Origin of the sequence: Magnetospirillum sp. 15-1, assembly GCF_900184795.1 — a bacterium.
GTDB lineage: Bacteria > Pseudomonadota > Alphaproteobacteria > Rhodospirillales > Magnetospirillaceae > Phaeospirillum.
In genome coordinates, this window is the sequence record NZ_FXXN01000027.1 from 448,219 (window position 1) to 562,107 (window position 113,889).

At 64.0% G+C, this 113,889-nt stretch carries 105 protein-coding genes and 3 tRNA genes (2 of these 108 cut by a window edge); 56 read left to right on the forward strand and 52 right to left on the reverse strand.

Annotated features, from left to right (window positions below):
* From CP958_RS20380 to CP958_RS20415, 8 genes are all read right to left on the reverse strand, one after another.
* A protein-coding gene (locus CP958_RS20380; RefSeq protein ID WP_096704020.1) for a hypothetical protein crosses the window boundary here: on the reverse strand, window positions 1-362 show its 5' portion. Its footprint begins 52 nt before the window's first position; 362 of the gene's 414 nt are visible here — the first part of the coding sequence; it begins with the start codon at window positions 360-362; its stop codon lies beyond the left edge, outside the window.
* Between the two features lie 79 nt (window positions 363-441).
* On the reverse strand, window positions 442-1,335 hold the full coding sequence (locus CP958_RS20385) for a hydroxymethylglutaryl-CoA lyase (protein ID WP_096704209.1): 894 nt from the start codon (window positions 1,333-1,335) through the stop codon (window positions 442-444).
* A 40-nt stretch (window positions 1,336-1,375) separates the two neighbouring features.
* Window positions 1,376-3,373, reverse strand: coding sequence for an acetyl/propionyl/methylcrotonyl-CoA carboxylase subunit alpha (locus CP958_RS20390; protein WP_096704021.1), 1,998 nt, complete (start codon window positions 3,371-3,373; stop codon window positions 1,376-1,378).
* Window positions 3,374-3,517: 144 nt separating this feature from the next.
* Complete coding sequence (locus tag CP958_RS20395) at window positions 3,518-4,300, reverse strand: enoyl-CoA hydratase/isomerase family protein (RefSeq protein WP_096704022.1); 783 nt, start codon at window positions 4,298-4,300, stop codon at window positions 3,518-3,520.
* A gap of 188 nt (window positions 4,301-4,488) precedes the next feature.
* Window positions 4,489-6,096, reverse strand: a complete 1,608-nt coding sequence (locus CP958_RS20400; protein ID WP_096704023.1) for a carboxyl transferase domain-containing protein — start codon at window positions 6,094-6,096, stop codon at window positions 4,489-4,491.
* Window positions 6,097-6,198: 102 nt separating this feature from the next.
* Window positions 6,199-7,368, reverse strand: coding sequence for an isovaleryl-CoA dehydrogenase (locus CP958_RS20405; RefSeq protein WP_096704024.1), 1,170 nt, complete (start codon window positions 7,366-7,368; stop codon window positions 6,199-6,201).
* A gap of 92 nt (window positions 7,369-7,460) precedes the next feature.
* The gene (locus tag CP958_RS20410; RefSeq protein ID WP_096704025.1) at window positions 7,461-8,399 is read right to left on the reverse strand and encodes an AEC family transporter; all 939 of its coding nucleotides are present in this window, start codon (window positions 8,397-8,399) and stop codon (window positions 7,461-7,463) included.
* The gene (locus tag CP958_RS20415; RefSeq protein WP_096704026.1) at window positions 8,396-8,797 is read right to left on the reverse strand and encodes a cyclic nucleotide-binding domain-containing protein; all 402 of its coding nucleotides are present in this window, start codon (window positions 8,795-8,797) and stop codon (window positions 8,396-8,398) included. Before CP958_RS20415 ends, CP958_RS20410 begins: the two co-directional genes overlap by 4 nt.
* A gap of 181 nt (window positions 8,798-8,978) precedes the next feature.
* Here CP958_RS20415 and CP958_RS20420 point away from each other — a divergent pair, with 181 nt between their 5' ends.
* From CP958_RS20420 to CP958_RS20450, 7 genes are all read left to right on the forward strand, one after another.
* The gene (locus tag CP958_RS20420; RefSeq protein ID WP_096704027.1) at window positions 8,979-10,115 is read left to right on the forward strand and encodes a patatin-like phospholipase family protein; all 1,137 of its coding nucleotides are present in this window, start codon (window positions 8,979-8,981) and stop codon (window positions 10,113-10,115) included.
* A 25-nt stretch (window positions 10,116-10,140) separates the two neighbouring features.
* On the forward strand, window positions 10,141-11,292 hold the full coding sequence (gene dprA / locus CP958_RS20425) for a DNA-processing protein DprA (RefSeq protein WP_096704210.1): 1,152 nt from the start codon (window positions 10,141-10,143) through the stop codon (window positions 11,290-11,292).
* Between the two features lie 33 nt (window positions 11,293-11,325).
* Window positions 11,326-14,031, forward strand: coding sequence for a type I DNA topoisomerase (gene topA / locus CP958_RS20430; RefSeq protein ID WP_096704028.1), 2,706 nt, complete (start codon window positions 11,326-11,328; stop codon window positions 14,029-14,031).
* Window positions 14,032-14,566: 535 nt separating this feature from the next.
* The gene (locus CP958_RS20435; RefSeq protein WP_096704029.1) at window positions 14,567-16,147 is read left to right on the forward strand and encodes a flagellin; all 1,581 of its coding nucleotides are present in this window, start codon (window positions 14,567-14,569) and stop codon (window positions 16,145-16,147) included.
* Between the two features lie 112 nt (window positions 16,148-16,259).
* Window positions 16,260-18,260 carry a flagellin glycosyltransferase Maf gene (locus tag CP958_RS20440; protein WP_096704030.1) on the forward strand — a complete coding sequence of 667 codons (2,001 nt, stop codon included), beginning with the start codon at window positions 16,260-16,262 and terminating at the stop codon, window positions 18,258-18,260.
* Entirely contained in the window at window positions 18,253-20,166 is a 1,914-nt protein-coding gene (locus tag CP958_RS20445; protein ID WP_096704031.1) for a tetratricopeptide repeat protein, read from the forward strand. Before CP958_RS20440 ends, CP958_RS20445 begins: the two co-directional genes overlap by 8 nt.
* Window positions 20,167-20,169: 3 nt before the next feature.
* Window positions 20,170-21,180 (forward strand): hypothetical protein, encoded by a 1,011-nt coding sequence (locus CP958_RS20450; protein WP_096704032.1) that lies wholly within the window; start codon window positions 20,170-20,172, stop codon window positions 21,178-21,180.
* On the opposite strand, the gene CP958_RS20455 is transcribed toward CP958_RS20450, so the two are convergent.
* On the reverse strand, window positions 21,181-21,555 hold the full coding sequence (locus CP958_RS20455) for a flagellar biosynthesis regulator FlaF (protein WP_096704033.1): 375 nt from the start codon (window positions 21,553-21,555) through the stop codon (window positions 21,181-21,183). It abuts the gene before it with no gap.
* Window positions 21,556-21,755: 200 nt separating this feature from the next.
* On the opposite strand from CP958_RS20455, the gene CP958_RS20460 reads away from it, so the two are divergent.
* From CP958_RS20460 to CP958_RS20475, 4 genes are all read left to right on the forward strand, one after another.
* A complete protein-coding gene (locus tag CP958_RS20460) occupies window positions 21,756-22,610 on the forward strand; it encodes a hypothetical protein (protein ID WP_096704211.1) in 855 nt (284 codons plus the stop codon).
* Between the two features lie 40 nt (window positions 22,611-22,650).
* Complete coding sequence (locus tag CP958_RS20465) at window positions 22,651-23,142, forward strand: flagellar biosynthesis regulator FlaF (protein WP_242443017.1); 492 nt, start codon at window positions 22,651-22,653, stop codon at window positions 23,140-23,142.
* A 91-nt stretch (window positions 23,143-23,233) separates the two neighbouring features.
* Window positions 23,234-24,343: a hypothetical protein gene (locus CP958_RS20470; RefSeq protein ID WP_096704035.1), complete on the forward strand. Its 1,110-nt coding sequence runs from the start codon at window positions 23,234-23,236 to the stop codon at window positions 24,341-24,343.
* Window positions 24,330-25,700, forward strand: coding sequence for a tetratricopeptide repeat protein (locus CP958_RS20475; protein ID WP_096704036.1), 1,371 nt, complete (start codon window positions 24,330-24,332; stop codon window positions 25,698-25,700). Before CP958_RS20470 ends, CP958_RS20475 begins: the two co-directional genes overlap by 14 nt.
* Window positions 25,701-25,787: 87 nt before the next feature.
* Here CP958_RS20475 and CP958_RS20480 read toward each other — a convergent pair.
* Window positions 25,788-25,864, reverse strand: a tRNA-His gene (locus CP958_RS20480).
* Window positions 25,865-25,915: 51 nt separating this feature from the next.
* Entirely contained in the window at window positions 25,916-27,076 is a 1,161-nt protein-coding gene (locus CP958_RS20485; RefSeq protein WP_096704037.1) for an aminotransferase, read from the reverse strand.
* A gap of 237 nt (window positions 27,077-27,313) precedes the next feature.
* On the opposite strand from CP958_RS20485, the gene CP958_RS20490 reads away from it, so the two are divergent.
* Both CP958_RS20490 and glnA read left to right on the forward strand, forming a co-directional pair.
* Window positions 27,314-27,652 carry a P-II family nitrogen regulator gene (locus CP958_RS20490; protein WP_008616616.1) on the forward strand — a complete coding sequence of 113 codons (339 nt, stop codon included), beginning with the start codon at window positions 27,314-27,316 and terminating at the stop codon, window positions 27,650-27,652.
* Between the two features lie 83 nt (window positions 27,653-27,735).
* Window positions 27,736-29,148: a type I glutamate--ammonia ligase gene (gene glnA / locus CP958_RS20495; protein ID WP_096704212.1), complete on the forward strand. Its 1,413-nt coding sequence runs from the start codon at window positions 27,736-27,738 to the stop codon at window positions 29,146-29,148.
* 78 nt (window positions 29,149-29,226) lie between these two features.
* Here glnA and CP958_RS20500 read toward each other — a convergent pair.
* The 4 genes from CP958_RS20500 to CP958_RS20515 form a co-directional block, all read right to left on the reverse strand.
* Window positions 29,227-29,302: transfer RNA gene (locus tag CP958_RS20500), tRNA-Ile, on the reverse strand.
* A 141-nt stretch (window positions 29,303-29,443) separates the two neighbouring features.
* Window positions 29,444-31,486 carry an RNA polymerase sigma factor RpoD gene (rpoD, locus tag CP958_RS20505; RefSeq protein WP_096704038.1) on the reverse strand — a complete coding sequence of 681 codons (2,043 nt, stop codon included), beginning with the start codon at window positions 31,484-31,486 and terminating at the stop codon, window positions 29,444-29,446.
* 80 nt (window positions 31,487-31,566) lie between these two features.
* Window positions 31,567-33,441, reverse strand: a complete 1,875-nt coding sequence (gene dnaG, locus CP958_RS20510; protein ID WP_096704039.1) for a DNA primase — start codon at window positions 33,439-33,441, stop codon at window positions 31,567-31,569.
* A 68-nt stretch (window positions 33,442-33,509) separates the two neighbouring features.
* Window positions 33,510-33,968 (reverse strand): GatB/YqeY domain-containing protein, encoded by a 459-nt coding sequence (locus CP958_RS20515; RefSeq protein ID WP_096704040.1) that lies wholly within the window; start codon window positions 33,966-33,968, stop codon window positions 33,510-33,512.
* 332 nt (window positions 33,969-34,300) lie between these two features.
* Between CP958_RS20515 and carA the strand changes: the two genes are divergently transcribed.
* The 8 genes from carA (at window position 34,301) to CP958_RS20555 (ending at window position 43,687) form a co-directional block, all read left to right on the forward strand.
* Entirely contained in the window at window positions 34,301-35,506 is a 1,206-nt protein-coding gene (gene carA / locus CP958_RS20520; protein ID WP_170959045.1) for a glutamine-hydrolyzing carbamoyl-phosphate synthase small subunit, read from the forward strand.
* A 45-nt stretch (window positions 35,507-35,551) separates the two neighbouring features.
* Complete coding sequence (locus CP958_RS20525) at window positions 35,552-35,935, forward strand: GxxExxY protein (protein ID WP_096704041.1); 384 nt, start codon at window positions 35,552-35,554, stop codon at window positions 35,933-35,935.
* Window positions 35,936-35,997: 62 nt separating this feature from the next.
* Window positions 35,998-39,255 carry a carbamoyl-phosphate synthase large subunit gene (gene carB, locus CP958_RS20530; protein ID WP_096704042.1) on the forward strand — a complete coding sequence of 1,086 codons (3,258 nt, stop codon included), beginning with the start codon at window positions 35,998-36,000 and terminating at the stop codon, window positions 39,253-39,255.
* Between the two features lie 110 nt (window positions 39,256-39,365).
* Window positions 39,366-39,839, forward strand: coding sequence for a transcription elongation factor GreA (gene greA, locus CP958_RS20535; protein WP_096704043.1), 474 nt, complete (start codon window positions 39,366-39,368; stop codon window positions 39,837-39,839).
* A 55-nt stretch (window positions 39,840-39,894) separates the two neighbouring features.
* Window positions 39,895-40,317 (forward strand): hypothetical protein, encoded by a 423-nt coding sequence (locus CP958_RS20540; protein ID WP_096704044.1) that lies wholly within the window; start codon window positions 39,895-39,897, stop codon window positions 40,315-40,317.
* A complete protein-coding gene (locus CP958_RS20545; protein ID WP_096704045.1) occupies window positions 40,314-41,222 on the forward strand; it encodes a Dyp-type peroxidase in 909 nt (302 codons plus the stop codon). Before CP958_RS20540 ends, CP958_RS20545 begins: the two co-directional genes overlap by 4 nt.
* A 12-nt stretch (window positions 41,223-41,234) precedes the next feature.
* The gene (locus tag CP958_RS20550) at window positions 41,235-42,257 is read left to right on the forward strand and encodes a PHB depolymerase family esterase (protein ID WP_096704046.1); all 1,023 of its coding nucleotides are present in this window, start codon (window positions 41,235-41,237) and stop codon (window positions 42,255-42,257) included.
* A gap of 86 nt (window positions 42,258-42,343) precedes the next feature.
* Window positions 42,344-43,687 carry a hypothetical protein gene (locus CP958_RS20555; protein WP_096704047.1) on the forward strand — a complete coding sequence of 448 codons (1,344 nt, stop codon included), beginning with the start codon at window positions 42,344-42,346 and terminating at the stop codon, window positions 43,685-43,687.
* A 3-nt stretch (window positions 43,688-43,690) separates the two neighbouring features.
* On the opposite strand, the gene CP958_RS20560 is transcribed toward CP958_RS20555, so the two are convergent.
* Window positions 43,691-45,334: a sensor histidine kinase gene (locus tag CP958_RS20560; RefSeq protein WP_170959046.1), complete on the reverse strand. Its 1,644-nt coding sequence runs from the start codon at window positions 45,332-45,334 to the stop codon at window positions 43,691-43,693.
* Between the two features lie 205 nt (window positions 45,335-45,539).
* Between CP958_RS20560 and CP958_RS20565 the strand changes: the two genes are divergently transcribed.
* A complete protein-coding gene (locus CP958_RS20565; protein ID WP_096704049.1) occupies window positions 45,540-47,723 on the forward strand; it encodes a tetratricopeptide repeat protein in 2,184 nt (727 codons plus the stop codon).
* Window positions 47,724-47,958: 235 nt separating this feature from the next.
* On the opposite strand, the gene CP958_RS20570 is transcribed toward CP958_RS20565, so the two are convergent.
* Entirely contained in the window at window positions 47,959-49,065 is a 1,107-nt protein-coding gene (locus CP958_RS20570; protein ID WP_096704050.1) for a CoA transferase, read from the reverse strand.
* Between the two features lie 2 nt (window positions 49,066-49,067).
* A complete protein-coding gene (locus tag CP958_RS20575; protein ID WP_096704051.1) occupies window positions 49,068-49,847 on the reverse strand; it encodes an enoyl-CoA hydratase-related protein in 780 nt (259 codons plus the stop codon).
* A 226-nt stretch (window positions 49,848-50,073) separates the two neighbouring features.
* Between CP958_RS20575 and CP958_RS20580 the strand changes: the two genes are divergently transcribed.
* Window positions 50,074-52,104 carry an elongation factor G gene (locus CP958_RS20580; protein WP_096704052.1) on the forward strand — a complete coding sequence of 677 codons (2,031 nt, stop codon included), beginning with the start codon at window positions 50,074-50,076 and terminating at the stop codon, window positions 52,102-52,104.
* Window positions 52,105-52,171: 67 nt separating this feature from the next.
* Window positions 52,172-52,444, forward strand: coding sequence for a hypothetical protein (locus tag CP958_RS20585; protein WP_096704053.1), 273 nt, complete (start codon window positions 52,172-52,174; stop codon window positions 52,442-52,444).
* An 18-nt stretch (window positions 52,445-52,462) separates the two neighbouring features.
* Here the strand turns inward: CP958_RS20585 and pseI are convergent, their stop codons facing one another.
* Window positions 52,463-53,509: a pseudaminic acid synthase gene (pseI, locus tag CP958_RS20590; protein WP_096704054.1), complete on the reverse strand. Its 1,047-nt coding sequence runs from the start codon at window positions 53,507-53,509 to the stop codon at window positions 52,463-52,465.
* A complete protein-coding gene (gene pseG, locus CP958_RS20595; RefSeq protein ID WP_096704055.1) occupies window positions 53,506-54,480 on the reverse strand; it encodes a UDP-2,4-diacetamido-2,4,6-trideoxy-beta-L-altropyranose hydrolase in 975 nt (324 codons plus the stop codon). Before pseG ends, pseI begins: the two co-directional genes overlap by 4 nt.
* Before the next feature lie 58 nt (window positions 54,481-54,538).
* Here pseG and CP958_RS20600 point away from each other — a divergent pair, with 58 nt between their 5' ends.
* The 4 genes from CP958_RS20600 to CP958_RS20615 all read left to right on the forward strand — a co-directional run bounded on the left by CP958_RS20600 (window position 54,539) and on the right by CP958_RS20615 (window position 58,234).
* Window positions 54,539-55,012, forward strand: a complete 474-nt coding sequence (locus CP958_RS20600; protein WP_096704056.1) for a GNAT family N-acetyltransferase — start codon at window positions 54,539-54,541, stop codon at window positions 55,010-55,012.
* 37 nt (window positions 55,013-55,049) lie between these two features.
* On the forward strand, window positions 55,050-56,078 hold the full coding sequence (gene pseB / locus CP958_RS20605; RefSeq protein WP_096704057.1) for a UDP-N-acetylglucosamine 4,6-dehydratase (inverting): 1,029 nt from the start codon (window positions 55,050-55,052) through the stop codon (window positions 56,076-56,078).
* The gene (pseC, locus tag CP958_RS20610; protein ID WP_096704058.1) at window positions 56,075-57,271 is read left to right on the forward strand and encodes a UDP-4-amino-4,6-dideoxy-N-acetyl-beta-L-altrosamine transaminase; all 1,197 of its coding nucleotides are present in this window, start codon (window positions 56,075-56,077) and stop codon (window positions 57,269-57,271) included. The genes pseB and pseC overlap by 4 nt, the downstream gene beginning before the upstream one ends.
* Window positions 57,272-57,496: 225 nt before the next feature.
* On the forward strand, window positions 57,497-58,234 hold the full coding sequence (locus CP958_RS20615; RefSeq protein WP_096704059.1) for a glycosyltransferase family protein: 738 nt from the start codon (window positions 57,497-57,499) through the stop codon (window positions 58,232-58,234).
* A 140-nt stretch (window positions 58,235-58,374) separates the two neighbouring features.
* On the opposite strand, the gene CP958_RS20620 is transcribed toward CP958_RS20615, so the two are convergent.
* The gene (locus CP958_RS20620) at window positions 58,375-60,657 is read right to left on the reverse strand and encodes an NADP-dependent malic enzyme (RefSeq protein ID WP_096704214.1); all 2,283 of its coding nucleotides are present in this window, start codon (window positions 60,655-60,657) and stop codon (window positions 58,375-58,377) included.
* 409 nt (window positions 60,658-61,066) lie between these two features.
* Here CP958_RS20620 and CP958_RS20625 point away from each other — a divergent pair, with 409 nt between their 5' ends.
* Both CP958_RS20625 and CP958_RS20630 read left to right on the forward strand, forming a co-directional pair.
* The gene (locus CP958_RS20625) at window positions 61,067-62,290 is read left to right on the forward strand and encodes an integrase family protein (protein WP_096704060.1); all 1,224 of its coding nucleotides are present in this window, start codon (window positions 61,067-61,069) and stop codon (window positions 62,288-62,290) included.
* A gap of 31 nt (window positions 62,291-62,321) precedes the next feature.
* A complete protein-coding gene (locus tag CP958_RS20630; RefSeq protein WP_141400583.1) occupies window positions 62,322-62,735 on the forward strand; it encodes a hypothetical protein in 414 nt (137 codons plus the stop codon).
* A gap of 143 nt (window positions 62,736-62,878) precedes the next feature.
* On the opposite strand, the gene CP958_RS26510 is transcribed toward CP958_RS20630, so the two are convergent.
* The 7 genes from CP958_RS26510 to hsdR form a co-directional block, all read right to left on the reverse strand.
* Complete coding sequence (locus tag CP958_RS26510) at window positions 62,879-63,151, reverse strand: hypothetical protein (RefSeq protein ID WP_170959047.1); 273 nt, start codon at window positions 63,149-63,151, stop codon at window positions 62,879-62,881.
* A gap of 216 nt (window positions 63,152-63,367) precedes the next feature.
* On the reverse strand, window positions 63,368-64,405 hold the full coding sequence (locus CP958_RS20640) for a hypothetical protein (RefSeq protein ID WP_096704063.1): 1,038 nt from the start codon (window positions 64,403-64,405) through the stop codon (window positions 63,368-63,370).
* 170 nt (window positions 64,406-64,575) lie between these two features.
* The gene (locus tag CP958_RS26035; RefSeq protein ID WP_141400585.1) at window positions 64,576-65,604 is read right to left on the reverse strand and encodes a hypothetical protein; all 1,029 of its coding nucleotides are present in this window, start codon (window positions 65,602-65,604) and stop codon (window positions 64,576-64,578) included.
* 23 nt (window positions 65,605-65,627) lie between these two features.
* On the reverse strand, window positions 65,628-67,061 hold the full coding sequence (locus tag CP958_RS26515) for a restriction endonuclease subunit S (protein ID WP_096704065.1): 1,434 nt from the start codon (window positions 67,059-67,061) through the stop codon (window positions 65,628-65,630).
* Complete coding sequence (locus CP958_RS20655; protein ID WP_096704066.1) at window positions 67,058-68,527, reverse strand: N-6 DNA methylase; 1,470 nt, start codon at window positions 68,525-68,527, stop codon at window positions 67,058-67,060. Before CP958_RS20655 ends, CP958_RS26515 begins: the two co-directional genes overlap by 4 nt.
* 91 nt (window positions 68,528-68,618) lie before the next feature.
* On the reverse strand, window positions 68,619-69,431 hold the full coding sequence (locus CP958_RS20660) for an SEC-C metal-binding domain-containing protein (protein ID WP_170959026.1): 813 nt from the start codon (window positions 69,429-69,431) through the stop codon (window positions 68,619-68,621).
* A 93-nt stretch (window positions 69,432-69,524) separates the two neighbouring features.
* Window positions 69,525-72,896, reverse strand: coding sequence for a type I restriction-modification system endonuclease (gene hsdR, locus CP958_RS20665; RefSeq protein ID WP_096704068.1), 3,372 nt, complete (start codon window positions 72,894-72,896; stop codon window positions 69,525-69,527).
* Window positions 72,897-73,066: 170 nt separating this feature from the next.
* Here hsdR and CP958_RS20670 point away from each other — a divergent pair, with 170 nt between their 5' ends.
* Entirely contained in the window at window positions 73,067-73,363 is a 297-nt protein-coding gene (locus CP958_RS20670) for a hypothetical protein (protein WP_096704069.1), read from the forward strand.
* Here the strand turns inward: CP958_RS20670 and CP958_RS26045 are convergent, their stop codons facing one another.
* Window positions 73,364-74,008, reverse strand: coding sequence for a hypothetical protein (locus tag CP958_RS26045; RefSeq protein WP_141400586.1), 645 nt, complete (start codon window positions 74,006-74,008; stop codon window positions 73,364-73,366).
* A gap of 31 nt (window positions 74,009-74,039) precedes the next feature.
* A complete protein-coding gene (locus tag CP958_RS20680) occupies window positions 74,040-74,786 on the reverse strand; it encodes a site-specific integrase (protein WP_347337849.1) in 747 nt (248 codons plus the stop codon).
* 161 nt (window positions 74,787-74,947) lie between these two features.
* On the opposite strand from CP958_RS20680, the gene CP958_RS26050 reads away from it, so the two are divergent.
* The 4 genes from CP958_RS26050 to CP958_RS20685 all read left to right on the forward strand — a co-directional run bounded on the left by CP958_RS26050 (window position 74,948) and on the right by CP958_RS20685 (window position 77,437).
* Window positions 74,948-75,355 (forward strand): hypothetical protein, encoded by a 408-nt coding sequence (locus CP958_RS26050; protein WP_141400587.1) that lies wholly within the window; start codon window positions 74,948-74,950, stop codon window positions 75,353-75,355.
* Window positions 75,356-75,602: 247 nt separating this feature from the next.
* A complete protein-coding gene (locus tag CP958_RS26055; RefSeq protein ID WP_141400588.1) occupies window positions 75,603-75,794 on the forward strand; it encodes a hypothetical protein in 192 nt (63 codons plus the stop codon).
* Between the two features lie 809 nt (window positions 75,795-76,603).
* Entirely contained in the window at window positions 76,604-76,915 is a 312-nt protein-coding gene (locus tag CP958_RS26060; protein ID WP_141400589.1) for a hypothetical protein, read from the forward strand.
* 75 nt (window positions 76,916-76,990) lie between these two features.
* Entirely contained in the window at window positions 76,991-77,437 is a 447-nt protein-coding gene (locus tag CP958_RS20685; RefSeq protein WP_242443018.1) for a DUF6641 family protein, read from the forward strand.
* A gap of 36 nt (window positions 77,438-77,473) precedes the next feature.
* Here the strand turns inward: CP958_RS20685 and CP958_RS27405 are convergent, their stop codons facing one another.
* From CP958_RS27405 to CP958_RS20700, 4 genes are all read right to left on the reverse strand, one after another.
* Window positions 77,474-78,745, reverse strand: a complete 1,272-nt coding sequence (locus CP958_RS27405) for a hypothetical protein (RefSeq protein WP_170959048.1) — start codon at window positions 78,743-78,745, stop codon at window positions 77,474-77,476.
* Window positions 78,742-78,951 carry a hypothetical protein gene (locus CP958_RS26070; RefSeq protein WP_141400591.1) on the reverse strand — a complete coding sequence of 70 codons (210 nt, stop codon included), beginning with the start codon at window positions 78,949-78,951 and terminating at the stop codon, window positions 78,742-78,744. Before CP958_RS26070 ends, CP958_RS27405 begins: the two co-directional genes overlap by 4 nt.
* Complete coding sequence (locus CP958_RS26075) at window positions 78,941-80,029, reverse strand: hypothetical protein (RefSeq protein ID WP_141400592.1); 1,089 nt, start codon at window positions 80,027-80,029, stop codon at window positions 78,941-78,943. The genes CP958_RS26070 and CP958_RS26075 overlap by 11 nt, the downstream gene beginning before the upstream one ends.
* Window positions 80,030-80,108: 79 nt before the next feature.
* Window positions 80,109-80,531, reverse strand: a complete 423-nt coding sequence (locus CP958_RS20700) for a hypothetical protein (protein ID WP_096704074.1) — start codon at window positions 80,529-80,531, stop codon at window positions 80,109-80,111.
* 96 nt (window positions 80,532-80,627) lie between these two features.
* On the opposite strand from CP958_RS20700, the gene CP958_RS26080 reads away from it, so the two are divergent.
* Window positions 80,628-81,533: a hypothetical protein gene (locus CP958_RS26080; RefSeq protein WP_141400593.1), complete on the forward strand. Its 906-nt coding sequence runs from the start codon at window positions 80,628-80,630 to the stop codon at window positions 81,531-81,533.
* A gap of 52 nt (window positions 81,534-81,585) precedes the next feature.
* Here CP958_RS26080 and CP958_RS20705 read toward each other — a convergent pair whose 3' ends face one another.
* Entirely contained in the window at window positions 81,586-82,176 is a 591-nt protein-coding gene (locus CP958_RS20705; RefSeq protein ID WP_096704216.1) for a recombinase family protein, read from the reverse strand.
* A 240-nt stretch (window positions 82,177-82,416) separates the two neighbouring features.
* Between CP958_RS20705 and CP958_RS20710 the strand changes: the two genes are divergently transcribed.
* Entirely contained in the window at window positions 82,417-83,418 is a 1,002-nt protein-coding gene (locus tag CP958_RS20710; RefSeq protein WP_170959049.1) for an HNH endonuclease, read from the forward strand.
* 10 nt (window positions 83,419-83,428) lie between these two features.
* Here CP958_RS20710 and CP958_RS20715 read toward each other — a convergent pair whose 3' ends face one another.
* From CP958_RS20715 to CP958_RS20725, 3 genes are read right to left on the reverse strand one after another with little or no spacing between them, the layout of a single operon-like run.
* Window positions 83,429-84,202, reverse strand: coding sequence for a restriction endonuclease (locus CP958_RS20715; RefSeq protein WP_096704076.1), 774 nt, complete (start codon window positions 84,200-84,202; stop codon window positions 83,429-83,431).
* Window positions 84,203-84,215: 13 nt separating this feature from the next.
* Complete coding sequence (locus tag CP958_RS20720; RefSeq protein WP_096704077.1) at window positions 84,216-84,722, reverse strand: hypothetical protein; 507 nt, start codon at window positions 84,720-84,722, stop codon at window positions 84,216-84,218.
* Window positions 84,700-85,782, reverse strand: a complete 1,083-nt coding sequence (locus CP958_RS20725) for an XRE family transcriptional regulator (RefSeq protein ID WP_096704078.1) — start codon at window positions 85,780-85,782, stop codon at window positions 84,700-84,702. Before CP958_RS20725 ends, CP958_RS20720 begins: the two co-directional genes overlap by 23 nt.
* A 268-nt stretch (window positions 85,783-86,050) precedes the next feature.
* On the opposite strand from CP958_RS20725, the gene CP958_RS20730 reads away from it, so the two are divergent.
* On the forward strand, window positions 86,051-86,236 hold the full coding sequence (locus CP958_RS20730; protein WP_096704079.1) for a hypothetical protein: 186 nt from the start codon (window positions 86,051-86,053) through the stop codon (window positions 86,234-86,236).
* Window positions 86,237-86,311: 75 nt separating this feature from the next.
* On the opposite strand, the gene CP958_RS20735 is transcribed toward CP958_RS20730, so the two are convergent.
* A complete protein-coding gene (locus CP958_RS20735; RefSeq protein WP_096704080.1) occupies window positions 86,312-87,109 on the reverse strand; it encodes a hypothetical protein in 798 nt (265 codons plus the stop codon).
* Window positions 87,110-87,609: 500 nt separating this feature from the next.
* Between CP958_RS20735 and CP958_RS20740 the strand changes: the two genes are divergently transcribed.
* Window positions 87,610-87,795, forward strand: a complete 186-nt coding sequence (locus CP958_RS20740; RefSeq protein ID WP_096704081.1) for a helix-turn-helix domain-containing protein — start codon at window positions 87,610-87,612, stop codon at window positions 87,793-87,795.
* A 145-nt stretch (window positions 87,796-87,940) separates the two neighbouring features.
* Here CP958_RS20740 and CP958_RS20745 read toward each other — a convergent pair.
* Window positions 87,941-88,027: transfer RNA gene (locus tag CP958_RS20745), tRNA-Leu, on the reverse strand.
* 92 nt (window positions 88,028-88,119) lie between these two features.
* On the opposite strand from CP958_RS20745, the gene lipB reads away from it, so the two are divergent.
* Together lipB and CP958_RS26085 are read left to right on the forward strand one after the other, a co-directional pair.
* Window positions 88,120-88,755, forward strand: coding sequence for a lipoyl(octanoyl) transferase LipB (gene lipB, locus CP958_RS20750; RefSeq protein ID WP_096704082.1), 636 nt, complete (start codon window positions 88,120-88,122; stop codon window positions 88,753-88,755).
* 122 nt (window positions 88,756-88,877) lie between these two features.
* Entirely contained in the window at window positions 88,878-89,075 is a 198-nt protein-coding gene (locus tag CP958_RS26085; RefSeq protein ID WP_141400594.1) for a hypothetical protein, read from the forward strand.
* Between the two features lie 28 nt (window positions 89,076-89,103).
* On the opposite strand, the gene CP958_RS20755 is transcribed toward CP958_RS26085, so the two are convergent.
* Window positions 89,104-89,661, reverse strand: a complete 558-nt coding sequence (locus CP958_RS20755) for a hypothetical protein (RefSeq protein WP_242443019.1) — start codon at window positions 89,659-89,661, stop codon at window positions 89,104-89,106.
* 169 nt (window positions 89,662-89,830) lie between these two features.
* On the opposite strand from CP958_RS20755, the gene CP958_RS20760 reads away from it, so the two are divergent.
* From CP958_RS20760 to CP958_RS20785, 6 genes are all read left to right on the forward strand, one after another.
* Entirely contained in the window at window positions 89,831-92,116 is a 2,286-nt protein-coding gene (locus tag CP958_RS20760; protein ID WP_170959063.1) for a UvrD-helicase domain-containing protein, read from the forward strand.
* Between the two features lie 94 nt (window positions 92,117-92,210).
* Window positions 92,211-93,110, forward strand: a complete 900-nt coding sequence (locus CP958_RS20765) for a 50S ribosomal protein L11 methyltransferase (protein WP_096704084.1) — start codon at window positions 92,211-92,213, stop codon at window positions 93,108-93,110.
* A 101-nt stretch (window positions 93,111-93,211) separates the two neighbouring features.
* Window positions 93,212-95,218 (forward strand): HAMP domain-containing methyl-accepting chemotaxis protein, encoded by a 2,007-nt coding sequence (locus tag CP958_RS20770; protein WP_096704085.1) that lies wholly within the window; start codon window positions 93,212-93,214, stop codon window positions 95,216-95,218.
* 141 nt (window positions 95,219-95,359) lie between these two features.
* A complete protein-coding gene (locus CP958_RS20775; RefSeq protein ID WP_096704086.1) occupies window positions 95,360-97,399 on the forward strand; it encodes an EAL domain-containing protein in 2,040 nt (679 codons plus the stop codon).
* Complete coding sequence (locus CP958_RS20780) at window positions 97,399-97,890, forward strand: prolyl-tRNA synthetase associated domain-containing protein (RefSeq protein WP_096704087.1); 492 nt, start codon at window positions 97,399-97,401, stop codon at window positions 97,888-97,890. The genes CP958_RS20775 and CP958_RS20780 overlap by 1 nt, the downstream gene beginning before the upstream one ends.
* An 81-nt stretch (window positions 97,891-97,971) precedes the next feature.
* Window positions 97,972-98,625 carry an ABC transporter substrate-binding protein gene (locus CP958_RS20785; RefSeq protein WP_242443020.1) on the forward strand — a complete coding sequence of 218 codons (654 nt, stop codon included), beginning with the start codon at window positions 97,972-97,974 and terminating at the stop codon, window positions 98,623-98,625.
* A gap of 7 nt (window positions 98,626-98,632) precedes the next feature.
* On the opposite strand, the gene CP958_RS20790 is transcribed toward CP958_RS20785, so the two are convergent.
* Complete coding sequence (locus CP958_RS20790; protein WP_096704088.1) at window positions 98,633-99,121, reverse strand: hypothetical protein; 489 nt, start codon at window positions 99,119-99,121, stop codon at window positions 98,633-98,635.
* Window positions 99,122-99,326: 205 nt separating this feature from the next.
* Between CP958_RS20790 and guaA the strand changes: the two genes are divergently transcribed.
* The 5 genes from guaA (at window position 99,327) to CP958_RS20815 (ending at window position 102,416) form a co-directional block, all read left to right on the forward strand.
* On the forward strand, window positions 99,327-100,883 hold the full coding sequence (guaA, locus tag CP958_RS20795; protein WP_096704089.1) for a glutamine-hydrolyzing GMP synthase: 1,557 nt from the start codon (window positions 99,327-99,329) through the stop codon (window positions 100,881-100,883).
* Window positions 100,884-101,014: 131 nt separating this feature from the next.
* Window positions 101,015-101,251 (forward strand): hypothetical protein, encoded by a 237-nt coding sequence (locus CP958_RS20800; RefSeq protein WP_096704090.1) that lies wholly within the window; start codon window positions 101,015-101,017, stop codon window positions 101,249-101,251.
* An 88-nt stretch (window positions 101,252-101,339) separates the two neighbouring features.
* Complete coding sequence (locus tag CP958_RS20805; RefSeq protein ID WP_242443021.1) at window positions 101,340-101,603, forward strand: hypothetical protein; 264 nt, start codon at window positions 101,340-101,342, stop codon at window positions 101,601-101,603.
* Between the two features lie 44 nt (window positions 101,604-101,647).
* Window positions 101,648-101,893, forward strand: a complete 246-nt coding sequence (locus CP958_RS20810) for a hypothetical protein (protein ID WP_096704220.1) — start codon at window positions 101,648-101,650, stop codon at window positions 101,891-101,893.
* Window positions 101,894-102,011: 118 nt separating this feature from the next.
* A complete protein-coding gene (locus tag CP958_RS20815; protein WP_096704091.1) occupies window positions 102,012-102,416 on the forward strand; it encodes a hemerythrin family protein in 405 nt (134 codons plus the stop codon).
* Here the strand turns inward: CP958_RS20815 and CP958_RS20820 are convergent, their stop codons facing one another.
* Window positions 102,417-104,231 carry an aminopeptidase P family protein gene (locus tag CP958_RS20820; protein WP_096704092.1) on the reverse strand — a complete coding sequence of 605 codons (1,815 nt, stop codon included), beginning with the start codon at window positions 104,229-104,231 and terminating at the stop codon, window positions 102,417-102,419.
* A 360-nt stretch (window positions 104,232-104,591) separates the two neighbouring features.
* On the opposite strand from CP958_RS20820, the gene CP958_RS20825 reads away from it, so the two are divergent.
* Complete coding sequence (locus CP958_RS20825) at window positions 104,592-105,344, forward strand: hypothetical protein (RefSeq protein WP_242443025.1); 753 nt, start codon at window positions 104,592-104,594, stop codon at window positions 105,342-105,344.
* Window positions 105,345-105,382: 38 nt separating this feature from the next.
* On the opposite strand, the gene cyoE is transcribed toward CP958_RS20825, so the two are convergent.
* The 3 genes from cyoE to CP958_RS20840 are packed head-to-tail and all read right to left on the reverse strand — an operon-like array spanning window position 105,383 to window position 107,932.
* Window positions 105,383-106,234: a heme o synthase gene (gene cyoE, locus CP958_RS20830; RefSeq protein ID WP_096704221.1), complete on the reverse strand. Its 852-nt coding sequence runs from the start codon at window positions 106,232-106,234 to the stop codon at window positions 105,383-105,385.
* A gap of 32 nt (window positions 106,235-106,266) precedes the next feature.
* A complete protein-coding gene (locus CP958_RS20835) occupies window positions 106,267-106,689 on the reverse strand; it encodes a DUF420 domain-containing protein (RefSeq protein ID WP_096704222.1) in 423 nt (140 codons plus the stop codon).
* Between the two features lie 13 nt (window positions 106,690-106,702).
* Window positions 106,703-107,932, reverse strand: a complete 1,230-nt coding sequence (locus CP958_RS20840; RefSeq protein ID WP_096704094.1) for an anion transporter — start codon at window positions 107,930-107,932, stop codon at window positions 106,703-106,705.
* Window positions 107,933-108,086: 154 nt separating this feature from the next.
* On the opposite strand from CP958_RS20840, the gene CP958_RS20845 reads away from it, so the two are divergent.
* Window positions 108,087-108,521, forward strand: coding sequence for a hypothetical protein (locus CP958_RS20845; protein WP_096704095.1), 435 nt, complete (start codon window positions 108,087-108,089; stop codon window positions 108,519-108,521).
* 7 nt (window positions 108,522-108,528) lie between these two features.
* On the opposite strand, the gene CP958_RS20850 is transcribed toward CP958_RS20845, so the two are convergent.
* Genes CP958_RS20850 through CP958_RS20860 form a run of 3 tightly spaced genes read right to left on the reverse strand, consistent with a single transcriptional unit; the run spans window position 108,529 to window position 110,080 of the window.
* Entirely contained in the window at window positions 108,529-109,287 is a 759-nt protein-coding gene (locus CP958_RS20850) for an SDR family NAD(P)-dependent oxidoreductase (RefSeq protein ID WP_096704096.1), read from the reverse strand.
* The gene (locus tag CP958_RS20855) at window positions 109,284-109,640 is read right to left on the reverse strand and encodes a DUF86 domain-containing protein (RefSeq protein WP_096704097.1); all 357 of its coding nucleotides are present in this window, start codon (window positions 109,638-109,640) and stop codon (window positions 109,284-109,286) included. Before CP958_RS20855 ends, CP958_RS20850 begins: the two co-directional genes overlap by 4 nt.
* On the reverse strand, window positions 109,637-110,080 hold the full coding sequence (locus tag CP958_RS20860; protein ID WP_096704098.1) for a nucleotidyltransferase family protein: 444 nt from the start codon (window positions 110,078-110,080) through the stop codon (window positions 109,637-109,639). The genes CP958_RS20855 and CP958_RS20860 overlap by 4 nt, the downstream gene beginning before the upstream one ends.
* 103 nt (window positions 110,081-110,183) lie before the next feature.
* On the opposite strand from CP958_RS20860, the gene CP958_RS20865 reads away from it, so the two are divergent.
* Window positions 110,184-111,083: a YicC/YloC family endoribonuclease gene (locus CP958_RS20865; protein WP_096704099.1), complete on the forward strand. Its 900-nt coding sequence runs from the start codon at window positions 110,184-110,186 to the stop codon at window positions 111,081-111,083.
* A gap of 5 nt (window positions 111,084-111,088) precedes the next feature.
* Window positions 111,089-111,733: a guanylate kinase gene (gene gmk / locus CP958_RS20870; RefSeq protein WP_096704100.1), complete on the forward strand. Its 645-nt coding sequence runs from the start codon at window positions 111,089-111,091 to the stop codon at window positions 111,731-111,733.
* 2 nt (window positions 111,734-111,735) lie between these two features.
* On the opposite strand, the gene CP958_RS20875 is transcribed toward gmk, so the two are convergent.
* The 3 genes from CP958_RS20875 to CP958_RS20885 form a co-directional block, all read right to left on the reverse strand.
* On the reverse strand, window positions 111,736-112,425 hold the full coding sequence (locus tag CP958_RS20875; protein ID WP_096704101.1) for a cytochrome b/b6 domain-containing protein: 690 nt from the start codon (window positions 112,423-112,425) through the stop codon (window positions 111,736-111,738).
* Window positions 112,426-112,491: 66 nt separating this feature from the next.
* Window positions 112,492-112,950, reverse strand: coding sequence for a cytochrome c (locus CP958_RS20880; RefSeq protein WP_096704102.1), 459 nt, complete (start codon window positions 112,948-112,950; stop codon window positions 112,492-112,494).
* Window positions 112,951-113,070: 120 nt separating this feature from the next.
* On the reverse strand, window positions 113,071-113,889 hold the 3' portion of the coding sequence (locus tag CP958_RS20885; RefSeq protein WP_096704103.1) for an NADPH:quinone oxidoreductase family protein. It continues 153 nt past the right edge of the window; only the last 819 of its 972 coding nucleotides appear in the window; the start codon falls outside the window, past its right edge — the gene reads right to left on this strand; its stop codon occupies window positions 113,071-113,073.

Here is a 113,889-nt window from a genome sequence, read left to right on the forward strand (position 1 = left end):
CCCTTCAGCAGGTAGTCCACGAAGGCCATCCGCATTTCCGTGGCGATACGCCGGGCGTCCGGCAGGGCGCCGCCGGTTTCCACCTGCTCCCTCAGCCGATTCAGGCGGGCCAGATTGGCCGACTGGGTCTCGCGGATGTGGTCGATGCCGGGATAGGAGGTGCGGACCAGCAGGTCCACCTCCTCGGCCTGATGACGGATCAGATGCTGCAGCAGATGTTCCAGCCGCATGACCGCCTCGGCGCGGTCTCCACGGCCCAGGGCCGCCTCGACTTCGCCGATGGTGTTCAGTTGCTCGCGATGGGCGCGATCGAACTCGTCGACCCCGACACTCAGTGCATCAACCCAGAAATCCGTGGACATGGACCCGCGTCCGCAATGCCGATGACGAGATTTCCAGGCTATCACAGGGGCATACTAATCGCCAGGATCATCGGCTCTATCAGCCGCGGGCTCGCGCTACTTTCGAACCGGTGGGGCGGCCCAGCGCCGAACAGATGAAATTTCCGGCGGCAATCAGCCTGTCCAGGTCGACGCCGGTGTGGATGCCCATGCCGTTCAGCATGTAGACCAGATCCTCGCTGGCCACGTTGCCGGCGGCGCCCTTGGCATAGGGACAACCGCCCAGCCCGGCCACCGAGGAATCCATCACCGCCACGCCGCGCTCCATGACCGCCAGCAGGTTGGCCAGGGCTTGGCCGTAGGTATCGTGGAAGTGGGCGGCCAGCATCTCGACGGGCAGGCGGGCCGCCACGGCATCGATCATGGCCTGGGCCTTGGCGGGGGTTCCCACCCCCACCGTATCGCCCAGCGAGATTTCGTAGCAGCCCATGGCGGCCAGCTTGCCGGCGACCTCGGCCACCGCCGCCGGGGCGATGGGGCCTTCGTAGGGGCAGCCCAGCACGCAGGAGACGTAGCCCCGCACCCTAAGGCCCTCGGCCCGTGCCCGGACGGCCAGGGGGGCGAAGCGCTCCAGGCTTTCGGCGATGGAGCAGTTGATGTTCCTGCTCGAAAAGGTCTCCGACGCGGCGGCGAACACCGCCACCTCCTCGGCTCTCGCGGCCAATGCCGCCTCCAGCCCCTGCAGATTGGGGGTCAGCACCGGATAGGACACGCCGGGCCGCCGGGTGATGGCGGCCATCACCTCGGTGGTGGCCGCCATCTGCGGCACCCATTTGGGGCTGACGAAGCTGCCCGATTCGATGGCGGTCAGGCCGGTTTCGGTCAGCCGGTCGATCAGCCCGACCTTGACCTCCACCGACACCGGCTTGGGCTCGTTCTGCAAGCCGTCGCGCGGGCCGACCTCGACGATCTTGACGCGGCTGGGATGACGCATGGTCCGAACCTTCTCTTCCATTCGGGGCGGCGGCCCAATTTCACTCGCTGACCTCGAAGGCCAGCAACTCTGTGCCCTCGGCCACCGCGTCGCCCACCTTGAAGTGGATGGCGGCGACGACGCCCTCGGCGGGGGCCTTGATGGCGTGCTCCATCTTCATGGCCTCGACGACGATCAGCGGCTGACCGGCGGCGACCGCATCGCCCGGCTTGACCAGCACCTGCACCACGGTGCCCGGCATGGGAGCCGCCAGACGGCCGTCGCCGCCTTCGCGCTCGGCCGCCGTGGCGGACGGGTCGTCCAGCTTGATCTTCCAGACGTGGCCGTCGTGCAGCACGGTGATGTCGAAGCCCGAGCGCACCACCGAGGCGGTGCGCCGCTCGGCCCCGATCTCCGCCGACAAGGTGGTGCCGGTCAGACTGGCGCGCCGCGCCGACAGGGTCTGGTCGGGCAGGTCCAATTGCCAGCCGTCGGCGACGAAGTGCACGGTGACCCGGCGCTCGTCGCCTCCGTCCACGAAGCGGAAGTCGTGGTGGTTGTCGTCGTTGAGGCGCCAGCCGTTGGTCTGGTGCCAGGGGGAATGGGGATCGCCGGAGCGCGCCGCCGCCTTGGCGCTGTCGTCTTCGCGCCACAGCAGCAGGGCCAGGGAGGCGAAGGCCAGCCCCATGGCCGGTACCGGGGCGGGGGGCGGCAGCAGATCGGCACGGTGGCGCTCGATGAAGCCGGTATCGATTTCCAGCGCGGCGAAGGCGGGGTGGGCGGCGATGGCCCCCAGGAACGAGACGTTGGTGGTGACGCCCGCCACCTGATAATCGGCCAGCGCCCGGCGCAGGCGTCGCAGCGCCGCGTCGCGGTCCTCGTCCCAGACGATCAGCTTGGCGATCATCGGGTCGTAGAAGGGCGTGACCTCGTCGCCCTGGCGCACACCGGTATCGACGCGCACGTGGCGGTTCTCGGACGGAGGCGCCAGATGGACCAGCTTGCCGATGGCCGGCAGGAAGTCCCGGGAGGGGTCCTCGGCATAAAGCCGGGCCTCGAAGGCATGGCCCTTGCGGGAAAGCTGCTCCTGGGCCAGGGGCAGCCTGGCCCCCGACGCCACCAGCAACTGCCATTCCACCAGATCAAGGCCGGTGATCATCTCGGTGACCGGGTGCTCCACCTGGAGCCGCGTATTCATCTCGATGAAGAAGAAGCGGCCGTCCTGATACAGGAATTCCACCGTGCCGGCGCCGACGTAATCCACCGCCTGGGCGGCGGAAACGGCGGCCTCGCCCATGGCGCGCCGCGTCTCGTCGGCCAATGCCGGGGCGGGAGCCTCCTCGATCACCTTCTGATGGCGGCGCTGGATGGAGCAATCGCGCTCGAACAGATAGACGCCGTTGCCAAAGGTGTCGCAGAACACCTGGATCTCCACATGGCGCGGGCGCCCCAGATAGGTCTCCAGCAGCAGGGAATCGTCGCCGAACGCGGCCTTGGCCTCACGCTTGGCCGAGGCCACGGCATCGGCCAGACCGGACGCCTCGGTCACCACCCGCATGCCCTTGCCGCCGCCACCGGCGCTGGCCTTGACCAGCACGGGATAGCCGATCAATGCCGCCTCGCGGGTCAGTTCCTCCAGGGATTGCCCCTTGCCGTGATAGCCGGGCACCAGCGGCACGCCGGCCGCTTCCATCAGCCGCTTGGACTCGGCCTTGGAGCCCATGGCATGGATGGCGCCCACCGGCGGGCCGATGAACACCACGCCAGCCTTGGCGCAGCCTTCCGCAAAGCCGGCATTCTCGGACAGGAAGCCGTAACCGGGATGGATGGCCTGGGCTCCGGTGCGTTTGGCGGCCTCGAGAATGACGTCGCCCTTGAGGTAGCTCTCGGCGGCGGCGGCGGGGCCGATCAGTACCGCCTCGTCGGCCATGGCCACGTGCATGGCGTTGGCGTCGGCCTCGGAATAGACCGCCACGGTGCGGATGCCCAGACGCCGTGCGGTGCGCATGACCCGGCAGGCGATTTCGCCGCGATTGGCGATGAGGATCTTATCGAACATGCTTGTTCCCCGAGACGCTCTAAATCTGATGATCGTCATGCCCGGACGTGTTCCGGGTGTCCACGCCGGGCCGCAACTCCATTCCTCGGGACTTGCCGCACCGCGTGGATGGTCGGGTCGAGCCCGGCCATGACGCACAAAAAGCTAGTTCACCACCCAACTCGGCTTTCTCTTTTCCAGGAAGGCGCGGATGCCCTCCTTGCCCTCGTCCGAAGCGCGGCGCTGGGCGATCTGCTCGGCGGTCCAGTGGCGCAGGGATTCGTCCAGGGGCTGGTCGGCGGCGCGGCGGATCAGCCCCTTGGCGGCGCTCATGGCCTCGGGGCCGTTGCCCTTGATCCGGGCCAGCCACTTGTCCCTGACCTCGCCCAGGCGTTCGGTCGGCACAACCTCGTGGACCAGCCCCGTGGCCCGGGCCTCGGCCGCGTCGAACAGTTCGGCGGTGACGGCGTAGCGCCGCGCATGCCGGCCGCCCATGGCGCGCACCACATAGGGGCTGATCACCGCCGGGATGATGCCCAGCTTGACCTCGGACAGGCAGAAGGTGGCGCCCTCGGCCGCCACCGCCAGATCGCATGCCGCCACCAGCCCGACGCCGCCGCCGTAAGCCGCGCCCTGCACCACGCCGATGACCGGCCGCGGGCAGGAATCGATGGCTTCCAGCATGTCGGACAAGGCCTGGGCGTCGGCCAGATTCTCCGCATGGGAATAGCCGGCCATGCGCTTCATCCACTCCAGGTCGGCCCCGGCCGAGAAGCTTTTCCCAGTGGAGTCCAGCACCACGGCGCGGATGCCCGGCGCGGTGGCGGCGTCATGGAAAGCGGCGGCCAACTCGGCGATCAGGGCGTCGTCGAAGGCGTTGTGCCGCTCGGCCCGATTGAGGGTGATGGTCCGCACCCCGTCATTGGTGCCGATGAGAAGGGCGCTCATGGAGTCTTCTCCAGGCCATGCGGAGGCCGCCAATGAACCACGAAGGCACGAAGGCATGAAGACGACACGAAGGAAGGCTGAAAGGATTCATTCCTTCCTGAATCCTTCATGCCTTCGTGCCTTCGTGGTGAATTTCCCCGTGTGCCGCGAAGACGTCGACGGGTGTTCCGGAAAGCCATTCCCGCCTCCTACATCCGGAACACGCCGAACTTCGTCGGCTCGATGGGGGCGTTGAACGAGGCGGAGAGCGACAGCGCCAGCACCATGCGGGTCTCGGCCGGGTCGACCAGCCCGTCGTCCCACAGGCGCGCTCCGGCGTAGTAGGGGTGGCCCTGGGTTTCGTACTGGTCGCGGATGGGGGCCTTGAACGCCTCCTCCTCGTCGGCGGGCCAGCTTTGGCCCTTGGCCTCCATGGCGTCCTTCTTGATCTGGGCCATGACGTTGGCCGCCTGCTCGCCGCCCATCACCGAGACGCGGCCGGTGGGCCACATATAGAGCATGCGCGGCTGGTAGGCGCGGCCGCACATGCCGTAATTGCCCGCCCCGAAGCTGCCGCCCATGATCACGGTGAAGCGCGGCACACGCGCGCAGGCCACGGCGGTGACCATCTTGGCGCCGTCCTTGGCGATGCCGCCGGCCTCGTACTTCTTGCCGATCATGAAGCCGGTGATGTTCTGCAGGAAGATCAGCGGAATGCCGCGCTGGCTGCACAGTTCGACGAAGTGGGCGCCCTTCTGGGCGCTTTCCGAGAACAGGATGCCGTTGTTGGCGACGATGCCCACCGGATAGCCCCAGATGTGGGCGAAGCCGCAGACCAGGGTGGTGCCGTAGGTCTGCTTGAACTCGTCCAGGCGCGAGCCGTCGACGATGCGGGCGATGACCTCGCGCACGTCATAGGGCTTGCGGCGGTCGTTGGGGATGATGCCGTAGATTTCCTTGGGGTCGTACAGCGGTTCTTCCGGCGTGGCCATCTTGAGGCCGACCGGCTTGGTGCGGTTGAGATTGCCGACGATGCGGCGCGCGATGGCCAGCGCGTGGCCGTCGTCCTGGGCGTAATGGTCGGTGACGCCCGAGGTGCGGCAATGCACGTCGGCACCGCCCAACTCCTCGGCCGAGACCACCTCGCCCGTGGCGGCCTTCACCAAGGGCGGTCCGCCTAAGAAGATGGTGCCCTGGTTCTTGACGATGACGCTTTCGTCGCTCATGGCCGGGATATAGGCGCCGCCCGCCGTGCACGAGCCGTGCACCACGGAAATCTGCGGGATGCCCAGGGCCGACATCTGGGCCTGATTATAGAAGATGCGGCCGAAATGGTCGCGGTCGGGGAACACCTCGTCCTGGTTGGGCAGATTGGCGCCGCCCGATTCCACCAGATAGACGCAGGGCAGGTTGTTTTCCTTGGCGATGTCCTGGGCGCGCAGGTGCTTCTTCACGGTCAGGGGGTAGTAGCTGCCCCCCTTCACCGTGCCGTCATTGGCGACGATCATGCATTCCTGGCCGGCGATGGAGCCGATGCCGGTGATGATGCCGGCCCCCATCACGTCCTTGGAATACATATCCCAGGCGGCCAGTTGCGAGAATTCCAGGAAGGGCGAGCCCACGTCCAGCAGGCGGCGGATGCGTTCGCGCGGCAGCAGCTTGCCGCGCGCGATGTGGCGCTCGCGCATGGCGGGGCCGCCGCCCTGCTTCACCTGGGCCACGACGCGCTTCAGGTCGTCCACCAGGGCCTGGGTCGCCTCGGCATTGGCCTTGAACTCGTCCGAGCGGGGATTGACGGAGCTTTTGATCACGCTCATGGCTGGCAAATTCCGCTTTATTCGGCGTTACCCCCGGACTTGGATACCGGGGGTCCATGGATGGCCGGGTCAAGCCCGGCCATGACGGTTTGAGAAGGAGGGCTACTTGGTCTCTTCGAACAGCTCGCGGCCGATCAGCATGCGGCGGATTTCGCTGGTGCCGGCGCCGATCTCGTAGAGCTTGGCGTCACGCAGCAGCCGGCCGGTGGCGTATTCGTTGATATAGCCGTTGCCGCCCAGGGTCTGGATGGCTTCCAGGGTCATCCAGGTGGCCTTCTCGGCGCCGTAGAGGATCACGCCGGCGGCATCCTTGCGATTGGTCTCGCCCCGGTCGCAGGCCTTGGCGACCGCGTAGGTGTAGGCGCGGCAGGCGTTGAAGGTGGTGTACATATCGGCCAGCTTGCCCTGCATCAGCTGGAAGGTGCCGATGGGCTGGCCGAACTGGACGCGCTCGTGGACATAGGGGACCACCACGTCCATGCAGGCGGCCATGATGCCCAGCGGCCCGCCGGTCAGCACCACGCGCTCGTAATCCAGGCCGCTCATCAGCACGTTGACGCCCTTGCCGATGGTGCCCAGCACGTTCTCTTCCGGCACCTCGCAGTCCTGGAACACCAGTTCGCCGGTGTTGGAGCCGCGCATGCCCAGCTTGTCCAGCTTCTGCGCCACCGAGAAGCCCTTGAAATTCTTCTCGACCAGGAAGGCGGTGATGCCGCGCGGCCCGGCGGTGACGTCGGTCTTGGCATAGACCACGATCACGTCGGCGTCGGGGCCGTTGGTGATCCACATCTTGGTGCCGTTGAGGACGTAGCGGTCGCCCTTTTTCTCGGCCTTCAGCTTCATGCTGACCACGTCGGAGCCGGCATTGGGCTCGCTCATGGCCAGCGCGCCGATGTACTCGCCCGAGATCAGCTTGGGCAGGTACTTCATCTTCTGCGCTTCGGTGCCGTTGCGCTTGATCTGGTTGACGCAGAGGTTGGAGTGCGCGCCATAGGACAGGCCCACCGAGGCCGAGGCCCGGCTGATCTCCTCCATGGCCACCACGTGCTCGAGATAGCCCATGCCGGCGCCGCCGTATTTCTCCTCGACGGTGATGCCCAAGAGACCCATGGCCCCCAGGCGCGGCCAAAGTTCGTTGGGGAATTCGTTGCTGCGGTCGATCTCGGCGGCGCGGGGCGCGATCTCGGCGCTCGCGAAGGCGGCGACCGCGTCGCGCATCATGTCGGCGGTTTCACCCAGGTCGAAGTTCAGCGCGGAATTGAAGCCGGTCATCGCTCGTTCCCTCATACAGGCCGGTTGGTGCGTTAAACGAGCATACGTTTTTTTAATTCGGTCGCAAGGGGAAATCGGCACGCGGATGGGATTCAGCCGGCTCCCAGCAGCATCAGCCACAGGGGCAGGATCACCGCTCCGGCGATGGTCTGGGCGGACAGCATGGTGGCCACCAGGGGGGCGTCGCCGCCCATCCGGCGGGCGGTCACATAGGATGCCGGCGAGGCGGGCAGGGCCGCGTAGATGCCGCAGGCCGCCAGGGCGATTCCGCCCAGCCCGGCCAGTTTCAGGGCGCCGAAGGCCAGGACGGGCAGAACGAACATCTTGGCGGCGACGGCCAGCCACACCGACGGGTTGGGGCGCCTCAGGCTGTCCAGGCGGATGCCCGCGCCGATGGACAAAAGCGCCAGCGGCAGCGAGGCGCCGGCCAGAATGTCGAGGATCGACGCGGCCACCGACGGCAGGCGGAGGCCGGAGACATTGATGGCGGCGCCCACGGCGCAGGACAGGATCAGGGGATTGGTGACCACTGGCAGAACGGCTTCGCGCCATCCCATCCGCTTCCCGCTCCGGGCCCAATGCAGCATGGCCAGGGTGGACAGCAGGTTGACCAGGGGGATCACGGCGGCGGTGCAGACGGCGATCAGCGCCACTCCCTGGCTGCCCCACAGCCCGGCCCCCACGGCCAGGGCCACATAGGTGTTCGGGCGGATGGCGCACTGGAACAGGGAGGTGAAGGCCGGCCCGTTCAGGGACCAGGGAGCCTGCGCCAGCCGCCCTGCCGCCAGACAGGCGGCCGATGCCATGGTCAGCACGATTCCCGCCTCGACGGCGAAGATGGTGCCGACCGGCAATCCCTCGAGGCGGGCGCGGGCCAGCGAGGCGACCAGCAGGGCGGGGAGGAACAGGTGGAAGGTGGCCCATTCCGCCGGCGGCCAGAAGGCGTCGTCCACCCAGCGCCGCGACCGCATCTGGTGACCCAGGGCGATCAGGGCGACGATCGGCGCCAGCGCCGCCAGGACCTGGATCATTCCACCCCGTGTTCCGCCAGCATGGCCCTGGCGTCGGCCAGGTCGTCGCCCAGTTCGCGGATGGTGGACAGCAGCGAGTGGATCAGGGTGTTCAGCCCCGGCGGCGCCTGATCCATCATGGAGCGGATGGCCTCCTTGGTCAGCACCAGACAGGTGGCGTCGTCGTCCACCATGGCGGCGGCCATGCGCGGGCCGTCGTCCAGCAGGGCCATCTCGCCGAACACCTGGAACGGCCAGACGCGGCCGATGGTGACCTTGCGGCCCGCCACCGTCTTGAAGATGCGGATGGTGCCTTGCTGCAGCATATAGGCCTCGGAGCCGCGGTCACCTTCCTTGAAGATCACCGTCCCCCGCGGGAAGACGCGTTGCAGTCCGGGCGTGGCGCCGGTATCGGTCATGGTTCTGATCCCCTTCACCCCAACTGGAAAGGACCGCCAGCATAGCGCGCCGGCCCGGCTTGTCCAATCAGGTAAGGAGCCTGGGGAGTTGTAACGATACCTGCGGTTGCCAGCGGGGGCGGGGTCGCGGTACGCTTCGGCAAAACAAGGACGGCAACCGTCCTCTCCGGGAGGAACGCTCATGGGAAAACCCCATCGGATTGCGCTTGCGTTGCAAGGTGGCGGCGTGCACGGCGCCTTTACCTGGGGCGTGATCGACGCGCTGCTGGACGAAGCGGCGGCCGGCGCCATCGAGTTCGTCGGAATCAGCGGGGCCTCGTCGGGGGCGCTGACCGCCACCGCCATGACCTATGGCTATCACGAGGGCGCCGCCCAGCCCGGCCCGGCCAACGCGCGGTCCAAGCGCATGGCGGAGGCGGCGCGGACCAAGGTCCGCGAATTGTGGGAGACGGTGGCCCGTGCCGCCTTCTGGGGCGGCAATCCCTTCGTCGCCGCCATCGGCCTCGCCCAGGGCTGGAACATCGACGATTCCCCCGCCGCCCGCTGGGCCGACGTGGCCGGCGCCAATACCCCGGCCGCCGAATCGGGCCTGGGCACCTATCTTACCGCCGTGCTGCGCGACGTGTTGCCCGAGATTCCGGCCATCTTCGCCCTGCCCCAGGAGGGGACCCCCACCCTGATCGTCGCCGCCACCGACATCGGCGAGTGCCGCCGCCAGCTGTTCATCGACGGCGGAGTGTCGCCCGACGCGGTGCGGGCGTCGACCAACCTGCCCACCTCGCTGCATACCGTCACCATCGGCGACCATCATTACTGGGATGGCGGCTACATGGGCAATCCGCCGCTCACGCCGCTGGTGGAGCGCCTGCGCGAGGCCGACGCCGAGGATCTGGTGCTGGTGACGCTGAACCCGCTGCACCGCGACGGCCCGCCGCCCAAGGGGGCGCGCCAAGTGCTGGACCGTCTGAACGAGGTGGCCTTCAACGCCTCGCTGGTCCACGAGGTCAACGCCATCGAGACCATCAACCGGCTGGTGGACGCCGGCATGATCAAGGACCCGCCCCCCGGCCAGCATCCCTATCGCCGGGTCAACCTGCACCGCATCCACGCCGACGAGGACATGGTCAAGCTGGGCGTCTATTCCAAGGACGCGCCGGCCTGGGACTTCCTGGTCTATCTCCGCGACCTGGGGCGCAAGGCCTTCGCCGACAGCTGGTCCACCATCAAGCCGGCGCTGGGCAAGCATTCGTCCTGGGACACCAACACGGTGTGCGACCAGATCCTGGCCCGCAAGGCCATCAGCCTGCGGGAGAAATAGCGCCTCGCGGCCCTTGACCGATTGCATGCACTCGGTCACCCTGCACGTCATGGACGAGGGCAAGAGGCAACTTTCAGCCGCGGAACGGTTCGACTGGCTGCGGCTGATCCGCAGCGAGAATGTCGGGCCGCGCACCTTCTCGCGTTTGCTCGACCGCTTCGGCTCGGCGGGAGCCGCCCTGGCAGCGCTGCCCGATCTGGCGCGCAAGGGTGGGGCGCGGCGGCCCATCCGTATCTGTCCCAAACCCGATGCCGAGCGCGAGATGCAGGCCACCGAACGGCTTGGCGCCCGCCTGCTGGCGGTTGCCGAGCCGGGCTACCCCGCCTGGCTGGCCGCCCTTGACGATGCGCCGCCGCTGCTCTGCATGCTGGGCAACCCCTCGGTACTGGGCAAGCCGATGATCGCCATGGTGGGGGCGCGCAACGCTTCGCTCAACGGCCGCAATTTCGCCCGCCGCATGGCCGCCGATCTGGGCCGCGCCGGCTATGTGGTGACCAGCGGCATGGCGCGCGGCATCGATACCGCCGCCCATCAGGGGGCGTTGGCCTCGGGCACCGTGGCGGTGCTGGCCGGCGGCGTCGACGTGGTCTATCCCCCCGAGAACGAATCCCTGTGGCGCGAAATCGCCGAGGCCGGCGCCGTGGTTTCCGAGATGCCGGTGGGGACCCAGCCCCAGGCCAGTTATTTTCCCCGGCGCAACCGCATCATCTCGGGGCTGTCCCTGGGAGTGGTGGTGGTCGAGGCCAATGCCCGTTCGGGCTCGCTGATCACGGCGCGGTTCGCCGCCGATCAGGGGCGGGACGTGTTCGCCGTCCCCGGCTCGCCCATGGACCCGCGCGCCGCCGGTCCCAACGATCTGATCCGTAACGGCGCCACGCTCACCGAAAGTGTCACGGATGTGACCGACGTGCTGGGCGACCTGCTGCGCCGCCCGCTGGCCGAGGGAAAGCGCGCCGGTTTCCGCGCCCCGGAGGCGGTCGTTCCCGACGAATCCGAACTGGATCAGGCCCGGGCCCGAGTGGTCGAGGCATTGGGGCCGGCACCGGTGATGGTTGACGAAATCATCCGCCAATGCCAATTGTCACCCTCCATGGTGTCTTGGGTCCTGCTGGAAGTCGAACTGGCGGGGCGTCTGGAACGCCATCCCGGCAATCGGGTCTCGCTGCTGGTCGGTTGAGATCCCTTGCCCCTCGGATGTGAACGGGTGCGGATGAAAGTCGTCGTCGTCGAGTCTCCGGCCAAGGCCAAGACCATCAACAAATATCTGGGCAGCGACTTCCATGTCCTGGCCTCCTACGGCCATATCCGCGACCTTCCGCCCAAGGACGGGTCGGTGCGGCCCGACGAGGGCTTCGCCATGGACTGGGAGACGGATGCCAAGTCCGAACGCCAGATCAAGGAGATCGTCGCGGCGGTCAAGGGCGCTGACAAACTGTTCCTCGCCACCGACCCGGATCGCGAGGGCGAGGCCATCTCGTGGCATGTCCGCCAGGTGCTGGAGGAGAGGCGGGCGCTGAAGGGCGTCGAGGTCAAGCGGGTGGTGTTCAACGAGATCACCAAATCGGCCGTGACCGAGGCCATGCGCAATCCCCGCGATATCCACCAGGAGCTGGTGGACGCCTATCTGGCGCGGCGCGCCCTGGATTATCTGGTGGGTTTCACCCTGTCGCCGGTGCTGTGGCGCAAGCTGCCGGGCTCGCGCTCGGCGGGCCGTGTTCAGTCGGTGGCCCTGCGGCTGATCTGCGAGCGCGAATCCGAGATCGAGAGCTTCCGCCCTCGTGAATACTGGACCATCGCCGCCGATTTCCTGACGCCGAAGGGGGCTCTGCTGTCGGCGGGGCTGACCCATCTGGGCGGCAAGAAGCTCGACAAGTTCGATCTGTCCTCCGAGGCCCTGGCCCGCGATGCCGAGAAGAAGGCGGCTTCCGCCCGCTACTCCGTCGCCTCGGTGGAGCGCAAGCGGACCCGGCGCAATCCCTATCCGCCCTTCACCACCTCGACCCTGCAGCAGGAAGCCAGCCGCAAGCTGTACTTCGCCGCCGCCAGGACCATGCAACTGGCCCAGCGCCTGTACGAGGGCGTCGACATCGGCGGCGAGACGGTGGGTCTGATCACCTATATGCGAACCGACGGCGTGCAGATGGCCGCCGAGGCCATCGCCGGAGCCCGCGCGGTGATCGCCGAGGATTTCGGCAAGGCCTATGTCCCCGAGGCGCCGCGCCTCTACAAGACCAAGGCCAAGAACGCCCAGGAGGCCCACGAGGCCATCCGCCCCACCGATCTGGCGCGCCGTCCCGAGGACGTGGCCCGCTATCTCGACAAGGACCAGTTGCGCCTCTACGAGTTGGTCTGGAAGCGCACCCTGGCCAGCCAGATGGCCGCCGCCGAGTTGGATCAGGTGGGCGTCGACATCGCCGGCGACACCCACGGCATCGTCTTCCGCGCCACCGGTTCGGTGGTGGTATTCGACGGCTTCATGAAGGTCTACCGCGAGGACAAGGACGATTCCGACGACGAGGACGCGGAAAAGCTGCTGCCCGACGTGACCGAGAAGGACGCCATGGAGCGCAAGGCCATGCGCACCGAGCAGCACTTCACCCAGCCGCCGCCCCGCTTCTCGGAAGCCAGTCTGGTCAAGCGCATGGAGGAGCTGGGCATCGGCCGCCCGTCCACCTACGCCTCCATCCTGTCGGTGCTGCAGGACCGCAATTACGTCCGCCTCGATCAGCGGCGCTTCATCCCCGAGGATCGCGGCCGTCTGGTCACCGCCTTCCTGGAAAGCTTCTTCGGCCGCTATGTGGAGTACAACTTCACCGCCGACCTGGAGAATCAACTGGACGACATTTCCGGCGGGCGGATTGACTGGAAGAAGGTGCTGGAGGTCTTCTGGAAGGACTTCTCCGGCGCCGTGGACGAGACCAAGGACCTGCGCGTCGCCCAGGTGCTCGACGCCCTGGACGAGCTTTTGGGGCCGCACTTCTTCCCCGATAACGGCTCGGGCCACGACCCGCGCACCTGCCCCACCTGCAATGCCGGGCGCCTGTCGCTGAAATTGGGCAAGTTCGGCGCCTTCATCGGCTGCTCGGCCTATCCGGAATGCCGCTTCACCCGGCCGCTGACCACCGGCGGCGAGGGCGAGGAGGAGGTGCGCGAAGGCCCCAAGGAACTGGGCAACGACCCCGAGAGCGGACTGCCGGTCACGCTCCGCAAGGGACCCTATGGCCATTACGTCCAACTGGGCGACGAATCGACGCTCAAGGCCGAGCCGGCACCCGTTCCGGAAAAGGGCAAGAAGGCCCCCAAGACCGCGAAAGCGGTCAAGGCCCCCAAGCCCAAGCGGGTCTCGCTCTACAAGGGCCTCGAGCCGGCCGGCGTCACCCTGGACATCGCCTGTCGTCTGCTGGCCCTGCCGCGCCTGATCGGCAACCATCCCGAGACCGGCAAATCCATCAGCGCCGGCGTGGGGCGCTTCGGCCCCTACGTGGTGCATGACGGCACCTACAAGTCGTTGGCCAAGGACGACGACGTGCTGGTCATCGGCATGAACCGCGCCATGGAACTGCTGTCCCAGGCCAAGGGGCGCGGCGGCAACGGCCCGCTCAAGACGCTCGGCGAGCACGAGGGCAAGCCGGTCACCCTGCACGAGGGACGTTACGGCCCCTATGTGTCGCGGGACGGCGTGCATGCCACCTTGCCCAAGGACAGCTCCATCGAGACGGTGACCCTGGAAGCCGCCCTGGCCCTGATCGCCGCCAAGGCGGCCAAGGGGCCGTCCAAGCCCGCCCGGGGGCGCAAGGCCGCTCCCGCCGCCAAGGCCGATGGCGCTCCCAAGAAGGCCCCGGCCAAGAAAGCCGCCGCCAAGAAATCTCCGGCGAAGAAGGCGACCGCCAAGAAAGCGACTGCCGCCAAGGCCTGATCCGGAACGCCGCCCCTTCCTCGGCCCCATCGGCCACGGGAGGGGGGGCGGGCCAGGGCGTTTCAAGGTGCCGCGGCCCTAATTTATCACCGGCGGATGGAATACATTCGCGTGGGGGCGGGAACGCGGCGTTCCCGGCGGCCGCCAAAAAAATACGGAACCAAACCCTCTGCCCATCTTTCATGGGTTGATCCCGATTCAATCGTGGATCGGCCGATAACTTGAAGTGTTTCACTGTCGGACGCAGGAATCTGTCCAAACAATTTTAGGCAATATATTCCGGCTTTATTGTAAAGCTCCGTAATAATCCCCTATTGACGAGGTGGTTAATAAAACCTTTATTCCGGGGCTGCACAGCGCGTTGAAGTGATTGACAAAAATTCGGTTGCGCCGGGACTGTCAGATGATCTAGACTGATGTTGTTAGGAAGTGTGCTCCCTGCATGCGACCCGCAGCCAGTGGCTTGCCGGTTGCGGGGAATGTAAGGAAGCCCGGGGCGAGAAACGCACCGGCCTCTCTAGAAAGGAGATATGTTATGTCTGACGTCACTCTTACCTCTGCCGTCCGCAGCAATCTGCTGGCTCTGCAGTCCACCCAAAGCCTCGTGAATCGTACTCAGAGCCGTCTGTCGACCGGTTTGAAGGTCGCCAGCGCCATTGACGATCCGGTGGCTTACTTCCAGTCCAAGGCCCTGTCCGACCGCGCCAGCGACTTCCAGGGCAAGAAGGACAACATCGACCAGGGCGTGTCCGCTCTGTCCACTGCTCTGCAGGGCATCTCCGGCGTCTCGACGCTGGTGAAGCAGCTCAAGGGTCTTGCGCTGAACGCGCAGTCCGCCTCGAGCACTCAGATCAGCAGCCTGGTCCAGCAGTTCAACGCGCTGCGCAGCCAGCTCGACAATCTGGCGACCGATACCCAGTACCAGGGCCAGAATCTGGTCGCGGGCAAGGGGCAGACCCTGACCGTCAGCTTCTCGAACCTGACCGGTTCCAGCCTTGAGGTCGACTCGGTCGACGTGAAGGTGGGCGCGACCGGCCTGAACATCGCCAAGGCGGTGAGCTCCAACGGCGGCTTCCAGCTGTCGTTCGACGACGCCACCGGTGCCGATCTGGCCCACGGGACGATCCGCGCCAACTACGCCGGTACCGCCACCGCGCTGACCTCGGGCAACTACACCTTCGGCTACGGCTCGGCCACGGTGACCGTCACCGTGTACTCGGCGGGCTATGACAGCACCACCGATTCCCCGGCCTTCACCACCACGTCGACCCTGAGCAACGGCCAGGAATTCAACATCCGCGTCACCACCGCGGTTCAGACCGATACCTTCAAGGTGTCGGGCGGTCAGATCCAGAACAACAACCACTTCTCCGTGGAATATCTGGCCAGCAGCGGCGGCGGCGCCTCGGGCTATGTCACCGGTGACGTGCTGTCCCTGGCCATCAACGGCCTGAGCGGCAACACCCTGAACGCCGGTACCTACACCTTCTCCTACGGCGGTAACACGCTGAGCTTCACCGTGTCGTCGGCCGGCTCGACCACCGGCACCTTCACCGACGCCGACGTCTTCATCAACGGCAGCTTCACCCAGTTCGCCACCGCCAACGGCGGTACCGGCCTGACCATCGCCGCCGTCGGCACCGCCGGCATCTCCGGCGACGGCCTGATCGCGGTCGCGGCCACCGGTGGCCTGTCGTCGACCAGCCTGGGCGCGTTCAAGGGCCAGGCCTACGCCACCGGCTCGGACATCTCCGTCGCCTATAACGGCCACATCGACAAGACGACCACGGTGGGTTACGTCAGCGGCCAGTACGTGCTGGACGCCAACCTGTCGGGCATCGTGCAGAACCTGGTCACCAAGCTGGACGCCAACCTGCAGACCCTGCGGTCGGTGGCTCAGAACCTGGGTACCAACGTCGCCCTGCTCAACACCCGTCTGGACTTCACCAAGAGCTATGTGGATCTGCTCCAGTCCGGTTCGGGCAAGCTGACCCTGGCCGACCTGAACGAGGAAGGCGCCAACCTGTTGGCCCTGCAGACCCGCCAGCAGCTGGGCATCCAGGCGCTGTCCTTCGCCGGTCAGAACGAAAAGTCGATCCTTTCGCTGTTCCGTTAAGTCGAAATGGCGAGCATTTAGGGGAAAGAGGTGGCTTTGCCACCTCTTTTCTCATTTCAGGGCCTCCTTGAACTCGAGTGTTCCGGTAGGGAGGGATAGGGCAGGAGAGAGAATGACCGCCGACGGTGATATCGATAAGGACCTCGTCGCTCGGAATATCCAGGCGTTTCGGGACGCGATGCCCGAACTGGCGGCCCTCCTCGAAGCCCACAGGCCGCAAAGCCGATTGGTCCGCAACGCCGCGGGCGACTGGGACGTGGAATTTCGGGGTGAATTCCTTTACGGACCCGAAGGCCGCAAGCGGGTCGAGCAGCAGGTCGAGGCCGGCGCCATCGCTCCGGAGAAGCGAATCGTGGTGTCGCCGCTGTCCAGCGCCAATGTCGATCTGGTCACCGAACGCTTTCTCTACCAAACGCTCAAGCGGGCCACCGATGCCGGCATCTCCTTCCTGCGCTACCCGGAAACCCCGGAGGCCTTTCATCTGGTATCGTTCGGCCTCGGCCTCGGCTACCACCTGCCGGGACTGATGGAGCAGGTCAAGCCGGCCTCCATCATCATCGTCGAGCCCAACCTGGATTTCCTCTATCACTCCCTGGCGGTGATGGACTGGCGCCCCTACATGGAGATGCGCGAGCGCAGCCCCTACCGCTGCTTCATCTGTTTCGCCGATAATCCGGGGCTGATCGCCAAGCAGGTGCGCTCGCTCATGCGGTCGTCATGTCCGATGACCGTGGACTGGTCGCGGGTGCATCAGGCCTATCCCAGCCCGGTTCTCGACGCGGCCCTGGGCGAGTTCCGCCGCGACGCCAATCTGATCGGGATCGGCCTCGGCTTCTTCCACGATGAGATGGAGATGACCCGGGCCTCGTACATGAACCTCAAGGACGCCGATTACCGGATTCTCAAACGTTCCTCCGATGCCCTGAGGACGCCGGTTTTCGTGGTGGGGTCCGGTCCGTCGCTGGACGACGACATCGAGGTGATCAAGGCCAATCAGGACAGGGCGGTGATCATTTCCTGCGGCACCGCGTCGCGGGTGCTGCTGGCCAACGGCATCAAGCCGGACTTTCAGATGCTCCTGGAGAATGGTGCCGCGCCCTACCGGGCCCTGGCCGCCGTGCACGAGGAGTTCGGCTTCGGTGACGCCACCCTGATTGCCTCCAACACGGTCGATCCCCGGGTCAAGAAGCTGTTCCAGGACACGGTCTATTATTTCCGGACCGCGCTCAGCTCCTACGCCCTGTTCAGTCCGGGACAGCAGTTCTCGCTGGAGGATTCCGGGCCGACGGTGACCAATACCGGCGTCGCCGCCGCCCTGGCCATGGGTTTTCGCGAAATGTACCTGTTCGGTGTCGACCTCGGCACCCGCAGCCTCAAGCGCCATCACTCCAAGCATTCCCTGTATCGCCACGACGACGACGCCAAGGATGGGCAGAAGGGGGCGATGGACTTCACCACCAAGTTCGACCAGCGCGACATTGGAAATTTCGGCGGCCTGATCCACACCGAAACCATCATGCTGTGGACCCGGGATGCCCTGGCGCGCGCCATCGGCCAGTTCCGCCCGGCGGTGGAGGCGTTCAACTGCTCGGACGGCCTGTTGATCGAGAATACCCGGCCCATGAACGCGTCGTCGATCCGGCTGAAATCCACGCCGGACGGCAAGATCAAGGATCTGGCTAAGGTGAGGGGCTCCTTCCCTCCGGGGACCGAGGCGCATTTCAAGGAACGCTGGGAACGCGAGAACTGGCCCGAATACGTCAAGTCGCTGCTCGACAAGCTGCAGGGCGCGGTGGAGGACCATGCCGGCAACATCAACGATATCATCGTCGAGTTTGCCGACCTGATGATCACCGAATTCCGCGGGCCGGCCACCGTGGCCCAGTTCTTCGTGCGCGGCACGGTCATGATGGTCGCCATGTGCCTGGACTACTACGCCCGACGGGTTCAGTCCGCCGACAAGACGGCGGAGTTCTGGACCATCGCCGAGGAGGAGTTCATCGACCTGATGCGGGTCATGACGTTGCAGGTGGAGTGGTTCTTCGAGAATATCGAGGCGTTTGAATCCGACGAGGAATTGTTCAAGGACCTGACGGAGTGGCGCTATGAGTGAGGAACGGTCCCTGGAGATCGGCGAACTGACGCGGCGTCTGCGCGAAGAGACCTCCGCCGAAGTGATGGATTACTGCCAATCCCGTTTGGCCGAGGGCAGCCGCAATCCCTATGTTTATCTGGTCATGGGGATGATTTCCTATTACAACAACGACCCCGGCCTGGGCATCCAGTTGCTGGAGCGGGGCCACGCCATCGATCCCGAGTGCAAGGAGGTGGTCGAGGGACTGGCCAGCCTCTACACCAAGTTCGGCCGCCTCGCGGACGGTCTTTACTACGGCAAGCTGGCGGTCTGCCTGAAGCCCGATCCCGAGGCGCAGGAACTGCTTCCCGGCGAGTTTTCCTCGTACATGGCGGCGCTGCAAAATGTCGGCGTCTCGCATTATTTCACCAATGCGGAGGCGGCCTTTCATCTGGGCCTGTTCCAGGAGGCACTGAACCAGGCGGAAAAGCACCTGCGCATCCATCCCGAGGATGACGGCTGCATGCTGTTGGCCGGTCGGGCGCTGCTGGCTCTCGGCCGCCCCGCCGCCGCCGCCGCCATACTGCGCGCCGCCCTCCATCACAAGCCCGCCGATCCTTGGCTGCACGCCGTGCTGGCCCAGGCGCTGATGGCCACCGCCCGCCATGCCTCCGCCCTGGCGCATCAGCGTCTGGCGCTCGAATCTGCCGGCGACGACGATGCCCTGCGCGGTCACGTGGTGGGGGCGCTGGCCCTGCAATCGGGAGCGGTCTGGCCGGCGGCCCAGGACCTGTCCAATGCCTATGCCGCCGATCGCGAGGCCCCGTTCCGCCGGGTGCCGACCCATGACGATTCCGAAGGCGGTTTCGTCGGCCTGATCTGGGATCAGGTTTACGACAGTCCCCTGATCAATTGCGTCGCGCCGGTGTTCCGGCGCATCAACAACTCCATCCTCTACACCCTCAACGCCCGTCATGACGCGGCGGGCGAGATGCTGCGCACCGGCGTGATGCGTCCCCGCCAGTCGGTGGGAATCGACGATGCCACCCTGGGCCGCATCGTGGTCGGCGACGAGGTCCGCACCCTGGTCAATCTCTGCGCGCCCGGCGAGCATGCCCGCTTCCCGGTGTTCAAGGGCGCGGGCGCTCCGCTGGTGGTCCATTGGGTGACGTCGCCCATGTGCGACCGGCTGCCCGGCGCCACCCTCGTGCTGGCCGATGCCGAGACCGCCGAGATCGATCGCCGGACCTATGGCGAGGGTCGGGTGATGGAACTGCCCAACCTGCTGGCGTTCGATTTCCCCAAGAGTCTGGCCGCCGACGAGGAGGTTCTCGATCTGCCGCGCCACACCCGCGGCTTCACCATGTTCGGCGTGCACGGCGAAACCACCCGCTTCACCGAGGATACGGTCGCTTTGTGGGCGCGGGTGCTGTGGGCGGTGCCCGACGCCCATCTGATGATCGGCGGCCGGGATGACTGGGAAGAGGAGTTGACCGCCTGGGCCCTGGAGGCTTTCGCGGAATACGGTGTTTCCAACCGTGTCCATTTCCAGGCGCCGCTGAATGATGCCGCCATCAGCGCCGCCAAGGCCTTCCCGCACATGGTGGATGTGATGCTGGATTCCACCCCGGTTGGGGGGGAGAGCGAGCTGGCCCGGGACCTGTGGATGGGCTTGCCGGTGGTTTCGCTGCGCGGCGATCGCCGGGTGGGACGGACGGGCGCTTCCATCCTGCGGGCGGCGGGAAGGCCCGAATGGATCGCCGACGACGCGGCGGGCTATGTGGCCATCGCCGCCGGCCTGGCCGGAAATCCCGCGCTGGGCGAGATCCGCTCGGGATTGCGCGATCAGGTTCTGGCCTCGCCCCTGGCCGATACCCGCTCGCTGGCCGGCGAAATGGTCATTCGTCTGCAGGAGGCCTTGAAGCGCCGGTCGGCGGGGGGCTAGCCCATGTCCGCCGATCCGCTGGCCGCGGCCTTCGAGCGTATCGAGGCGGGGGACCTGGCGGGGGCCATGGCCATCTATCGCGCGGCGCAGGGCCTCGGCGACCCTCGGGTCAAGATGTGCCTGGGTCAGTTGCTGCTGCTGCAGGGCGACTACCGCCGTGGCCTGCCGTTGGCCGAGTACCGTCCCCAGCCGGATATCGCGGGCCGCCGCTGGCGCGGGCAACCCCTGGCCGGCGAGACCGTCCTGATCCGGGGCGAGCAGGGCTTTGGCGACAATATTCAATTCGTGCGCTACGCGGCGCCGTTGGCGGCGCGCGGCGCGCGGGTGGCGGTGGGCTGCTCCGCCGGCCTGGGCGGCCTGCTGGCGACGGTCCCCGGCGTGTCGGCGGTGGTGGAGACGGGGCAGGCCATGGCGCCGCCCGATTTCGAAGTGCCCATGATGTCGCTGCCTTACCTGTTCGGCACCACGCTGCAGACTATTCCGGCCGATATTCCCTATCTGACGGCCGATTCTGGGCTGGTGGCATCCTGGCGGAACCGTCTGGCGGCCTATTCCGGGCTGAAGGTCGGGCTGGTCTGGGGGGGCAATTCCGAGGTCGACTACGATTGGCGGCGTTCGCCGGGGCTCGATCCCTATCTGGCGCTGCTGGACGTGCCGGGAGCGACGTTCTTCAGCCTGCAGAAGGGGCCGGCCGCCGCCCAACTGGCGGGACGGAGCCTGCCGGGCCGGATGATCGACCTTGGCCCCGACCTCACCGATTTCGGCCAGACCGCCGCCGCCATGGAAGCGCTGGATCTGGTCGTCTCGTCGTGCACGTCGCCCGCCCATCTGGCCGGGGCGCTGGGTCGCCCGGTATGGGTGGTGCTGGGCGCCTTTCCCGACTGGCGGTGGCTGCTCGATCGCGACGACAGCCCCTGGTACCCCAGCGCGCGGCTGTTCCGGGCCGGGCGCGGCGAAGGCTGGGGGCCGGTCCTGGGGCGGCTGCGGGATGCGCTGCTGCGGCGGGTGGGCTGATCAGCCCGCCTTGCCGGCGCCGGTATTCTTCTGACCTTCCAGAAGCCCTTCGGCCAGTTGCATGTTGATGTTGATCAGGGTGTTGAGCGAGCTGTCGCCGATGGTCGCGCCGTTGGTGAAGGTGGTGTGGGCGACGAATTCGCTCAGCCGGATCAGATTGGCCTTGAGATCGGGAGGCAGCGGGCTGCCCGGCGACCGGGCCAGGGCGCGGATGGCCACCCAGACTTCCAGGTTATGGTTGAGCGCCGCCACCAGCTCGGCGGCACGGTTGGCGCCGCTGCGCGCCCGGTCGAGCGCGATGGCCGCCTCGGCCAGGCTGAGGGCCTCCTGCTCGGGAAGGGGAAGGCTCGACAGATCGCCGATTTCTTCGGTCATGGAAGACTCCTGGGGGGCAGCGTTCGACGCGCGGACATTGTTGATTCTGGCCGATAATTCTGCTCCCCGTTCCGTTAGAAAACCGTTAATTCCCCCCGTCCGGCGCATGTCTCCAAGACCCCCCGATTTATGGATTTCTTAACGGAACGATGCTAGGCTCGGCATGGGTGAAGAATTCGCCCGCCGTGTGGGAGGCTCCTTTGACCGATACTGTGCTCAGTGCCTATGCTGGCGATCTGACCCAAATGCTCAGTACGCTGTCTGGTATGTCGGCGCGCCCGTCGTTCAACCTGGCCTTCGCCAATATGCAGAACGCCATGGCCAATCGCTACAATGACGAGATGTCCTCGTTGCAGCAAAAGGCGATGGACAAGTACGACACCTCGCTGGATGCCGAGCTGTCCAAGCTGCAGGAGCAGCTGCCCAAGCTGGTGGATTACCAGACCAAGGTTTCCGATACCCGCAATCAGCTCCTGGACCGCCTGGACCAGATGAGCGATCTGGACACCATCAATTCCACCCTGCAGCTCGATGCCCAGAACGGCAATGCGGTGGCGTCCTCGGTGTATGACGCCGGCGTCGACAGCGTCAAAAGCAAGTTCGGCCAATTGCCGTTCGTCGACGGGAACGAGTTCGGGTTCTCCGGCGACGACGGCATCGGCAACCTTCGTCTGAACGGGGTTGGGCTGGGGCACTTCAGCGTCGATAACGACGCGGCCAAGCCGCCCACCGGCTCGACCTACGATCTGGTCGCCGCGCGGACCAAGGTCAACGACACCCTGGATCTGGTCACCAACCGCCTGGACATGGTGGCCGGCGAGGTGGAGCGTATCTCGGACCGCATCAGCGAGATCAAGGATCACCAGCAGACCACCGTCGCCGATATCAAGGCCGATATCGCCAAGCAGGCGCAGCAGAAGAAGCTGCAGATCGCCCAGCAATTACAGGCCATGTCCGTCAGCTTCGAGGCGCAGCAGGTGTCCAACGAGCAGATCGTCAAGGCCCAGAACAACGATACCTACCAGGTTGGTTCGGTCGTCAATTTGTTTTCATGAGTCGATGGGCTCACCTTCCTGAGAAGTAATGGGAGAGGTTATGAATCCTTACAGCAATGCAGCCCACGCCGCGAACATCCCCCAGGAAGGCAATCCGCGTGAAACGGAAGCCTGGGCGCTGACCGAGGCGGCCCGCCGCATGGCGTCGGCGTCGCGCGGGGAGCCCGAGGGCATGCGCGAGGCGCTGCGGCTCAACTGGAAGCTCTGGACCATCTTCCAGGCCGATCTGATCGGCAAGGTGGAAGCCGGCGAGACGACGGAAACCGTCGTCAACATGCTGAGCCTTTGCCAGTTCGTCGACTTCCATACCGTCGCCGCCCTGACCGAGCCGGATCCCGCCAAGATGGAGGTTCTGGTCAACATCAACCGCAATATCGCCAGCGGCCTGCGTGACTCCCTGGCCCGCGAGGCCCGCGAGGCGGCCACCGCCGCCGGCACCGCCGAGCAGGCTGCCGTTCCCGCCGCCGCTCCGGCCGGTGCCTATGCTCCGGCGCCGGGTGCCGCCCATACCCCGATCAGCGCTACCGCCTGATCGCGATCTGGGTGTTCCGTTTCATCCCCGGACACGGCACGGCGCCCTGTCCGGGGATTTTTCATTCCGTCCCGCTCCATCCCATCCGGTCATGACCCCTGCGGCCCGCCCCATTCTACTGTTCGCCGCCGCCGATCCGGGCGGTGCCAGCGCTGTTCTGCCCGTCGTGACGCTGCTGGCGGCGCGCGGGGGGGCGGTGGCGGTCCTCGACCACGGCTTTCTCGGCCGCAACGCTCCGTCCGATTTGATGCGGCTGGCATCTCCATCGGAAGGCGATTTCGGGGACTGGCTGGAGGATACGGGAGTCGGGGGGCTCTGTTTCGGCACCTCCCTGGCCGACCATTTGCCCCTGTCCCTGGCCCGTGCCGCCCGGCGGCGCGGGATACCGGTGGCCTGCGTGCTGGACAACTGGATGAACTACCGGGCCCGCCTGGAGATGGATGGCGGCCCATTGCTGATTCCCGATCTTTACGCCGTCATGGACGACAAGGCACGGGACGAGGCGCTGGCCGAGGGAGTCCCGCCTGCCTGCCTGCGGGTCACCGGCCATCCCGGACTGGCCGGATTGGCCCGGGAGATCGCCGCCGCCGATTCCGGCTGGCGCAACGGTGTGCGGGCGCGGCTGGGGCTGGGCGGGCCGGGGCGGGAACTGATCGCCTTCATCGGCGAACCGGTGATCAAGGATCAGGGCGAGGGTCCGGAGACCCCCAGCTGGCGCGGCTATACCGAACGCGATGCCCTGGCCCTGCTGTGCCGGGAATTGCAGCCTCGGGCCAAGGACCTGGACGTGGCCATCGTTCCCCATCCCCGCGACGACGTGGCCGCGCTGGACGATCTGTGGCAACAATGCCGGGGCGGCCTGGGAGGCGGTCTGGTCGATGGCGTTTCCGGGCGGCAGGTGGTGCAGGTCGCCGATCGGGTGGCGGGCATGGCCTCCATCATGCTCTATGAGGCCTGGCTGCAGGGCAAGCCGGTCCTCAGCCTGCAGCCGGGGCTGGTTCGTGATGATCTGGCCCGGTCGGTGCGGCGGCCGGGGATCATCCCGGTGACCCGGCCGGAGCAGGCGGAGGCGGCGGTTGCCGGCTGGCTGGCGGCGGGGCCGGGCGAAATCCGGCCGGATTGTTTGCGCCACGGCGAGGCGCCGGCCATTCTGGCTGATTTGATGCAACACATGATGGAAAAAATCAATGGCGAAGCTTGATCGAGTGGAAGAGGCGCTGGGCAAGGCCCGGATGGGCGACCTGTCCAAGGCCCGGACCGTGTCGCGGGACCTGGGCAAGGTGCCGCCCGGCCATTCCGGCCTGATGGCGGTGGCGGTGGCCGCCCATCAGGCGGGAGACCTGCCCCTGGCCCTGAAGTTCCTCGATCGGGCGGCGGTGTCCGGTTCCGTCGATGCCCTGTATGGCCGAGGCGTGGTGCTGGGGGCCATGGGGCGCCTGGACGAGGCGCGGGCGGCTTTCGCCAAGTGCCTGGAGCGGGCTCCGGCCCACGAGGCGGCGCTGACCAATCTGGGCGGGCTGCAGCAGATGGCCGGCGACCTTGCCGCGGCGGAACGCAGTTACCGCGCCGTTCTGGACTTCGCCCCCCAGGCCGCTCTGGCGCTGCATAACCTTGCCGGGCTGTGTCTGGCCCAGGGACGGCGCGACGAGGCCGAGGACCTCGCCCGCCGGGCCTTCGACCTTCAGCCCGGACCGGACACGGCGCTGCGGCTGGCCGATATCCTGGGCGAGGCGGGGCGGTATGCCGAGGCGGTGAGCATGCTGCGTCCGGTGCTGGCCTCCTATCCCGGCGACGCGCGGCTGTGGCGGACGGCGGGGCATGCCAGCAAGAAGCTGGGGAACACCGCCGAGGCGGTGGCGGCTTATCGCGCGGCGCTGGACCTCGATCCCCAGGACGGCGAGGCCCGCCACATGATCGCCGCCCTGACCGGCACCAATACCGAACGTGCCCCGGCCGATTACGTCCGGGGCTTCTTCGACACCTATGCCGACCGCTTCGAGAGCCATCTGGTCGAGGACGTCAAGTATCAGGCCCCCGCCACCCTGCGCGCCCTGTTCGACCGGGTGGGGGATGGCCTGCCGCTGGACGCCGTCATCGATCTGGGCTGCGGCACCGGCCTGACCGCCCAGGCGTTCCAGGGAATCGCCGGCCGCTTCTTCGGCGTCGATCTGTCGCCGCGCATGCTGCAACTGGCGGCGGCCACCGGCCTCTATACCGAACTGCGGGAGGCCGATGCCGCCACCGCCCTGGCCCGCAGCGTCGACCTGTCGGCGGTGCTGGCCACCGACCTGTTCATCTATGTGGGTGACCTGGAGGACATCTTCGCCGGCGCTTCCCGCGCCCTGGCGCCCGGCGGCTGGCTGCTGTTCTCGGTGGAGACCGGCGAGGGCGAGGGCTACACCCTGCGTCCCTCCGGCCGCTATGCCCAGTCGCCCGCCTATATCCGCGCTTTGATCGCCCGCCACGGCCTGACCGAGGTGGCGTGCGAACGGGGCCGCATCCGCGGCGGCTCGGACGGCGATATCGATGGCGACTACTGGGTGGTCCGCAAGCCGTAACCGGATGATCGCGTCAGGCTCCAGGCGCGCGCAAGCCCGCTTGGAGCGGGCTGGTCAGCCTTGGACGGCTATCAAAACAAGGGGGAATGGGGCGAGTGATCGGAATCGAACCGACGACATCCAGTACCACAAACTGGCGCTCTAACCAACTGAGCTACACCCGCCACCGGGGGAGGCCGCATGTTTAGCCAAATCCGGGGGCGCCCGTCAAGGGGCTATCCTTGGAAATAACGTTCCAGCCGTGTCACCGCCTCGTCGATGGCCGCCTCCGTCTTGGCGAAGCAGAAGCGGGCGAAGCGGTCGACGTCGCCGCCCTGGTAGAAGGCGCTGACCGGAATGGCCGCCACGCCGGCCTTTTCCGTGATGTGGCGGCAAAACTCCCGGTCGTCGCCGGTAAAGCCCAGGGGGCGGAAATCGGCGGTCAGAAAATAGCTGCCGCCAGTGTCCATCACGCCAAAGCCGACCCGCCGCAGGCCGGCGGCCAGCCGGTCGCGCCGCTCGGCCAGCATGGCGGCGAGGTTGTCATAATAGGAATCCTCCTTGCCCAGGCCCCAGGCCACCGCCGCCTGCAGATTGGGCGGCGTGGTGAAGGTCAGGTACTGGTGGGCCTTGGCCACCGGCGCCAGGACTTCCGGGGCGGCGATCACCCAACCCACCTTCCAGCCGGTCAGCGAGAAGATCTTGCCGGCCGAGCCGATCTTCAGGCAGCGCCCGCGCATTCCGGGCAGGGTCATCAGCGGCACGTGGCGCCGTCCGTCATAGACCAGATGCTCGTAGACCTCGTCGCAGACGCAATAGGCGTCGAAGCGCTCCAGCAGCCCGGCGACGAAATCCAGTTCGTCGCGATTCCACACCTTGCCGGCCGGATTCATCGGCGTGTTGAGCAGCATCAGCTTGGTCCGGGGCGAGAATGCCGCCGCTAGGGCCTCCCGCGGCAGGTCCCAATGGGGCGGGGCGACGCGGACCAGCTTAGGCGTGCCCCCGGCCCGGCGGATGATGGGCAGATAGCTGTCGTAGAGCGGCTCGATCAGCACCACCTCGTCGCCCGGCTCGATCAGCCCGAACAGGCAGGCGGCCAGCGCCTCGGTGGCGCCCGAGGTCACCATCACCTCGGCCATGGGGTCGAGGTCCAGGCCGTAGAAGCGCCGGTCGTGGGCGGCGATGGCCTGGCGCAGTTCGGGAATGCCCATCATGGACGGGTACTGGTTGGGGCCGTGGCTGACCGCCTCGGCCGCCCTGGCGACCACGTCGGCGGGCTCCAGCCCCTCGGGGAAGCCCTGGCCCAGATTGACCGCGCCGTGGGCCTGGGCCAGCCGGCTCATGGTTTCGAAGATGGTGGTGCCGAACGACGACAGGATGGAGTTGGCGGTCTTCAACGGAGCTGCTCCGGAGCGGATTTGGAAGCTCCCAGCCTAGCCCGGAAGGTGGGCTCAGGTGAAGGGGATGAGATTTGCCCAGGAAATAGGCGTAAATGCCTGAAAAGAGGGCATCTTTGGGCCGAGATTCATGGCAGCCCCCGTGTTTTCACGGTGGCCGAACTGGCATGATGCGTGCTAAATGAGACGCGCGTTTTGACGCGGGTTCTCAACGCCAATTCGAAAGACGGCGGGTTCATGAAGAAGATCGAAGCCATCATCAAGCCCTTCAAGCTCGACGAGGTGAAGGAAGCCCTTCACGAGGTCGGCCTTCAGGGCCTTACCGTGACCGAAGCCAAGGGTTTCGGCCGGCAGAAGGGGCATACCGAGCTCTATCGCGGCGCCGAGTACGTGGTGGATTTCCTCCCCAAGGTCAAGATCGAGCTGGTTATCGAGGACAACCTGGTGGAGCGTGCCGTCGAGGCCATCCAGCAGGCCGCCCATACGGGCCGCATCGGTGACGGCAAGATTTTCATCTCCACGGTGGAAGAGGCCATCCGCATCCGCACCGGCGAGCGCGGCAGCGACGCCATCTGAGTTTTTCGCTCCTTCCGCCGCTCCTTGAATCGGGGCGCGGGATGGGCATACGTGTTCAACTCTCAACTCTCAGGAATGTGACCATGTCCGACGACGTCAAGAAGGTCCTCGAACTGATCAAGGAAAACGACGTGAAGTACGTCGATTTCCGCTTCACCGATCCGCGCGGCAAGTGGCAGCACACCGCTCAGCACGTGTCCACCGTGGACGCCGACATGCTGAACGAAGGCATCATGTTCGACGGTTCGTCGATCGCCGGCTGGAAGAGCATCAACGAGTCCGACATGATCCTGAAGCCCGACGCTTCGTCGGCCGTCATGGACCCCTTCGCCGCCCAGTCGCAGCTGATCATCAACTGTGACATCGTCGAGCCCGCCACCGGCCAGCTCTACGACCGCGACCCGCGCTCCATCGCCAAGCGCGCCGAGGCCTATGTGAAGTCCTCGGGCGTGGGTGACAGCACCTATTTCGGCCCCGAGGCCGAGTTCTTCGTGTTCGACGACGTCAAGTACGAACTCGGCATGAACAAGGGCTATTACGAGCTGCGCTCGGAAGACGGCGTCGAGGCCCAGGGCCGCGACTTCGCCGAGGGCAACCTGGGCCACCGTCCGGGCGTCAAGGGCGGCTACTTCCCGGTTCCGCCGGTGGACGGCCACGTGGACATGCGCGCCGAGATGCTGACCGTGATGGGTGAGATGGGCCTGCCCATCGAGAAGCACCACCACGAAGTGGCCTCGTCGCAGCACGAGCTGGGCATCAAGTTCGGCGGCCTGGTCGAGGCTGCCGACTGGATCCAGATCTACAAGTACGTGGTCCACAACGTCGCCGCCTCCTACGGCAAGACCGCGACCTTCATGCCGAAGCCGATCTATGGCGACAACGGCTCGGGCATGCACGTCCACCAGTCCATCTGGAAGGCCGGCAAGCCCCTGTTCGCCGGTTCGGGCTATGCCGACCTGTCGGACATGGCGCTGTACTACATCGGCGGCATCATCAAGCACGCCAAGGCCATCAACGCCTTCACCAACCCGCTGACCAACAGCTACAAGCGCCTGATCCCCGGCTTCGAAGCCCCGGTTCTGCTGGCCTACTCGGCCCGCAACCGTTCGGCCTCCTGCCGTATCCCCTACTCGGCCTCGCCGAAGGGCAAGCGCGTCGAAGTCCGCTTCCCCGACCCCGGCGCGAACCCCTACCTGGCCTTCTCGGCCATGCTGATGGCCGGCCTGGACGGTATCGCCAACAAGATCCACCCCGGCGATCCCATGGACAAGAACCTGTACGATCTGCCCCCCGAGGAGCTCAAGCAGGTCCCGACCGTGTGCGGCTCGCTGCGCGAGGCTCTCGAGGCCCTGCGCTCCAGCCACGACTTCCTGTGCAAGGGCGACGTGTTCTCGAAGGAATTCATCGAGGCCTACATCGAGCTCAAGTACGAAGAAGTCTACCGCTTCGAGCACACCCCGCATCCGGTCGAGTTCCAGATGTATTATTCGGTCTAAGCCGAGCCGCATCGGGTCCGATTGCGAAGCCCCCGCCGGGTCACCGGCGGGGGTTTTTCATTGGGGCGGTAAGGAGATTGGTGGGCCCGGCAGGACTCGAACCTGCAACCAGACCGTTATGAGCGGCCGGCTCTAACCATTGAGCTACAGGCCCCACCTGGGGCGACCATAACCGAGGCGTGTCCGAATGCAAGGGGGCAGACGCCCCCTTTTTCGTGATTATGGGCAATGAAATGGAAGGGGGCCAAGCAAAAGCCCCCTCCCGGCGAGGGGAGGGGGCTTGCAGACCGGATGATCAGGTATCCAGGAACGACCGCAGCTTACGCGACCGCGAGGGGTGCTTGAGCTTCCTGAGCGCCTTGGCCTCGATCTGGCGGATACGCTCACGGGTGACGCTGAACTGCTGGCCGACTTCTTCCAGCGTGTGGTCGGTGTTCATGCCGATGCCGAAGCGCATGCGCAGCACACGTTCCTCACGCGGCGTGAGGGAGGCCAGGACGCGGGTGGTGGTTTCGCGCAGATTGGCCTGGATGGCGGCATCCAGCGGCAGGACGGCATTCTTGTCCTCGATGAAGTCGCCCAGGTGGCTGTCTTCCTCGTCGCCGATGGGAGTCTCCAGCGAGATGGGCTCCTTGGCGATCTTGAGGACCTTGCGCACCTTCTCGAGCGGCATGGACAGCTTCTCGGCCAGCTCTTCCGGGGTCGGCTCGCGGCCGATCTCGTGCAGCATCTGGCGGGAGGTGCGGACCAGCTTGTTGATGGTCTCGATCATGTGCACCGGAATACGGATGGTGCGGGCCTGATCGGCGATGGACCGCGTGATGGCCTGACGGATCCACCAGGTGGCGTAGGTGGAGAACTTGTAGCCGCGCCGGTACTCGAACTTGTCCACCGCCTTCATCAGGCCGATGTTGCCCTCCTGGATCAGGTCCAGGAACTGCAGGCCGCGGTTGGTGTACTTCTTGGCGATGGAGATCACCAGACGCAGGTTGGCCTCGATCATCTCCTTCTTGGCCCGGCTGGCCTCGCGCTCGCCGCGCTGCACCGTCTGGACGATGCGGCGGTATTCGCTGATGGGCAGGCCGGCTTCGGTGGAGATGTCGGCGATGGTGGCGCGGATGTCGCCGGCTTCCTTGCCGTGGCGGGTGGTGAAGTCCTTCCACTGCTTGGAGCGCTGGGTGACCTGCTCGATCCAGTTGGGGTCCAGTTCCGAGCCGTAATAGGCGTCGAGGAAGTCCTGGCGCTTCACCCGGCAGCTTTCGGCCAGACGCAGCAGGCGGCCTTCCTGCATCATCAGACGGCGGTTGAGGCCGTTCAACTGCTCGACCAGCTGCTCGATGCGGGCGTTGTTGAGGTGGATGCCGTCCATCAGACGGACCAGCTCGGCCTTCAGCTTGTCGTACTTCTTTTCCATGGCGGCGGTGACCGCCTCGCCCTTGTTGAGGGCGGCCAGACGCTGCTCCTGGACCTTCTCCAGCTTGTGGTGGGTGGCGGCGATGACCTCGAAGGTCTCCAGCACGATGGGCAGCAGCTCGATTTCCATGGCGGCCAGCGAGATGGAATTCTCCTCGCCTTCCTCGGCCTCGCCCTCGACTTCGCCCTCGACACCCTCGGGCTTCTCGCCCTCCTCGCCGTCGGCTTCGCCCTCGGCCTTGGCGGCGCCCTCACCCTCGGCCTTGGCTTCGGGGGCGGCGCCTTCGACGGCGGCCGCCGCCTCGACGGCACCCTCGGCCTCGACCTCGGCCAGTTCGTCGGGCTCGGGGTCGGCGCCATAGGTGGCGTCCAGGTCGATGATGTCGCGCAGCAGCATCTTGCCCTCGACCAGGGCGTCATGCCAGTCGACCACGGCGCGCAGCGTCAGCGGGCTTTCGCAGATGCCGCCGATCATCATTTCGCGGCCGGCCTCGATGCGCTTGGCGATGGCGATTTCGCCCTCGCGGCTCAGCAGCTCCACCGAGCCCATTTCGCGCAGGTACATGCGGACTGGGTCGTCGGTGCGGCCCAGGTCTTCCTCGTCGACGTTGCCGGCGCCGGAATAGCCCTCGGTCTCGGTGGCTTCTTCCTCGGCGGCCTCGGGGGCGTTGTCCTCGCCCTCCTCGCTCTCCACCACGTTGATGCCCAGTTCGGACAGCATGGCCATGGTGTCTTCGATCTGCTCGGACGACACTTCGTCGGGCGGCATGGCGGCGTTCAGCTCGTCATAGGTGACGTAGCCGCGCTCCTTGCCCTTGGCCACCATCTTCTTGACGGCAACGCCCAGGGTGTCGAGCAGCGGGCCATCCATCGCCTCGTCCTGGTTCTCGGAAACTTCGGCCGTATTCGTCGATTTGGTCGCCATGAAAAACGCTGCTCCTCAAGGGTCTTGACCCCGAGACGAACCGGACCCGTCCAGTTCCGCCCCACTCTCCAATATAATCGTCAGCCGTTCCCGGACGCTTCGTCGTCCAGGCTTGTGGCCGTCTGCTGCTGCTTCTTCACCGCCTCGAAACGGCTCCACGACGCGGCCGTGGGGCCCTGGGCGAGTTCGGCGTTGGCTTCGCTCACGTCAGCCAGCAGGTCCTTCCTGGTATAAAGATTGTAGACGTGTTCCCAGTGGGTCCGGGCTTCCTCGGTGGAAAGGTCACCGCGCAGGGCGCGCACCCGCCTTTCGTTGGCATCGAGCAGGAAGTCCAGAATCTCGGAATATCCGTCTGTCCTCAAATGGGTGACGAGACCGTCCGCGTCAAGGTCGCGGGCAGCCCCGAGGTGCTTTAGAATCCCACGTCGAAGATTGTCAAGGGTCTTGTCCGCGAAAGTGGTCTCGCCGAGCCTCTCGCCGATGGAATCCATCAGGCGGGGATGGTCGAGAATCAGGGCCAGCATCATCCATTCCTGGGCGCCGGAATTGGGGCGCGGCGGGCGCGGGCGGCCGACGCCGGGCAGCAATCCGTCGGGACCTTTCAGCGGTGCCTGGGGATCGGGGCGGAAGCGGCCGAAGCCCTTGCCGCCCATGCGGGCGCCGCCGGCATTGTTCCACGGGCGGGGCGGCGAGCGGAACGAGTCCTTGGCCTTCTGGCGGAAGGTGGCGAGGTACTGATAGCGCACCGCCTCGTCGGCGATGGAATAGGCCTTCTCGGCCAGTTCCTTTTCCAGCAGCGCGCGGCGCTCCGGCGTGTCCAGCGGCCGGTCCTCGGTGGCGATGCGCCAGGCCACCTCGACCATGGGCTGGGCGGCGTCCAGCACGGCGGCCATGGCGGCCGGCCCCTTGGCCTTGATCAGCGAATCCGGGTCCTCGGGCGGCGGCAGGGTGGCGAAGCGCAGCGAGTGGCCGGGCTTGAGGATGGGAAAGGCGCGCTCCAGGGCGCGCTCCATGGCCCGCTGGCCGGCTTTGTCGCCATCCAGGCACAGGATGGGCTCGGGGGCGAGGCGCCACAGCTCCTCGATCTGCTGCTCGGTCACCGCCGTGCCCAGCGGCGCCACCGCATGGGCGAAGCCCGCCTGGTGCAGGGCGATGACGTCCATGTAGCCCTCGACCACCACCACCCGGTTCAACGCGCGCGCCTGCTCGCGGGCATGGGCGAGGCCGTAGAGGGTCTGGCCCTTGTGGAACAGCGGCGTGTCGGGCGAGTTGAGGTATTTGGGCTGGCCGTCGCCCAGGGTTCGGGCGCCGAAGCCGATCACCCGGCCGCGCCGGTCGGTGATGGGGAACATCACCCGGCCGCGGAAATAGTCGAACGAGCCGCCGCCGTTATCGGGCTTCTTCAACAGCCCGGCCTCGGCCAGCAGGCTTTCCGGGCATTCCTTGCTCATCAGCGCGGATTTGAGCGCCTCGCGGGACTCGGGGGCGAAGCCTAAGCGGAAGCGGGCGATGGTGTCGTCGGTGAGGCCGCGGTTCTTGAGATAGGCGAGACCTTCCCGTCCGGCCGGTCCGCGCAGGTGCTTCTCGAAGAATTGGGCGGCGGATTCCAGGGCGTCGTGCAGGGAGGCGCGGCGCTGCTCGCGCACCCGCTCCTCGGGGGTGGCCTTGGGGACCTCGATCCCGGCCTCGGCGGCCAGCTTTTCCACCGCCTCGGTGAAGCTCAAGTGCCCGGCCCGCATCTCGAAGCCGATGGCGTCGCCATGGGCGCCGCAGCCGAAGCAGTGGAAAAAGCCCTTGTCCTCGTTGACGGTGAAGGACGGGGTCTTTTCGTTGTGGAAGGGGCACAGGCCCTGGTGCTCGCGCCCCTTGCGGATCAGCTTGACCCGGCGGGCCACCACCGAGGTGACCGGGATTCGGGCGCGCAGTTCGTCGAGGAATTGGGGGGGGAAGGCCATGGAGGCTTAAGGTCCCGGGTCTAAAGGCGGTGGCTGGCCCCAACCATATGGGGCCGGGCCGGGGGGAATCAGCCCCCCAGTTCCTTCTTCACCACCGCGCCGGCCTTGGCGAAGTCCATGCTGCCGGCGTGGCCTTCCTTCAGCGCCGCCATGACCTTGCCCATGTCCTTGATGCCGCCGGCGCCGGTGGCGGCGATGGCGGCCTTGACGGCGGCGGCGATCTCCGCCTCGTCCATCTGACGGGGCAGGAACCTCTCGATGATGGCGATTTCCTCGGCTTCCTGCTTCGCCAGCTCCGGACGGCCGCCCTGCTCGTACATGGTGATGCTCTCGCGGCGCTGCTTGATCATCGACTGCAGCATCTGGCGGATTTCGTCCTCGCCGATGCCGTCGGCGACGCCCTTGGGCCGGGCCGCGATGTCGCGATCCTTCAGCGCCGCCAGGATCAGGCGGACCGTGGAGACCGTGCGGGCATCCTTGCCCAGCATCGCGGCCTTGAGCGCGTCGTTCAACTGCTGGCGCAGCATGGCAACCCCTTGTTTGGGAAAGCGCACAGGCTACTCCAAATCCACACGGAAAGGAAGCCTATCCATGGATTGGCAGCCCATTGAAAAAGAAGGGTTTTCTTGGGGATGTCGCAAGGCTTGACTCTGTCCGCGCCCGTCATTATAAGGCGCGGAATTTACCTGACGCCGAATGGGCCACGACACGGCCCCGCAGCCCCGAAGGTCTTGCCTGTTCGCGAGATGCTCCGGCGGCCTTTTGCGGCCCAAGTTCGGCGGGGGAAGGTTCGCCTTCCTCGTGATAATGTACCTGCGGCCGGAGTTCTTCCGGCCCGCGAACGCGACAAAGGACCGACATGCCGAACCAACACGGGACCGCACCGAAGCCCAGCAGCCAGGTGCCGACCTTTGATGCGCCGCGCCCCCCGGGCGCGACCGGAGCTCTGGTCCTGACCGACGGCACCGTGCTGTGGGGCAAGGGTATCGGCGCCACCGGCTCCAACGTGGGCGAGGTGGTGTTCACCACCGGCATGACCGGCTATCAGGAAACCCTGACCGATCCTTCCTTCGCCGGCCAGATCATCACCTTCACCTTCCCGCACGTGGGCAATGTCGGCACCAATGCCGAGGACCTCGAGACCACCAATGCGGCGGCGCGCGGCGTGATCCTGCGCGCCGACATCACCGATCCCGCTAACTGGCGCTCGGCCAAGCACCTGGATTCGTGGCTGAAGACCAACAACATCGTCGGTATCTGCGGCATCGACACCCGGGCGCTGACCCGGCGCATCCGTGAGAAGGGCGCCCCCAACGGCGTCATCGTCCACGCCCCCGACGGCAATTTCGATCTGGCCGCCCTGTGGGGCAAGGCCAGCGGCTGGCCGGGCCTGGAGGGCATGGACCTGGCGGTGGACGTCACCTGCGCCCAGACCTATTCCTGGGACGAGACCGAGTGGTCCTTGCGCGGCGGCTACGGTAAGCAGGACAATCCCCGCTTCCACGTGGTGGCCATCGATTTCGGCGCCAAGCGCAACATCCTGCGCTGTCTGGCCGAGACCGGCTGCAAGGTGACGGTGCTGCCGGCCGATGCCACCGCCGAGCAGGTTCTGGCGCTCGAGCCCGACGGCGTGTTCCTGTCCAACGGCCCCGGCGACCCGGCGGCGACGGCCAAGTATGCCGTGCCCATGATCCAGGGCGTGATCAAGTCGGGCAAGCCGCTGTTCGGCATCTGTCTCGGCCATCAGATGCTGTCCCTGGCGCTGGGCGCCAAGACCTTCAAAATGGACACCGGCCATCGCGGCGCCAACCACCCGGTCAAGGACCTGGAGACCGGCAAGGTGGAGATCACCAGCCAGAACCACGGCTTCGTGGTGGACGAAAAGTCCCTGCCGGCTGGCGTCAAGGTCACCCACCGCTCACTGTTCGACGGCTCGGTGGAAGGCATCGCCGTCGATGGCAAGCCGGTGTTCTCGGTCCAGTACCACCCGGAAGCTTCGCCGGGGCCGCAGGACGCCCATTACCTGTTCGAGCGGTTCATCGGGTTGATGGAGACGCGGGGTTAGGCGGACGCTTTCATTTCACCACGAAGGCACGAAGGCGCGAAGGAATTGGAAGGTGACAAGGAATTCGACGCCGTCAGCCGAAGGGTGATTGGATTGGCGATCGAGGTTCACAGGGCTTTGGGTCCGGGACTTCTTGAATCGGCCTACGAGCAGTGCCTTGCTCACGAGTTGGAGTTGAACGAAGTTCCATTCAGGCGGCAGGTTCCCGTTCCGGTCGTCTACAAGGGAATGAAACTGGACTGCGCTTACAGGCTCGACCTGGTTGTTGCCGATACGCTGGTCCTGGAAATCAAAGCGGTTGAGAAATTGCTGCCGGTGCACGGCGCTCAACTGCTGACCTATCTGAAGTTGACCGGCATCCGGGCCGGTCTTTTGCTGAACTTTAACAGCGAGGTGCTCCGAGACGGCATGAAAAGGGTGGTTCTTTGAACCTTCGTGCTTCCTTCGTGCCTTCGTGCCTTCGTGGTTAATTCATTCGCTGGAACCAGACGATGCCCAAACGTACAGACATCAAGTCCATCCTCATCATCGGCGCCGGTCCGATCGTCATCGGCCAGGCCTGCGAGTTCGACTATTCCGGCGTGCAGGCGTGCAAGGCGCTGAAGGACGAGGGCTACCGGGTCATCCTGGTCAACTCCAATCCGGCGACCATCATGACCGATCCCGGTCTGGCCGACGCCACCTACATCGAGCCCATCACACCCGAGATCGTCGCCAAGATCATCGAGAAGGAGCGTCCCGACGCCCTGCTGCCCACCATGGGCGGCCAGACGGCTCTGAACACCGCCATGAAGCTGGCGGATATGGGCATCCTCGAGAAGTTCGGCGTCGAGATGATCGCCGCCAAGCGCGACGTCATCGCCAAGGCCGAGGACCGGCTGCTGTTCCGCGACGCCATGGACAAGATCGGTCTGGAAAGCCCGAAGTCCCGCATGGTCAAGACCCTGCAGGAAGCGCGGGAAGCCCTGGATTTCGTCGGCCTGCCGGCCATCATCCGCCCCAGCTTCACCCTGGCCGGCACCGGTGGCGGTATCGCCTACAACGTGGCGGAGTACGAGCACATCGTCTCGGGCGGTCTGGCTGCCTCTCCCGTGCACGAGGTCCTGGTCGAGGAATCGGTGCTCGGCTGGAAGGAATACGAGATGGAGGTTGTCCGCGATCGTAAGGACAACTGCATCATCATCTGCTCCATCGAGAACGTCGACCCCATGGGCGTGCACACCGGTGATTCCATCACCGTCGCCCCGGCCCTGACGCTGACCGACAAGGAATACCAGATCATGCGCAACGCCTCGCTGGCGGTGCTGCGCGAGATCGGGGTGGATACCGGCGGCTCCAACGTGCAGTTCGCGGTCAACCCCAAGGACGGCCGCATGACCGTCATCGAGATGAATCCGCGCGTGTCGCGCTCGTCGGCCCTGGCGTCCAAGGCCACCGGCTTCCCCATCGCCAAGGTGGCGGCCAAGCTGGCGGTGGGCTACACGCTCGACGAACTGACCAACGACATCACCGGCTGCACCCCGGCGTCGTTCGAGCCGACCATCGATTACGTGGTCACCAAGATTCCGCGCTTCACCTTCGAGAAGTTCCCCGGTGCCGATCCCAACCTGACCACCTCCATGAAGTCGGTGGGCGAGGCCATGGCCATCGGCCGCACCTTCCAGGAATCCTTGCAGAAGGGCCTCAGGAGCATGGAGACCGGCCTGACCGGTCTGGACGAGGTGGAGATTCCCGGCGCCGGTGCCGGCGACATGAAGGACGCGGTGAAGTCGGCCCTGGCCCAGCCGCGCCACGACCGTCTGCTGGTCATCGGCCAGGCCTTCCGTCTGGGGCTGTCCATCGACGAGGTCCACGCCGCCTGCTTCTACGACAAGTGGTTCCTGGCCCAGCTCAAGGGCATCGTCGAGGCCGAGGCCGAGGTCAAGGCCAAGGGCCTGCCCATCGACGCTCCCGGCCTGCTGCGTCTGAAGAAGATGGGCTTCTCGGATCAGCGCCTCGCCAAGCTGTCGGGCAAGTCGCTGGTGGAGACCGCTTTCCGCCGCGAGGTGCTGAACGTCAAGCCGGTGTTCAAGCGCATCGATACCTGCGCCGCCGAGTTCCCGTCGTCCACCGCCTATATGTACTCGTGCTACGAGGGCGACGGCGTCAACCCGCCGGAATGCGAGGCCGCGCCGTCGGACCGGACCAAGGTGATCATCCTGGGCGGCGGTCCCAACCGCATCGGCCAGGGTATCGAGTTCGACTATTGCTGCGTCCATGCCGCCTACGCCCTCGACGAGGCCGGCAAGGAGACCATCATGGTCAACTGCAATCCGGAAACCGTGTCCACCGACTACGACACCTCGGACCGCCTGTACTTCGAGCCGCTGACCGCCGAGACGGTGATCGATCTGGTGCGCAAGGAGCAGTCCAACGGCAAGGTCCTGGGCTGCATCGTCCAGTTCGGCGGCCAGACGCCCTTGAAGCTGGCCCACGCCCTGGAGCAGGCCGGCATTCCGATCCTGGGCACCAGCCCGGATTCCATCGATCTGGCCGAGGACCGCGAGCGCTTCCAGAAGCTGCTCCACGATCTGGGCCTCAAGCAGCCGGCCAACGGCACCGCCCGCTCGCTGGACGAGGCCATCAAGGTGGCCGAGAAGATCGGCTATCCCGTGGTGATCCGCCCCAGCTTCGTGCTGGGCGGCCGCGCCATGCAGATCGTTTACGACCACGAGGCCCTCGAGCGCTACATGCACGAGGCGGTCAAGGTGTCGGGCGACGATCCGGTGCTGATCGACTACTACCTGAAGGACGCCATCGAGGTGGACGTCGACGCCCTGTGCGACGGCAAGCAGGTCTATGTCGCCGGCATCATGCAGCACATCGAGGAGGCGGGCATCCATTCGGGCGATTCCGCCTGCTCGCTGCCGCCCTATTCGCTGGACAAGGCCACCGTCACCGAGCTGGAGCGCCAGACGGCGCTTCTCGCCAAGGCGCTCAACGTGGTCGGCCTGATGAACTGCCAGTACGCCATCAAGGACGGCGACATCTACATCCTGGAGGTCAATCCGCGCGCGTCCCGCACGGTGCCCTTCGTCGCCAAGGCCACCGGCGTGCCCATCGCCAAGATCGCGGCCCGCGTCATGGCCGGCGAGACCCTGGCCTCGTTCGGCCTCTCCACCCGCCCCGAGCTCAAGCACGTGGCGGTGAAGGAGGCGGTGTTCCCCTTCGCCCGCTTCCCCGGCGTCGACATCCTGCTCGGGCCGGAAATGAAGTCCACCGGCGAGGTGATGGGCATCGATTCCGACTTCGCGCGGGCCTTCGCCAAGAGCCAGCTTGGGGCCGGCACCCACCTGCCGACCGAAGGCGGGGCCTTCATCTCGGTGCGCGACGGCGACAAGCCGGCCATGGTCGAGATCGCCCGGCGCCTGCTGGAGATGGGCTTCAAGGTGATGGCCACCGACGGCACCGCCTTCTATCTGAAGGATCGGGGCGTGGCCGGCGTCACCATCGTCAACAAGGTGCTGGAAGGCCGTCCCCACTGCGTCGATGCCATGATGAACGGCCAGGTGCAGCTGGTGGTCAACACCACCGAGGGCAGCCAGGCGGTGAAGGACAGCTTCTCCATTCGCCGTACGGCGCTGACCAACAACATTCCCCACTACACAACGGTGGCCGGGGCGCGGGCCGCGGTCGAGGCCATCGAGGCTATGCGTTGCGGCACGCTTGATGTGGCGCCGCTGCAATCGTACTTTAAAGGGTCGTTCTAGCGATCCGATCCCGACGCCCGGGGCGCCGGGCAGAGGGTGAATCGGCTCGCTGTCTTATGGATTGTGGGGAAAACCACGGGTTTTCCCCACCAGGGGAGCACGGGCGTCCGATGGAAAAGATACCGATGACTCCGGCTGGGTTGGCCCAGCTGGAGGATGAGCTTAGGACCCTGAAATCGGTGGAGCGCCCGGCGGTGATCCGGGCGATCGCCGAAGCGCGTGAACACGGCGATCTGTCCGAGAACGCCGAGTATCATGCGGCGCGCGAGCGTCAGAGTTTCATCGAGGGCCGGGTCTCCGAGCTGGAGGACATCATCTCCCGCGCCCAGGTGATCGACATCGCCACCCTGTCGGGCGATCAGGTGCGTTTCGGCGCCACCGTCACCCTGGCCGACGAGGATTCTGACGACGAGGTGGTCTACACCATCGTCGGCGCCCACGAAGCCGACATCAAGTCGGGGCGCATGTCGGTGCACTCGCCGCTGGCCCGCGCCCTGATCGGCAAGCATCTGGGCGACACCGTCGAGGTCACCGCGCCGGGCGGCTCCAAGTCCTACGAGATCGTTGATGTGCGCTTCGGTTAGGCCGGGGCCCGCTTCGGTTAACACTGGGCGTTTCGCCTAGGGCGGGGAGGAGGCGATGGGCGAGGTCCACGGCTCCTGCCACTGTGGCGCGGTTCGTGTTTCCTATGCCTCGGACGGCCCCATGGCGGGCCGCCGTTGCGGCTGCGGCTTCTGCCGCCGCCACGGAGGGCTTTACACCACCGACCCCGCCGGGCGGCTGAGCATCGAGGCGGCGGCGGGATCGCTCAACCGCTACCGCTTCGGACAGCGCACCGCCGATTTCCTGCTGTGCGCCCATTGCGGCGTGCTGGTGGCGGTCACTGCCGGAATCGACGGCATCCTGCGTGGCGTGGTCAACCTCGCCGTCATGGAGCCTCCGGTCGATCTCCCCTCTGACATTCCGGCTATGGACTTCGAGGGCGAGAGCGAACAGGATCGCACCGCCCGTCGCCGTCGCACCTGGATCGGCAACGTGGACATCGAAGAGGTTCCATCATGACCCAGCCCCAATCGGCCATCTGCGCGGAAGGCGGCGATTTCGGCCTGTTCCTCACCCTGGTCCTGGCCGATGGCGATGTCGCGCCGGTGCGCCGCGTCCTGGCGGCGCTGCCCGATATGACCGAGGTCCTGGCGGCCCAGTTGGACGAGCCCGGTCTGCTCAGTTCGGTGGCCATCGGGGCGGAGTGCTGGGGTCGACTGACCGGCCGGGAATTGCCAGATGGGCTGGTGCCCTTCGCCCCGCTGGCCGAGGGCGGCCGCAAGGCGCCCGCCACGCCCGCCGACCTGTTCCTTCACATCCACTCGCCCCGCGTCGATGCCAACCTGATGCTGGCCCGCCGGGTGATGGGAGCCCTTGGCTCCCACGTGCGGGTGGTGGAGGAGGTGATGGGCTTCCGCCACCTGGGCAAGCGCGACCTGACCGGTTTCGTGGACGGCACCGAGAACCCCGAGGGCGACGAGCGGGCCGAGGTGGCGCTGGTCAAGGACGGTCCCTTCGCCGGCGGCAGCTTCGTCTCGCTGCAACGCTACGTCCATGACCTGCCCCGCTGGGAAGGACTGTCGCTGGCCGATCAGGAGGCCGCCATCGGCCGCACCAAGGAAAGCGACGAGGAGATGGATGACGAGGTCAAGCCGCCGTCGGCCCACATCGCCCGCGTGGTGATCGAGGAGGACGGCCGGGAGCTGGAAGTGCTGCGCCATTCCATGCCCTACGGCACCACCTCGGAAAACGGCCTGTACTTCATCGCCTACTGCGCCAGCCCGCTTCCGTTCCGCAAGATGCTGGAGCGCATGGTGCTGTCGGCGGGCGACGGTCATCACGACCGGCTGCTGGACTTCACCCGCGCGGTGACCGGCGCCGCCTTCTTCGCACCGTCGGTCGAGTTCCTGACGTCCTTGTCCTGAGGAGTGCAAAGCATGTTGTCCCGTCTCGGCGCCTTGCTGTTGGCCGCTCTCGCGATGTGGGCCGGTCCTGCCGCCGCCACCGAGTTCCAGTCGGTATCGGGTGTGCATGCCGACGGGAGCCAGGTGTGGTGGTGGAACCTGGAGGTGAAGGCCTATGTTCCCGACGCCGCCCGCGGGCGGCCGGGGCCGGTGGTCCTGCTGCTGCACGGCTGCAAGCAGGAGGGCGTTCCCTTCGCCACGGACACCGGCTGGCGCGATCTGGCGGAAAAGCGGGGCTTCGCCCTGCTGGTGGCCGAGTTCACGGATTCCGTCTCGGGCGTTCCCGGCAACAATTGCATGTGGTGGTTCGATGCCGACCAGCGCCTGCCCACCGAGCGTAACATCACCGGCCGGCTGTACCAGGACGTGCTGAAGGCGCGGGAAACCTATGGCATCGGCGGCGGCGACAATTTCGTGGTCGGCCTGTCGGCCGGCGGCGCCATGGCCCAGGTGCTGCTGGCGGCCCTGCCCGACGCCTTCGCCGCCGGGGCTTCCTTGTCGGGCCTGCCGGTGGGCTGCGCCCAGATCGGCGGGGTGACCGGCGGGTCCTATTTCGCCACCCCCGAGGTGCGGCGCGCCTTCGGCTGCATGGAAGGTCCGGCCGAGGTCAAGCCCCAGGACTGGGCCAAGGAAATCGCCCGCCTTCATCCCTCCCGCGCCAAGTGGCCGCGCCTGTCCATCTGGCAGGGCGATGCCGACAAGACGGTGGCCTGCGTCAACGCGGTGGAGATTGCCAGCCAGTGGGCCGGGCTGCATGGCGCCGCCCTGCCGGCCTTTACCGCCTGCGACCAGACCCACCGCAATCCGCCGCCCTTCGATCCGGTGTGGACCGCCACACGGGGCGAGGCCGAGACGGTGGTGGAATTGCGGCTGCTGCCGGGCTTCGGCCACGCCGCGCCGGTGGCGCCCGCCGCCGGCTGTGGCCGTGAGGGCGCCTACGTGGCCAATGCCGGCATCTGCGCCGCGTCCGAGATCGCCGGCTTCTTCGGTCTGTGATCCCAAGCCGTCGACACATGACGCAAGTCAAGCCGCCGCCGGGCCGCCTGGGCTAGGCTGCCCCGGAGATTACCTGGGGAGAGGTCATGAAGCGCACGGTTCCGCTCGTTCTGCTGCTGTTGTCGTCCACCTCGGCCCTGGCCGCCGGGGCGGCGATGGAGGCCCGCAACTATGTCGCCCGCCGGTTGACCGCCGAAAGCCACGTACAGGTGGAAGTGGCGGGGGTGGACGTGTCCGGTGCCGCCTGCCGGGTCAGCGGCACGGTGCGCAAGGTATTCGCCGGCAAGCCGACGGTGGGCGAACCCCTGTCGTTCCTGGTGCCCTGCGGGGCCGGTGCCTTCTGGTCGGCCGAGAAGCTGAAAGCCGCCAAGGTGGCCGAGGTCTTCCTCAAATCCGGCTTGGGTGGGTTGGAGGCCGTTGACGACGGCGAGGGGTTGCGCGGCCTGGCCGCGGTGACCGGACAGCCGCAATCGGTGGATGACCCCGCTTTGGTGCGCGAGATGACCGAGAGCATCGCCCGCTACCGCATCGAAGGGGAAACCTCGCGGCGCGACCCGACCGCCGCCCTGTCCCTGGCGCGGGTGGCCGATCCGGTGCTGCGTGCCCGTCTGCTGGCCCATGCCGCCGGCCTGATGACCGTACGCCGCCTGTCCGAGGCCGAGGCGACCGCCGACGAGGCGGTGGCGGCGGTCAAGGCGCTGTCCGATGCCGATACGCGGCTGGAATCCGGGCTGGTGGCGCTGGAATCCCTGGCCATGGGCCAGGCGAGGAAGGGGGCGCTGACCCTGGCGGCGATTCTGGAGCCCCAGGTGGACGCCCTGACCGAGCCGTCCCGGCGCGACGCCGCCACCCTGGTGCTGTACGGCGCCCGTATCCGCTCCGACGATCCCGCCGCCGCCTTCGCGTCGCTGTCCAAGGTGACCGATCCGGCCACAAGGCGCGACCGGCTGTCCAACATGCCTTTCGCCCAGAAGGATTTCAGCCCGGTCAATCCGGAATCCCTGGGCTGGATGGACCGCCTGCTGGGCGGTGCCGAGGCGCTGCCGCCCGGCGAGTTCCGCACCGAGGCCGTGACCCAGTTGTGTCGGACCGCCCAGCGCTCGGCCATGGAGATGGCCAAGATGCAGAATCTGGTGGGCAAGGCCGCCGCCATGGCCGAAGTCGCCGCCAGGCGCCGCCATGCTCCCTCGGCCCAGTTGCTGGCCCTGATCCGCGAGATGGAGGGCGGAAACGCCGCCAGGACCGAGGCGGCGCGCTGGTACGCGGTATCGGCCAACGGCTTCGACGGCGGAGACAAGCTCAAGGCCGAGGCGCTGAAGGCGCTGGGCACCTTCACTCCGGCCGAACGCTCCGCCGCCGCCCGCCTGTTGCGGCCCTCGGCCAGCGGCGAGATATCGCCCACCCGGCTGGTGGAACTGGCCGCCAAATAGGGGTCATTCCGCCGGCAGCAGGACGTGCAGCCGGGTCTGGCCCTCGCCGGTGGTTTCGGCCCACAGGCGGCCGCCGTGCATCTGGGTGATCTTGCGGCACAGCGCCAGGCTGAGGGTCGGGTTGCCGTCCTTGCCCGGCGTGCTGCCGGGGCTCATCAGCGGGAACGAGGTTTCGCTCTCGCCGAAATCGATATCGGTGTTGTCGGCGCTGACCGTCAGGTGCCACATGTCGTCGTCCCGCTCGGCACTCATGCCGATGGTCTGGCGGGCGTCGGGGCGGCGCCGGGCCAGGATGGCCGAGACCATGTGGTGGAACAGTCCGGCCAGATGCTGGCGGTCACCCATGATCTCAGGCAATTCCCCCGCCTTGATAACGGCCCCGGCGGCCTTGAGGCGCGGTTCCAGCAGACTGACGGTTTCGGCCGCGATACCCGACAGCGAGACCGGCTGATACGGGCTGCATTGCGCCACGCCCAGATAGCGTTGCAGGGCGTCGAGCTGTGCCCGCATGCGTTCGATGCCCGAACGGATGAATCCCAGATATTCACCCAGGTCGCCGCCCTCGCCGCCGGCCGCCTTGCGCACCAGAAGCTGGGCGTAGGACAGCACGGTGCGCAGCGGCTCCTGCAGGTGATGGGCGGAAATCTCCGCCATGTGGCGCAGTTCCTCGTTGGCCAATTCCAGATCGGTGGTGCGCCGGGCCAGCAGCCTCTCGAAACGCTCGCGCTCGACCAGTTGCCGATACAGGGCCCAGGTGATGGCCGCCGCCGCCAGGGTCAGCGGCAGGGCGATGATCGCCAGGGTCGTGGCGTAGTCGCGCCATTCCGCCATGGTGTCGTCATAGAGGGTGGAAACCGAAATCACCGCCGGAAGATTGCTCAGCCGGCGGTAGCTGGCCTGCCGCAGCCGGCCGTCGGTGGCGACCACGCTGGCATAGCTGCCCGTGGGGGCGGCGGCGAGATGGTCCCTGAACAGCGGGCCTTGCGAGAAATCCTTGCCGATCATGGACTCGTCGGCCGGCCCTCGGCCCAGCAAGGTGCCGTCGGTACCGAACAGGGCGATGGTGCCGTTGGGCTTGTGGCGGACGGAATCGAACAGGGTGTTGAGCTGATCCAGGTGGATCGTCACCGCCACCACCGCCTCCAGCCGGCCGTCCGGGTCGCGATGGGCCTGACTGACCGGAAGCACGGGCAGGCCGTTGACCCGGCTGATGGTGGGCTTGCCGATGAACAGGCCGACGTTCTGGTGCCGATGAACCTGAACATAGTCGCGGTCCGCCACCGTAAGGCCTCCCGGCGGACGTTCGGGGTAGCTGTGGAGAAAGCTGCCGTCGGGCGCCACGACCCGGATGGAGGCCAATTGGGGGGCCTGCCGCAGGGTGCTGGACAGGAAGCCCCCGAAGGCCGGATCAAGGGGGCCGATGCCCCACTCGCGGTCCAGGCGCTCGCCCACCAGGGACAGCACCAGTGCCGCCTGCCGGAAAATGCCGCTGGTATGCTCGGCCAGGGTATCGGCCAGCCGTTCGGTGTTGGCCTGACGGTCGCGCATCAGGTCGCTTCGGCGTTGCCAGGCCATGGAACTGAACGTGGCGACGATGAACAGCACGGCAAGCGCCCCCATCACCACCACGCTGGTGCTGGCGCGCAACGCAACCCCCTTGCTTCTGCCGTTTGGCATAATCATCCCAGTCCAATTGGCGGGGGCATCATAACAGCCGCTTGACGGGGATCAACAACGGGAGGTCTGCATATGCGCACATTCGGTTTTCCGTAATACTCCGCTCGTTGCCGCCTTGCCTCTCCGGTCCCCTCCGTGCCATCGTTTCGGCCGGAACAATTGCGGGGACACCACATTGGCCGATGATTTCGCCAAGGCAGTCGAGCTCCATCAGGCGGGCAGGCTCCTGGAGGCCGTGGAGATCTACCAGCGAATTCTCGTCGCCAATCCCTATGACGAGGGCGCCAACCACCTGTTGGGCGTGGCCTGCTCCCAATTGGGCCAGTTCGACCTCGCCATCCACCTGATCGGCGAGGCGATCCGCGCCAACGACCGGATTCCCGATTACCACGTCAATCTGGGCAACGCCCTGTTCAGCACCCGCCGGTTGCCCGAGGCGGAAGCGTCCTACCGCCGTGCCCTGGCGCTCAACGCCGAGATTCCCGAGGCGCTGTTCGGCCTGGGCAACACCCTGGCCCAGACCGGCCGTCTGGACGACGCCCTGGAATCCCACCGCAAGGCGGTGGCCCTGCGGCCCAATTTCGTCGAGGCCCTGGCCAATATGGCCGGAGTGCTGAACCGCCTGGGCCGTCCGGCCGAGGCGGTGGACAAGCTGCGCCGCGCCGTGGCCGAGCGTCCGGGCGAGGCCAGCCTGCAAGCCGATCTGGGGCGTGCCCTGCTGGCCTCCGACCGTCCTTCGGAGGCCGATGTCGCGGTTGCCCGCGCGTTGCGGCTGGCTCCCGACAGCGCTCCCATCCTGGTGGCGGCCGCCGACGTGATCCGGGCTCGCGGACGGATCGGGGAGGCGCTGGAGCATGCGGCCCGCGCCGCCGATCTGGCCCCCAATTATCCGCCGGCCGTGCTGATTCTGGCCCGTCAGTTGCGGGCCATGGGACGCGACGAGCGTTCCGCCGAGACCTACCTGCGGCTGGCCGGCATCGAGGGCGCCGGGGTGGCGCACCTGTTCGAGGCGGCCAATGCCATGAACGAGATGCGCCGCCTGCCCGAGGCGGTGGCTCTCTACCAGACCCTGCTGGCCCGCGAGCACGATCACTCCGAGGTATGGAACAACCTGGGCAACGCGCTGCGTGAACAGGGGGAACTGGATCGCGCCGCCGAGTGCTATGAAAACGCCGAGAGGCTCAGCCCCGACGACCCCATCGTCATGTCCAACCGGGCGGCCCTGCTGGGCAGTCTGGGGCGCGTCGAGGAGGCCGAGGCGCTGTCCCGCCGGGTGGTGGAGCTGTCGCCGGGGGCGGCCATTCCGCTGTCCAATCTCGGTCAGGCCCTCTATGCCCAGGGCCGCATGCAAGAGGCCAAGGAACAGTTCGACGCGGCGGGCGAAGCCGATCCCAGCAACGACGACATCGCGTTCCACCGGGGCATCGCTCGCCTGATGCTGGGCGAGTTCGCCGAAGGCTGGGCGCTCTACGAGGCGCGCTGGGGCAATCGCAAGCGGCGGGAGCCTCCCCGCCATGCCGACACGCCGCAATGGCGGGGCGAGGACCTGGAGGGGCGCACCCTTCTGCTGTGGTCCGAGCAGGGCTTCGGCGATACCCTGCAATTCGTCCGCTTCGCTCCGCTGGCGGCGGCACGCGGGGCGCGGGTGATCCTGGAGGTGCAGCCCGCCCTGGTCTCGCTGCTGCGCGAGATGCCGGGCATCGCCAAGGTGGTGGCGGTGGGCGAGGAGACCGGGCCCTTCGACCTGCAGGCGCCGATGATGAGTCTGCCCCTGGCCTTCGGCACCACCTTGAAGACCATTCCCGCTTCCATTCCCTATCTGGTCCCGCCGGCCGAGCGTCTGGAGCCCTGGAGCCGACGCCTGCGGGCCGGGCTGCCGGCCGGGCCGCGCATCGGACTGGTCTGGGCCGGGGATTCCCGCGAACACGATGTGGAATGCCTGCTGATCGATCGTCGCCGTTCGCTGACGCTCAAGCAACTGGAACCGGTCCTCGCGGTGGACGGCGCCTCCTTCGTCAGCCTGCAGGTGGGCAAGCAGGGCCTTCAGGTCGGCGACGAGCCGCGCGTTGCAGACCTGACCGCCGGCATCACCGATTTCGCCGATACCGCCGCCCTGATCAGCGGCCTCGATCTGGTGATCAGCGTCGACACCTCCACCGCCCATCTGGCCGCCGCCATGGGCAAGCCGGTATGGCTGCTGTCGCGCTTCGACGGCTGCTGGCGCTGGCTGCAGGGCCGCGACGACAGCCCGTGGTATCCCACCCTGCGCCTTTACCGCCAGCCCAAGGCCGGCGATTGGGACACGCCCCTGGCCCGTATGGCCGAGGATTTGAAGGCTTGGCTCAAGGCAAGGACGTGACAGTACGGCCGGCTCTGGATTTTTTGACCGCAATGGTTTAGCGTAAGGGGAGGTAGCTGACGGATGTTGCTGCATCCGTCAGCCGCCCCTAGCCTCGGGTCAGAGCGAGGCGGATGCGAATCCGCCACGGTAACCTGAGCACCAGGAGAAAGCGCATCTTGATCATGCGATTTCCTCCTTGACGGCGGACCGGACCTCCCGGCCCGCCGTCGTCATTTCTACCAATGATGTGCTATCAAGACCATCCGCTGATCACCGCTTCGGCCGCTTTCTCGCAGAGCGGCCGGCGGGGGCGGGGGCGCTCGCCTTCCATCAGCACGGGTAGCAGCACCTCGACCAGCCCCTGTTCGCTGACATGGGTGAAGCCGCGGGCCTGATGGTGGGGGTGACCGGCCACTTCGTGGGGTTCCAGCACCGGCTCGAAGGTACAGTCGGCGGGTTCGAGCAATGCGGTCCACTCGCCCAGGGTGCGGCTGGCGAACATCGCCTCCATCTCGGCGATCAGGGCGGTCTGGGGCAGGGGCTCGGCCTGGCGGGCGACCCATTCGGGCTTGCCCAGGGCGGTGCAGAACGACTGCCAGAACTTCTCCTCCAGTGCCGCGATGGCGGCGAAGCGGCCGTCTTGCGTCTTATAGATGCGGTAGAAGGCGGCGCCGCCGTTGATCAGATCGTGCTCGCGCTTGGGGTCGCCCCAGCGGTGCGCCATGGTCAGTACGCCGCCCATCCACGACAGCGCCGCCTCGGCCAGCGAAATGTCGATGGTGGTGCCCCGGCCGGTGGTCGAGCGCTTCAGCAGGGCCGCCAGGATGGAGTTGACCGCCAGCATGGCGCCGGCATGGTCGGCCAGGGGCGGAAAGGTCATGATGGGCCGCTCGGCCGGGCCGCTGGCCGCCAGCAGACCGGTGACCGCCAGATAGGTGACGTCGTGCCCCGCCCGGGTGGCGAAGGGGCCGGTGCCGCCATAGCCCGACAGGGCGCAATGGACCAGCCGGGGATTGATCTGGTGCAGGCGCTCGATGCCGAAACCCAGGCGTTCCATCACGCCGGGGCGAAAGCCCTCCAGCAGCACGTCGGCCCCGGCGACCAGTTCGGCGAAGCGGACCTTGCCGTCCTCGGATTTGAGATCGAGGCTGACGATGGTCTTGTTGGCGTTGGCCAGCTTGTAGAAGGCGGTGGTGCCGTCCGCGTCCACCGGTCCCATGGTGCGCATGGGGTCGCCGGCCGGGCTCTCTATCTTGATCACCTCGGCGCCCAGGTCGGACAGCCACAGGGTGGCCAGCGGGCCGGGAATGTACATGGACAGGTCGAGGACCTTCAGCCCCGCGAGGCAATCGGCGATCATGTTCAGCTCCAACTCGGCTTTCTCTTTTCGGTGAGCGCGGTGACGCCCTCGCGGCATTCGGCGCCGGCGCGGGCGTCGACGAACTGGGCCACGGTGTAGCGCATCAGGTCGGGACCGGCCGGGCTGTCGTCGACCACGCGCAACATGTCCTTGGCGGCGGCCTGGGCCTTGGGGGCGCCCTTCAGGCAGGCGTCGACCATCAGGTCGCGGGCGGCGTCCAGCTTGTCGGCGGCGACCACCGCGTGGATCAGGCCGAGGCGCAGCGCCTCGCGGGCGTCGAAGCGTTCGCCCGACAGCACGTAGCGGCGCATGGCCCGCGTACCGATGGCGGCGGCGATGTGCGGCATGATCAGGGTGGGCGAGAAGCCGGCCCGCACCTCGGGCAGCGAAAAGCTGGCCTCGTCGGCGGCGACCACCATGTCGGAAACGGAGACGATGCCCGCCCCCATGCCCAGGGCGGCGCCCTGGACCTTGGCGACCACCGGCTTGGCGCAGCGGTCGATGGCGTCCAGCATCACCGCCATCTGCATGGCGCTGCGGCTGACCTCCTCGGCGTCCTGGTCCAGCATGGCCCGCGTCCAGCCGATGTCGCCGCCGGCGCAGAAGCTGGGCCCCTGACCCTCGATCACCACGACGCGCACCGCCTCGGCGACGGACAGCTTCTGGAAGGTCTGGGCGAGGTTGCCGACCATCTGCTCGTCCAGCGCGTTGTGCAGTTCGGGCCGGCACAGCATCACGGTGGCGATGGCGCCGCTGATCTTGACGTGGATGGTATCGGTCATGGTTTTCCCTTCCCCGGAGCGGTTGCTCCAGTAAACCACGCCCGCGGCGAATCAACCAAGACGCAAGCAGTGCAGCCTTGTGGCGGGCGAGGCCCATTTCCTGTTGCCAGGGGCCGCTTTGACTGAAACCATGGTGGGGCTGGGCGCGGGGGGTTCCGGCGCCCAGGCAAACCGAGAAACCGGCCTCGCCGAGAAATCGGCCAAACCGAGAAATTCCGGAGGGTCCATGACGTCCAAGTCTCCTTCCTCGCCGCGCGCCTGTGCCCTGGTCGGGCCGTTCGCCGGCGGCAAGACCAGTCTGCTCGAAGCCATGCTGTTCGCCTGCGGCGCCACCCAGCGCCAGGGCCGTATCAAGGACGGCACCACCACGGGAGATTCCAGTCCCGAGGCCCGCGCCCGCCTGATGAGCGTCGAGCCCAATATCGCCAGCGCCGAATATCTGGGCGAGAAGTGGACCTTCATCGATTGCCCCGGCTCGGTGGAGTTCCAGCAGGATTCCTACGCCGCCCTGATGGTCGCCGACGTGGCGGTGGTGGTGTGCGAGCCCGATCCGGCACGCGCCGTGATGGTCGCCCCGGTGCTGAAGTTCCTGGACGAGCACAAGGTCCCCCACCTGCTGTTCGTCAACAAGATCGACACGGCCGGGACACGGCTCAGGGAGACGCTCGAGGCGCTGCAGGCGGTGTCCGACCGCCCCCTGGTCATGCGCGAGATCCCCATCCGTGAGGGCGACGCGGTCACCGGCTATATCGATCTGGTCAGCGAGCGGGCCTACAAGTACCGCCCCGGCCAGTCCTCGGCGGTGATCAAGATTCCCGACGCCCTCAAGGGTGAGGAAAGCGCGGCGCGCCAGGAGATGCTGGAGCATCTGGCCGATTTCGACGACCACCTGATGGAGGAGTTGCTGGAGGACATCCAGCCGCCCACCGACGAGGTCTATACCGACCTGGGCAAGGATCTGGCCGACGACCTGATCGTACCGGTGTTCTTCGGTTCGGCCGAGAATGACGGCGGCATCCACCGCCTTTTGAAGGCGCTGCGCCACGACAGCCCCGGCCCCGCCGCCACCGCCGCCCGGCTGGGCATCAAGGCGGATGGCGCCCCCATGGCCCAGGTGTTCAAGACGGTGCATGCCGCCCACACCGGCAAGCTCAGCTTTGCGCGCGTCTGGCGGGGCGAGTTCGCCGACAACCAATCCCTGGAGGTGGGGCGTATCGGCGGCCTTTATGTCATGACCGGCGGCACGCCCACCAAGGTCGCCAAGGTGGGAGCGGGCGAGGTCTGCGCCTTCGGCCGTCTCGACCCGGTGACCACCGGCATGGTGATCGGCGGTGCCGCCGACGCGGGGATGGCGGCCTGGCCCCAGCCGTTGCCGCCGCTGTTCGCCTTCGCGCTGGCTGCCGAGAAGAAGGGCGACGACGTCAAGCTGACCGGCGCCATCGCCAAGCTGGCCGAGGAGGACCCCTCGCTGTCGCTCGAACACGGCGAGTTCGGCGAGCAGGTGCTGCGCGGCCAGGGCGAGATTCACCTGCAGGTGGCCATCGACCGCCTGAAAAGCCGCTTCAACATGGGCGTGGTGACAAAAAAGCCGACGGTTCCCTACAAGGAGACCATCCGCAAATCCACCTCGGTGCATGGCCGCCACAAGAAGCAGTCGGGCGGCCACGGCCAGTTCGGCGACATCCACATTGATATCGCGCCGCTGCCCAGGGGCTCGGGCTTTCATTTCGTCGACAAGATCGTCGGCGGCGTGGTGCCGCGCCAGTACATTCCCTCGGTGGAGGAAGGCGTCGCCGACTTCCTTCATCAGGGGCCGTTCGGCTTCCCGGTGGTCGACCTGCAGGTGACGCTGACCTCGGGCAGCTACCACGCGGTGGACAGTTCGGACATGGCCTTCAAGGCGGCGGCCCGCATCGCCATGAGCGAAGGCATGCCCCTGTGCGAGCCGGTGCTGCTGGAACCCGTCCTGGCGGTGGAAATCTCGGTGCCCTCCGACTTCACCGCCAAGGCCCAGCGCATCGTCTCGGGCCGGCGCGGCCAGATTCTCGGCTATGACGCCAAGGACGGCTGGCAGGGCTGGGATGCCGTCTCGGCCTATCTGCCCCAGGCGGAAATGGACGATCTGATCGTCGAACTGCGCTCGCTGACCATGGGGGTGGGAACCTTCTCGTGGAAGTTCGACCACCTGCAGGAAATCAGCGGCCGCGTCGCCGACAAGGTGATCGAAAGCCGCAAGGAGGCGCTCGCCAACGCCTGAGGCTGGCATTTCCTGGCGGCACGATGCTATAGAGCGGGGCTCTGACCCGGATCAAGGAGCCCCGCTCATGGAAAACCGCGAGATGTTCGACGAGATCGCCGCCCTGATCGGCTCCATCGCCAAGGCGTTCGATATCTCCGACGGCGACGTGGTGGCCGCCATCGAGCAGGGCGGCATCGGCATGGAAATGATCACCGACGACGAGGGCCGCAACTGCGTCGAGGCCACCCATGACGGCCGGGTGGCCCGCATCTATCCCGGCGCCATCTTCCGGGTCGGCGACCTGCCGCCGGAAAAGGACGAGGATTGCGGCGGCGGCGGCTGTTCCTGCGGGCACTGAGCCGCGCCCCTTTCCTCCTTATTCGATCATCGACCAGTCGAAGGCGGTGCCGCGCGGCACCATTTTGCGTGCCTTGCGTCCCAGGATTTCCGGCAGAAACTTCGGCTCCAGCCCGTAGCCCGGGCGGATGGAGCGCACCTTATCCTCGGTGATGGTCTCGCCGGGGTGCAGGTCCTCGACCACATAGAGCGAGCGGCGGAAGGCCCTGGAGCCCTGTTCGCAGTCGGCCAGGGCGTACGAGATGCGCCCGCGCGCCGTCCAGGCGGCGCGGCAGTCGCGGACCAGTTGGGCCAGTTCCTCGGGCTCCAGCGAGAAGTGGGAATCCAGCCCGCCATCGGCGCGGCGCAGCGTGAAGTGCTTCTCGACCACGCAGGCGCCCAGCGCCACCGCCGCCACCGCCACCGCCGTGCCCCGGGTGTGGTCGGACAGGCCCACCGGCACGCCGAAGGCCTGGGCCATGTGGGGGATGGTGGCGAGGTTGGAATCCTCGGTGGGCGCCGGGTAGGAACTGATGCAGTGGAGCAGCACCAGCTGGTCGTTGCCGGCCCGGCGCACCGTCTCCACCGTGGCGGCGATGTCGCCCAGGCCCGCCATGCCGGTGGACACGATGATCGGCTTGCCCTTGGCCGCCGCGTGGGACACCAGGCCGGGGTCGGCCATCTCGAAACTGGCGATCTTGAAGGCCGGGGCATCCAGTCCGGCCAGGAAATCCACCGCCGCCTTGTCGAAGGGCGAGGAAAAGACGATCAGCCCCAGTTCCCTGCCCCGCTCGAACAGCTTGGGGTGCCAGTCCCAGGGCGTCTGGGCCTCGGCGTAAAGATCGAACAGCTTACGCCCGGCCCACGGGCCGCCCTCGATGACGAAATCGGGGCGGTCGCAATCGATGGTGATGGAATCGGGCTTCAGGGTCTGCAGTTTGACCGCGTCGGCCCCGGCGCTCGCGGCGGCCTCCAGCAGCGCCATGGCGCGGCCCAGGTCGCCGTTATGGTTGGCCGACATCTCGGCGATGACGAACGGCGGATGATCGGGGCCGATGGGGCGGCCGGCGATGGAAATCTCGGTCATGGGGCAAGGCCTTTCAGGGACGGCAGGCGGCGAAGGGCGTCGGCGACGCGGGCGGCGCCCCGGCCGTCGCACAATCGGGCGGTGGCGGACGACATGGCCCGCAGATCACCGGGGGAAACGGCCAGGGCGGCGGGCAGGTCCGTCACGGCGATCAGGCGGGCGGCGCCGCTTTCGGCCACCAGACGGGCCACGTCGCGCTGATTGTCGGCGATGACCAGCATCAGGGTGGGCAGGCCCAGGCAGCAGCGTTCCCAGGTGGAGGTTCCGCCGGCGCCGATGGCGAGGTCGGCCCCGGCCATCAGCCCGGCCATGTCCGAGACGCCCACGTGCACGGCGGCGCGGGGCAGGGTGGCGGCCTGGGCACGCACCGCCTCCAGGTGAGGGGCCTTGGCGCCCATCACCACGTCGATGGCCAGGTCCGAGCCGGCGATGGCCTCCAGCACCGCCCCGGTGACGTTGTCGGGATCGGTGCCGCCCAGGCTGACCAGAAGGCGGCGCAAGGACCCGTCGCGCCGCGCCAGGGCGGCCGGGCGGGCGGCGGCGAATTGCGGCCGCAGCAGGGCATATTCGGAGCCGGCCAGCACGATGCTGTTGTGGGGCGCCAGATCGCGGTATTCCTCCGCCCGGCGCCCGAAGGTCTGGTCGAGCAGCAGGTCGCAATGATGGCGCCGGATGGGCAGGTCATCCATGACCATCACCGCCCGGCTCATGCTTCGGATGCGGGCTTCCTCCGCCGCGTCGATGCCGTAATGGTCGACCACCACCAGGGCGGCGCCGAAGGGCAGGCGTTCGGGCGGCAGGACCGGATAGGGCAGCGACGGCACGAGTTCGCGGGTTCCCGCCGCCGCGACGAACAGGCATAGGGCGCCCCGCCGCGACACTTCGTCGGCCAGGGTAAGGCAGCGCGTGACGTGGCCGGTGCCGATGGCGGCGGAAGCGTCGGCGCGAAAACAGATGGTGGGCGTGACCATGACTGGAAAACTGGCTAGACTCGTCGCTCCAGTATAGGCGGGTCGGAGGGCAGGGCAAATGGAGTTCCGTAGGGCCGAGAGCGGCGATGCGCCCGACCTGCTGGTCTGGCGCAACGATCCGGCCACCATCGCCAGTTCCCTGACCGGGGCGGCGGTGGAGGAGGCGGTTCACTTCGCCTGGATCGCCCGTGTGCTCGCCAGCCCGGATTATATCCTGCTGATGGCCGAGCAGGCGGGGGAGAAGCTCGGCATGGTGCGCTTCGACCGCGAGGACGACGGCGCCTGGGAGGTCAGCATCAACCTCGCCCCCTCGGCGCGTGGACGCGGTCTGGCGGCGGACGTGCTGGCCGGCAGCATCGCGGCGGCGTTTCCCGGCGACGGGCGTCCCGAACTGGTCGCCCAGGTCAGGCGAACGAATCCCGCCAGTTGGCGCATCTTTCTGCGCTGCGGATTCGTGCTGGAGGGGGAGGAGGACGGAGTGGGAACCTTCCGCCTTGCCCGTTCTTGTGGAGACGGGGACCGCATGCCATGATCCGCCCAGCAAATGTTGCCGCCGAAGGAGTGATGCCTTGACCGCGTCCAAGTACTACGACATCGACCTTGATCTCGAAGGCAAGTCCATCCTGGTCACCGGCGGTACCGGCTCGTTCGGCAAGAAGTTCGTAAAGACGGTGCTGGAGCGCTACAACCCCCATCGCCTGATCATCTTCTCGCGCGATGAGCTGAAGCAGTTCGAGATGGCCCAGATGTTCGACCCGGCCCAGCATCGCTGCCTGCGTTACTTCCTGGGTGACGTCCGCGACCGTGAACGCCTGCAGATGGCCATGCGCGAGGTGGACGTGGTGGTGCACGCCGCCGCCCTGAAGCAGGTCCCGGCGGCCGAGTACAATCCGTTCGAATTCGTCCGTACCAATATCCTGGGTGCCGAGAACGTGGTGCAGGCGGCGCTGGCCAACAAGGTTGGCCACGTCATCGCGCTGTCCACCGACAAGGCCATGAGCCCCATCAACCTCTATGGCGCCACCAAGCTGGCGTCGGACAAGATTTTCGTCGCCGCCAACAATCTGTCGGGCTCGGTGGGCTCCAAGTTCGCGGTGGTGCGCTACGGCAACGTGGTGGGCTCGCGCGGTTCGGTCGTGCCGTTCTTCCACAAGCTGATCCAGGCCGGCGCCATCGAACTGCCCATCACCGACGCCCGCATGACCCGCTTCTGGATCACCCTGGAGCAGGGCGTCGACTTCGTGCTGTCCTGCCTGGACAAGATGCAGGGCGGCGAGACCTATATCCCCAAGATTCCCTCCATGCGCATGACCGATCTGGCCGAGGCCATGGGGCCGGGCCTGCCGCACAAGATCATCGGCATCCGGCCGGGCGAGAAGATTCACGAGGTGATGATCACCGAGGATTACGCCCGCAACACGGTGGAATTGCCCGACCGCTACATCATCCAGCCGGTCTTCGCCTTCTGGACCACCGAGCACCTGATCGATGCCGGCGCCAAGGTGGTGCCCGACGATTTCCGCTACGGCTCGGACAACAACACCGACTGGATGGACGGGCCCCGGCTCCATTCCATGCTGTCGGGGCTCGAACTGTGACCCAAGAGGCTTTTCTCCCCTATTGCCGCCATGTGGTGGACGAGGACGATATCGCCGCCGTGGCGGCGGTGATGCGCGGCGACATCCTGACCACCGGCCCGGCCGTCGCCGCCTTCGAGGACGCCCTGGCCCGCATCGTGGGAGCGCGGCACGCCGTGGTCTGCGCCAACGGCACCGCCGCCCTGCATCTGGCGGTCCTGGCGCTGGGGCTGGGGCCGGGTGACGCGGTGCTGGTTCCCGCCCAGACCTTCGCCGCCACCGGCAATTGCGCCCGCTATGTGGGGGCCGAGGTGGTGTTGACCGACGTCGACCCGGACAGCGGCCTGATGCGCGTCGGGGATTTGGAGGCGGCCATCGCCGCCCATCCGGGCAAGCGCTTCAAGGCCGTGTTGCCGGTCCATCTCAACGGCCAGTCGGCGGACATGCCGGGACTGGCGGCGGTGGCGCGGCGCCATGGCCTTGCCATCGTCGAGGATTGCTGCCACGCGCTCGGCACCAATGCCGCCGACGGCACGGTGATCGGCGATTGCCGCCACGGCGACATGAACGTCTTTTCCTTCCACCCGGCCAAGACCATCGCCATGGGCGAGGGCGGGGCGATCACCACCAACGACGGTGAACTGGCGACGAAGCTGCGGCTGTTCCGCAGCCATGGCATCACGCGGGATGCCTCGGTCTTCGTGGACGCGGAAGGCGGGTTCGACGCCGAGGGCGCTGCCAATCCCTGGTACTACGAAATGCAGGCGCTGGGCTTCAACTACCGGGCCTCGGACATCCAGTGCGCCCTGGGCCTGAGCCAGTTGAACAAGCTGCCCCGCTTCGCCGAGACGCGGCGCCGCCTGGTGCGGCACTACCGGGAGAAGCTGGCCCCGCTGGCTCCCAAGGTGAAGCCCATCACCCTGTCGGGTGGCGAGGCGGTCTGGCACCTGTCGGTGGCGCTGATCGACTATGACGTCTGCGGCACCACGCGGGCCCAGGTGATGAATGCCCTGCGGGCCAGGGGCATCGGTACCCAGGTCAATTACATCCCCATGCATAAGCTGCCCTATTACCGCGATCTGCTGGGCGAGATCAGCCTTCCGGGGGCAGAGGAATACTACCGCCGCTGCCTGTCGCTGCCGCTCTCGGCCGCCATGACCGAGGCCGACGTGGAGCGGGTGGTGGAGGGCTTGCGCGAGGTTCTGGGGCTGTGAGTGGAATGGCGGGTCCTCTTGGCCCGTTCGTCACCGTCGGGAGGCGGATGCGATGATTCACCACCAAGACACCAAGAACACCAAGAGGGCGCAGCCCTCGGGCTCTCTCTCCCTTTTTCGGCGACAGCCGCAAGCCGAGGGGAAAAGTCGCCTTGGTGTTCTTGGTGTCTTGGTGGTTGAGCGGCGGTGCCGCCCCACGGGGCGATTCGTTCGGGATGACAATCCATGACCGCCGCAATCATCGTCCAGGCCCGCATGGGCTCCACCCGTCTGCCGGGCAAGGTTCTGAAACCCCTGGGCGGCATGACCGCCCTGGCCCAGTGTCTGCGCCGATGCAAGGCCATTCCCGGTATCGACCGGGTGGTCTGCGCCATCCCCCATGGCGATGCCGAGGCGCCGGTGGCGGCGGAAGCGGAGCGGTGCGGCGCCCTGGTGGCGCGCGGTCCTTCCGACGACGTGCTGAAACGCTATCGCATCGCGGCCGAGGCGGCGGGGGCCGATATCGTCATGCGGGTGACCAGCGACTGTCCGCTGATCGACCCCCTGCTGTGCGGGCGCCTGCTGACCAAGCTGCGGGACGAGGGGCTGGACTTCGTCTGCAACAACACCCCTCATTCCTGGCCGCACGGCCTGGACGCCGAGGCGTTCACCATGAGGCTGCTGGCCGAGGCCGACGAGCGGGCCACCGAACCCTTCGACCGCGAGCACGTCACGCCGTGGATGCGCCGTGCTCCCCACCTGAAGCGCGGCAATATCGCCCGTGATGGGGCCGATCTGTCGGAAGAGTGCCGCTGGACCCTGGACTATCCCGAGGATTACGCCTTCCTGGCGGCACTGTTCGAGCGCCTGCCGGAAGCCATCGTGCCCATGGACGACGTGCTGGCGGTGCTGGCGGCCCATCCCGAACTGGCGGAAATCAACGCCATGCGCCGGGGAGTTAGGGCCAAGCCGCCTGGGACGTAGCGCTCTTTCCAAGTGCGGTGCGGGCGACCCCACCGTTCCACCACGAAGTCACCAAGGTTGGAAGGAACACGAAGGAGAAATCTTGTCTTCTCTCTCCTTCGTGCCTTCGAGCCTTCGTGGTGAACTCCGCTCCGGCGCGCCTACCGCCCCTTGCCCGCGTGCATCTGGGCATCCACCGCCGCCAGGGCGGTGATGTTGATGATGTTGCGCACGGTGGCCGACGGGGTGAGCACGTGGGCCGGCTGGGCGATGCCCATCAGGATCGGCCCCACCGACAGGGCGTCGCCCGCCACCTTCAGCAGGTTGAACGAGATGTTGGCGGCGTCCAGCGTCGGCATGACCAGCAGGTTGGCCGCACCCTTCAGCTTGGAATTGGGGAAGATGCGGGTGCGGATTTCCTCGGACAGGGCGGCGTCGCCGTGCATCTCGCCCTCGGCTTCCAGATAGGGAGCCTTCTCGCGCAGCAGGGCCAGGGCGTCGCGCTGGCGCTGGGCCGAGGCGGTGGAACGGTTGCCGAAATTGGCGTGGGACAGGAAGGCGACCTTGGGCTCGATGCCGAAGCGCCGCACCTCTTCCGAGGCCAGCAGGGTCATATCGCAAATCTGCTCGGGCGTCGGCTCGGGCGTCACGTAGGTGTCGCAGATGAAGAATGTGCCGGCCGGCATGATCAAGAGGTTCATGGCCGCCGGCACCTTGACGCCTTCGCGCGTGCCGATGACGTTGAGGATGTGCGACAGGTGCTTGTCGTAGCGGCCGATGGTGCCGCAGATCATGGCGTCCACTTCCTTGCGCTTCAGCATCAGGGTGCCGATCACCGTGTTGCGGGTGCGCACCACGGTCCGCGCGTATTCGGGGCTGACGCCCTGGCGCTCCATGATGGTGTGGTAGAGGCGCCAGTACTCGTTGAAGCGGGGATCGTCCTCGGGGTCGCACAGGTCGAAGTCCTGATCGATGCGGATGCGCAGGTCCAGGTCGTGGATGCGCTTTTCCACCACCTCGCGCCGGCCGATCAGCACGGGCCGGGCCAGGCCTTCGTCCACCACGGTCTGCACGGCGTGCAGCACGCGGCGGCCTTCGCCCTCGGTATAGACGATGCGGCGCATGTCCTGGCGGGCGCGGTCGAACACCGGCTTCATCACCAGGCCGGAGCGGAACACGAACTGGTTGAGCCGGTCCATGTAGACGTCGAAATCGATGATCGGGCGGCGCGCCACGCCGGATTCCATGGCTGCCTTGGCGACCGCCGGGGCGATCTTGATGATCAGGCGGGAATCGAACGGCTTGGGGATCAGGTATTCCGGCCCGAAGGTCAGCGGCGCGGTGCCGTAGGCGGCGCGCACCCGCTCGTCCGACTCGGCCATGGCGAGGTTGGCCAGGGCGTAGACGCAGGCCAGCTTCATGGAATCGTTGATCTCGGTGGCGCCCACGTCCAGGGCGCCGCGGAAGATATAGGGGAACACCAGGACGTTGTTGACCTGATTGGGGTAGTCCGAGCGGCCGGTGGCGATGATGGCGTCGGGGCGCACCGCCTTGACCTCGTCGGGAAGGATTTCCGGGGTCGGGTTGGCCAGGGCGAAGACGATGGGCTTTTGCGCCATCTTGTCGACCATCTCGCCGGTCAGCACGCGCGGCGCGGAGAGGCCAAGGAAGATGTCGGCGCCCTCGATGACCTCGGCCAGGGTGCGCATGTCGGTCTTCTTGGCGTAGATCGACTTGTACTGGTCCATCAGCTCGGTGCGGCCCTCGTAGACCACCCCCTTGATGTCGGTGACCCAGACGTTCTCGCGCTTGACGCCCAGCTTGCACAGCAGGTTGAGGCAGGCCAGGGCGGCGGCGCCGGCGCCGGATGCCACCAGCTTGACGTCGCCGATATTCTTGCCCACCACGCGCAGCGCGTTGACCATGGCGGCGCCCACCACGATGGCGGTGCCGTGCTGGTCGTCGTGCATGACCGGAATCCTGACCCGTTCCTGCAGCTTGCGCTCCACCTCGAAGCACTCGGGGGCCTTGATGTCTTCCAGGTTGATGGCGCCGAAGGTGGGCTCCATGGCGGCGATGATGTCGACCAGCTTGTCGGGGTCGAGTTCGGCCAGCTCCATGTCGAACACATCGATGCCGGCGAACTTCTTGAACAGGACGCCCTTGCCCTCCATCACCGGCTTGGCGGCCAGCGGGCCGATGGGGCCCAGGCCCAGCACGGCGGTGCCGTTGGTCACCACGGCCACCAGATTGCCGCGCGCCGTCACGTCGGCGGCGCTGTCCTCGTCGGCGACGATCAACTCGCAGGCGGCGGCCACGCCGGGGGAATAGGCCAGCGCCAGGTCGCGCTGGGTGGCCAGCGGCTTGGTCGGGGTGACACTGATCTTACCGGGAGTGGGCAGGCGGTGGTATTCCAGCGCCGCGTCGCGCAATTCGTCGGACATGCTCATGGAACGTGGACCTCTAGGGTAACGTTATTTCTCGATCGGGGGCGATACCATACTCGCTTGAGGCCGCCGAGCAAAGCCTCCGATCAGTGAAATTTCGGAAAACCACAGGAAATGCAACGGCATGGCGGTATGACCAGCGCGCGGACCGAAGGTAATAAAGTTGCGTTTATGGCCCGGAAACAACCAAGCCCGCCGGGGTCGCCGGCGGGCTTGATGGATGCAGATGGTGCGGCCAAGGATACCGTGAAAACCCAGAAACCCAAGGGATTCGCGCTCTTGGCCGGATTTTTCAATCGGAACATTAACGCAACAAACAGACACCAATCCACAAACACCGACACTCGTCCGCTGACTCATTGCTGTCCAAAGGGTGGCCCCTATATCCGGCAATGGAGAAACCGATATGCCGACCATTAAATTAACCGCTACCGCCGTCAAGAGTCTTGTTCCCAGCACAACACCCATTCGCGTTTGGGATATCAACCTTCCAGGCTTCGGGGTGCGCGTCTGGCCGTCCGGCAAAAAGACCTACATGATCCAATTCCGGGACAAATACCGTCGCACGCGGTTCATGACCCTTGGTGACTCTCGCGTCGTCCATTTCGAGCAGGCGAAGGAGAAGGCTCGGGGAATCCTTGCCCGTAACACCTTGGGTGAGGAGATCGTCACGAAGCGGAAGGTTCCGCTCCTGACCATCGGTCAACTCATGGACCAATACATTGCGGGACGAATCGAGGAGCGGGAAACCAGAACTCTGGTCAATCTGAAATCACTGAACCGACGATATATAAAGCCACGATTTGGCAACACGCCGTATCAGGAATTGAGCCACAAGGACATCAAGGATTACCACGCCAAACTCACGAACGAGGGAAAGCCTTCCCAAGCCGACAATATGGTGAAATATCTCACCGCCATGTGGCATTGGTGCAGCCCTGAGATTATTGAAGATCGGCCATGTCCGTCGTTGAAAATAGAGTTCAATGGCTCGGAAGCACGGGAGCGCATCCTGTCTAACAAGGAGTATAGGGCGCTTTGGGCGGCCATTGATTGCCACATCCGTCAGCCAAGGGTCTACAAATACAGCGTGTGGGCTATCGAGTTCATCGTTTTGACCGGCATTAGGAAGAGTGAGGCCCTCGGCATCAAGAAATCGGCTATCGACATGGATTCCTGCGTGATCCACGTCCAGGATAAAGGCCATTCACGAAGCAGAAAACAACGGTCAAAAGAGGTAGATATAACTGAACCAGTTAAAAATCTGCTGGAACGCATCACAGACTCAGAAAGTGAATATCTGTTCCCATCCTACCGAGACAAGGGCAAGCCCCTCAAATCAATTGATGCGGTGTGGGCACAAATCAGGAAGGATGCGGGCCTTCACTCGGAGGAAAAAGATCAAACCGTTTGGATACACGATCTTCGCCGGTCGTATATATCGTTTGGTACGGATGAAATGAATATATCGGTCAATGATGTGTCAAAGGCTGTCGGCCACAGTACCGTTGCCCTCACTGACAAATATTACAACCGGCAGAAGACGGAGAATAAGAAGAGAACAAACCAAAAAATCTCGGAAGGAATTGCCAGCATCCGGAATGCTGCCGATACAACGCAGCCTGGATAAATACCTCCATCATCAACTAATGGAGATTCCCATGTCCGACATCTGCGCAATCCCATCCCATCCACGGCCTGTCAGCATCGTGCTGGTTCCGATTGCCGGGATGGTGTCGGCCAGACCAGACCTGGGCCATTTCACGGCGCTTGAAGAGGTCAGGCTCTGCATGGCCGGGATGCCGATCAAGGATGCCGACATACGATTTTACGATATGCGCGACCACGGAAGTCGGATCACCCTTGAATTCTCCGGCACCGCCATTGGCTACACTTCGATTGGCATGGCACCCGGCATCGAAATGGTGGCTCAGGCTCCAATTGAGGTCTCGACCGGTGATGTCGTCGGCATCGCCGACCGCGCCGCACTGAAACTCGGCCCAGTTATCACCATGCTTGATCCAGATGGTGACGTACTTCAAATGACCACAAACAGTTATGAGATCAATTTTTGATTTCGTAGAACTCTTCGCATTCAAAGCAGCGCAGTTTGCCGGATAAGGTCACGCAGAAAGTTATTCCACCGCAGTGCGGGCAGGTTCTGGCGTGATCATCAGGGTTTTTTGATCGATCATTTGGAAACTTTATGATTTTGCATTCACTCTCCATTGATGTTTCCCGTTTCTAATTTTCGACACTCCATTCTTATCCTCGTTAAATCAGCCTCTCGCTCGCACCACACCATGACCTCGGCATAGCCCAATCGGGAAAACACCACGTTCAGGTGAGTGGGGGTGAGTTCACCGCCGCCGTTGTCGGTCATGACGACCACACCCGCGCAGTTGGAGGTCAGTTTGCTCAAGGCGACAAACCCTTCACGGTCCATGGCAAATGATGAGTGGTGCGGAAATCGGGCGCCAAGAGCATTCATCCGTTCATCGATGTCGTGTTGTGGGTGCTCAGTTGGTGCATAAACGCATCCGCAATTTGCGCATCGGATAATATAATTGTGCATAATCAAGAAATTATATCTGCCACATGTCTGGCAGCTTATTACTATTTGGTTTTGATTGTTAATAGCCATGGCATCACCTCCATGACTATTTATGCTGCGTGAGCAGCAGCATGAAGGCCGTAGCAGGCGGGCCTATTGAGACAATGGCCGGGTGAAGACCTCCCAGAGATACATGGCGGCATTCTTCACATTCAGAGATTCACGTCCCCGAGCGATCATCGCCATCCCCATGGCCTTGAGATAGATGTCTCGGCCATCATCCTCGACGAGAAGGCTTTCGTTGTAGCCATTGTCCTGGTCGATCTGAAACGACCCCTGCGAGTAGCAAATTTCCCGCCCCCGCCCAGACAGCCAAATTTTGCACCGGCCCACGCTCTTGCCATCGACATAGACCTCGGCGGTGAATTTGTGCGGTGTCACCGGGGTATGGCGGCATTGAACGTGGGGGTGCTGGTCTCTTTCCAAAACCCCCAGCGCCTCCTGGAAATAGGTCGAAATCTCCTGCATCGCCTCGACCGCAAATTGATCCCGTTCAGCGTCTGAAATGCTCCGCTTGATCCTGGGAATGGAAATCGCGATGCCATTTCGAACAGGAGGTGGCTCGGCAGTTTGCGGAGCCGGTTGTGGAATCGCCTCATGCGCCCAGTGAAGGGCGAACAGATTTGCCTCGCCCGCCCCCTTTGCCAATTGCTTCTTCCCGATGGAGGTGCCGCCGATATTGCGGACGTTCTCTCGGTGAAGCTGGGAGAAAAAGTGGTCAGAACACCACACCTCGTTGGGGGCAACCACCGGCTCGATCCGTGCGGCCCGATCAATCCCGCCACTGCTGACGTCGATGATCTTGCCACCCTCCTCGATCAAATTAACCTTCTGGAGATCGAGGCCGATGCGAATGGTCACCGAATCGGAAAAGCCAAGCCGTATCCAATCGGTGTTGCGAAAGCGATCCTTCACGGTGAGGGCCGCTTCGGCCATTTCGGTCCCATCCACCCCGCAGATGAAGAAGCCATCGCCGGTGTGCTTGGTGAGCAGAACCTGGAAGCGGCCCTCGATCTCGTCGAGCAGCCGATGAACGAAACGGTTCAAGTCGGTCTTCAAGCGATCATCGGTGATTTTCGATGACCCAACGATGTCGGCAAAGATGATGGGGCAAATCTGGGTGCGATTCATGTCCGTCAGGTCACCGGAGGTTTTGATATGCCCGCAAATTTACGCGATCCTCGGGAATCGCTCAAGATTTTGAGGTGATTTCAATCGAAACCACAAAATGCGACCCCCTCATGACCAAAGGAGTCCTGCGAGTCACCCTCTGAGCCTGCCAAGGACAGTTGATGTGGCCTTCAGTGGCCTTCAGTACCCGGTGGTGCCATTGAGGATACTGATCCTCGCATCCCAGAAACCAGCTTGGTCAACAGGGCAGCAAACTCCAAAACAGCATCAACTTTCACGACAATGCGTTGCTCTGGTTGATAGCTCTGATCCCCCGATTTTACGACGTACTTCTCATCGACGTGGCCGTCATTGTGTCCCAGCACATGGCGACGCTGGAAATAGACGTTCAGGCGGTCAATTTCTTGCTGATCCAGATATACGGTGTAGGGGACGCCTGTGACTTTTTCCCACTCCAAGCTGCCATCCGTCAGATTCTGGAAAAGGTTTTGCCGGATACGACCCGAGTTATTGATCTGACTATAGAGGTATTTCGCCATGGTTTCGAACTGTGTCACACCACCCTTGATGGCGTCTTCAAGTAAAGTGTTTGCCAGATCAGCCGCCTGATCCTTGTCCAAGACCGCCCTGAGTGCCTCTATCGTTTCTGGTATCGTTCGTATCTTTGCGATTTTGGCGGAAAATGCCGCCTCGACGTCACGTTCACCGCAGCCTGGACAAAAATAGGCGGTCCCGATCACCGCATAGCGACACCCGCATTTTCCGCATGTAATTCTCGTCCGCATTGTTTCGGCAGCGGCAGCAGGAATCATCACTGGCGGTGGCCTGCCAGTTTCCCGCACATCCATGGTCATCTTGAAGAACGAGTTGGACCTCTGACTACGGTTGAAATCAGAGGCTATGTCCTTGAACATTCGATTCAATTGAGTTGAGATCAGATGCTTCGCCTGCTCAAGAGCCATGGCCTTTGCGTGTTCTATCTGCTCTGTCGTCCACCAACTTCCTGGCGGTGCTTCATGACGACAAAACGGGCAAACCACTTGGCCTGATTGCTCGATGCGGTCCCAGTCGTCTTTCAGAATCTTGAATTGGGACAGGCAGTTTTCGTTGGGGCATTCCTTGTCGAGATAGCCATCATCATCGCCCTCGACCGGAACCGATATTTCCAGCCTGTCAGGAATATCGAAGTTGACTGGCATTCGCACGCCTCCATCGCCACAAGCTATCGCTGCTTTCGTCCCCGCTTGGTCTTAGGTGCGGATTCCCGTGCCGCCGTGATTCGTTCCAGCAGCTTGGAGGCCGGTTCGTCGGCGGGGTCTTGCGGCACCAGCTTGCCGGTGAAGGCTTTGTCGAGGATGGATTGGTCGAGGCGGTCGATTAGTCCGGTTGCCCGCAACATCTCATGTTCCATCGTGTCGATTGCAGCCATCATCTGGGCAATGCGTTGATCAAGGACGATCTGTTCGTCATCGGGGATCAACGGTACCGCCAAATGGCTGAGTTTGGTGCCATTGACATTGGCCTGACCAACCTGCTGGCTGACAACCGAACGAACCCAGGCACGGCCATAGGGTGAGTTGATATAAGCGGATAGAAGGGCGGGAATGATCCCAACCGCCTTCAAGCGAATCAGGTAAGAGGCGAAAGATGCCTTGGGAAGCTGGTCGCGGAAAACGGCGGACTTTCCAACCAATTCAGGACTGTTGGTGCGGTTGAACAGGATGTCACCCTGTTGCAGCAGCAATGCCGGAAATTCATCGTGATCGGCAGGAAGGTATTTCAGGTTCTCGACCTGAAGCTCACCCCGAACGATGTTCCCCATCCGCAGGACGGGCACTCCATTCGCATCCTCATTGGTTTTTGCCGAGGTGCCGTATTGCATCTCCGTGGTCAATTGATCTACGGACGCCCAGGCCCAACCATCGGGCAACTCAATGTCTGGAAACCAATCCGCTTCCTCCGGTTCGGGGTAGTTTCGTCGCCGCGATGACGCTTGAGCCGCAAGCCAGCCGTCACGCCGGTCGGATAGCACCTTCCCGAGATGTTGTGTCGGGTTCCCAAGCGGATGCGATTCCCGCCAATCCGCCGTCAGGTCACCCCGGAATGCTGCCCCCAGCACCGCCTGCCGGTAGCGTTCGATCAGCCTGGGAATGTGGGCGAGTTCGTCCCTGGCCTGAGAGGATCGGGCAAACAGGGAATCGATCTTGGCAGCGATGCGGTGCTGTTCTGCGGTGGGGGCAATTGGCAGAGGGATGGTGTCGAGCGCCTTTTGCGTCAACTTCGGCTGCGCTGAGCCGGTCACAAACGGCGCGAGATCGATAGAGTTAAGGAATCGCTCAAGGTACTTAAGCGAGACGCCATCACATGGCTTCACAATGTGAGCGTGATTATTGACCCAGAATTTCCCCAAAGCTTGAAACGCAATTGGCGTTGAACGTGAAAGTAAGTTTGCCCCATCTTCTGCTATAAGCAGGTAGCTTCCATCAAACAGGTAACCATCCACATGATCGATCACGCCCGAAGCCCCGAAGTATGGGAACGGGCCTTGCCGCTTTGCTCGGTCTGCACTTTTTACAGGTCTGCGGCGACCATCATGGTTCACGACGACTGAGCAAAACTGAGCTTGCCCCCACCCGCTCGGAAAATCGTCACTCACTCGGCAGCCTCCTCGACCTCGGCTGCGTCACCGCCAATCTCTTCGGCCAGGGCGGCGATCTCGTCCAAGGCGGCTTGCAGATGCCCCATGATGGCGGCGGCGATTTCGCCGGGTTCAGTCAGCCCGTCCTCGGGATCGGCACTGTCGTCCCGCAACCAGGACAGGTCGAGATTGTCGTTGCGGTCGGCGATCTGCTGGCGGGTGAAGCACCGCCAACGGTCCTCGGGATCGACGAGGGTGGCGTCGCGGTTCCGACCAAACGGGTCGTCACCGAAGACCCGCTCGAATGGGGCGAAGGTGCTGAGCAGCAGCGGACGGGTCTTGCCGAAGGCGGGCATATTGGCCCGCATGTCATAGACCCATACCGCCTGGGTGTTGGCCTTGGCGGTCTTGCCCCTGGTGAAGAAGATGACGTTGGTCTTGACCCCTTGGGCATAGAAGATGCCGGTGGGTAACCGCAGGATGGTGTGCAGGTCGCACCAATCCATCAGCATCTGACGGAGTGCCCGGCCCGCATTGTCCTCAAACAGCACATTGTCCGGCACCACCACGGCGGCCCGGCCTCCGGGCTTCAAGGCTCGGATGATGTGTTCGACGAAAGCCAATTGCTTGTTGGACACGTCGGCGGTGACCGAGAAATCACCACGGGTCGGCCTGCCACCCCCCTTCTTGGTGCCGAAGGGGGGATTGGTGATGATGACGTTGGCTTGGCCCAGCGATTCGCCCTCATGGGACAGGGTATCGCCCTGCTGGACGCCATAGCCTGCATCGCCACCAATGCCGTGCAGCATCAGATTCATCAGGCAAAGGCGATGGGTATCGGCAACCAGTTCCAACCCGACAAAGGCGGCGTTGCGTTGGAAAAACCGCTGCTCTTCGGCCAGAGCATAGAGGTCATCGGTCTGGGCCTTGATGAAATGATCGGCGGCAACCAGAAAACCGGCGGTTCCGGCGGCGGGGTCTTGGATCACCTCGCCCGGCTGCGGCTTGATCAGACGGATGATGCAGTCGATCAGCGGACGTGGGGTGAAATACTGCCCGGCCCCGCTCTTCTTCTCGGCGGCGTTCTTTTCCAACAGCCCTTCGTACAGATTGCCCAGGCCCTCCTCACGGGCTGTGAACCAGTCGAGGCCGTCGATGGCCTCGACAATGGCCTTCAAATTGGTGGGCTTCTTCAACCGGCTTTGGGCGTCGGCGAAGATCGCCAGCACCAAGCCGCGCCCGTTGGTGCCGAGGTCGAGCAACAGGTGCTTGTAAAAGGTCAGTTGCTCCAGACCTTCCCGGCGAACCAGATCACCCCACCGTTTGCCCTCGGGCAACTGATCCTCGCGACCCGTCTCCGCCATCATCTTTAAGAACAGCAGGTAGGTCAGTTCGGTCACGTATTCGTGATACGTGATGCCGTCATCGCGGAGGATGTCGCAGAGACGCCAGAGCTTGGCGACGATATCGGTGGTGACGGTCATGACAAGCAAGCATCCTTCTCAAAAATAACGGCAGCGGAACACATTATGCCGCCTCACGTACCGAGCCACATCCGGATTCCCACTCAGGAAATCAGACCCCTTTGATAAACCGCATCTCGTCCAAAATTACGCATCCTCCATCAATGGAGAAAACGACTTCGAGAATTTCAGAAAATGCCTGTGACCGAATTCTGAGCACATTTGGCAATATTTCTTTGTCGCAATTATTGTAATGCAGACTTGATTCAATTTCACAATCGTGACCGGCAAGACGAATGAAGTTTGAGTTTCCATCAGGATAGACAGCAATATGCGGTCGAAGCTTGTTTCCATTGGCGTCAAAAACTTCTGGCTGACCCTTTACCCCGAACAGAAAATCAAAACACCTCACCCCTGAAACGCGATGAGGCTTGATGCTTGCGACAACAAATAGTCCAGATTCGCTTTTCTGCTTCATCTCCCTTTTAGAAGCAGAAAGGTAAATTTCTCTTGGGTCAGATAAATTTGTCGCGGATGCATTGCCGATCAACGAAATCGTTCCATGAGACAATCCATCTGTGGGGATGGAGATCAATGCCGCAGATGATGGTGTGGTCTCCCCCCGAACGGTGTTTGTTGACAAAATAATTTTGTCATCAAGTAACACCGTTTCTATGCCGTCACGCACGATGGAAGCACGGTGAACCTCCATTGAACTGGCGACTCCACTTTCAGAGCGAATTTCGGCCCTGAAGGGGATTTTCCCAGAGGACATTCGTTCAGCGAAATCCCGCCATGATCTGTCATCGCTTTGGCAGCATGCCTTATATTTTCGTCCACTACCGCATGGGCAGGGCATGTTGGCACTGGGTGGCTGCGGATTGTGTTCACAAGCAAGTTTCTTGGACAGTGATGCTTTTGCCATGTCCACCTGCTGGCAGCATCGCTTGTATTTTTTACCACTACCACAGTGGCATGGAGCGTTAACGCCTAAGCTCATGCATTCCGTCAGCGGGACTTAGCCCGCCTTCCTCCATATGTCCTCACGGATATCCCCGAGAATGGCTTCCAGCTTGCCGCCGAACAGCTTGTTCAGCCGTTCGAAGCCACCATCCTGTTTGTACTGGCTGGACTCGAAGTAGTCCCGATCAACCACGACCTCCTTCGCCACGTCGTCGCCGATGCGGTTCAGCCATTTCTTCTGAACCGGTGTCCAATCGTGGCTCTTGAGAATTCGCCCCATGGCGTCCTTCACCCGGTCGGCATAGGGCCGTAACGGATCGCCCAGGGCGGCTTGACGGACATAGCCGATGATGGAGGCCGCGATATCCTCGGACTTCGCCTGTTCCCAGGCCCGGTGCAGGGCTGCTTCAGTGAAGGACTGACCGTCGAGGATCATTCTGACCTTCCGCAAATCCTCCCGCGTCAGGTCGCGGGGCCGCTGAACCACGATGGACAGGGCCGCCACCTTGTTGACGTTATCGCGGACCCAGGCGGTGAAGGAGTCCAGATAATCCTCGGGACGTTTCCACTTGTCACCGAATACGGGGGCGGCGGAAATCAGGTGGTCAGGGTGTTCGGAGATCGGGATGGGATCACCGGGCCGGTCTGGACGCCAATCCAGAATGGGGCCGAGCTTGGGGCGGTCTTTGAACCATGCCGCCAGATCGCCCACGGATGAATCGGCAACCCGCTTCACGGTGGATTCGGGGGGTTCCCCCGCCGCCTGCTCGTACATCTGCCGTCCCTGCTCGGACAGCAATTTGGCCCGGCGTTTCAGCTTGGTTTCGATCTGGGCACGGATGGCTTCGCGGTGGCGGTCATCGGTGACGCTGACCAATTCCTCCAGCAGCTTGGCGAAGGTGATCTTCGGTTCGACGCCGACCGGCTTCATATCTGTGAGGTCTTCGAGGGTCGGGTAAAGATCAACCGCGTCGAAAATGCGGAACACCTCCTTGCCGATTTCGTCGCATCGCCGCGTCGCCCGACCCAGCATCTGCTCGTACAGAATGCGGCTGTTGACCCGACGCAGGAACACCAGATTGGTGATCTTGGGGACATCGACTCCGGTGGTCAGCAGATCGACGGTGACGGCAATTTTCGGCTGCGGGTCATTACGGAACGAAAGGGTGAGCGACCGGGCCTTGTCCACGCTGCCGGTGATCTTTCGCACATCGCCATCATCAACACTGCCGTAGGTGTCCTCCAACGCCTGCTTGACCTGCTCCACCACCATGTCGGCATGGGCGTCACTGGCCGCGAAGATCAGGGTTTTGTCGGGCAGGCTGGGGTCGATGTATTGCACCAGGGCCTGGGCCACGGCCTTGTTGAATTGCTCGGTGATGACCTTCTTGTTGAACTGCTCGATCTCGTAATTCAGTTCGTCGGGGGCATAGGCGGTGACGATGGTGCCGTCCGTGGTATTCAGCAGGTCGAGCTTTTCGCCCTTTTCCCACTTGATCCCCGCCACCGACAGGGCGGTTTCGATGCGGATCGGCGGTTCGTGGTCGATCAGATAGCCGTCGATCACCGCTTCCCGGTAGCTGTACTTGTAGATCGGCTCGCCGAAGATATCGACGGTGTGCAAAGCGGGGGTGGCGGTCAGGCCGATCTTCACCGCGTCGAAATGCTCCAGCACCCGGCGATATTTGCTGATGTAATCGGCTTGGTCGCGGAACTCCAACTCGGTGTCGGACAATTCGCGGTCAAGCAGGTAGCCTCGGTGGCATTCATCGACAACGATCAGATCGTACTGATCGACGGACGGCGTATTGGCGGGATCGTCGGCCCCCAGCACCCTGCGGGCCAGGGCTTGGATGGTGCAGACATGCACTTTGGTTTCGGCATCGGGGTCGATATCCCCCAGTCCCTTCACCCCGAACACGTCGGCAAAGGTGCGGACGCCGAAGACCTTGGTGGTGTTGAACTCATTGGCGGTCTGGACACCCAGGATGTTGCGATCTACCACGAAGCAGACCCGCCGGAACCTCTTGGATTCCAGCAATCGGGACAGCATGGCGATGGCAAGCTTGGTCTTTCCGGTGCCGGTCGCCATGGCGACCAGCATCTGACGGCGATCATCGGCAAGGGCTTCCTCGACCTTCTCGATGGCCTTGCGTTGGTAGGGGCGAAGGTCGAAGCCGAAATTCATGGTCATAGATTTCAAGGCGGTCTGGGCCGTTTCCCGGTCCATGGCAAGCTGGCCCCGCAACCCATCGGGTGTCGGCCAATCCACCAGGGCACGACGGCGATTGGTGGACTTGCGAGTGTCGCGAAACCAGATGCCGGATTCCGTCTCGATTTGCTTCAGGTATTCGCGGCCATTGGTGGCGAAAACGAAGGGGATGCGATAATCGCCCCAGGGACCATCCAACCCGACACCCTGGATGGCTTTGAAGCCCTTGGCATAGCGTTCGGCCTGATCGATGGCAGCGGAGACGTTCTTTCGTTTCCGCTTGGCCTCGATCACAGCGATGCAGGTGGTGTCGATGAACAGGGCATAGTCGGCCCGGCCATCATCGGTCGGCCATTCGGCAATCGCCATGGCCTTACCTTTGGCCGGACGGGCACCCGATTGATAGGTGATGGACTGGCTATCGACATCCCAACCACGATCACGCAGGTGGCGATCAATGATGGATCGGGTTGCCGCTTCGTCCAGGTCGATGGCGGCGGCGGCGGATTGAGCAGCGGTAAGGACCAATGCCATGGTCGCTGGGGCGGTCGGTGTTGCGGCTTGTGCGGCCTGAAGTTCCTGGACCAAGGCCGCTTGCTTGGCCTCGGCTTCGTCGAGCAGTTTGCGTAATGCCGCTTTTTCTTCGGCCTCGATGCGAATGCGATCTTCGGCGGATAGGCGGGCCTGTTCCGCCTGCTGGACCGCGACCTGGGCCTGTTCCGCCGCCGACAATGACGCGGCATGTTGGACGCGAAGGCGTTCCAGTTCGGCGGCCAGGGCGGCTCCTGCACGCTGCGGATCGGCGGGCGGGGCAAAAGGCTTGGGCTGAAAGGTCTTGTTGCCGCCATAGGAACGGTGGAACCAAACCGTCAATTGCCACGCCATCTTCAGGGCGTTGAGGGCCGCCCCCTGATCGGCATAGCCGTGATGGGTGGCCTTATTACCGACGATGCGGATTTCATGGAACAACCGGGCGGCATCACGGGGAATCGCTCCCCGATCCTCCAGTCGTTCCAGCAAGTCTTTCTGGGTTTCGCGCGGATCGCCGGTTTCACGCAGTCTGGAGGCGATGGTCTGCGCCATGGCCTCACCGAACTGCCGCAACTTGATGAGGGTGGTGTTGGTGTCTTCCCGAAAATAGCGTTCGGCCAGCGTGCCGAGTCGGACAAGCTGGGTGTGTGCGGTCAGAAAACCAAAGTTGGAAGACGGCTGCACCCCAAGCCTCTTGCACGAGAATAGCAGGGTGAAAAAGGTACGTGCGCGTCACAACGCACGCAAGAGACATCGAGGGTGTTTCCTCGAATCACGGATGAAACGCGAAGTCTCCGGTGACATCACCATGCAACCCAAATACCCTGGTTGGGTGGTTAACATCTTCGGTCACCATGAACACCACCACCGCGACCATCACTGTCTTAACCATCAGCCCGGTCCCCAATGCAGGTAAGCTGCTGGCGCTGGCCGACGCAGCCATCGTTCTCGATGGCGTTGAGATCGTGATTCATGGGATTCAGGTGCGGGCCGACGGTAGCGGCACCGAGGTATCGTTGCCGAAATATCGCGCCCCGGACGGATCATGGAAAACCGCTGTATCACTCCCCGATGAGGTTCGGGGACCACTCGGTGACGTGGTGATGGCTGCCGGAATCGAAGCCGGGATTCTGAAACAGCGAGAATCCTGATTACGGGCAGCCGGTGAAAAAATGTCCCTGCCTTTGCTCATCAGTCAGAACAGGCGGCTTCCCATCTGGCGTACAGCCCGGTAACTCGGAGCGCGTTTCAGATACCCAATTCGGATCAGACGGATACTTACGCATGAGCTTGTTAATCCGCTCAATCCCATAGTCTGCAATCTCTTTGCAGAACGCAACATCAGCCCCATCATTCATTGCATACCGCAGATCACGGTTTGCTACTTCGGCGCATTCCTGGATAGAACGAGATTCTGACATAACAACACCACGCGGGATATATTGCCCAACATCAATACTATGATCTTGGAGCCACTTCATGCTGGTTTCAGCAATACGATTGGCTTTTTCCCGGATTTTCCAGCACGCTTCACCACGTTCATGCAGATTCTTGCCGGTGGCATCCTTATTCATCACCCGGTCCCGTTCACGACGCCAAAATTCGGGGTTATCGATTTCCTTGTAGGTCAGTGGAGGAGGCAGATTGCCAGCTTGATCTGGATGACCTTGCCCGCCCCCGATCCCAAGGCGACGGGCATAGGGCGGCGGCGGATCATCAGGGCGCTCCTGAAAATATTCACTTTTATACTGAGGCGGGTTTTGTTGGGCTGAGCAGGGGGGGACGACGAGCGCCATCACGGCCACCACCGGGATCGTAAACGCAAAGCTACAGCTTGCGAACCGCTGCTCGAAGCATCTCATCATTCACCTCAATGTACCGCTGGGTGGTGGAGAGATTTCGGTGCCCCGCCAGGGTCATGATGACCTTGGCGCTGACGCCAGAATGGGCCAACCGGGTGATGAACCACCGCCGACCCGAATGGCTGCTGGCCCCATCGATTCCGGCCTCACGGTAGATGGAACCAAACAACTGGCACAGCGAGTTTGGGGTGAATGGGCCGCCGCGCTGGGTGGGCAGCAGGGGTGAGGATGCGTCTCGCCGGGTACCGTCCAACCCCGCGACATAGGCTTCCAATTCAGGACGCAATTTGGCCCCCACGAAGATCGAACGAGCTTCGCCGGACTTGGTGGTGGAGGCCCGCAACAGGATGCGTTCCTTCACGTCATTGCGGGCACCCACGACGTCGCCCACGGTCAGAGCCGCGATTTCCCCAACCCGCAATCCACCATAGAAGCTCAGCATCAGAGCCACCCGGTTCCGAGCCGCATGCTTCATGTCCGAGATCGTGGCAAGGACGCGCCGGAACTCCCTGTCCGTCAGCACTTTGGCCTGCTTCATTCCCACCCCCGTCATGATGGCCGCTCCCAAGCGAACCCGATCACCGTGAGGCTGCCAGAATACCGAAGAAAATGCACCGAAGATGATATCAGCTAGAAAGTTATGGCGCAAGTTGCGCAAGGAAAAAATCATCATATCCGGGATTGAAGGCTGCGCGTTGGCAAGTGACAACATAACTGCGCCATTCTGCAAAAATGTTAACATGGTCAATGCATTGGAATGTGACGAAATTAACATAAAAGGTGCAGGATGTGCGGTCGCCGATATCCTGCGTCCAGGATGATTACTGTGTGTTTTCCATCTCTTAATCAGGAATCCAAGCAGGGGGCTTGATCATGAAAAACTCCATAGCTCTCGCAGTCATCGCGAGCCTTGTTACAACAATAACGGGCGCTTCATCAGTTTTTGCCGAGGGCGGCCCCAAGGTTGAAATCGTATCATTGACATGTACGTTTGATGTTGGATTTGAATCCGTCCGGGGAGAAATTAAGAATTTAACGGATAAGCCAATTTCTGGCGTTGGATTTGACGCAAAGTTTAAAACTGAAAGCGGCGTTGTTGTCAGCGTGTCTCCATACATTGTCGCCACGTACAACCCGATTCTTCCGGGCCAGATCAGTTCTTTTCACGGAGACCCGAAGGGCAATCCGGCAATAGCAACTGTCGAGGTAACCCCAAATAATTCTGACGGGACTCTTTCATTCATAGGAAAAAACAAGGCTGAGTGCCGTCCGTCGCATTAGGTATTCTGGATGTGCCATGCTGCATGCCCATCCCTGATCAGGTAATGTCTGAAACTCAGACATTACCCGGACGATAAGTTTGTCACTTTTCAACGGGCTATCGGCCACTCCGCCGCCCTGAATCCGGGCGGCGCTGATGGTGTCGGCCAAGTTATCCTTCGGATAGGATTGTCCCACTTTGGTGGGCACCACAGTGGCGTCACCAGGATGGATAAATACCACCACATCCATCCATCCGAGGTGCTTCATGCGTTTTCACGATCTTGATCCAATTTCACCGAAGGACGCGGTGTCGGTGCCGCCGCCTTCCGTCACCGATACCATTCTGGAATTACGGCAGGCGGTAATGGCATTGCGATCAGCCTTCAAAACTATCGAGCGACTGCTCAGATATGAATCCGTGATTGTCCAGAACGATACAGAGCGCATGAGCATTTGAGTTGGCACGATATAATTCAGATATAATTGGCAGCGATACCGCACTAACACACGAACATGCGCACAGATATACTGTATATGTACGTAATTATTTATATTTTATTGTATGAAACATAAAAATTGCCGTTTCGGCGGCGTCGTTGTTATTATTTTATAAATACAAATGATGTGGTGGGTTTGTGAACTGTTCCATGTCAATCCGTGAAAGTGGATTTGTTGAGTTCACAGCAAGTCGGAGGGTTGATGGCGTTTGGGTCGCCCGAACCGATAAAGCAAAATAAGGTGATAGGCTGTTTAATTTCACTTAGCCTGTGATGGCAAAAACAATAGCGAAGCGTCGTGTTTCTGGACGTTGTTAATAAACAGAATGGTCTGCGGGAGAACTTCATCCAATGAGAATTGGAGCTTCCGATCCCCCGAAGAGTTTTTATCGACTTGAGGGAAAACTTAGGCAAAAGCAAACGGTAAGAGGTATTGGCATCCATTGCCATAGTGTGGAACCGGGACTGAGATTGGCACTCAGGGTTATCTTTTCAAGAGATGACAGATCAAAGGCACCTAAGCTATACGTGGACTTAATAGGTAAACCGGAGCTTGTCAGAAACCGATATTGGCAAGTTGCAAGGCCTAAATCTTAAGGATTGGATCATTTGATTCTTAAGATTAAATATGGTCTTACCGGGCAAGCGGAAGGAGTAGTATTGCCTACTGAGATAGCATTGCGCTCAATGCGTTGAATGCTCTGCCGAGAGTTAATTAAATTAAAAGATAATAAATACCACTGCGACAGCAGCAGCGTGGAGGTGGTTAATGTTGGGCCTGATAGACATATACGAGCAGGTGAAGGGGCTTGGAATCGTAAACAGTGGACGAGAGTTTGGCGCATTGATGAACAAAAGTCAAAGCTACCTATCATCATCAATTTCGCGGAAACGTAGCCCTTCAATCGAAGCACTTTTATCTCTGACCAAGAGCATCGATCAAATCATTGTCACCACCAAGGATGAGGCATCGCGATGCCGCAATCGAAATCAGATAGAAGAATATGAGGGCGGCATCGACACACTTGAAAAACTTAAATGTGATGCATGGGATGAAATATGGCGGCGAGTGTCTTTGTAAAATAATTTACACCAATGTATTGACTCTCTACTATTGTGGCTACATTGTTGCTTCAGCATTGGCATGGAGGGCAATATGTCCGTACTTAATTTCAAGTTCTCTGACGCCAAGCGCCCGCTTGTTTCGGAGACCCGCCGTAAGACCGGGCGCGAGGTCGTATTGGACGGCATTCAGCACCAGTTGGCGCTGCTCAAGGACAGCACCTACAAGATCGAACGCACGAAATATGTTCGCTCGGAATCCGGGGAAAGTCTGCGTCAGACCATTACGGCCCCGCCCCGGCCCTGGTGGTGGCAGGCTTCGGACGGTGTGTTCTTGGTCCAGATTCGCTACGGTCACAGCGTGGTGCTGGAATTGGAGGAGGGTAAACCGACTATTATCGGTACCAAGGACATCAAATCAGTGTCCGAGATTCTGACCCAGGTGGCCGATGCGGTGAAGGCGGGCAAGCTGGACAAGCAGATCGAAATGGCCCGCGAAAAGGCCAAACGCAACCGGCAGCAGGCCGATCAAGCCGCGTAACGCATTCTCTGGGATGGCGAGATGACGTACTTACCTTCACTCTGCGTCATCATCACCGCCATCCCCATCGCCGATTTCCATGTAGTTATCGGCCAGCCATGCAATCACGAGATCAATGTAGGTTTCGTCATCTGCCTCGGGGTAGTCGGATAGCTTCCGGTCGCCAACACGGCGCAGGAGGATGCCGTTACTCCACCCCATATCCGGCAAGATGAAGGGATATTGCTCCTCAATCGCGATGCGTTCGGGATTCCGTCTGCGGACTCTCCGCTTCAGAAGGTCTTCATCAAAGCCCCGGCGTAGATACCGCTTCAGCCGATCTTTGAGGCTGATCCCGGTAACGTCCTCACTATCACCACCATCGTCATCGCCCAAGCTGGCAACGGCATCCTCGGTACTGGCCGTCAACTCGGTGAAGGTCGTGTCAGTGCCAAACCGAGCCTGCACATCCTTGTCGTCCAGGATGCGTTTGACCAATCGCCAAGACCGTGCCGAATAGGGTGCCATCTTGGGCCTGGGATCATGCGGTAAGGAGTTGGCCTTCTTCCATTCGTCTTCAATGGACGACAAAGAGAGGGTCCGAAGTTGGTCACGAGCGTTGTCCTCGAAAAGTTCCTTCCCGTAAAGCCAATGGCAGACGCGGGCGTACCGGCGGAGCTTGTCCTTGACGGTTCGTTTCTTATACGCGGTGTTCATCCGTCGCCCCGCATCGGCGAAGGCATAATCAACCGCCCAGGTGAACTCCGGTATTTGCGTGTCGTTCTTGGGGCGACGGACCTTCGCCATTCTGGCTCGATGCTCGAAGGTATTCCGGTCAAACAGCGCCAGCAGAACGATCTTGTACACGGACATAATCCGGTCGATTGAATCGGCATCGCTATCGCCAGAAATGGCAATGGTGGGGATGATGTAGGTTGCCGCATGGTCCAGCGCGGTCCCCCACTCGATCTCAGGGTCAACAGGCTTGTGGCGCGGTTCGTCCTCCTCGAATGTCTCGTGCGAGACATTTTCGGGTTCGGGTTCGGGTTCGGGTTCTGGGGCCGGTTCGGGTACGGGTTCGGGGGGCGGTGCGGTGTCAGGCTCTGGTTCCGATACCTGCGTCTGTTGGTCGGCCTGAGCCGCCACAAACTTGTCCCATTGCTGCTTGTCCCAATCCAGGACGCAATAGGTCTTGATGTTGCGAGTGTCCGCTTTGGTTAGGCTCCGCACATCCACTGTGCCTGCCTTGATTCGCAGCAGCAGTTCGGTGGTGTCTTCGTCCTCAACATCCTTGGCTCGGTGGATGAGCGTATCGATAACGGGTCTCATCGTTTGCCCCCATTTGTCATGTTGACCTCATCCAACGTCGCGACCAATTGATCAGCGATACGCTGAAGCGGATTCGGCAGTCGCCGTCCGCGATCCACCGTGTTGAGGATGTTCACCATCTTGAATCTCGTTGCTCCCTTTAAGCCGGGTGCAGCGATGATCTTGGAGATGGCGATGCGTAGTTTTTCGATTTTTTCAGCTTTCATGGCTGTTTTCCTTCGGGTTGAGTTTCGGTGGTGGGGGCAGCGCATCCCATGTTGCCGCCAGGATCACCTGCCGAGCTTCAGGTGCCGGATGTTTGATGTAGCCATCCAATACCTCGGCCAATGTCGCGCTCTCGTGGTCGCCAAGGCCGACCGCATTGCACCAAGACTCCACCCCGTATCGGCAAGCGCCCACGGCATAGGCATCCTGTTTGGTAACGGTTCGATCCGGGCATGCTGCGACCCGCTTACGGAGGGCCTTTACGCGAGCGCCATGCTTGTCCCGAGGAGTTTGTTTGGCGATCCTGGCTTTCCTCGCCACGCCGGTAATGGCAGCCGCCATCGTGTCTGCGTGGTAGTATTGGCCGTCATGTGCGGCGATGAAGCCATCGACGGCCCTGACCGAGAAGCCACGACCTTGGAAGATCCATTTGGCCTGCCAGACCGTCACATCATCGCGTGGCGTATCCATGGGCGAAGCATCCAGGGTCATCATCCCGTCGCACACCTTCAATTCGGCAGGTACACGGATGCGCCAGTTTTCGGGGGCACTGATGACGGTATGTGTGCTGGTTCCGATCCATTGGCCTGAGCGGTGGTTGGTCTGGTATTGCGACACACCGACCAACGTTGGACTGGTCACCAATTCCACCTGCTCCGATCCCCACCGGCGCGAGGTCGCATAGGTGCGTAGATAGGTTCTCAGGACAATATTTCGTCGGATATCACGCAGGCGCTCTTGTACCGTGCCCTCAAACAGAACGAGGCGGCTTGTCCGGTTATGATTGTTTGATCGGCAAGGCATACGCCCGAAGCGCCGAACCAGACGATTCCTCTCTGCATTTTTCCGGGCTTCAACAAGTTCCCTCCAGGCTGCCTCCACGTCGGCAAGTAGGGAAAGTTTTAATCCACGTTCACGCAGCGCCTCCTTGATCGCCTTCTTTGTCGGCGGGCTACCACCGGGAAGTGTCACTGCGATCCTAAAGGCATCCGTGACTACCCGGACTTTCTTCGGCAACTGCGTACTCAGCGGCACAGATGGACTGGTGTCCATGGTCGCGGTCGAGATCATTGTGTTCATCGCGAACAAGCCTCCTCTGTTCACGCCGAGGCGGGATTGCCGCGACGTGTTGAAATCGGATTTTTGGTTGAGTTGTCGGCTAGGCCGTGTGCGCCCGATGCGCCTCGGTCAGCACAGTAACGGCCTGGGCGATGGTCATCCGCCCACTCCAAAGATTGGGGGCAATCTGGTGAAGTGCGGGCGAGCAGCCCTTACTCACCAGCATGCACAACGCCGCATGAAGATAAGGATTCAGTTGGCTGACCTGGATCGCCCAGGAAACCTTCGCGTATTCCTTTTGCCCGGCCCTCGTCATTGCGTAAGCAATATCAGCCGCAGCGGCGTCAAAGCCGGTGTTGATGACACACCCGTGCTCCCACATGGGAAAGCGCATGCGACTGGCAAACTTGATAAACTCGGGTACCAGATCGGCAACTTCCTCGTCATCGACGGTAAAAACCGAACCATCCCCGAAGGTGATGTCGATGCGCTCAGGATGATGCTTAATCTTCCACGCTCCCATGGCTGCCTCCTCTAACTCATTGATGCTGCATTCAAATCAGCGTCAACAGAGCTTAAGGCCCAGAGCGGATTTCGCGAGGTGGCACACACTAATTCGATGCTGACATATCTGAGTCAGGCGGAAACTCTGGGAATTCTGGCCGCGAACAATGGTAAAGTTGTTCTCACGGTGGAGGCTGGATGGATGTTGGCTAAACCCTGTGCGGTGTTCCTTTGGACTCACAAAGGGCTGGGCCGAGAACGCATAACAAGCGACACCCCATTAGAGGTTGCGCTCGCCGAATCGAAGACAATGCGCGTGCAGTATGAAGCTGCACAGAGGTATGCACTGTCTAATGGATTAAAAATCGATAAGCCTTTCATGTTCGAGGAGACAGGGCACCTCCCAACAGATAGGGCTTTCCCAACAATGAGGAGGGCAATTTCTTGGTGCAAGGCTAACAGTGCCACACTGATAATTCATGCATTAAGGAGCTATCCAGGGAGGGGGTTTACATCAATTAACATGGGTATATTTATGAAACATTTTGAACGTAACAATCCAGATGTAAGGATCGTCTGGATTAACCCAAGTCCAGAAGAGGAGGGATTGCGAGAGCATTTTGATGAGTGCAGGAGAGCCGAAAAGCTCAGGAGAAAAAACAGGCGAATATCCATAAAACTAAGAAGATTGGTTGCCGATGATAAGTTTATTCCATATCTAGCATTAGGCGGGCATGATCAAAGTGAAGCGAGAGAGCGAGGGCGGGCCACTCAATCGGAATCAGCCCGATTAAAGGCCCTGCATATACTTCAGGAGCTATCTTTAATTCTAAGATCGCCCTCTTTAGCGGATTATAGCGATATAGCAGTATCATTGAATATTATTATGCAGAGCGATGAGCGAGTTAGCCCTCCAAGGGCTAAAAGGTGGACCGAGGCCGGGCTGCGACGGTACCTAAAATATCATAAGAATTTATGGGGGTTAGTGGGGTTTTCTCCCCCACAAAGTCCGTTCAAGTAGGGCACGTCCTCGGCACTACCATTATCAGCGGACTTTATTGCCCCATTTGGGTTTATTCAGGTCTATTGGCTGCCGTTCGATTTGGGGCCTGACTCAATTGGAGCGCCCGATAGACAGATGCCCGACCAATACCCAGCCGAGCGGCAATCTCGGACGCACCAACACCTTGCGCCTTCAACCGCAACACCTCCTCGGCCTGCGCCATAGCGGTCGGCTTCCGTCCCTTGTACTTCCCCTGAGCCTTGGCCTTGGCGACACCCTCACGCTGGCGTTCGAGCATGATCTCGCGTTCCCAGCAGCTTATGCCGCCCAATAGGGTCAACATGAGCTTTCCCGTGGGCGTGCTGGTGTCGATCCCCATGTTCATGATACGCAAGCTGACCCCCTTCTTGCCCAGCACGTCGAGGATCGACAGCAGGTGGGGGACTGACCGCGCAAGCCTCGACAGATCGGTAACCAAAGCCGTGTCGCCCTCGCGGACAAAATCGAGCAGCGCAGCAAGCTGCTCACGAGCGACGACATCAACCGATGACACCTGCTCCTGGAAAATCTTTTCGCATCCTGCCGCCATCAGGTCTCGGACCTGGGCCTCAATGGATGCCTTCTGATCCAACGTGGATGTCCTCGCGTATCCGACCAACATGACAGCCTCGAATTGTACCAATAGACATTAAAGGCATTATAGATAATTTGTCTCAAAAGTCAAAAAGCTGTCTATTGAGACACGAGGGTGACGCTGCTGGAATGCCTCAGATGACCCTGCCTCAATGAGATGGAGGGGCAGCGTGTGCCGCGCCGATCATGGCACAAGAGGGGTCTCGTTATAGTTGATTTATGACTGCGCCAAGCTAGAATGCTTGTTGCGTATAAGCGGAGGAACGGCATGGCATTCTTGTTCTGCAATATCGGTTGGATGAGCCGATATGAGGGCTTAAGTGGGCAGCCAGATAAGATCGTTGGCGGCGGTGCCCATGTCGTTCTGAATGAATCCGGACATGAAGTCTGCAACTTTGTCAAATGTGACAACGGAAGTGTTTATGGACATGTCGAGACCATAAAAGGGGATGTCGATAGGTCCATTAACATTGCGAGGCTTGGTGCCGATACCGATGCAGATTTCATTGATAGCGTTGATATCATATGGACGGCAACAGACCCGGTTGAAGGTAGTCGCCGTGTAATTGGTTGGTATCGTAACGCTACAGTTTACCGCGAGCGTCAGGTATTTGATGCCTTTCCCTCTCGCCAACACAAGAGGGATGATATTACAACATTCCGGATTGTCGCGGCATGCGCTAACGTTTATTTGTTGCCATTAGAAGCGCGAAGAATTGCGTTAAAATCTGGTTCCGCAGGTTGGATGGGGCATGCCCAGTGGTGGTATCCGGATGAAGCTATTCCCGAGATTTCATTGTTTCTAAAAAGCGTCAAGGCGCTAATGGATGGAAGCAAGAGATACTGCATTGAGCTTTCATCGGAAGAGGAGCTAAATACATCTGTCGATGTTCTTGCAAAGGCAAGAGTCGGGCAGGATAAATTCCGGCGTGGACTTATTAAAAGATGGGGGAAATGCTCGGTTACCGGCTGTGGGGCGATCAATTTGTTAGTTGCATCCCACATAAAGCCATGGCGTCACTCTACGGACGTCGAGCGCCTTGATATCGACAATGGTCTGCTTCTATCCCCAAACCTAGATGCCGCATTTGATGCTGGACTTATTTGCTTCGACGACAATGGAAACATAATAATATCGCAAAAGATTGAGAAAGAAGCCTGCATTGCCCTTGGCTTATCAGGCAGCATGTCGATTGGGAAGCGGCTAAACGCTGCGCAAAGAGAGTACATTCGGTCCCACCGAGAGCTTCATCGTGAAAATTTTCAATAGTAATTTCGTCTTAACACGAAAATCTATCTGGAAGAGCAAGTAAGAGATAATCAGCAACCAGATCGCTTGTTGTTATCGGCTTTATTCTGATGTCCCCGCCTCTAGGTCTGTCAAGAATGATGCCAAACCGAGCGTTTCCTCCAATCGTAAGAGCAAGCAGACCGCGTAGCTTATATTGTGTAAGGCCAAAAACACCAAAAAGATGCTTGTCTGGCAACGTATCCCAAAAAGCCTCTGCATGGCGCTTCGAGATGAAGAGCGGTATTTCAACGGGGCTTCCCTTCGGGAGCGCATACATGGTTCCCGTACCCTCCATTGTATTTTCAGAAAGTTCTGCAATATACCAGAACGGCTCTCCAATACAGTGGCCCTGGGGAATAAAGTTCGTCGTTATGTGGGAGATTAGCAAATCATTTAGTGACGGGATTTTATCTGCCGTCAACAGCAGCACCCCCAGGCGGGACGCCACTAAATGAGCGCCAGATTGATAGCCGCTTCTTGAGATAAAAACGCCAACAACCTCCTGCCCTATATTCTTAATCTTTTGATGAAATTCAAGCACCCTTCCCTGGTCAACAGGTGCTTTCCAGTCCTTGCATTCAATTGCAACTCTGTGCCTGAACCCGGCATGAATGAACTCATAATAAACATCAACTTCATATGTCTCTCCGGACGGAAGTTTAAATACCGTTCTCCGGGAGACCTGTATATTTTCTCCTTTTAAATTAAGTATTGTTGAATAAACAAAGTGAACATAGTCCTCAAAAGCATCTCCGGCCCCCATTCTATTCCCCCTCTCACCCCCGAAGCGTCTGGAGTCTCTCGTTGAGCAACTTGCGTGGTAGCCGAATCTTCGGATCAGATGCCAATCGCTCCAGCCCAGCCAGCATAGCCTCCTTCGATACGACGGCATGCTCGATCATCAAGTCGATGAGCCAAATCAGGCCATGAACCTCAATGGACTTGCTCTCGGCCACTCGGCGCAGGCGGCGGTCCCCCGTCATCAAAATACATTGGCGCACTTCGGCGAGGGTCAGGGCGAAGCAGTCCTGGCGCGACAATTCCGCACGAAACTCGCTGGTGTAGGCAAATGCTGTCGTGACGCCCTTTCCGTCCAGCGCCCCTTCCTTGAAACCCAGTGCCAGCAATTGGTCGGCAGTGTAGGAGCCAAGGTCCAATAGCTCCTCCGCCACCATCACATCGGGAATGACGAATTCAAAAGGCAGCAGCAGGGCCGCCTCAACCAAGCCGGTCTTCGCAAGGTCCATCAGGACCGAGCTATCACTGATGACGATCCGGGCCATTGATCAACCCCACCATCGCGGCCTCGATCTGTCGAACGGGGATTTGAAGCAGTTCTGCCGCCTTCGTTTGATTGATGAGGTCTTCGGCCAAGGCTCGATAGCAAAGCCGTTGGAACCGCTTTGGCTTCTCAAACTCTCCCCGCTGATCCGGCATTTCCAGAGGTTTCGGTTCGTTGGAACGCCAAGTCCGTCCGATGGTCTGAAAAATCCTGATGAGATAGTCGTTGCTGATAATGCCGAGGTCGCGGCATCGCACCACGAAAGCAGCCGCGCTGACGCGGTAAAGGCGCTTGGTCGCCACGACCTCTTCCACCCCGAAACGATGGCGAGAGTGGCCGACTTCCTGCAAAACATGCTGCGGAGGCTGGAGCAGTGCCCCGGCGAACCTATTGGCTGCTTTTTCGAGAATGTCCTCGCTCGCCTCCATCACCCGATGGCCCAGTTCATGCGCCATGGTCAGCCTGCGGCGTTCAAGATTGTGGTTCTTGTTCACGACGACAACGGGCACAGGCTCCTTGCCAGGGCGTTGGACCTCACAGGTCAATCCCGATACCCGGTCGGGAAGGTCCAGCAGCATGACCTTGACCCCCTTTTCCTCCAGCAACTCGGTCAGGTTGGGGATGGGGTCTTCGCCGAGACGCCACAGATTCCTCACATCCTCGGCAACCTTTTCGGCCCCTTCCGGGGTACTGACGAGACGGCGATGAAACGGCTCCTGCCACTCGCTGCTTTGCAGGTCGAGGATTTCCTCGATCAGAATGTAGCGTTCGACATGTTCGATCACCTCGGCTTCAACCTGTGCCCGCTCTCGCACGGAGGTGCCCGAGTGTTTGCGGAAATCGATATTGCCAAGCCGCACCCCCGACGGGGCGGCGAAAAAATCCATACTGACGCCAAGCGCCTTTGCAAGCCCGATCAGGATGCCGGAACTCGGCATCATTTCGCCCCGTTCGTATTTCCCGATGGCCTGGGCGGAAATCTTGCCCTCAAGCCTATCGGCAAGGTCGCGGAGCGAGTATCCGGCTTTCTTGCGGGCGAGATGCAGTCGTTCTCCAAACATGGACTTGACTCCCCCGGTTTACGATTCAACAATACGTCTGAGTTTTGTAAACCGATGTGAGTCCACGGTCAAGCTGCCGCGTGGCAGGCTCGGGTACGAAAAGGGCGGCTCAGGATTAGGCCCCTGAACCGCCCCGATCTGCAAAACGTGGCCGCAAACAGGTTCGTTGCGGCCACGCGGCGAAGGAAAACCTTCCGCAACCCGTTACAATAATGGGTTTTCCTCGACGCGCAAGACCGAACCGATTGTCTAGCCAGAGAGGAAAAGCATGGCTACGAATCCGCCTTATGGCGATGGGCACCGCATCGGTGCCGTGAAGGACCGTTCGCAGTTCCAGAATCCGAACAACGGCATCTGGTACAAGCGGGATGCTGAAACTGGACGCATCATGGACGGCAAGGCCGATGGCACGCCGTTCAAGGGTGTCCGCCGCGAGCATCCGAGCGACGAATAGGCGTTTGTGCCGCCCACAGAAAGTGGGCGGCACAACATCCATTTCCTCCTGAACCGACAAGATCGGGCGGAAAGATCACAAGACGCCGAGAATCCAACCCTCTACCTCGGCCACCGTGCGCTCGGGTGGCGGTAGGTTGGGGTGAAGGTGCCGGTCAAGGCTTCCATCACGATCGGCCTGAGCCATCCAAGCGGCGATGCTATAGGCATCATGCTGATCTGGGGTTCTGTCTTCGCGGGGGAAACTGCGGCTGTATAGGGCAGGATAGGCTTCAACGATAGCTGACCTCCCCACCGGAACGGTCCAGCCGTCAAACGGCCAAAAATGGACTGGTTGGCCGATCTGCTGCCGGATGAACCGAAGCCATGGAATCCCTGCGTGGGTGGATTTCGCCACCTGTCCTTGGCAGTCGAAATGGAAGACTGACTTGGCCCTGGAGCGTTCCTCGGCTAATCGCCGCCACCGGCTGTTTCCAGTTCGGGCCGCGCCGTTCCCAATAGTCCCGTCCCGAACAAAATCGACATAGGTGTGGTCGTTATCGGTCGGCCAATGGGCGACGAAATCATCCAAGAACGTCGGCCAATCTGGCGGCAGGCGATGCGCCTCGAAATATCGCAATGGGAACGAAAAGCCATGGTCGATGCCTACCAGGGTGGGGCGATCGCCGGACAATTGCTCTACCAGCCAATGGGCGATGTCTTTCCGTGACCAGTAGCGCCGTTTCGTCGGATTCGGCATTGATGACGGCGGTGGGGAAATCTCGACAGGATCGGCAGTGCCATCGGTCGAGTATACCCGCAGCCCTTTGAGATTGGCCTTCGGCACCTCTGCGCCGGAATAGTCGATGCCTATGTAGCGGGTGAATGAGGTCATGATAAGGCTCGATCGAGGGTCATCTGGCCTGTGCCTGCGGTGGCGAGGTTGGTCTTTTGACTGGCCGCCATCATAGCGCACGGCCTGCCCCTCTTGCACACCCGCCACATCTTCCCCAAAAATCCATCCTCGACCTGGGCTGTCCTGCACCAGCCCCTCAGACGAGGGCTTGGCGGATGGATAATTTTCTTCTTGACATAACCCTAACGGGTATCGGCGCTAACACGCTGTTTTTCCAGGAGAATTTTCTTGGAATAGGGCCTTGGCGCTCTGCGCGTTTATCTCCTGCCCGCGACAAAGTTATAAATGTTGCCAAAGAATAGAAATAAATACAATGACCATCTTCGCCTTGATTTGATAGAGGTTGTCGCGTTGTCGAGTGTATCTATGGGTGGCTTTGGCAATGGGCCAAGAAATTCTGAGGGGCTGGTGCTCTGCCTTCTCATGGGTGCAGCCGATTCAAGACGACCATCTATCTGAACAGGCAGTGGAGATGTGGGATGATGAAAAAATATCTGACGACAAAGGAGGTCGCCACATTGGCTCGGATGTCTACCCGGACCATTGAGCGGCTGCGTGCACTCGGTCGTGGACCGAAGTTTTACCGAGTGGGAGAAAAGGGGGTGCGCTATATCGAGAACGATGTTCAAGCTTGGATCGAAAAGAACCCGGTCGAGCAGGCATGATGCCCCGCCCAAACAAAAAACCCCGCCATCGCGGCGGGGTTTTTTCGTTTGAGCCTGCAACAGCTTCTCTGACTCTTTGATGTCTTCTGCTGCCCGTCCACTCGCTCAACACATTGAAAAACAACAGGAAAAATACCTTGCAAATTGGTGCGGCCAAGAAGACTCGAACTTCCACGGGTGTTACCCCACAAGCACCTCAAGCTTGCGCGTCTACCAGTTCCGCCATGGCCGCGTTCTCCGGTAGCCTCGAAGGGCTTGCCAACGAGGAGAGAGGGGAATACCAAATCACCTCGTCCGAATCAAGCGCGCATCCCGGAGTCCCTGATGAATTCTCCCGTCGAGTGGCGGATTTCCGATTCTCCCGTGGATTATCCCCAGGCGCTCGCCGTCATGGAGGAGCGCGTCGCCGCCATCCGGGCCGGTACGGCGCCCGAGCTGGTGTGGCTGTTGGAGCATCCGCCGCTCTATACGGCGGGCACCAGCGCCGACCCCAAGGACTTGGTCGATCCCGAGCGTTTTCCGGTCTACGAGGCGGGGCGCGGCGGCCAGTACACCTATCACGGCCCCGGCCAGCGGGTGGCCTATGTGCTGCTTGACCTGAAGACGCGCGGCGCCGACGTCCGGGCCTATGTCTGCAATCTCGAGGAATGGCTGATCCGTACCCTGGCGCGCTTCGTGGTGAAGGGGGAGCGGCGCTCCGGTCGGGTGGGCATCTGGGTCCAGCGGCCCGGCGGGCGCGAGGACAAGATCGCCGCCATCGGGGTGCGCGTCCGTCACTGGGTGACCTTTCACGGCATCGCGCTCAACGTCGATCCCGATCTCTCCCACTTCGGCGGCATCGTGCCCTGCGGCATCCGCGAGCACGGGGTCACCTCGCTCTGGGATTTGGGCCTCACTCCCACCATGGAAGACGTGGATTGCGCCCTGATGGCCTGCTTCCCCGAGGTGTTCGGGGCCTGATCGGGGACGGTTGCAATTCGTCATCCCGCCCGGCGGCCGTTATTGCTCCGTTTAAGGGCGGCATGAATTTATAACATCCTTTTGTCGTAGCCTCTTTTTCGAGCAAAAGCCGGTTGGAGGATATGATGACCATTGTGCCAGGGACATGCGGGGCCTGCGGCCATTACCAGGATCGTCAGTGCCGCAAGCCGGGATCGCCATTCGGAGGCCGGTCGCTGTGGGGCATGGCGTGCGTGCCCTGCGACGGCTATGAGCGCAGCACGGTTCCGGCCACCGCCGTCCCGCCGGAGGCCCTGGCCGCCGTGTGCCGACGTCCGTAGGCGTGCATCGCCCTGCCGCCGATGCACTTTAATAGGCGTAGCCGATCTTCAGCATGGTCAGCCAGTTGTCGGCGCTGGACATGCCGCCCACCCGTTCGTCGCCGGCCCACTGATAGCGGCTTTCCAGGCCGATCATCAGCTGGCCCGCCGTGTAATAGGCGCTGGCGCCCAACTGGGTGGTGAACATGTCGGGGCTGGGACCCGAATCGGCGTGGGTGAAAGCCCAGCCGATGCCCGGCCCGCCGCCGACCCACAGATTATCGGCGAGGGGGACCATGTAGTGGGGATTGAACTCCAGGGTCTGGAGTTCCAGCCCGCCATGGTCGAAGCGGTTGTAGCTGAACTGGTCGCGGATCTTGCCGTAGGGCAGTTGGAACAGCGGGTCGTCGATGGCGAATTCGAGTCCGCCGGCCAAGCCGCTGCCGATGGAGGAGTCGGGAACCATGATGCCCATCTTGAGGGCGACGGTGGTGTTAGCCGACCAGCCGGGCTGAGCGGCGGCGGGAAAGGCCCAGCCTTGACCCAGGGCCGGCACGGCGATGGCCGTCAGGGCGAGGGTGGCGGCGATAAGAAGGCGTTTGCGCATGGCGAACCTCCCTCGTTCGGGTGGAACGCGCTCCTATCCGAAGAGTCTGGGCCTTGCCGGGGTCCCCTTCAATGAACCGCCTCACAGAGCGGCATTGCAGGAATAGCGGGCCTGAGCGAGGCGGAGACGGGCGTTGCACCGTTGGAGCGGTTCCGCCAATATCCGCCTCATGTCCGACCCCTTCGCTCTCGATGACGAGGCGGCGCCGCCGTCTCCGTCTCCGCCCCGTGCCGCCGACCCCCGGCCGGTGCCGCTCGACGCTCCCTGGCTGAAAAGCCTCAACCCCGAGCAGTTTCAGGCGGTGACCACCACCGATGGGCCGGTGCTGGTGCTGTCGGGCGCCGGAACCGGCAAGACCAAGGTGCTGACCTCCCGTCTCGCCCATATCCTGGCGTCGGGTCTGGCCCAGCCCTGGCAATGCCTGGCGGTGACCTTCACCAACCGCGCGGCGCGCGAGATGAAGGAGCGGGTCGGCCAACTGGTCGGTCCGGTGTCCGACGGCATCTGGCTGGGCACCTTCCATTCACTGTGCCTGCGCATCCTGCGGTCCCACGCCGAGGCGGTGGGGCTTTCCGGCGACTTCACCGTGCTGGATTCCGACGACCAGATGCGGGTCCTGAAGCAGGTGATGGCCGACGCCCATGTGGACCCCAAGGGCACGCCGCCCCAGGGCCTGATGGCCACCATCCAGCGCTGGAAGGACCGCGCCGTCACCCCCGACAAGGCCGCCGCCGAAGGGGGGGCGGACGGACAGGCCAAGGCGCTGTACCGCGCCTATCAGGAACGTCTGCGGGCGCTCAACGCCTGTGACTTCGGCGATCTGCTGCTGCACGTGCTGACCGTGTTCCTGACGGATGCCGAGGCCCTGGCCCGCTGGCAGGGCCGGTTCCGCTACCTGCTGGTGGACGAATACCAGGACACCAACGTCGCCCAGTATCTGTGGCTGCGCCTGCTGGCCCAGACTCACCGCAACATCTGCTGCGTCGGCGATGACGACCAGTCCATCTATTCCTGGCGCGGCGCCGAGGTGGGCAACATCCTGCGCTTCGAGAAGGATTTTCCCGGTGCCAGGGTGGTGCGGCTGGAAAGCAATTACCGCTCGACGCCCCACATCCTGGCGGCGGCCTCGGCGCTGATCGCCAACAATGCCGGGCGGCTGGGCAAGACGCTCCGCCCCGGCCTGGACCACGATGCCGACGCCATCGAGAAGATCCGCACCATGGCGGTGTGGGATGGCGAGGCCGAGGCAAGGTTGGTGGTCGAGGAGATCGAGACCCTGCAGCGCCGGGGCGAAAGGCTGGCCTCCATGGCCATCCTGGTGCGCGCCGGCTTCCAGACCCGCGAGTTCGAGGAACGGCTGATCACCACCGGCATTCCCTATCGGGTGATTGGCGGGCCGCGCTTCTACGAGCGCCTGGAGATCAGGGACGCCATGGCCTATCTGCGCCTGGTGGTGTCGGCCGCCGACGGGCTGGCCTTCGAGCGCATCGTCAACACGCCCAAGCGCGGCCTGGGCGAGGCGGCCATCCAGACCATCCACATGGTGGCCCGCGCCGAGCAGGTGCCGCTCCTGGAAGCCGCCCGCCGTCTGGTCGGCACCGACGAGTTGAAGCCCAAGCCGCGTCAGGCGCTGACCCGCTTCATCGAGGATGTGGACCGCTGGCGCTCGCTGCTGGATTCCATGCCCCACGCCGAGTTGGCCGCCACCATCTTCGACGAATCCGGCTACGTGGATATGTGGAAGGCCGACAAGTCGGCCGATGCGCCGGGCCGGGTGGAAAACCTCAAGGAACTGGTGGCGGCGCTCGAGGAATACGAGTCGCTGGCCAGCTTCCTCGAGCATGTCGCCCTGGTCATGGAGAACGATTCCCGCGCCGACGGCGACAGCGTGGTGATCATGACGCTGCACGGCGCCAAGGGGCTGGAATTCGACTCGGTGTTCCTGCCCGGCTGGGAGGAGGAGGTGTTCCCCCATGCCCGCGCGCTGAGCGAATCCGGCACCAGCGGTCTGGAGGAGGAACGGCGTCTGGCCTATGTGGGCCTGACCCGTGCGCGCAAGCGGGTGCTGGTCACCTTCGCCGCCAACCGCCGCATCTACAACCAGTGGAAGTCGCAACTGCCGTCCCGCTTCGTCGAGGAACTGCCCGAGTCCCATGTGGAGCGTTCGGGAGAGCGCGGCCTTTATGGCGGCGGGCTGGCGGAATCCAAGGCGGCCTGGAACGATCCCGCCTGGAGCCGCGCCCGGTTCGGCCAGCCCCGGCAGGCCGCCGCGCCCGCCACCTGGGGCCAGGCCAAGCCGCGCCAGAGCGAGGGCGGCTTCAAGTCGGGCCAGCGGGTGTTCCACGAGAAATTCGGCAACGGCACCGTGTTGTCCATCGAGGGCAACAAGCTGGAAATCGCCTTCGACAAGGCGGGAACCAAGAAGGTGCTCGACAGTTTCGTTTCAACGGTGTAGCCGTTCGCAACGCCCGTCACCCCGAACGACGTGAAGGATTTCCGCTTGCCCCGGCGGTGCTCGGGATGACCGGACCACAGCAAAGAGACCGCCCATGCCCCCCGTCTTTCCCGACATCTGGCGCCTGCGCCTCACCGTTTCCATGGAGACGCTTCCGGTGTTCGAGGAGGTGTTCGAGCGCCATGCCGAGGCGGTGACCATGTTCATGGAGGACCGCTCGGGCATCTCGGACGGCGAGTGCGACTGGTTCCTCGAGGGCTTCTCCCGCACGCCGCCCGACCGCATCGCCATCGTCTCGGCGCTCTCCGCCGTGGCCGCCGCCAACGGCATCGACGCGCCGCCGCTGGAGATCGAGATGCTGCCCAACGTGGATTGGGTGCTGGAGAATCTGCGCGACTTCCCGCCCATTTCCGCCGGGCGCTTCTTCGTCCACGGCTCCCATTGGGACGGCAAGCCGCCGGTGGGTTCCATCGGCATCGAGATCGACGCCGGCACCGCCTTCGGCTCGGGCGAGCACGCCACCACGCGGGGCTGTCTGCTGGCGCTGGATGCGCTGGCCAAGAAGCAGCGGCGCCGGCACGTGCTCGATCTGGGCTCGGGCTCGGGCATTCTCGGCATCGCGGCGGCCAAGTGCTGGGCCTCCATGGTGGTGTGCACCGATATCGATCCCTCGGCGGTCAAGGTGCTGGCCGGCAATGCCGCCAATAACGGCGTCGCCCGCTATGTCACCGCCGTGGTCAGCGACGGCTATCGCAATCCCGTGGTGGGACGGGGCAAGCCCTACGACCTGATCTTCTCCAATATCCTGGCGCGGCCGCTGTGCCGCTTCGCTCCCGATCTCGCCGCCCATCTGGCGCCGGGCGGGCTGGCCGTCCTGTCGGGCCTGCTGGAGCGGCAGGAGCGCATGGTCATGGCCAATCACGAACGCCAGGGCCTGACCTTGAAGACGCGGATCGTCATCGACGGCTGGGCGACCCTGGTCATCGGGCGCTAAGGTTAATACCTTGGACCTTAAGACATAGTATGTATGACCTGAGAATCCGGCATAAGGAGACATACCTGTCCTGAGTCGTTTCCCGCTTCGGGGAGGGGTTCATGGGCACCTTTCACCTTTCGCTGAAACTGCGGATTTTTGCCGCCGTCGGGCTGGTGGGGCTGGCGGCGATCGCCATGGCCCTGGTGGGAATCCGCTCCATGGCCACCTATCACCAGCATGTGATGGAGATGCAAAGCGCATCCCAGCGCGCGGTGATCGGCGAGAAGGTCAACGGCCTGATCAACGCGGTGGTGATGGATTCGCGCGGCGTCTATATGAGCCGCGACGCCAGGGAGGCGGAGAAGTACTCTCCCGCCATCCTGAAGAACGTCGCCGAGATCAACCGCCTGATGGCCGAATGGGCCGCCCTGGCCCCCGAGGCCGAGCGAGACGCGTTCAAGCCGGCGGCCGAGCATGCCGCCCAGTTCGCCGCCTTCCGGACCGAACTGGTGCGCCTGGGCCGCGAGGCCAGCACCGCCGAGGCCCGGGCCTTCGGAGACAACGACGCCAACCGCGCCAACCGCCAGGCGCTCAACAAGCAGATCGAGACCCTGGCCGCCACCAATGCCGCCAGGGTGGCCGAGGTGGTCCACGGCCTGGACGATTTCTACCAAAGCCGGCTGCAGGCCATGGTCTGGCTGGCGGTGCTGGGGCTGGCCGCCGGCATCGGCTGGGCGGCGTGGACCGCCTTCAAGCGGGTGTCGCAGCCCATCCACCACATCACCGACACCATGCAGGCCCTGGCCGGCGGCAATCTGTCGGTGGAGATACCCTCGGTGAACGCCCATGACGAGGTGGGCGACATGGCCCGCGCCGTCCAGGTGTTCCGTGACGCCATGCGCGAGACCGAGGCCATGCGGATTTCCCAGGAGCGTGAGCGCGAGGCCGCCTATACCGAGCGGGTCGCGGCACTGCAGAACATGGCCGCGACGGTGGAACTGGAAACCCGCGCCGCCGTCGAGCAGGTGGCCGCCCAGACCTCGCTGATGGCCGACAATGCCGGCCAGATGGCCCATTCGGCCGGGGCGGTGGGCGGCAGCAGCCAAAGCGTCGCGGCCGCCGCCACCCAGGCGTTGTCCAATGCCCAGACGGTGTCCGCCGCCGCCGAGCAACTGTCGGCCTCCATCCGCGAGATCGGCCAGCAGATCGCCACCGCCGGCCGGGTCACCGGCGGCGCGGTGGCCGCCGCCGGCAAGGCCCAGGACACCATCACCCGCCTGTCGGCGGCGGTGAATCGCATCGGCGAGGTGGCCAATCTGATCCAGAGCATCGCCAGCCAGACCAATCTGCTGGCCTTGAACGCCACCATCGAGGCGGCCCGCGCCGGCGAGGCGGGCAAGGGCTTCGCGGTGGTCGCCAACGAGGTGAAGAACCTCGCCAACCAGACCGCCAAGGCCACCGAGGAAATCTCGTCCCAGATTGGCGAGGTCCAGGCCAGTACCGCCGACGCCGTCGCCTCGGTCAGCGAGATCACCGAGGCCATCCGGGGCGTGGAGGACGTGTCGGTCAGCGTGGCCGGGGCCATCCGCCAGCAGAACGACGCCACCCAGGAGATCGCCCGCAACATCGCCCAGACCGCCCACGCCGCCCAGGAGGTGGCCGAGCGCATCGCCGAGGTCTCGGAGGAGGCGGGCGCCACCGGCGAACGGGCCGCCCGGGTCAACGACATTTCGCTGGATGTGGCCCATTCCATCGAAAGCCTGAAGGGCGTCATCGTCCGGGTGGTGCGCACCGCCACCAAGGAAGTGGACCGCCGCAGCGCGCCCCGCTATGCCCTGGGCGTCAGGGGCTCGGTCGACCTGGACGGCCACGAGGTTCCTGTGGTGTTCGCCGAGGTCTCGGAACAGGGCTTGACCATCCAGGGCGAGGTTTGTCCGGTGGGCCAGGGCATGCGGGTCAAGGTCCGCATCGAAGGGTGTTCGATGGCGCTGTCCATGGTCGGCCGCGAATGCGAGAACGGCCGGCTGCATGGCAGCCTCGAACTCACTCCCGACGTGGAAGGCCGCTGGCAGGAGGAGTTCCAGCGCCTTATCGCCGGACGCCAGCCCATCCGTGACGCCGCTTAACCGGGAGGGGCGAAACACCGGTTTTCGCTCCATCCGGGCACAATTTGTCGCGATTCGTTGAAATGTTGGACACGCGCGTTCTTGATGAGTATCAAGAACGCCGGGGAAGGGTAGGGCGTTGACCTGACGTGTTTTGGGGGGATGGACGACGTGAAGATCAAGGCCAGGATCAGCATCACCCGCGTGGTGTTCCTGCTGTCCCTGACGGCCACCGTGCTTGCCCTGGGCGTGGTCGTCCTTATCTCCAGCCATGTGCGCGAGAAGTCGGTGCACGACCTCGCCCGCGACGAGGCGCATCAGACCTCGACCCTGGTGTTCGAGACCCTTTACGCCGCCATGCGCAAGGGCTGGAGCAAGGACGAGATCGGCGAGGTCATCACCCGGCTGCAGGCGGCGCTGCCCGATCTGTCCATCCATGTGATCCGTGGCGCTCCGGTGATCGAGCAGTTCGGCGAGATCGCCAACGATCTCGCCATCGCCCGCCACGACCCGCTGCTGCAGGAGGTCTTCGCCACCGGCAAGGAGGTGCTGCTGCCCAGTCCCACCGGTATCCGCTACCTCTATCCCCTGATCGTCAAGGAAGAGTGCCTGGCCTGTCACACGGCGGCCAAGGTGGGCGACATCAACGGCGTCATCGACATCGTCTATCCGGTCCATGCCCTCAAGGTGTCGCTCGACTACGTGCTGAACACCGTGCTGGCCTATTTCTTCGCCATCCTGCTGCTGCTGTCGGCGGCGCTGTACTTCAAGCTGAAGATCTTCGTGGCCCGGCCCATCACCAACATGGTCGGGCTGATGCAGGAGATCATCTTGCATACCGACCTGTCGCGCCGGGTGGAGACCGACGGCATCATCGCCGAGGTGGCCGACCTGTCCGACTACTTCAACAAGCTGCTGCGCACGGTGGAGGAGTACCAGCACCGGCTGGAGGACCTGTCCATCCGCGACCCGCTGACCCGGCTTTACAACCGGCGCAAGTTCGACGAGTTCCTCGACCACGAGATCGACCGGTCGCAGCGGCACGGCCATCCCTTCTGTCTGGCCCAGATCGACCTGGACGACTTCAAGAACATCAACGACACCTTCGGCCATCCCATCGGCGATCTGGTGCTGAAGGAATTGGCCAGCGTGCTGCACCGTGAAGTGCGGCGCACCGACGTGGTGGCAAGGGTGGGGGCCGACGAGTTCTCGGTGCTGCTGCCCGAAACCACCATGGAGGAAGGCATGGCCGCGGCCGAGAAACTGCGCCAGGCCGTCGCCGACTGTCAGTTGGGCCTGCCGGTGGGCGGCGTGCGCATCACCGCCTCGGTCGGTCTGGTCAGCTATCCCGACAACGCCGACGACGCCCAGAAGCTGGCCATCGCGGCCGACGTGGCCAGCTACAAGGCCAAGCGCTCGGGCAAGAATCAGGTGGCGGTGATCGGCGAGGGCGAGGACGCCACCGTCGCCATCTTCAGCCAGGGCGAGATGGTGCGCAGCGCCCTGGCCGAGGGACGGCTGGTGCCGTTCTACCAGCCCATCGTCGCCGCCGAGGACGGCTCCATCGCCGCCTACGAGGTGCTGGCCCGCGTGGTGGACGGCGATCAGGCGGTGTGTGCCGGCGACTTCATCGAATCCGCCGAGGAATTGGGGCTGGCCGGCGAGATCGACGCCGCCGTGTTCGACGGCGCCCTGGCCGCCATGGCGGCGGGCAAGCTGGGCGACGCCAAGATCTTCGTCAACCTGTCGGCCAAGAGCCTGACCGACCGCGAGCGGATGATGGCCATCCCCCGCCGTCTGGCCGAGGCGGGCGTCGCCGCCAGCCGGGTGGTCCTCGAGATCACCGAGCGGGAGGCCCTGCCTCATTTCGGCGACATCGTCGCCATGATCAACGAGTTGCGCAGCACCGGCCTGGGCTTCGCGCTGGACGATTTCGGCTCGGGCTTCTCGTCGTTCCTCTATCTCAAGTACATCACCGTCGATTACGTCAAGATCGAGGGCAGCTTCATCCGGCACGTGGTCACCGACGACCGCGACCGCATCATGGTCGAGCACATCCACTCCATGGCCCGGCGCTTCGGCATGATCACCATCGCCGAGTTCGTGGAGGACGAGGCCACCATGGTGCTGCTGCGCAAGATGGGGATCAACCTGTGCCAGGGCTTCCACATCGCCGTTCCCAAGCCTATTCATAAGCTGTGATGGTTCCCGCGACCCCCGACGACCTGTTCGCCCTGTTCGACCGCCTGGACATCCGGGCGGCTACCCACCGGCACGCCCCGGCCTTCACGGTGGAGGAGGGGCACCGGGTCTGGGGCTCGATCCCCGGCGTCCATTGCAAGAACCTGTTTCTCAAGGACGGCAAGGGGCGGCTGTGGCTGGTGGTGGCGCCCGCCGAGCGGCGGATCGACCTCAAGTCCCTGCCGGAAAGGATCGGTTCGGCGCGGCTGTCCTTCGGCTCGGCGGCGCTGCTGGTCGAGGTGCTGGGTATCGAGCCGGGCTCGGTGACGCCCTTCGCGGTGATCAACGACAGGGAACACCGGGTCTCGGTGGTTCTGGATGCCTGGATGATGGCGCAGGAACGGATTAATTATCATCCGTTGCGCAACGACATGACCACCACGCTGAGCCCGGCCGAACTGGAGCGTTTCTTCCGGCACACCGGTCATACCCCTCTGCTGGTCGATCTATAGACGGGGGTATTGCCCCGCCTCCCTCGTTTGCGTTATTTCCTGTATCGCAGATAGGGCTTTCGATAGGGGATGTTTCCGAAAATGGCGATGGTCACCTTGCGGCACATGGCGGCGGCTTTGGGGCTGGCTCTTGGCCTGCTCCTGCTTCCCGTCGCCGGCCGGGCCGCCGATGTCGAGCTGGGGCGCACCACCGTGCAGAGCGCGGTGAACGAGGGGATTTCCACCTTCGTCGGTACCCGGCATCCCCTGGCGGAGCGCAGCCGGCTGCTGGACAGCCTGCTGCGCCGCTACATTGATCCGTCCATGCTGTCGGCCAGTATTCTCGGCCGCTACTGGGGCAAGATCAGCCCGGCCGAGCAGAGCGCCTTTTCCGAGCTGTTCGTGCGCTATCTGGTGACGTCCTATGTGGGGATTCTGGGCCGCGCCGAGCCCGGCACGTCCGTCAGGGTCGCCGATGGAAGCGATCTCGGCACCAAGGTCCGGGTGCGGTCGTCCGCCATGTTGCCCTCCCAGCCCGGCGACCCCATTCCGGTGGAGTGGGAGGTGGCGACCACCGCCGACGGCAGGCCGGTGATCATGGACCTCACCGCCCAGGGCGTCAGTCTGATCCGCGCCATGAAGGACGATTTCGCCTCGGTGCTGCGCTCGTCGGGCGGCAAGATCGAGCCGCTGATGGAAGCCCTGCAGCGCAAGATCGACGCCAACGAAAAGGCCAATGCCGCCCAGGCGGGCTGATCTCCGGTTACGACCCCAGATAGACCAGCTTCTCGCCTTCCTTGAAGTCGCCGGACATGGCGAGGTCCTTGAAGAAGTCGGCGACGCCCCTGGCCGGGCCGGTCAGGGCGTTGATGGGGCCGGGCCGGATGCCCAGGCCGTGGGCCTTCAGCAGGCCGGGCTCGGCTTCCTTGGTGGCGAAATACAGCACCACGTCGTCGCCCTTGGGGGCGGCCATCAGGGTCAGGCGTGCCGCATCCACGTACTGGACCAGGAACAGGCCGGGGGCCAGGCGGGCGGCGCGGGCCTTGCCGGTGGGGCCGTCCGGGGTCGCCACGTCGTACTGCTTTTCCGCCGCGTTCCATGTCACCCGTACCTCGACCCCGTCGGGGCGGCGGTAGCGGCCGTCCTTGACGCCGTCCACCCGGATGGAGGCGGAAGCGGCGACGGTGTCGCCCTCCACCTGATAGCAGGCGGGCAGGAGCAGCAGGAGCAACAGGGCGGCGAGGCGGCGCATGGATGGGTCCTTCCGGCTGAATTCGCCCGGACCCTATCATCGCCGGGGGGCGATGAAATTGACCTCGGCCAAGTACTTGTTCCGATGCTTGTTCCGGCTGTGACGAATCGCTAAAGTCCGGCCCTCCTGTGGTCCGATCCGTCGGGAAGGTTTACCTTCCGGGCGGTGAATCGGCCCACGAGAGATCGTATTCCCGGAGGAAGTCATGTCCGAGCGCATCCTGATCGTCGATTTCGGCTCGCAGGTGACCCAGCTGATCGCGCGCCGCGTGCGCGAGGCCGGCGTCTACTGTGAAATCCACCCCTTCAACCGGGTGAGCGTCGACAGCATCCGCGAGTTCGCTCCCAAGGGCGTGATCCTGTCGGGCGGCCCGGCCTCGGTGGCCGATTTCGGCTCGCCCCGCGCGCCGGACGGCCTGTTCGAGATGGGCCTGCCCATCCTGGGCATCTGCTACGGCCAACAGACCATGTGCGAGCAGTTGGGCGGCAAGGTGGAGCCCGGCGATCACCGCGAATTCGGCCGCGCCCTGCTCAAGGTCTCGGGCGAGCCCTGCGCCCTGTTCGACGGCATCGCCGCCAAGGGCGACGAGGTCCAGGTGTGGATGAGCCACGGCGACCGGGTAACGGCGATTCCGGCGGGCTTCAAGGTGGTGGCGACCTCCGAGGGCGCCCCCTTCGCCGCTATCGCCAACGCCGACAAGCGCTTCTACGGCGTGCAGTTCCACCCCGAGGTGGTGCACACCCCCATCGGCAAGCAATTGCTGTCCAATTTCGTCCACAAGATCGTCGGCTGCGCCGGCGACTGGACCATGAAGGCCTTCCGCGCCCAGGAGATCGCCAAGGTGCGCGCCCAGGTGGGGTCGGGCCGGGTGATCTGCGGCCTGTCGGGCGGCGTGGATTCCTCGGTGGTGGCGGCCCTGCTGCACGAGGCCATCGGCGACCAGTTGACCTGTGTGTTCGTGGATACCGGCTTCATGCGGGCCGGCGAGTCCGAGCAGGTGGTCAGCGTCTTCCGCGACCGCTTCAACATCAAGCTGGTCCACAAGGACGCCTCGGACCTGTTCCTGGACAAGCTGGCCGGCCTGACCGACCCCGAGAAGAAGCGCAAGATCATCGGCGCCACCTTCATCGACGTGTTCGAGGAAGAGGCCAGGGCGGTGGGCGGCGCCGACTTCCTGGCCCAGGGCACCCTTTATCCCGACGTGATCGAGAGCGTCAGCTTCACCGGTGGCCCCTCGGTGACCATCAAGAGCCACCACAATGTCGGCGGTCTGCCCGAGCGCATGAACATGAAGCTGGTCGAGCCGCTGCGCGAACTGTTCAAGGACGAGGTCCGGGCGCTGGGCCGCGAACTGGGCCTGCCCGCCGACATGGTCGGCCGCCATCCCTTCCCCGGCCCCGGTCTGGCCATCCGCATCCCCGGCCAGCCGCTGACCCGCGAAAACCTGGATATCCTCCGGAAGGCCGATACCATCTATCTGGATGAAATCCGCAAGGCCGGCCTCTACGACGAGATCTGGCAGGCCTTCGCCGTGTTGCTGCCGGTCCGCACCGTGGGCGTCATGGGCGATTCGCGCTCCTACGACTACGCCTGCGCGCTGCGCGCCGTCACCAGCACCGACGGCATGACCGCCGATTTCTATCCCTTCGACATGGCCTTCATCGGCCGGGTGGCCAACCGCATCATCAACGAGGTCAAGGGGATCAACCGGGTGACCTATGACGTCACCAGCAAGCCGCCGGGCACCATTGAATGGGAGTGATTGGCGCCATAAGTGATTTGCCGCCATCATCTTTCGTCAAGATTATCGTTTGGTGAATGGGGCCTCCGCCTGATTGTTCCTCTCTTTATTCCAGGTATAATCCCTTATGGTCGTTATCCGGGATTGGAGCGATGGAATTGCAGGACAACAATCGTTGCGCTTTTGACAGGCTGATCAGTCTGGCCGGTGGAGCCGAGCCGGCCGAACATGCCCTGTCGGTTCTGCGCAATGCGGGGTCCTGCAGCGCCCTGTTGTCCTGCCCGCGCCGTCTGGGGTGCTCGTGGATGGCCATGATCCTGGCGACGCGGCTGTCCGAGGCCGCCATCGCCGCCGCCGAGCATGATCGGGTGCTGGCCCTGTCAGCCTAGGGTTGTTCAGGACGGCGCATGATCGCCCCCCGTATCCTGCATGGAAGATGTGGTTGAGAATCCCTCGCCGCATCCCTATCATCCCTGTATGACGAATTGTGACCTGCCCTCGGCCTGTCAGCGTAAATTCACGGCGACCTCCAACTGCATCGAATGCGGAACCTGGGTGGATGCACTGGTCATCCTTGGCGACATCGCCCATTGCCCTGAAGATACCTCCTGCTCCCACCATGATGCCTGTGCCCGCGAGGTCGCCAGGTGTGCCGGCGACCTGCATCGGGGGGCTCCGCTCCGGTCGCGGCTGCTGGACAGGCTGTGTCACCTGATGTCGCCGGTGACCGCCTTTCGTTAGCTCCTGTTGTCTTGCCGATGGGGATGGCGTGTGCGGAGGTGGGCATGCACGGAGACGATATATCCGGCCGCACCGGCGACGGAGATCACTGCGCCAGCGGCCTGCCCTGTGCAGGCTGCCCGGAGGCGGTGGCCTCGGTGAGCCGCGTCTCCCACGGCAGCGATCTCAGCCGGTCCGAGGCCGATGGCTGCTGGGTGGTGCGTATCGGCCATTCGGAAAAGCTGCGCAGCGACGATCCCTGCCTCGCCTGCTCCTTCTTCCGCAACCGGGCGCCGCTGCTGGCCGGATAGCCCGGCCATTCAGCCCGGACAGGTCGCGCATCCCCTTGGTGAATGGGCCTTTGGCTTGCGTCCGGGCGGCAAAGGCGTACATTGCGGCCGTTTCCTTGGACCAGATCAGGGCGTGACGATGATTCCTCGGCATGCGGTCATCCGGTGGGGCGAGCCTCTGTTGCTCGGGGTCGCCTTCGTCGATCACGATCATTGCGAGGCGGTGGAGATGATCAACCGCATGGCCGCCGCCGCTCCGTCCGAGCGCCTGGAGATGGCGCGCACCTTCTCCCGCCATTGCGTCGAGCATTTCGCCCGTGAGGAGGCGATGATGGTGAAGACCGGCTTCTTCGCCCTCGACCCCCATCGCGATGAGCACCGGCGGGTACTCGCCGAACTGGACGAGGTGATCCGCTCGCTGGAGGGTGGCGACCCTTGCGAGGAATATTTCACCGTCGACCTGCCGCAGTGGTTCCTTGAGCACCGGGCGACCATGGACTACGTCACCTCGGGCTATGCCCTCGAGCACGGCTGGGTCGAGTAGCTACGGCAGCGCCGCCGTGGCGCGCTCCAGCCACTCCCGCTCCGCCGGTTCGGCCAGCAGGGGCATGATCTCGTCCCGCACCCGGGCGTGATAGGCGTTCAGCCAGTCCCGTTCGTCCGCGTCCAGCAGTTCCCCGGCCACCAGGGCCCGGTCGATGGGCGCCAGGGTCAGGGTCTCGAAGCCCAGCAACTCACGCTCGGCGCCCGCCGGGGCGGCTTGCGGCGCCACCAGCACCAGGTTCTCGATGCGGATGCCGTAGGCGCCGGTCTTATAATAGCCGGGCTCGTTGGACAGGATCATGCCGGGTTTCAGCGCCACGCTGTTGCCGACCTTGGAAATGCGCTGCGGCCCCTCGTGCACCGACAGGAAGCTGCCCACCCCATGGCCGGTGCCGTGGTCGTAGTCCAGCCCCTCGGACCACAGCGGCCGCCGGGCCAGGGCGTCCAACTGGCTGCCGGTGGTGCCGGCCGGAAAGACGGCCCGCGCCAGGGCGATGTGCCCCTTGAGCACCAGGGTGAAGCGGCGGCGCGCCTCGGTGGGCGCCGTGTCGCCGACCAGCACCGTGCGGGTGATATCGGTGGTGCCGTCCAGGTACTGGGCGCCGGAATCAACCAGATAGAGCTCGCCCGCCGTCAGGGGGCGGTTGGTCTTGGGCGTCGAGTGGTAGTGGACGATGGCGCCGTTGGCCCCGGCCCCCGAAATGGTGGGAAAGGACAGGCCACGGAAATGCCGGCCGGTGCGGCGAAAGCCTTCCAGGGTATCGGCGGCGGTCATTTCATCCACCGTACCGCTTTGCGTGGCGCGGTCCAGCCAGGCGAGAAAACGCACCATGGCGGCGCCGTCGCGGTGATGGGCGGCCCGCGTGCCGGCCATCTCGACGGCATTCTTGCAGGCGCGGGGCAGGGCGCAGGGGTCGGCGCCGGCCTCGACGCGGGCGCCGGCCATGCGCAGGGTTTCCCAGACCTGGAAGGGAGCCGATGCCGAATCCAGCCTGACCCGCTTGCCGCCGCGCCCCAACAGGCGAAGCGCCGCCTCGAACTGGTCCGGCGCCGCCACCCGTACGCCGCCGCTCCAGGCGGCGACCGCCTCGGGGGCGATGCGGCCGGGATCGAGGAACACATCCACCGAACCGTCGGCATGGAGGATGGCGAAGCACAGGGGCAGCGGCGTGAAGGCCACGTCGTCCGCCCGGATATTCAGCAGCCAGGCCACGGATTCCGGGGCGCTCAGCACGGCGGCGTCCAGGCGCTCGCGCTCCAGCTCGGCGGCGATGTCGCTCCGCTTGGTCGCGGCGGAGCGGCCGGCGAAGTTTTCCGGATGGGCGATCACAAGGCTGGCCGGCGCGGCGGGCCGGTCGCTCCACACGGCGTCCAGGGGGTTGTCGGGGCAGGGAACCAGGGCGGCGCCCGCCCGCTCGCAGATATTGGTCAGGGTCTGCACCTGCTCTTGGGTGTGCAGCCAGGGGTCGAAGCCCAGGCGGTCGCCCTTGTCCAGCACCTCGCCCAGCCAGCGCTGGGGCGGATGCTCGGTCAGGTGCAGGGGGGCGAACAGGCCGGTATCCACCTCGCCGAGGACCTGCAGGGTATAGCGGCCGTCCACGAAGATCGCCGCCTTGTCTCCCAGCACCACCGCCGATCCCGCCGAGCCGGTAAAGCCGGTCAGCCAGCCCAGGCGCTGGGCCGAGGGCGGCACGTACTCGCCCTGGTGCTGGTCGGCGCGGGGGATCACGAAGCCGCTCAGGTTGCGGCGGTCCAGCTCGCGCCGCAGCGCGGCGAGGCGGTCGGAGGCGGTGGCCGGGGCTTGCTGCAGAATCATGCCGAAAACTTAGTCCATAAGAAGTTGTTCAGGTAGGGGGTATTTGGGTGACCTTCGCCATGGCATTGAAGAATTGGAACAGCTTGGGCCTCGATAATATCGAATATGCAAAGCCTGAAGTTGCTGCGCTGCAACGTCAGGAACTCGTCAGGTGAAGACCCTAGCCGGAAGGCAGGTCCGGCAAGTCTGGTCTTTAAGAATCACAGAAAAATCGATACCATGAATAATAATTTCGGATGGGCATCTGTCGTGTTCAAGCTCTCTGGGTGAGACGATATGGGAGCGCAGGAATCGGCGCCGGCCATTGAACCGGGCGGCGCCATGGTGCCAAGGGAACCGGGGGGCAAACGATGCCGCAGCGTGGCGGCGGTCGCCATCCTGGCGCTGACCGATATTCTTGAGGAATCGGCCGTCGACGGCACCGTCACCATGGATGATGTTCGCCGCGTCGCCAAGGCGGTGCTGGCGGCGCGCGGCCCGCTGGGCGAGCACTACGCCCTGTGGGAGGACGGCTGCGACGCCGCCTTCAGCCTGCGGCGCATCGAGCGGCAGCGCACCGATTTCATGGGACGGATCATCACCCGGCCGTTTTCCGATTGCTTCGACGACAGGAACAGCGGCATCGAGCGCAAGCATCTGCCGCAATTCTTCGCGGCGGTGCATATGATCATCGGTGAGGAGCCCTATGAATTGCTGCGCAACCGGGCCAGCAAGGCCGCCGAACGGCACCGCACCGAAGACGGGCTGGTCTCGTGGCCCGAGTTCTATGCCGACAGCGACGTGCGGGCCATCTTCGAGGAAATCCTGGTGACCATGGCCCGCAGCTTCCGGCGTTTCGAGCCGCGCAAGGACTGGTTCCTGATCATCATGAATTCCAGCCCGTCCTCCATCTCCACCGCCTCCAACGCCTTCATCCCCAAGCGGCCGGAGGACAAGGTGCTGCGCGAGTTCAGCGAGGCTCACATGGTGCGGCTGTTCCAGGCGCTGTTCGTCTCTTGCCGCCCGGATACCTTCTCGCCCGAACGCAAGGCGGCCTTCATGGAGAAGTGGGGCAGCGAGCCGGAAAAGGTGTTCGGCCCGCTGTTCGTCAGTCTGGCGGAAATGGCGCAGTAGGGGGGAGTGCCCGGCGCCCGAGGGGCGGGAAACACTCCCTACCAGTGCTTGTCCACGAACACCGCGATGAACAGCAGCAGCAGGTAGGGCATGGAGGCGGCGAAGTTCCAGCCGGCCCAGCGGCGGGACGGGTCGCGGACCAGCACCACGTTGAAGCCCAGCAACACGGCGCCGACCAGGGCCGCGATGATGCCGTAGGCATTGCCCAGCAGGCCCAGCCACCAGGGCAGCAGCGACGACGCCACCAGGGCGATGCTGTTGCCCAGAATCCACCAGGCGGTGCGCTTGGCGCCCACCACCACCGGCAGCATGGGAACGCCGGCCTGGCGGTAATCGTCGGCCAGCAGGATGGCCAGCGCCCAGAAATGGCTGGGCGTCCACAGGAACAGCACCAGGGCCAGCACCATGGGCAGCATCCACTGGGTCTGGTCCACCGCCGCCGCTCCGGCCAAAACGGCGAAGCTGCCGGCGGCGCCGCCGATGATGATGTTGGTCCAGTGGCGGCGCTTCAGCCAGACGGTGTAGATGGCCACATAGACGAAGCCGCCCAGGAAAAGGTGCAGCGCCACCACCCAGTTGAAGGCGGTGTGGGCCAGGGCCATGCCCGCCGCCATCAGCACCACCGCCAGGGTGAAGCCTACCGCCGGAGTACCGGCGCCGGTGGCCATGGGGCGACGCGAGGTGCGGCGCATCAGCCGGTCGATATCGCGGTCCCAGACATGGTTGAACACCGCCGAGGCGGCCGAACCCAGAACCATGGCCAGCGTCAGCAGCAGCAGGGCCACCGGGTCGACCTTGGTCGCCACGGCGCCATAGCCGGTGATCGCGGTCAACGCGATCATCAGCGCGATACGCGGCTTCAAAAGCTCGATGAATTGCCTGAACGTCAAACCCGCCTCCGCGCCCACGGTTGTTCCGCGGGTCAGGTGTATAAATGGTACAGCATAAGATACACAACGATGCCGGTGATAGAAACGTAAAGCCACAGCGGCAACGTCCAGCGGGCGATTTTCGGATGCAGGTCGAAACGTCCCTTGAGGGCGCGCAGCAGGGTCAGCACCACCAGGGGCGCCACCACCGCCGCCAGCAGCACGTGGCTGATCAGCAGGACGTAATAGAGGGGCCGCACCATGCCGGTTCCCCGGAACACGAAAATCGGCGCGGCGAAGTGATAGACCACGTAGAAGGCCAGGAACAGGGCCGAGGCCCCCACCGCGCCCAGCATGGCCTTGCGGTGGCTGTCCTTGCGCCCCGCCCGGATATGGACGAAGCCGGTGATCAGGAAGGCAAGGGACACCGCGTTGAGGAAGGCGGTGACGTGGGGCAGGGTGCCGGCGGCCGTCATCTCGAACATTCTCCTACCACGTCATCCAGCCGCCCAGCCGCAGCCAGACGACGGCGATGGCCATGGTCAGCAGGGTCACGGGAATGCCGGCCCGCGCGAAATCGGTGAAGGACAGGCGGGTGCCGGCGCTCGCGGCGCGTTCGGCGACGATGATGTTGGCCATGCTGCCCACCAGCAGGAAATTCCCCGCCAGGGTGGACAGCAGGGCCAGCCCGGTCAGGGCCCCCGGATCGGGGGTCGGCCACACCGCCAGGATCAGCATCACCGCCGGCACGTTGCCGATGGAATTGGAGGCGATCAGGGCCACCGGCAGCATGGCCTTCAGGCTGTCGGGGAACCAGCCGTGCTCGGCCAGCCAGTTGACCCAGTGACGCGCCATGTCGGTGTCGGCGAAGGCGCCGGTGACCACGAACAGGCAGGCGAACAGCAGCAGCAGGTGCCAGTCCACCAGACCGATCATCTCGCGCGAGCTCATGCGGCGGCTGGTCAGCAGCAGGACGGCGATGACCATGGCGCCCACCTCGCGCGGCAGCGGCGCGGCGAACAGCAGGGCCAGGATGGCGAGAGCGATGCCGCCCTTGACCGCCTGCCAGCGATGCCCCTCGGGCGGCGGATGGGCCGTCACCGGCTTGGGCGCCGCATCCAGTTCGCGCCGCCAGATCCAGGCGATGCAGTAATAGACCACCACCAGCGACACGGCGGACGGCACGGCGCAGGCGGCGAGGAAGTTCCAGAAATCCAGCCCGCCCACCTGACCGATCAGGATGTTCTGCGGATTGCCGATCAGGGTGGCGGCGCTGCCGGCATTGGCGGCGCCCACCAGACCCAGCAGATAGGGGCGGGGGTCGAGGCCGCGCCGGCGGATACCCTCGGCGATGATCGGCGTCATGGCGAAGCACACCACGTCGTTGGCCAGCACTGCCGACAATCCGCCCGACACGGCGATCACCATGGCCAGCAGCCGCCGGGCCGAGCCGGGTGAGTCCGCCACCTTCTCGGCCACCGCGCCATACACGCCGGCCAACTGGAACTGGGCCGAGATGATCATCAGGGCGAACAGCAGCAGCAGGGTGGGCACGTCGATGGAGGTGCCCATGGCCTTGACGCCCACCTTGCCGGAGACCAGCAGCACCACAACCGCCAGCAGGGCGATGCCGGTGCGGTCGAGCCTCAGGCCCGGCACCGAGCCGACGGCCATGCCGAGATAGGTGAGGAAGAAGACGGTGACGACGAAGCTATCCATACCTTTCCTTATGGCCTGTCGGCGGAGTCTCGGCAAGTCCCGCCGTGTCGTCACGGCTATCGGGCTGCTTCGGGTTTGGCTATCATGGCCGCAACATTGGGGGATCGGCATGATGTTGGGATCGGGTTGGACACGGCTTGGCCGGATTGCGGCCATGGCCATGGTCGTGATTTTCGGCATGGCGGACGCCGGGATGGCGGAGACGGCGGCCTCTTCGCCGTCCGATGGCAGGGTCTACCAGTTTCCCGAACCCAGGCCCGACGACACGGTGGTTATCAACTCGCGCGGCGGGCAGCGCATCGGTGTCGCCTTCTGGCCGGAGGCGGTGATGGCCTCGTCCCAGGACATGCCGGCGATCCGGGCCATGTCCGATGACTTGCGCCGGCAGTTCGCCAGGCTGATCGGCAAGCATCGCCTCGAGGATCTGCTGTCCATGGAGCAGAAGCGGGCGCTTGCCGCCAAACTGGTGATCGTCGCCAATAACGAGCTGGCGGCCTATGACCGCAAGGCCGGGATGGCGGTTGCCCCCGGACGGGTCTATGTGGAAGACATCATCTTCAAGAGTTTCAGTATGGAAGCGGTGAAGTAGGGACGCCCTACTTCTTCGGCATTCCCGCCGCGATGCGGTCCATCAGCGCGCTGGGCAGGCAGCCGGCGATGCGAGCCATGAGGTGCATGGGCCAGGGAAAGGCGATGCGGCCGCGATTTCTCGCCAGACCGCCCGCCATGATGCGGCTGGCCCGCTCCACATCCACCAGGAACGGCATGGCGAAGCGGTTCACCGCCGTCATGGGCGTGTCCACGAAGCCGGGGCAGATCACCGAGACGCCGATGCCCAGGGGGGCCAGTTCGCCGCGCAACCCCTCGCCCCACACCCTTACGGCGGCCTTTGAGGCGCAATAGGCGGGCGCTCCCGGGAAACCCCGGAAGCCGGCCAGCGAACTCATGATGCCGATCTGCCCCCGGCGGCGGGCCCGCAGCAAAGGGATGGCTGGCATCACCATGTTGAACACTCCGTCCACGTTGACGGCGAAGATGGCGCGGGTTTGCCCGGCCGTTTCGCCGCCGCCGCCGGTTCCCGCCGAGATCCCGGCATTGGCGATGATCAGGTCCAGCGGCCGCAGGGCTTCCGAGGCCTCGACCCAACCGGCGGTGGCCGCCTGATCGGTGACGTCCAGCCGGGTCGTGTGGACGTCGGCTCCCTTGGCCCGGCACTGGCCGGCGACCTCCGCCAGCCGCGCCATGTCGCGCCCCGACAGGTGCAGGGTGACCCCCGGCGCGGCGTGGGCGCGGGCCAGCCCTGCCCCCAGGCCGGACGAGGCGCCGGAGATCAGGACGGACGCGAATCGTGTCATCCGCCGTTGCCGTTCTTTTCGTTGAGCAGGGCGCGCAGCGGCCCCAGCAGGGGCGGCAGGTCGTGGCGGGCCGAATCGAAGACGATGGAGGGGTCCACCGAATGGTATTCGTGCACCAGGATGTTGCGCATCTCGGTCATGCGGCTCCACGGGATGTCGGGATGGCGTTCCGCCACCTGGGAGGGAACGCGCTTGGCCGCCTCGCCGATGATTTCCAGGTTGCGGACCACCGCGTCCACCGTGCGGTCGTCGGTGACGAAGCGACGGTCGTCCATGCCGTCGGTGTAGCGCCGGATGCGCTCGATGGCCTCGATCATGTCCTCGATACGAACCCGCCAATCCTTGAACGTCACGTTTCCAGCTCTCCCTTGCCGTAGACCGGCAGGCATTCGTCGAGAATGCGCCGTTTGAGGCGCGGCTTGATGTTGCCCGAGGTGATGAGGTCGACCGGGCGGCCCAGCAGCCCTTCCAGGGCGTGCTTCAGCTCCACGTAGGCGAACAGGCCGCCGGGCTTGCCGGGGAAGAATTCCACCATCAGGTCGATGTCGCTGGTGGGCTTGGCCTCGTCCCTGACCACCGAGCCGAACAGGAACAGGGCCTTGACCCCGAAGCGCTCCATGATGTCGGAGCGCGACCGCAGGCGGTCGATCACCTCGTCGCGGGCGGCGGGGCTGCGGCGGCGCGAGATGCGCCCGGCATAGGCCTTGACCGCGTCGGCCTTGTCGGCCGGCACGCGCACCACGATCTCCACAACGTTGGGACGGCCACGCTCGGGGCGTCTTCTTTCCTTCATGCGGAAAGGATAGTCCGCGTTACGCCACATGGAAAGGAGCACGGTTGTTGCCTCGGCCGGGCGGGGCTATAAAACCCCCCTGACATTTCACGGAGGCATCGCCTTGACCGTCGCCAGCATGACCGGCTACGCCCGCGCCGAAGGGCGGGATTCCCAGGGTTCCTGGGTGTGGGAGGGCAAGAGCGTCAACGGCCGCGGCCTGGAGCTGCGCTGCAAGTCGGCGCCGGGCTATGACGGGCTGGAGGTCCACGCCCGCGAGGCGGCGGCCAAGCGGCTGAAGCGCGGCAACGTCCAGCTGTCGCTCAGCGTGCGGGCCGAGACCGAGCAATCCCAGGTCCGCGTCAACGAGGCCATGCTCGAGCAATTGCTGGGCATCTGCCGCGAGTGGCAGGGCAAGTATCCCGAAATCACCCCGGCCCGCATGGATGGCCTGCTGGCGCTGAAAGGCGTGCTGGAGCCGGTGGCCGAGGCGGAGGCCGGCGACGCGGATTCCCTGCGTACCGCCCGCGAGGGCGCCATGAGGGCCTCGCTGGAGGCCATGCTCGACCAGTTGGCCGCCATGCGCCGGGTGGAAGGGGCGCGCATCGCCGCCGTGCTGACCGGTCAGTTGGACGAGATCGCCACCCTGGCCGGCAAGGCGGGCAATTGCGCCGTGCTGCGTCCCGACGCGGTGCGCGAGCGCCTGCGCGCCCAGGTGGCCCAGGTGCTGGAGGCCGCCCCCACCCTGGCCGAGGACCGTATCGCCCAGGAAGTGGCGCTGATCGCCGTCAAGGCCGACGTGCGCGAAGAGCTGGACCGTCTGGCCGCCCACGTGGCGGCCGCCCGCGACCTGCTGGCCCAGGGCGGCGCCATCGGCCGCAAGCTGGACTTCCTGGCCCAGGAGTTCAACCGCGAGGCCAATACCCTGTGCTCCAAGTCCTCGGACGTGGAGCTGACCCGTGTCGGCCTCGACCTCAAGGCCGTCATCGACCAATTCAAAGAGCAAGTCCAGAACATCGAGTAGGAACCATGAGCGACACCCTTCCCACCGTCAGCCGCCGCGGCCTCATGCTGGTGATGTCGTCGCCGTCGGGCGCCGGCAAGACCACCATCTCGCGCGCTCTGCTGGAGCGCGATTCCGCCATCGGCATGTCGGTGTCGGCCACCACGCGGGCTCCGCGCCCCGGCGAGGTGGACGGCAAGGACTACCACTTCGTCACCGTCGACAAGTTCCACGAGATGGTGGAAAAGCGGGAGTTCCTGGAACACGCCCGTGTCTTCGACAATTTCTACGGCACGCCCAGGGGGCCGGTGGACGAGATTCTGCGTTCGGGTCGCGACGTGCTGTTCGACATCGACTGGCAGGGTACCCAGCAGATGGCCCAGAACGCACGGGCCGATCTGGTCTCGGTGTTCGTTCTGCCCCCCTCGGTGGCGGAACTGGAGCGTCGCCTCAGGGGGCGCGCCCAGGATTCCGACGAGGTGGTGAGGAAGCGCATGGCCAAGGCCGGCGACGAGATGAGCCACTGGCCGGAATACGATTACATCGTGGTCAACGTGGACCTCGATAAGTCCATCGCCGCTGTTCAGGCCATCCTGGCCGCCGAGCGCCTGAAGCGCGAGCGTCAGGTGGGCCTGCCCGACTTCGTCACCCAATTGCGGGGCGGCGAGTAGCCTCAGAAATCCGGCGTCGAGGCGGCGGGAGGCGGGGCGGGCGGGGGCGGCATCCAGCCGCCGCCGGCTCCGTGAACCGCCATGGCGGCCACGGCCAGGGCCACGGCCAGCGCCATGATGCCGCCACCTTGCGCCGGCTCCCCTTGCCCGTCCTTCCGGCCGGTCAGCATGGGCCGGAGCAGGTTCTGCCCGCGGACCAGCCCATAGAAGGCGATGGCCCCCAGGTGCAGGGCGACCAGCAGATAGAGAACCTTGGACAGCAGGTGGTGGACGGCGGTCAGGCGGTTGCTCAGCGCCTTGCCGGCCAGATCGTAGAGCGGGCCGGTGAAGGCGATATCGTCGTTGGAAAACAGCCCGCTGGCGACCTGCGCGGCCAGCAGGCCCAGCAGGCCGAGCACCGAAAGCGCTGCCACCGGATTATGCCCCTCGCCCCGCCAATCGCCGCGCAGATACGCCCTGACGGCTCCCGGAGTGGGGAAGAACTGGCGGAAACGGGCATAGGTCGAGCCGACCAGACCCCAGGCCAGACGAAACGCCACCAGACCGACGATCAGAACGCCGATGCGGCCGTGCCAGCTCATCAGGCCGCCGCCCAATTGGCCGCTGACCGACGCGGCGGCGACAGCCAGGGCCAGTGACCAGTGAAACAGGCGGGTGGGCAGGTCCCACAGGCGATAATCTTGTCGCTTCATGCCGCGTCTCGCTTGGCAAAACGGAACAGGCGCCCGAAGGCGCCCGCCGGACGAAGGAGTCCGAGCCTACTGCTTGATCTTGAAGTCGTCGTGGCAGCCCTTGCAGGTGGCGGCCAGCTTGCCGAACTGCTCCTTGGCGGCGGCGGTATCGCCGGTGGCGGCGACCTTGGCCATCTCGTTGGCTTCCTTGTTGAAAGCCATGGCGGCCTTGCCGATCTTTTCCTTCTCGGTCCAGATTTCCGGCTTGGCGCGGGTCTTTTCCCAGCCGGTGCCGGTGTCGGTGCCGGGCAGGTACAGGGCGCCCATGCCGGAATTGGCGATGGCCTGGATGGCGTTTGCGGCCTTGACCACCTCTTCCTTGTTGTAGGTGCCTTCGACGCTCGCCTTGATGCGGGCCATGTTCCAGGCCATGAAGCCGTAACCGGACTGGCGCCACTTGATGGCGTCCTCGGGCTTGATCTGGGCGCTGGCGGTGCCGGCCAGGGCGATCAGGGCAACGGTGGCGAGCAGAAGCTTGGACTTCATGGATGGGTCTCCTGAGGCGTCGGGAATGGTACAGGTTCTTCTAATGGATTATGCCGAGGACGGCGCGGCCTGTCAGTAACAGAGGGTAACAAGGCCCCGGTGCAATTCCACCTATCGGTTTCAGCGGCAGGTCAGGACGATCTTGCCGGTGGCGGCGCGGCCCTTCAGCATTCCGATGGCCTCCACCGCCCGGGAAAGGTCCATGACCTTGGAGACGTGGGGCGCCAGCTTGCCCGCCGCCCACCAGTCCAGGCATTCCTGCATGGACTCGCGGACCATCTGCGGCGCGATCTTGCGATAGGCGCCCCAGTAATAGCCGATCACCGTGACGTTCTTGACCAGCAGGATGTTGGCGGGAATCTGCTGCACCGTGCCGCCGGCGAAGCCGATGATCAGAATCCGCCCATCGGCGGCGACGGAGCGAAGCGAGGCGTCGAACACCTGCCCGCCCACCGGATCATAGACCACGTCGGCGCCACGGCCATCGGTCAGGGCCTTGACCCGTTCGCGGATGTCCTCGGCCTTGTAGTCGATGCCGAAATGGGCGCCGTGCTCCATGGCCACCTTGACCTTGTCCGGCCCGCCGGCGGTGCCGATGACGGTGGCGCCCAGCGCGCGGCCCACCTCGACGGCGGTCAGTCCGACGCCGCCCGCCGCGCCGTGCACCACCAGGGTCTCGCCGGCCTTGAGGCCGGCCTTGCCCTTGAGGCCCAGGTGCGAGGTGCCGTAGGCCACCGGAAAGCCGGCGGCGGTGACGAAGTCGAGGGAGTCGGGCAGCACGTAGACGTCGGTCTGGTCGCACACCGCTTCCTCGGCGAAGGCGCCGCCGGTGACCGTGGCCATCACCCGGTCGCCGGGCTTGCAGGTGGAGACGCCCGCCGCGACCTCGGTGACCACGCCGGCCAGTTCCATGCCCGGCACGAAGGGCGGCTCCATCTT

Coding starts and splice junctions, on each gene's coding strand:
- CP958_RS20415 (WP_096704026.1), bottom strand. CDS start 8,797: ATGACCGATACCGGCGCCACGCCCGGACTGCAACGCGTCTTCCCGCGG.
- CP958_RS20545 (WP_096704045.1), top strand. CDS start 40,314: ATGACCCAGCCCCAATCGGCCATCTGCGCGGAAGGCGGCGATTTCGGC.
- CP958_RS26035 (WP_141400585.1), bottom strand. CDS start 65,604: ATGCCAGTCAACTTCGATATTCCTGACAGGCTGGAAATATCGGTTCCG.
- CP958_RS27405 (WP_170959048.1), bottom strand. CDS start 78,745: ATGAGACCCGTTATCGATACGCTCATCCACCGAGCCAAGGATGTTGAG.
- gmk (WP_096704100.1), top strand. CDS start 111,089: ATGAGCGACACCCTTCCCACCGTCAGCCGCCGCGGCCTCATGCTGGTG.
- CP958_RS20730 (WP_096704079.1), top strand. CDS start 86,051: ATGGCTACGAATCCGCCTTATGGCGATGGGCACCGCATCGGTGCCGTG.
- CP958_RS20550 (WP_096704046.1), top strand. CDS start 41,235: ATGTTGTCCCGTCTCGGCGCCTTGCTGTTGGCCGCTCTCGCGATGTGG.
- CP958_RS20490 (WP_008616616.1), top strand. CDS start 27,314: ATGAAGAAGATCGAAGCCATCATCAAGCCCTTCAAGCTCGACGAGGTG.
- CP958_RS20780 (WP_096704087.1), top strand. CDS start 97,399: ATGGTTCCCGCGACCCCCGACGACCTGTTCGCCCTGTTCGACCGCCTG.
- CP958_RS20575 (WP_096704051.1), bottom strand. CDS start 49,847: ATGACCGATACCATCCACGTCAAGATCAGCGGCGCCATCGCCACCGTG.
- greA (WP_096704043.1), top strand. CDS start 39,366: ATGGAAAAGATACCGATGACTCCGGCTGGGTTGGCCCAGCTGGAGGAT.
- CP958_RS20875 (WP_096704101.1), bottom strand. CDS start 112,425: ATGAAGCGACAAGATTATCGCCTGTGGGACCTGCCCACCCGCCTGTTT.
- CP958_RS20640 (WP_096704063.1), bottom strand. CDS start 64,405: ATGAATCGCACCCAGATTTGCCCCATCATCTTTGCCGACATCGTTGGG.
- CP958_RS26510 (WP_170959047.1), bottom strand. CDS start 63,151: ATGAATGCTCTTGGCGCCCGATTTCCGCACCACTCATCATTTGCCATG.
- CP958_RS20420 (WP_096704027.1), top strand. CDS start 8,979: ATGGGAAAACCCCATCGGATTGCGCTTGCGTTGCAAGGTGGCGGCGTG.
- CP958_RS20815 (WP_096704091.1), top strand. CDS start 102,012: ATGATTCCTCGGCATGCGGTCATCCGGTGGGGCGAGCCTCTGTTGCTC.
- CP958_RS20735 (WP_096704080.1), bottom strand. CDS start 87,109: ATGACCTCATTCACCCGCTACATAGGCATCGACTATTCCGGCGCAGAG.
- CP958_RS20540 (WP_096704044.1), top strand. CDS start 39,895: ATGGGCGAGGTCCACGGCTCCTGCCACTGTGGCGCGGTTCGTGTTTCC.
- CP958_RS20570 (WP_096704050.1), bottom strand. CDS start 49,065: ATGATCGCCGATTGCCTCGCGGGGCTGAAGGTCCTCGACCTGTCCATG.
- CP958_RS26085 (WP_141400594.1), top strand. CDS start 88,878: ATGATGACCATTGTGCCAGGGACATGCGGGGCCTGCGGCCATTACCAG.
- CP958_RS20770 (WP_096704085.1), top strand. CDS start 93,212: ATGGGCACCTTTCACCTTTCGCTGAAACTGCGGATTTTTGCCGCCGTC.
- CP958_RS26045 (WP_141400586.1), bottom strand. CDS start 74,008: ATGGCGCTCGTCGTCCCCCCCTGCTCAGCCCAACAAAACCCGCCTCAG.
- CP958_RS20630 (WP_141400583.1), top strand. CDS start 62,322: ATGTCCGACATCTGCGCAATCCCATCCCATCCACGGCCTGTCAGCATC.
- CP958_RS20435 (WP_096704029.1), top strand. CDS start 14,567: ATGTCTGACGTCACTCTTACCTCTGCCGTCCGCAGCAATCTGCTGGCT.
- lipB (WP_096704082.1), top strand. CDS start 88,120: ATGAATTCTCCCGTCGAGTGGCGGATTTCCGATTCTCCCGTGGATTAT.
- CP958_RS20475 (WP_096704036.1), top strand. CDS start 24,330: ATGGCGAAGCTTGATCGAGTGGAAGAGGCGCTGGGCAAGGCCCGGATG.
- carA (WP_170959045.1), top strand. CDS start 34,301: ATGCCGAACCAACACGGGACCGCACCGAAGCCCAGCAGCCAGGTGCCG.
- CP958_RS20710 (WP_170959049.1), top strand. CDS start 82,417: ATGGCATTCTTGTTCTGCAATATCGGTTGGATGAGCCGATATGAGGGC.
- CP958_RS20625 (WP_096704060.1), top strand. CDS start 61,067: ATGCCGACCATTAAATTAACCGCTACCGCCGTCAAGAGTCTTGTTCCC.
- CP958_RS20445 (WP_096704031.1), top strand. CDS start 18,253: ATGAGTGAGGAACGGTCCCTGGAGATCGGCGAACTGACGCGGCGTCTG.
- CP958_RS20805 (WP_242443021.1), top strand. CDS start 101,340: ATGACGAATTGTGACCTGCCCTCGGCCTGTCAGCGTAAATTCACGGCG.
- dnaG (WP_096704039.1), bottom strand. CDS start 33,441: ATGGCCTTCCCCCCCCAATTCCTCGACGAACTGCGCGCCCGAATCCCG.
- CP958_RS20600 (WP_096704056.1), top strand. CDS start 54,539: ATGGAGTTCCGTAGGGCCGAGAGCGGCGATGCGCCCGACCTGCTGGTC.
- CP958_RS20725 (WP_096704078.1), bottom strand. CDS start 85,782: ATGTTTGGAGAACGACTGCATCTCGCCCGCAAGAAAGCCGGATACTCG.
- CP958_RS20385 (WP_096704209.1), bottom strand. CDS start 1,335: ATGCGTCATCCCAGCCGCGTCAAGATCGTCGAGGTCGGCCCGCGCGAC.
- CP958_RS20880 (WP_096704102.1), bottom strand. CDS start 112,950: ATGAAGTCCAAGCTTCTGCTCGCCACCGTTGCCCTGATCGCCCTGGCC.
- CP958_RS20720 (WP_096704077.1), bottom strand. CDS start 84,722: ATGGCCCGGATCGTCATCAGTGATAGCTCGGTCCTGATGGACCTTGCG.
- CP958_RS20800 (WP_096704090.1), top strand. CDS start 101,015: ATGGAATTGCAGGACAACAATCGTTGCGCTTTTGACAGGCTGATCAGT.
- CP958_RS26080 (WP_141400593.1), top strand. CDS start 80,628: ATGCTGACATATCTGAGTCAGGCGGAAACTCTGGGAATTCTGGCCGCG.
- CP958_RS26055 (WP_141400588.1), top strand. CDS start 75,603: ATGCGTTTTCACGATCTTGATCCAATTTCACCGAAGGACGCGGTGTCG.
- CP958_RS26070 (WP_141400591.1), bottom strand. CDS start 78,951: ATGAAAGCTGAAAAAATCGAAAAACTACGCATCGCCATCTCCAAGATC.
- CP958_RS20465 (WP_242443017.1), top strand. CDS start 22,651: ATGAATCCTTACAGCAATGCAGCCCACGCCGCGAACATCCCCCAGGAA.
- CP958_RS20820 (WP_096704092.1), bottom strand. CDS start 104,231: ATGATTCTGCAGCAAGCCCCGGCCACCGCCTCCGACCGCCTCGCCGCG.
- CP958_RS20755 (WP_242443019.1), bottom strand. CDS start 89,661: ATGCGCAAACGCCTTCTTATCGCCGCCACCCTCGCCCTGACGGCCATC.
- guaA (WP_096704089.1), top strand. CDS start 99,327: ATGTCCGAGCGCATCCTGATCGTCGATTTCGGCTCGCAGGTGACCCAG.
- topA (WP_096704028.1), top strand. CDS start 11,326: ATGAAAGTCGTCGTCGTCGAGTCTCCGGCCAAGGCCAAGACCATCAAC.
- CP958_RS20440 (WP_096704030.1), top strand. CDS start 16,260: ATGACCGCCGACGGTGATATCGATAAGGACCTCGTCGCTCGGAATATC.
- CP958_RS20580 (WP_096704052.1), top strand. CDS start 50,074: ATGACGTCCAAGTCTCCTTCCTCGCCGCGCGCCTGTGCCCTGGTCGGG.
- CP958_RS26075 (WP_141400592.1), bottom strand. CDS start 80,029: ATGAACACAATGATCTCGACCGCGACCATGGACACCAGTCCATCTGTG.
- CP958_RS20835 (WP_096704222.1), bottom strand. CDS start 106,689: ATGACGGCCGCCGGCACCCTGCCCCACGTCACCGCCTTCCTCAACGCG.
- CP958_RS20700 (WP_096704074.1), bottom strand. CDS start 80,531: ATGGGAGCGTGGAAGATTAAGCATCATCCTGAGCGCATCGACATCACC.
- CP958_RS20395 (WP_096704022.1), bottom strand. CDS start 4,300: ATGAGCGCCCTTCTCATCGGCACCAATGACGGGGTGCGGACCATCACC.
- CP958_RS26060 (WP_141400589.1), top strand. CDS start 76,604: ATGTTGGGCCTGATAGACATATACGAGCAGGTGAAGGGGCTTGGAATC.
- CP958_RS20685 (WP_242443018.1), top strand. CDS start 76,991: ATGTCCGTACTTAATTTCAAGTTCTCTGACGCCAAGCGCCCGCTTGTT.
- CP958_RS20455 (WP_096704033.1), bottom strand. CDS start 21,555: ATGACCGAAGAAATCGGCGATCTGTCGAGCCTTCCCCTTCCCGAGCAG.
- CP958_RS20615 (WP_096704059.1), top strand. CDS start 57,497: ATGACCGCCGCAATCATCGTCCAGGCCCGCATGGGCTCCACCCGTCTG.
- rpoD (WP_096704038.1), bottom strand. CDS start 31,486: ATGGCGACCAAATCGACGAATACGGCCGAAGTTTCCGAGAACCAGGAC.
- CP958_RS20470 (WP_096704035.1), top strand. CDS start 23,234: ATGACCCCTGCGGCCCGCCCCATTCTACTGTTCGCCGCCGCCGATCCG.
- glnA (WP_096704212.1), top strand. CDS start 27,736: ATGTCCGACGACGTCAAGAAGGTCCTCGAACTGATCAAGGAAAACGAC.
- CP958_RS20680 (WP_347337849.1), bottom strand. CDS start 74,786: ATGTTGTCACTTGCCAACGCGCAGCCTTCAATCCCGGATATGATGATT.
- CP958_RS20785 (WP_242443020.1), top strand. CDS start 97,972: ATGGCGATGGTCACCTTGCGGCACATGGCGGCGGCTTTGGGGCTGGCT.
- CP958_RS20660 (WP_170959026.1), bottom strand. CDS start 69,431: ATGGCAAAAGCATCACTGTCCAAGAAACTTGCTTGTGAACACAATCCG.
- CP958_RS20790 (WP_096704088.1), bottom strand. CDS start 99,121: ATGCGCCGCCTCGCCGCCCTGTTGCTCCTGCTGCTCCTGCCCGCCTGC.
- carB (WP_096704042.1), top strand. CDS start 35,998: ATGCCCAAACGTACAGACATCAAGTCCATCCTCATCATCGGCGCCGGT.
- pseG (WP_096704055.1), bottom strand. CDS start 54,480: ATGGTCACGCCCACCATCTGTTTTCGCGCCGACGCTTCCGCCGCCATC.
- CP958_RS20860 (WP_096704098.1), bottom strand. CDS start 110,080: ATGAAGGAAAGAAGACGCCCCGAGCGTGGCCGTCCCAACGTTGTGGAG.
- CP958_RS20715 (WP_096704076.1), bottom strand. CDS start 84,202: ATGGGGGCCGGAGATGCTTTTGAGGACTATGTTCACTTTGTTTATTCA.
- CP958_RS20670 (WP_096704069.1), top strand. CDS start 73,067: ATGAACACCACCACCGCGACCATCACTGTCTTAACCATCAGCCCGGTC.
- CP958_RS20555 (WP_096704047.1), top strand. CDS start 42,344: ATGAAGCGCACGGTTCCGCTCGTTCTGCTGCTGTTGTCGTCCACCTCG.
- dprA (WP_096704210.1), top strand. CDS start 10,141: ATGCACTCGGTCACCCTGCACGTCATGGACGAGGGCAAGAGGCAACTT.
- CP958_RS20585 (WP_096704053.1), top strand. CDS start 52,172: ATGGAAAACCGCGAGATGTTCGACGAGATCGCCGCCCTGATCGGCTCC.
- CP958_RS20845 (WP_096704095.1), top strand. CDS start 108,087: ATGGCCATGGTCGTGATTTTCGGCATGGCGGACGCCGGGATGGCGGAG.
- CP958_RS20705 (WP_096704216.1), bottom strand. CDS start 82,176: ATGTTGGTCGGATACGCGAGGACATCCACGTTGGATCAGAAGGCATCC.
- CP958_RS20775 (WP_096704086.1), top strand. CDS start 95,360: ATGGACGACGTGAAGATCAAGGCCAGGATCAGCATCACCCGCGTGGTG.
- CP958_RS20620 (WP_096704214.1), bottom strand. CDS start 60,657: ATGTCCGACGAATTGCGCGACGCGGCGCTGGAATACCACCGCCTGCCC.
- CP958_RS20400 (WP_096704023.1), bottom strand. CDS start 6,096: ATGAGCGTGATCAAAAGCTCCGTCAATCCCCGCTCGGACGAGTTCAAG.
- CP958_RS20515 (WP_096704040.1), bottom strand. CDS start 33,968: ATGCTGCGCCAGCAGTTGAACGACGCGCTCAAGGCCGCGATGCTGGGC.
- CP958_RS20760 (WP_170959063.1), top strand. CDS start 89,831: ATGTCCGACCCCTTCGCTCTCGATGACGAGGCGGCGCCGCCGTCTCCG.
- pseI (WP_096704054.1), bottom strand. CDS start 53,509: ATGACCGAGATTTCCATCGCCGGCCGCCCCATCGGCCCCGATCATCCG.
- CP958_RS20810 (WP_096704220.1), top strand. CDS start 101,648: ATGCACGGAGACGATATATCCGGCCGCACCGGCGACGGAGATCACTGC.
- CP958_RS20390 (WP_096704021.1), bottom strand. CDS start 3,373: ATGTTCGATAAGATCCTCATCGCCAATCGCGGCGAAATCGCCTGCCGG.
- CP958_RS20740 (WP_096704081.1), top strand. CDS start 87,610: ATGATGAAAAAATATCTGACGACAAAGGAGGTCGCCACATTGGCTCGG.
- CP958_RS20840 (WP_096704094.1), bottom strand. CDS start 107,932: ATGGATAGCTTCGTCGTCACCGTCTTCTTCCTCACCTATCTCGGCATG.
- CP958_RS20450 (WP_096704032.1), top strand. CDS start 20,170: ATGTCCGCCGATCCGCTGGCCGCGGCCTTCGAGCGTATCGAGGCGGGG.
- CP958_RS26050 (WP_141400587.1), top strand. CDS start 74,948: ATGAAAAACTCCATAGCTCTCGCAGTCATCGCGAGCCTTGTTACAACA.
- CP958_RS20405 (WP_096704024.1), bottom strand. CDS start 7,368: ATGACCGGCTTCAATTCCGCGCTGAACTTCGACCTGGGTGAAACCGCC.
- CP958_RS20655 (WP_096704066.1), bottom strand. CDS start 68,527: ATGACCGTCACCACCGATATCGTCGCCAAGCTCTGGCGTCTCTGCGAC.
- CP958_RS20765 (WP_096704084.1), top strand. CDS start 92,211: ATGCCCCCCGTCTTTCCCGACATCTGGCGCCTGCGCCTCACCGTTTCC.
- CP958_RS20850 (WP_096704096.1), bottom strand. CDS start 109,287: ATGACACGATTCGCGTCCGTCCTGATCTCCGGCGCCTCGTCCGGCCTG.
- CP958_RS20410 (WP_096704025.1), bottom strand. CDS start 8,399: ATGATCCAGGTCCTGGCGGCGCTGGCGCCGATCGTCGCCCTGATCGCC.